Origin of the sequence: Streptomyces sp. NPDC005533 (assembly GCF_042871845.1) — a bacterium.
Lineage (GTDB): Bacteria > Actinomycetota > Actinomycetes > Streptomycetales > Streptomycetaceae > Streptomyces.
In genome coordinates this window covers 57,672-168,666 of record NZ_JBIAJH010000007.1, presented here as the reverse complement: position 1 = coordinate 168,666, position 110,995 = coordinate 57,672, and the positions used below count along the sequence as shown (strand labels likewise).

The 110,995-nt window shown below is 74.1% G+C and carries 99 protein-coding genes, 1 tRNA gene and 1 pseudogene (1 of these 101 running past the window's edge); 42 read left to right on the top strand and 59 right to left on the bottom strand.

Translation table 11 applies throughout. The features are described from left to right. Nucleotides 1-3: the 3' end of a protein kinase gene (locus tag ACFYP3_RS09720; protein WP_388829423.1), read on the top strand. 1,896 nt of this gene lie to the left of the window's left edge; only the last 3 of its 1,899 coding nucleotides appear in the window; its start codon lies off the left edge, out of view; the stop codon is at nucleotides 1-3. 48 nt (nucleotides 4-51) lie between these two features. Here the strand turns inward: ACFYP3_RS09720 and ACFYP3_RS09715 are convergent, their stop codons facing one another. The 5 genes from ACFYP3_RS09715 to ACFYP3_RS09695 form a co-directional block, all read right to left on the bottom strand. Then, nucleotides 52-1,455: a M1 family metallopeptidase gene (locus ACFYP3_RS09715; protein WP_388829420.1), complete on the bottom strand. Its 1,404-nt coding sequence runs from the start codon at nucleotides 1,453-1,455 to the stop codon at nucleotides 52-54. A 91-nt stretch (nucleotides 1,456-1,546) separates the two neighbouring features. Beyond that, on the bottom strand, nucleotides 1,547-5,482 hold the full coding sequence (locus tag ACFYP3_RS09710; protein WP_388829417.1) for a Pls/PosA family non-ribosomal peptide synthetase: 3,936 nt from the start codon (nucleotides 5,480-5,482) through the stop codon (nucleotides 1,547-1,549). 207 nt (nucleotides 5,483-5,689) lie between these two features. Next, entirely contained in the window at nucleotides 5,690-6,172 is a 483-nt protein-coding gene (locus ACFYP3_RS09705) for a DUF6328 family protein (protein WP_388829414.1), read from the bottom strand. Between the two features lie 26 nt (nucleotides 6,173-6,198). Continuing rightward, nucleotides 6,199-6,321, bottom strand: a complete 123-nt coding sequence (locus ACFYP3_RS09700) for a hypothetical protein (protein ID WP_388829411.1) — start codon at nucleotides 6,319-6,321, stop codon at nucleotides 6,199-6,201. A gap of 53 nt (nucleotides 6,322-6,374) precedes the next feature. After that, a complete protein-coding gene (locus ACFYP3_RS09695; RefSeq protein ID WP_388829408.1) occupies nucleotides 6,375-6,821 on the bottom strand; it encodes a transcriptional repressor in 447 nt (148 codons plus the stop codon). A 306-nt stretch (nucleotides 6,822-7,127) separates the two neighbouring features. Here ACFYP3_RS09695 and katG point away from each other — a divergent pair, with 306 nt between their 5' ends. Then, nucleotides 7,128-9,359 (top strand): catalase/peroxidase HPI, encoded by a 2,232-nt coding sequence (gene katG, locus ACFYP3_RS09690; RefSeq protein WP_388829405.1) that lies wholly within the window; start codon nucleotides 7,128-7,130, stop codon nucleotides 9,357-9,359. Nucleotides 9,360-9,436: 77 nt separating this feature from the next. Here katG and ACFYP3_RS09685 read toward each other — a convergent pair whose 3' ends face one another. After that, nucleotides 9,437-9,862, bottom strand: coding sequence for a YjbQ family protein (locus ACFYP3_RS09685; protein WP_030711903.1), 426 nt, complete (start codon nucleotides 9,860-9,862; stop codon nucleotides 9,437-9,439). Nucleotides 9,863-9,989: 127 nt separating this feature from the next. Here ACFYP3_RS09685 and ACFYP3_RS09680 point away from each other — a divergent pair, with 127 nt between their 5' ends. After that, nucleotides 9,990-10,898 carry a hypothetical protein gene (locus ACFYP3_RS09680; RefSeq protein ID WP_388829402.1) on the top strand — a complete coding sequence of 303 codons (909 nt, stop codon included), beginning with the start codon at nucleotides 9,990-9,992 and terminating at the stop codon, nucleotides 10,896-10,898. On the opposite strand, the gene ACFYP3_RS09675 is transcribed toward ACFYP3_RS09680, so the two are convergent. The 3 genes from ACFYP3_RS09675 to ACFYP3_RS09665 form a co-directional block, all read right to left on the bottom strand. Further along, a complete protein-coding gene (locus ACFYP3_RS09675; protein ID WP_388829399.1) occupies nucleotides 10,867-11,043 on the bottom strand; it encodes a hypothetical protein in 177 nt (58 codons plus the stop codon). The genes ACFYP3_RS09680 and ACFYP3_RS09675 overlap by 32 nt on opposite strands. Nucleotides 11,044-11,046: 3 nt before the next feature. Next, complete coding sequence (locus ACFYP3_RS09670) at nucleotides 11,047-11,895, bottom strand: PaaX family transcriptional regulator C-terminal domain-containing protein (RefSeq protein WP_388829396.1); 849 nt, start codon at nucleotides 11,893-11,895, stop codon at nucleotides 11,047-11,049. A gap of 123 nt (nucleotides 11,896-12,018) precedes the next feature. After that, nucleotides 12,019-13,362 (bottom strand): phytase, encoded by a 1,344-nt coding sequence (locus tag ACFYP3_RS09665; RefSeq protein WP_388829393.1) that lies wholly within the window; start codon nucleotides 13,360-13,362, stop codon nucleotides 12,019-12,021. Nucleotides 13,363-13,699: 337 nt separating this feature from the next. Here ACFYP3_RS09665 and ACFYP3_RS09660 point away from each other — a divergent pair, with 337 nt between their 5' ends. From ACFYP3_RS09660 to ACFYP3_RS09650, 3 genes are read left to right on the top strand one after another with little or no spacing between them, the layout of a single operon-like run. Beyond that, entirely contained in the window at nucleotides 13,700-15,115 is a 1,416-nt protein-coding gene (locus ACFYP3_RS09660; protein WP_388829672.1) for an MFS transporter, read from the top strand. A 35-nt stretch (nucleotides 15,116-15,150) separates the two neighbouring features. Next, entirely contained in the window at nucleotides 15,151-15,900 is a 750-nt protein-coding gene (locus ACFYP3_RS09655; protein WP_388829390.1) for a response regulator transcription factor, read from the top strand. Beyond that, on the top strand, nucleotides 15,897-17,318 hold the full coding sequence (locus tag ACFYP3_RS09650) for an ATP-binding protein (protein WP_388829387.1): 1,422 nt from the start codon (nucleotides 15,897-15,899) through the stop codon (nucleotides 17,316-17,318). Before ACFYP3_RS09655 ends, ACFYP3_RS09650 begins: the two co-directional genes overlap by 4 nt. A 4-nt stretch (nucleotides 17,319-17,322) precedes the next feature. Here the strand turns inward: ACFYP3_RS09650 and ACFYP3_RS09645 are convergent, their stop codons facing one another. Continuing rightward, complete coding sequence (locus tag ACFYP3_RS09645) at nucleotides 17,323-18,291, bottom strand: TAXI family TRAP transporter solute-binding subunit (RefSeq protein ID WP_388829384.1); 969 nt, start codon at nucleotides 18,289-18,291, stop codon at nucleotides 17,323-17,325. A gap of 87 nt (nucleotides 18,292-18,378) precedes the next feature. Between ACFYP3_RS09645 and ACFYP3_RS09640 the strand changes: the two genes are divergently transcribed. The 4 genes from ACFYP3_RS09640 to ACFYP3_RS09625 all read left to right on the top strand — a co-directional run bounded on the left by ACFYP3_RS09640 (nucleotide 18,379) and on the right by ACFYP3_RS09625 (nucleotide 21,581). Further along, nucleotides 18,379-19,005 carry a hypothetical protein gene (locus ACFYP3_RS09640; RefSeq protein ID WP_388829381.1) on the top strand — a complete coding sequence of 209 codons (627 nt, stop codon included), beginning with the start codon at nucleotides 18,379-18,381 and terminating at the stop codon, nucleotides 19,003-19,005. 126 nt (nucleotides 19,006-19,131) lie between these two features. Continuing rightward, a complete protein-coding gene (locus ACFYP3_RS09635) occupies nucleotides 19,132-19,404 on the top strand; it encodes a hypothetical protein (protein ID WP_388829378.1) in 273 nt (90 codons plus the stop codon). A gap of 262 nt (nucleotides 19,405-19,666) precedes the next feature. Then, nucleotides 19,667-20,407 (top strand): tRNA-dependent cyclodipeptide synthase, encoded by a 741-nt coding sequence (locus tag ACFYP3_RS09630; protein WP_388829669.1) that lies wholly within the window; start codon nucleotides 19,667-19,669, stop codon nucleotides 20,405-20,407. Beyond that, on the top strand, nucleotides 20,397-21,581 hold the full coding sequence (locus ACFYP3_RS09625; protein WP_388829375.1) for a cytochrome P450: 1,185 nt from the start codon (nucleotides 20,397-20,399) through the stop codon (nucleotides 21,579-21,581). Before ACFYP3_RS09630 ends, ACFYP3_RS09625 begins: the two co-directional genes overlap by 11 nt. Nucleotides 21,582-21,689: 108 nt before the next feature. Here the strand turns inward: ACFYP3_RS09625 and ACFYP3_RS09620 are convergent, their stop codons facing one another. From ACFYP3_RS09620 to ACFYP3_RS09595, 6 genes are all read right to left on the bottom strand, one after another. After that, the gene (locus tag ACFYP3_RS09620; protein ID WP_388829372.1) at nucleotides 21,690-24,092 is read right to left on the bottom strand and encodes an ATP-binding cassette domain-containing protein; all 2,403 of its coding nucleotides are present in this window, start codon (nucleotides 24,090-24,092) and stop codon (nucleotides 21,690-21,692) included. Between the two features lie 80 nt (nucleotides 24,093-24,172). After that, nucleotides 24,173-24,586, bottom strand: coding sequence for a VOC family protein (locus ACFYP3_RS09615; protein ID WP_388829369.1), 414 nt, complete (start codon nucleotides 24,584-24,586; stop codon nucleotides 24,173-24,175). Nucleotides 24,587-24,596: 10 nt separating this feature from the next. Next, nucleotides 24,597-25,016, bottom strand: coding sequence for a helix-turn-helix domain-containing protein (locus tag ACFYP3_RS09610; RefSeq protein ID WP_388829366.1), 420 nt, complete (start codon nucleotides 25,014-25,016; stop codon nucleotides 24,597-24,599). A 97-nt stretch (nucleotides 25,017-25,113) separates the two neighbouring features. Further along, nucleotides 25,114-26,133 carry a LuxR C-terminal-related transcriptional regulator gene (locus ACFYP3_RS09605; protein ID WP_388829363.1) on the bottom strand — a complete coding sequence of 340 codons (1,020 nt, stop codon included), beginning with the start codon at nucleotides 26,131-26,133 and terminating at the stop codon, nucleotides 25,114-25,116. Nucleotides 26,134-26,224: 91 nt separating this feature from the next. Next, the gene (locus tag ACFYP3_RS09600) at nucleotides 26,225-27,109 is read right to left on the bottom strand and encodes a helix-turn-helix domain-containing protein (protein ID WP_388829360.1); all 885 of its coding nucleotides are present in this window, start codon (nucleotides 27,107-27,109) and stop codon (nucleotides 26,225-26,227) included. A gap of 368 nt (nucleotides 27,110-27,477) precedes the next feature. Continuing rightward, the gene (locus ACFYP3_RS09595; RefSeq protein WP_388829666.1) at nucleotides 27,478-28,374 is read right to left on the bottom strand and encodes an aminoglycoside phosphotransferase family protein; all 897 of its coding nucleotides are present in this window, start codon (nucleotides 28,372-28,374) and stop codon (nucleotides 27,478-27,480) included. Between the two features lie 175 nt (nucleotides 28,375-28,549). On the opposite strand from ACFYP3_RS09595, the gene ACFYP3_RS09590 reads away from it, so the two are divergent. Next, nucleotides 28,550-31,753, top strand: coding sequence for an amidohydrolase family protein (locus tag ACFYP3_RS09590; RefSeq protein ID WP_388829357.1), 3,204 nt, complete (start codon nucleotides 28,550-28,552; stop codon nucleotides 31,751-31,753). A gap of 30 nt (nucleotides 31,754-31,783) precedes the next feature. On the opposite strand, the gene ACFYP3_RS09585 is transcribed toward ACFYP3_RS09590, so the two are convergent. The 5 genes from ACFYP3_RS09585 to ACFYP3_RS09565 form a co-directional block, all read right to left on the bottom strand. After that, nucleotides 31,784-32,182 (bottom strand): DUF4440 domain-containing protein, encoded by a 399-nt coding sequence (locus ACFYP3_RS09585; RefSeq protein WP_388829354.1) that lies wholly within the window; start codon nucleotides 32,180-32,182, stop codon nucleotides 31,784-31,786. A gap of 92 nt (nucleotides 32,183-32,274) precedes the next feature. After that, nucleotides 32,275-33,066 (bottom strand): class I SAM-dependent methyltransferase, encoded by a 792-nt coding sequence (locus ACFYP3_RS09580; RefSeq protein ID WP_388829351.1) that lies wholly within the window; start codon nucleotides 33,064-33,066, stop codon nucleotides 32,275-32,277. A 104-nt stretch (nucleotides 33,067-33,170) separates the two neighbouring features. After that, entirely contained in the window at nucleotides 33,171-33,695 is a 525-nt protein-coding gene (locus tag ACFYP3_RS09575; RefSeq protein WP_388829348.1) for a GNAT family N-acetyltransferase, read from the bottom strand. A gap of 22 nt (nucleotides 33,696-33,717) precedes the next feature. Further along, nucleotides 33,718-34,941 carry a serine hydrolase domain-containing protein gene (locus ACFYP3_RS09570; RefSeq protein ID WP_388829345.1) on the bottom strand — a complete coding sequence of 408 codons (1,224 nt, stop codon included), beginning with the start codon at nucleotides 34,939-34,941 and terminating at the stop codon, nucleotides 33,718-33,720. 109 nt (nucleotides 34,942-35,050) lie between these two features. Then, the gene (locus ACFYP3_RS09565) at nucleotides 35,051-37,138 is read right to left on the bottom strand and encodes a SpoIIE family protein phosphatase (protein WP_388829342.1); all 2,088 of its coding nucleotides are present in this window, start codon (nucleotides 37,136-37,138) and stop codon (nucleotides 35,051-35,053) included. A gap of 269 nt (nucleotides 37,139-37,407) precedes the next feature. Between ACFYP3_RS09565 and ACFYP3_RS09560 the strand changes: the two genes are divergently transcribed. Continuing rightward, nucleotides 37,408-38,028: an L-threonylcarbamoyladenylate synthase gene (locus tag ACFYP3_RS09560; RefSeq protein ID WP_388829339.1), complete on the top strand. Its 621-nt coding sequence runs from the start codon at nucleotides 37,408-37,410 to the stop codon at nucleotides 38,026-38,028. A 19-nt stretch (nucleotides 38,029-38,047) separates the two neighbouring features. Here ACFYP3_RS09560 and ACFYP3_RS09555 read toward each other — a convergent pair whose 3' ends face one another. The 4 genes from ACFYP3_RS09555 to ACFYP3_RS09540 all read right to left on the bottom strand — a co-directional run bounded on the left by ACFYP3_RS09555 (nucleotide 38,048) and on the right by ACFYP3_RS09540 (nucleotide 43,711). Continuing rightward, a complete protein-coding gene (locus ACFYP3_RS09555; protein WP_388829336.1) occupies nucleotides 38,048-40,189 on the bottom strand; it encodes a bifunctional serine/threonine-protein kinase/ABC transporter substrate-binding protein in 2,142 nt (713 codons plus the stop codon). 6 nt (nucleotides 40,190-40,195) lie between these two features. Further along, on the bottom strand, nucleotides 40,196-42,367 hold the full coding sequence (locus ACFYP3_RS09550) for a bifunctional serine/threonine-protein kinase/ABC transporter substrate-binding protein (RefSeq protein ID WP_388829333.1): 2,172 nt from the start codon (nucleotides 42,365-42,367) through the stop codon (nucleotides 40,196-40,198). After that, the gene (locus ACFYP3_RS09545; RefSeq protein WP_388829330.1) at nucleotides 42,367-43,224 is read right to left on the bottom strand and encodes a hypothetical protein; all 858 of its coding nucleotides are present in this window, start codon (nucleotides 43,222-43,224) and stop codon (nucleotides 42,367-42,369) included. The genes ACFYP3_RS09550 and ACFYP3_RS09545 overlap by 1 nt, the downstream gene beginning before the upstream one ends. Nucleotides 43,225-43,306: 82 nt before the next feature. Then, complete coding sequence (locus ACFYP3_RS09540) at nucleotides 43,307-43,711, bottom strand: GNAT family N-acetyltransferase (protein ID WP_388829327.1); 405 nt, start codon at nucleotides 43,709-43,711, stop codon at nucleotides 43,307-43,309. A gap of 155 nt (nucleotides 43,712-43,866) precedes the next feature. Here ACFYP3_RS09540 and ACFYP3_RS09535 point away from each other — a divergent pair, with 155 nt between their 5' ends. Continuing rightward, nucleotides 43,867-44,601: a beta-glucanase gene (locus ACFYP3_RS09535; protein ID WP_388829324.1), complete on the top strand. Its 735-nt coding sequence runs from the start codon at nucleotides 43,867-43,869 to the stop codon at nucleotides 44,599-44,601. On the opposite strand, the gene ACFYP3_RS09530 is transcribed toward ACFYP3_RS09535, so the two are convergent. Together ACFYP3_RS09530 and ACFYP3_RS09525 are read right to left on the bottom strand one after the other, a co-directional pair. Next, a complete protein-coding gene (locus ACFYP3_RS09530; RefSeq protein WP_388829321.1) occupies nucleotides 44,598-45,299 on the bottom strand; it encodes a ribonuclease H in 702 nt (233 codons plus the stop codon). The genes ACFYP3_RS09535 and ACFYP3_RS09530 overlap by 4 nt on opposite strands. A gap of 127 nt (nucleotides 45,300-45,426) precedes the next feature. Further along, nucleotides 45,427-45,819, bottom strand: a complete 393-nt coding sequence (locus ACFYP3_RS09525) for a MerR family transcriptional regulator (protein ID WP_388829317.1) — start codon at nucleotides 45,817-45,819, stop codon at nucleotides 45,427-45,429. Between the two features lie 50 nt (nucleotides 45,820-45,869). On the opposite strand from ACFYP3_RS09525, the gene ACFYP3_RS09520 reads away from it, so the two are divergent. Further along, on the top strand, nucleotides 45,870-47,153 hold the full coding sequence (locus tag ACFYP3_RS09520) for an MFS transporter (protein WP_388829314.1): 1,284 nt from the start codon (nucleotides 45,870-45,872) through the stop codon (nucleotides 47,151-47,153). A 15-nt stretch (nucleotides 47,154-47,168) separates the two neighbouring features. Here the strand turns inward: ACFYP3_RS09520 and ACFYP3_RS09515 are convergent, their stop codons facing one another. The 3 genes from ACFYP3_RS09515 to ACFYP3_RS09505 all read right to left on the bottom strand — a co-directional run bounded on the left by ACFYP3_RS09515 (nucleotide 47,169) and on the right by ACFYP3_RS09505 (nucleotide 48,643). Then, the gene (locus tag ACFYP3_RS09515; RefSeq protein ID WP_388829312.1) at nucleotides 47,169-48,077 is read right to left on the bottom strand and encodes a serine hydrolase domain-containing protein; all 909 of its coding nucleotides are present in this window, start codon (nucleotides 48,075-48,077) and stop codon (nucleotides 47,169-47,171) included. After that, complete coding sequence (locus ACFYP3_RS09510; protein ID WP_388829309.1) at nucleotides 48,056-48,307, bottom strand: hypothetical protein; 252 nt, start codon at nucleotides 48,305-48,307, stop codon at nucleotides 48,056-48,058. The genes ACFYP3_RS09515 and ACFYP3_RS09510 overlap by 22 nt, the downstream gene beginning before the upstream one ends. 132 nt (nucleotides 48,308-48,439) lie before the next feature. Further along, nucleotides 48,440-48,643 (bottom strand): cold-shock protein, encoded by a 204-nt coding sequence (locus ACFYP3_RS09505; protein ID WP_030384970.1) that lies wholly within the window; start codon nucleotides 48,641-48,643, stop codon nucleotides 48,440-48,442. 288 nt (nucleotides 48,644-48,931) lie between these two features. Here ACFYP3_RS09505 and ACFYP3_RS09500 point away from each other — a divergent pair. The 5 genes from ACFYP3_RS09500 to ACFYP3_RS09480 all read left to right on the top strand — a co-directional run bounded on the left by ACFYP3_RS09500 (nucleotide 48,932) and on the right by ACFYP3_RS09480 (nucleotide 51,775). After that, nucleotides 48,932-49,005: transfer RNA gene (locus ACFYP3_RS09500), tRNA-Met, on the top strand. Nucleotides 49,006-49,168: 163 nt separating this feature from the next. Next, nucleotides 49,169-49,666: a SigE family RNA polymerase sigma factor gene (locus tag ACFYP3_RS09495; RefSeq protein WP_388829305.1), complete on the top strand. Its 498-nt coding sequence runs from the start codon at nucleotides 49,169-49,171 to the stop codon at nucleotides 49,664-49,666. Next, nucleotides 49,659-50,084 carry a hypothetical protein gene (locus ACFYP3_RS09490; RefSeq protein WP_388829302.1) on the top strand — a complete coding sequence of 142 codons (426 nt, stop codon included), beginning with the start codon at nucleotides 49,659-49,661 and terminating at the stop codon, nucleotides 50,082-50,084. The genes ACFYP3_RS09495 and ACFYP3_RS09490 overlap by 8 nt, the downstream gene beginning before the upstream one ends. Nucleotides 50,085-50,179: 95 nt before the next feature. Beyond that, entirely contained in the window at nucleotides 50,180-51,442 is a 1,263-nt protein-coding gene (locus ACFYP3_RS09485; protein WP_388829299.1) for a mannosyltransferase family protein, read from the top strand. A 78-nt stretch (nucleotides 51,443-51,520) separates the two neighbouring features. Continuing rightward, complete coding sequence (locus tag ACFYP3_RS09480; RefSeq protein ID WP_388829296.1) at nucleotides 51,521-51,775, top strand: antitoxin MazE7; 255 nt, start codon at nucleotides 51,521-51,523, stop codon at nucleotides 51,773-51,775. Between the two features lie 13 nt (nucleotides 51,776-51,788). Here the strand turns inward: ACFYP3_RS09480 and ACFYP3_RS09475 are convergent, their stop codons facing one another. From ACFYP3_RS09475 to ACFYP3_RS09455, 5 genes are read right to left on the bottom strand one after another with little or no spacing between them, the layout of a single operon-like run. Further along, nucleotides 51,789-52,016: a hypothetical protein gene (locus ACFYP3_RS09475; RefSeq protein WP_388829293.1), complete on the bottom strand. Its 228-nt coding sequence runs from the start codon at nucleotides 52,014-52,016 to the stop codon at nucleotides 51,789-51,791. Nucleotides 52,017-52,067: 51 nt separating this feature from the next. Next, on the bottom strand, nucleotides 52,068-53,123 hold the full coding sequence (locus ACFYP3_RS09470; protein ID WP_388829290.1) for an enolase C-terminal domain-like protein: 1,056 nt from the start codon (nucleotides 53,121-53,123) through the stop codon (nucleotides 52,068-52,070). Continuing rightward, nucleotides 53,120-54,208, bottom strand: coding sequence for a PLP-dependent cysteine synthase family protein (locus tag ACFYP3_RS09465; protein WP_388829287.1), 1,089 nt, complete (start codon nucleotides 54,206-54,208; stop codon nucleotides 53,120-53,122). The genes ACFYP3_RS09470 and ACFYP3_RS09465 overlap by 4 nt, the downstream gene beginning before the upstream one ends. Further along, complete coding sequence (locus ACFYP3_RS09460; RefSeq protein ID WP_388829284.1) at nucleotides 54,205-55,113, bottom strand: Rossmann-like domain-containing protein; 909 nt, start codon at nucleotides 55,111-55,113, stop codon at nucleotides 54,205-54,207. The genes ACFYP3_RS09465 and ACFYP3_RS09460 overlap by 4 nt, the downstream gene beginning before the upstream one ends. Then, nucleotides 55,110-56,390: an ATP-grasp domain-containing protein gene (locus tag ACFYP3_RS09455; protein ID WP_388829281.1), complete on the bottom strand. Its 1,281-nt coding sequence runs from the start codon at nucleotides 56,388-56,390 to the stop codon at nucleotides 55,110-55,112. The genes ACFYP3_RS09460 and ACFYP3_RS09455 overlap by 4 nt, the downstream gene beginning before the upstream one ends. Before the next feature lie 430 nt (nucleotides 56,391-56,820). Here ACFYP3_RS09455 and ACFYP3_RS09450 point away from each other — a divergent pair, with 430 nt between their 5' ends. The 3 genes from ACFYP3_RS09450 (at nucleotide 56,821) to ACFYP3_RS09440 (ending at nucleotide 58,293) form a co-directional block, all read left to right on the top strand. Next, nucleotides 56,821-57,105, top strand: coding sequence for a DUF6400 family protein (locus ACFYP3_RS09450; protein WP_388829278.1), 285 nt, complete (start codon nucleotides 56,821-56,823; stop codon nucleotides 57,103-57,105). Continuing rightward, a complete protein-coding gene (locus ACFYP3_RS09445) occupies nucleotides 57,092-57,352 on the top strand; it encodes a hypothetical protein (RefSeq protein WP_388829275.1) in 261 nt (86 codons plus the stop codon). Before ACFYP3_RS09450 ends, ACFYP3_RS09445 begins: the two co-directional genes overlap by 14 nt. A gap of 110 nt (nucleotides 57,353-57,462) precedes the next feature. Further along, nucleotides 57,463-58,293, top strand: a complete 831-nt coding sequence (locus tag ACFYP3_RS09440; RefSeq protein WP_388829272.1) for a class I SAM-dependent methyltransferase — start codon at nucleotides 57,463-57,465, stop codon at nucleotides 58,291-58,293. 33 nt (nucleotides 58,294-58,326) lie between these two features. On the opposite strand, the gene ACFYP3_RS09435 is transcribed toward ACFYP3_RS09440, so the two are convergent. Continuing rightward, complete coding sequence (locus ACFYP3_RS09435; RefSeq protein WP_388829269.1) at nucleotides 58,327-59,286, bottom strand: LysR substrate-binding domain-containing protein; 960 nt, start codon at nucleotides 59,284-59,286, stop codon at nucleotides 58,327-58,329. 178 nt (nucleotides 59,287-59,464) lie between these two features. Here ACFYP3_RS09435 and ACFYP3_RS09430 point away from each other — a divergent pair, with 178 nt between their 5' ends. Beyond that, nucleotides 59,465-62,938 (top strand): M28 family peptidase, encoded by a 3,474-nt coding sequence (locus ACFYP3_RS09430; RefSeq protein ID WP_388829663.1) that lies wholly within the window; start codon nucleotides 59,465-59,467, stop codon nucleotides 62,936-62,938. A gap of 78 nt (nucleotides 62,939-63,016) precedes the next feature. Here ACFYP3_RS09430 and ACFYP3_RS09425 read toward each other — a convergent pair whose 3' ends face one another. Together ACFYP3_RS09425 and ACFYP3_RS09420 are read right to left on the bottom strand one after the other, a co-directional pair. After that, on the bottom strand, nucleotides 63,017-64,126 hold the full coding sequence (locus ACFYP3_RS09425; protein ID WP_388829266.1) for a serine hydrolase domain-containing protein: 1,110 nt from the start codon (nucleotides 64,124-64,126) through the stop codon (nucleotides 63,017-63,019). A gap of 191 nt (nucleotides 64,127-64,317) precedes the next feature. Beyond that, nucleotides 64,318-64,602, bottom strand: coding sequence for a hypothetical protein (locus tag ACFYP3_RS09420; protein WP_388829263.1), 285 nt, complete (start codon nucleotides 64,600-64,602; stop codon nucleotides 64,318-64,320). 98 nt (nucleotides 64,603-64,700) lie between these two features. Between ACFYP3_RS09420 and ACFYP3_RS09415 the strand changes: the two genes are divergently transcribed. Then, nucleotides 64,701-65,093: a PleD family two-component system response regulator gene (locus ACFYP3_RS09415; RefSeq protein WP_388829260.1), complete on the top strand. Its 393-nt coding sequence runs from the start codon at nucleotides 64,701-64,703 to the stop codon at nucleotides 65,091-65,093. A gap of 304 nt (nucleotides 65,094-65,397) precedes the next feature. Then, nucleotides 65,398-66,048, top strand: a complete 651-nt coding sequence (locus ACFYP3_RS09410; protein WP_388829257.1) for a DUF4360 domain-containing protein — start codon at nucleotides 65,398-65,400, stop codon at nucleotides 66,046-66,048. A gap of 81 nt (nucleotides 66,049-66,129) precedes the next feature. Here ACFYP3_RS09410 and cynR read toward each other — a convergent pair whose 3' ends face one another. Beyond that, the gene (gene cynR / locus ACFYP3_RS09405; RefSeq protein WP_388829254.1) at nucleotides 66,130-67,032 is read right to left on the bottom strand and encodes a transcriptional regulator CynR; all 903 of its coding nucleotides are present in this window, start codon (nucleotides 67,030-67,032) and stop codon (nucleotides 66,130-66,132) included. 124 nt (nucleotides 67,033-67,156) lie between these two features. On the opposite strand from cynR, the gene ACFYP3_RS09400 reads away from it, so the two are divergent. Together ACFYP3_RS09400 and cynS are read left to right on the top strand one after the other, a co-directional pair. Then, nucleotides 67,157-67,768, top strand: a complete 612-nt coding sequence (locus tag ACFYP3_RS09400) for a carbonic anhydrase (RefSeq protein ID WP_388829251.1) — start codon at nucleotides 67,157-67,159, stop codon at nucleotides 67,766-67,768. Between the two features lie 35 nt (nucleotides 67,769-67,803). Next, nucleotides 67,804-68,274, top strand: a complete 471-nt coding sequence (gene cynS / locus ACFYP3_RS09395) for a cyanase (protein WP_388829248.1) — start codon at nucleotides 67,804-67,806, stop codon at nucleotides 68,272-68,274. A gap of 259 nt (nucleotides 68,275-68,533) precedes the next feature. Here cynS and ACFYP3_RS09390 read toward each other — a convergent pair whose 3' ends face one another. Next, entirely contained in the window at nucleotides 68,534-68,944 is a 411-nt protein-coding gene (locus ACFYP3_RS09390) for a rodlin (RefSeq protein WP_388829245.1), read from the bottom strand. A 79-nt stretch (nucleotides 68,945-69,023) separates the two neighbouring features. Further along, nucleotides 69,024-69,791 carry a class I SAM-dependent methyltransferase gene (locus ACFYP3_RS09385; RefSeq protein WP_388829242.1) on the bottom strand — a complete coding sequence of 256 codons (768 nt, stop codon included), beginning with the start codon at nucleotides 69,789-69,791 and terminating at the stop codon, nucleotides 69,024-69,026. A 63-nt stretch (nucleotides 69,792-69,854) separates the two neighbouring features. On the opposite strand from ACFYP3_RS09385, the gene ACFYP3_RS09380 reads away from it, so the two are divergent. Then, nucleotides 69,855-71,363 carry an AMP-binding protein gene (locus ACFYP3_RS09380; protein WP_388829239.1) on the top strand — a complete coding sequence of 503 codons (1,509 nt, stop codon included), beginning with the start codon at nucleotides 69,855-69,857 and terminating at the stop codon, nucleotides 71,361-71,363. Nucleotides 71,364-71,576: 213 nt separating this feature from the next. Here ACFYP3_RS09380 and ACFYP3_RS09375 read toward each other — a convergent pair whose 3' ends face one another. The 3 genes from ACFYP3_RS09375 to ACFYP3_RS09365 all read right to left on the bottom strand — a co-directional run bounded on the left by ACFYP3_RS09375 (nucleotide 71,577) and on the right by ACFYP3_RS09365 (nucleotide 73,953). Further along, nucleotides 71,577-72,275 (bottom strand): alpha/beta hydrolase, encoded by a 699-nt coding sequence (locus ACFYP3_RS09375; RefSeq protein WP_388829236.1) that lies wholly within the window; start codon nucleotides 72,273-72,275, stop codon nucleotides 71,577-71,579. Between the two features lie 237 nt (nucleotides 72,276-72,512). After that, nucleotides 72,513-73,667 (bottom strand): serine hydrolase domain-containing protein, encoded by a 1,155-nt coding sequence (locus ACFYP3_RS09370; protein ID WP_388829233.1) that lies wholly within the window; start codon nucleotides 73,665-73,667, stop codon nucleotides 72,513-72,515. A gap of 103 nt (nucleotides 73,668-73,770) precedes the next feature. Next, nucleotides 73,771-73,953: a hypothetical protein gene (locus ACFYP3_RS09365; RefSeq protein ID WP_388829230.1), complete on the bottom strand. Its 183-nt coding sequence runs from the start codon at nucleotides 73,951-73,953 to the stop codon at nucleotides 73,771-73,773. A gap of 437 nt (nucleotides 73,954-74,390) precedes the next feature. On the opposite strand from ACFYP3_RS09365, the gene ACFYP3_RS09360 reads away from it, so the two are divergent. From ACFYP3_RS09360 to ACFYP3_RS09345, 4 genes and pseudogenes are all read left to right on the top strand, one after another. Next, entirely contained in the window at nucleotides 74,391-74,888 is a 498-nt protein-coding gene (locus tag ACFYP3_RS09360; RefSeq protein ID WP_388829227.1) for a GNAT family N-acetyltransferase, read from the top strand. A 72-nt stretch (nucleotides 74,889-74,960) separates the two neighbouring features. Beyond that, nucleotides 74,961-75,596, top strand: a complete 636-nt coding sequence (locus tag ACFYP3_RS09355) for a VOC family protein (protein WP_388829224.1) — start codon at nucleotides 74,961-74,963, stop codon at nucleotides 75,594-75,596. Between the two features lie 92 nt (nucleotides 75,597-75,688). Further along, nucleotides 75,689-75,832 (top strand): annotated as a pseudogene (locus ACFYP3_RS09350) (IS5/IS1182 family transposase); the annotation flags it as partial. Between the two features lie 210 nt (nucleotides 75,833-76,042). Further along, nucleotides 76,043-76,735, top strand: coding sequence for a hypothetical protein (locus tag ACFYP3_RS09345; RefSeq protein WP_388829221.1), 693 nt, complete (start codon nucleotides 76,043-76,045; stop codon nucleotides 76,733-76,735). Here the strand turns inward: ACFYP3_RS09345 and ACFYP3_RS09340 are convergent. Then, on the bottom strand, nucleotides 76,732-77,415 hold the full coding sequence (locus tag ACFYP3_RS09340; RefSeq protein ID WP_388829218.1) for a lysophospholipid acyltransferase family protein: 684 nt from the start codon (nucleotides 77,413-77,415) through the stop codon (nucleotides 76,732-76,734). The two genes, ACFYP3_RS09345 and ACFYP3_RS09340, sit on opposite strands and share 4 nt — an antisense overlap. A gap of 222 nt (nucleotides 77,416-77,637) precedes the next feature. Between ACFYP3_RS09340 and ACFYP3_RS09335 the strand changes: the two genes are divergently transcribed. Continuing rightward, the gene (locus tag ACFYP3_RS09335) at nucleotides 77,638-80,538 is read left to right on the top strand and encodes a serine hydrolase (protein ID WP_388829215.1); all 2,901 of its coding nucleotides are present in this window, start codon (nucleotides 77,638-77,640) and stop codon (nucleotides 80,536-80,538) included. 63 nt (nucleotides 80,539-80,601) lie between these two features. On the opposite strand, the gene ACFYP3_RS09330 is transcribed toward ACFYP3_RS09335, so the two are convergent. Beyond that, nucleotides 80,602-81,405, bottom strand: coding sequence for a hypothetical protein (locus tag ACFYP3_RS09330; RefSeq protein WP_388829212.1), 804 nt, complete (start codon nucleotides 81,403-81,405; stop codon nucleotides 80,602-80,604). Next, entirely contained in the window at nucleotides 81,405-82,685 is a 1,281-nt protein-coding gene (locus tag ACFYP3_RS09325; RefSeq protein WP_388829209.1) for a VWA domain-containing protein, read from the bottom strand. The genes ACFYP3_RS09330 and ACFYP3_RS09325 overlap by 1 nt, the downstream gene beginning before the upstream one ends. 172 nt (nucleotides 82,686-82,857) lie before the next feature. Between ACFYP3_RS09325 and ACFYP3_RS09320 the strand changes: the two genes are divergently transcribed. Further along, nucleotides 82,858-83,223, top strand: a complete 366-nt coding sequence (locus ACFYP3_RS09320; RefSeq protein ID WP_388829206.1) for a DUF6204 family protein — start codon at nucleotides 82,858-82,860, stop codon at nucleotides 83,221-83,223. A 76-nt stretch (nucleotides 83,224-83,299) separates the two neighbouring features. Here ACFYP3_RS09320 and ACFYP3_RS09315 read toward each other — a convergent pair whose 3' ends face one another. Further along, nucleotides 83,300-84,955, bottom strand: a complete 1,656-nt coding sequence (locus tag ACFYP3_RS09315) for an FAD-dependent monooxygenase (protein ID WP_388829203.1) — start codon at nucleotides 84,953-84,955, stop codon at nucleotides 83,300-83,302. A gap of 76 nt (nucleotides 84,956-85,031) precedes the next feature. Beyond that, nucleotides 85,032-85,442, bottom strand: a complete 411-nt coding sequence (locus ACFYP3_RS09310) for an organic hydroperoxide resistance protein (RefSeq protein ID WP_030770995.1) — start codon at nucleotides 85,440-85,442, stop codon at nucleotides 85,032-85,034. A gap of 128 nt (nucleotides 85,443-85,570) precedes the next feature. Here ACFYP3_RS09310 and ACFYP3_RS09305 point away from each other — a divergent pair, with 128 nt between their 5' ends. Together ACFYP3_RS09305 and ACFYP3_RS09300 are read left to right on the top strand one after the other, a co-directional pair. After that, nucleotides 85,571-86,056, top strand: a complete 486-nt coding sequence (locus ACFYP3_RS09305) for a MarR family winged helix-turn-helix transcriptional regulator (RefSeq protein WP_388829200.1) — start codon at nucleotides 85,571-85,573, stop codon at nucleotides 86,054-86,056. Nucleotides 86,057-86,104: 48 nt separating this feature from the next. Continuing rightward, nucleotides 86,105-87,139, top strand: coding sequence for a PHP domain-containing protein (locus ACFYP3_RS09300; RefSeq protein WP_388829197.1), 1,035 nt, complete (start codon nucleotides 86,105-86,107; stop codon nucleotides 87,137-87,139). Nucleotides 87,140-87,215: 76 nt separating this feature from the next. Here the strand turns inward: ACFYP3_RS09300 and ACFYP3_RS09295 are convergent, their stop codons facing one another. Beyond that, nucleotides 87,216-88,166, bottom strand: a complete 951-nt coding sequence (locus tag ACFYP3_RS09295) for a UbiA family prenyltransferase (protein WP_388829195.1) — start codon at nucleotides 88,164-88,166, stop codon at nucleotides 87,216-87,218. 76 nt (nucleotides 88,167-88,242) lie between these two features. On the opposite strand from ACFYP3_RS09295, the gene ACFYP3_RS09290 reads away from it, so the two are divergent. Genes ACFYP3_RS09290 through ACFYP3_RS09280 form a run of 3 tightly spaced genes read left to right on the top strand, consistent with a single transcriptional unit; the run spans nucleotide 88,243 to nucleotide 90,941 of the window. Then, complete coding sequence (locus tag ACFYP3_RS09290; protein WP_388829193.1) at nucleotides 88,243-89,301, top strand: type III polyketide synthase; 1,059 nt, start codon at nucleotides 88,243-88,245, stop codon at nucleotides 89,299-89,301. Between the two features lie 30 nt (nucleotides 89,302-89,331). Continuing rightward, nucleotides 89,332-89,916 carry an isoprenylcysteine carboxyl methyltransferase family protein gene (locus tag ACFYP3_RS09285; RefSeq protein WP_388829190.1) on the top strand — a complete coding sequence of 195 codons (585 nt, stop codon included), beginning with the start codon at nucleotides 89,332-89,334 and terminating at the stop codon, nucleotides 89,914-89,916. After that, a complete protein-coding gene (locus ACFYP3_RS09280; protein WP_388829187.1) occupies nucleotides 89,913-90,941 on the top strand; it encodes an NAD(P)/FAD-dependent oxidoreductase in 1,029 nt (342 codons plus the stop codon). The genes ACFYP3_RS09285 and ACFYP3_RS09280 overlap by 4 nt, the downstream gene beginning before the upstream one ends. 54 nt (nucleotides 90,942-90,995) lie before the next feature. Here ACFYP3_RS09280 and ACFYP3_RS09275 read toward each other — a convergent pair whose 3' ends face one another. Next, nucleotides 90,996-92,009: a hypothetical protein gene (locus ACFYP3_RS09275; RefSeq protein ID WP_388829184.1), complete on the bottom strand. Its 1,014-nt coding sequence runs from the start codon at nucleotides 92,007-92,009 to the stop codon at nucleotides 90,996-90,998. 206 nt (nucleotides 92,010-92,215) lie between these two features. On the opposite strand from ACFYP3_RS09275, the gene ACFYP3_RS09270 reads away from it, so the two are divergent. Continuing rightward, nucleotides 92,216-93,853, top strand: a complete 1,638-nt coding sequence (locus tag ACFYP3_RS09270) for a carboxylesterase/lipase family protein (RefSeq protein WP_388829181.1) — start codon at nucleotides 92,216-92,218, stop codon at nucleotides 93,851-93,853. On the opposite strand, the gene ACFYP3_RS09265 is transcribed toward ACFYP3_RS09270, so the two are convergent. The 6 genes from ACFYP3_RS09265 to ACFYP3_RS09240 form a co-directional block, all read right to left on the bottom strand. Next, the gene (locus tag ACFYP3_RS09265; RefSeq protein WP_388829178.1) at nucleotides 93,837-94,604 is read right to left on the bottom strand and encodes a hypothetical protein; all 768 of its coding nucleotides are present in this window, start codon (nucleotides 94,602-94,604) and stop codon (nucleotides 93,837-93,839) included. The two genes, ACFYP3_RS09270 and ACFYP3_RS09265, sit on opposite strands and share 17 nt — an antisense overlap. Before the next feature lie 169 nt (nucleotides 94,605-94,773). Then, nucleotides 94,774-96,594 carry a hypothetical protein gene (locus ACFYP3_RS09260; RefSeq protein WP_388829175.1) on the bottom strand — a complete coding sequence of 607 codons (1,821 nt, stop codon included), beginning with the start codon at nucleotides 96,592-96,594 and terminating at the stop codon, nucleotides 94,774-94,776. Then, nucleotides 96,591-100,592: a DUF5682 family protein gene (locus tag ACFYP3_RS09255; RefSeq protein ID WP_388829172.1), complete on the bottom strand. Its 4,002-nt coding sequence runs from the start codon at nucleotides 100,590-100,592 to the stop codon at nucleotides 96,591-96,593. The genes ACFYP3_RS09260 and ACFYP3_RS09255 overlap by 4 nt, the downstream gene beginning before the upstream one ends. After that, nucleotides 100,589-101,746 carry an AAA family ATPase gene (locus ACFYP3_RS09250; protein WP_362814119.1) on the bottom strand — a complete coding sequence of 386 codons (1,158 nt, stop codon included), beginning with the start codon at nucleotides 101,744-101,746 and terminating at the stop codon, nucleotides 100,589-100,591. The genes ACFYP3_RS09255 and ACFYP3_RS09250 overlap by 4 nt, the downstream gene beginning before the upstream one ends. Nucleotides 101,747-102,072: 326 nt before the next feature. Next, nucleotides 102,073-106,971, bottom strand: coding sequence for a DNA-binding protein (locus ACFYP3_RS09245; RefSeq protein ID WP_388829660.1), 4,899 nt, complete (start codon nucleotides 106,969-106,971; stop codon nucleotides 102,073-102,075). A gap of 23 nt (nucleotides 106,972-106,994) precedes the next feature. Continuing rightward, nucleotides 106,995-107,861 carry a DUF4132 domain-containing protein gene (locus ACFYP3_RS09240; protein ID WP_388829169.1) on the bottom strand — a complete coding sequence of 289 codons (867 nt, stop codon included), beginning with the start codon at nucleotides 107,859-107,861 and terminating at the stop codon, nucleotides 106,995-106,997. Between the two features lie 201 nt (nucleotides 107,862-108,062). Here ACFYP3_RS09240 and ACFYP3_RS09235 point away from each other — a divergent pair, with 201 nt between their 5' ends. Together ACFYP3_RS09235 and ACFYP3_RS09230 are read left to right on the top strand one after the other, a co-directional pair. Then, on the top strand, nucleotides 108,063-108,803 hold the full coding sequence (locus ACFYP3_RS09235; protein WP_388829166.1) for an HNH endonuclease family protein: 741 nt from the start codon (nucleotides 108,063-108,065) through the stop codon (nucleotides 108,801-108,803). A gap of 56 nt (nucleotides 108,804-108,859) precedes the next feature. After that, nucleotides 108,860-109,087, top strand: coding sequence for a hypothetical protein (locus ACFYP3_RS09230; RefSeq protein WP_388829163.1), 228 nt, complete (start codon nucleotides 108,860-108,862; stop codon nucleotides 109,085-109,087). 10 nt (nucleotides 109,088-109,097) lie between these two features. Here ACFYP3_RS09230 and ACFYP3_RS09225 read toward each other — a convergent pair whose 3' ends face one another. After that, a complete protein-coding gene (locus tag ACFYP3_RS09225) occupies nucleotides 109,098-110,246 on the bottom strand; it encodes a hypothetical protein (protein ID WP_388829160.1) in 1,149 nt (382 codons plus the stop codon). Continuing rightward, complete coding sequence (locus tag ACFYP3_RS09220; RefSeq protein WP_388829157.1) at nucleotides 110,243-110,896, bottom strand: ankyrin repeat domain-containing protein; 654 nt, start codon at nucleotides 110,894-110,896, stop codon at nucleotides 110,243-110,245. Before ACFYP3_RS09220 ends, ACFYP3_RS09225 begins: the two co-directional genes overlap by 4 nt. Nucleotides 110,897-110,995 lie beyond the last annotated feature (99 nt).

The following is a 110,995-nucleotide window of genomic DNA, read 5'->3' as shown; positions in this document are numbered from 1 at the left end:
TAGGTCGTCCCGTTCGGATCCTGTCGCCCCGGCAGGATCCGAAAGGACGGCCTAAGCCGAGGTCCTTCCGCGGCCCCGGCCCTTGCCGGGGCCGCCGTTCGTCGGGGGGTAGCCGGGCTTCGCCGGTACCGACGGGGAGGGCAGCGGCGGGAGTGCCGGCTCGTAGAGCCACGCCGAGAACAGGTCGTCCAAGGGCTCGGCGGTGTAGCGGGCCACCTGGGTGGTGAAGCCGGCGGTGGTCACCACCCCGTGGCGGTGCACGGTGAGCCAGTCGCGCAGCATGCGGAAGAACGCGCCGTCGCCCAGGGCGCAGCGGACCGCGTGCACGGCGAGGCCGCCGCGCTGGTACAGGCGGTCGTCGAACATCAGCTTGCGGCCCGGGTCGGCCAGCCGCAGGTCCTGCGTCCGCGTGGCCAGCAGCCGGTGCGCGGTGACCGCCAGCTCGTGTGCGGTCCGCCCGCCGGAGCGCTCCGACCAGAGCCACTCGGCGTACTTCGCGAAGCCCTCGTTCAGCCAGATGTGCCGCCAGTCGGCGATGGTCACGCTGTTGCCGAACCACTGGTGTGCGAGCTCGTGGGCGATGAGGCGTTCCGAGCCGCGCGCGCCGTCGACGTGGTTGGTGCCGAACAGGGAGAGGCCCTGGGCCTCGACGGGTACGTCCAGTTCCTCGTCGGCGACGACGACCGTGTACTCGCCGAAGGGGTAGGGCCCGAACAGTTCCTCGAACAGCTGCATCATCGCGGGCTGCCGGGCGAAGTCGCGGGAGAACCGCGGCAGCAGGTGCGGGGGTACGTGGGCGCTCTGCGGGACGCCGCCGAGCCCGGGGTCGCCGAGCAGCACCGTCTGGTGCATGCCGATGGACAGGCCGACGAGGTAGCTGGAGGTCGGCGCCGGCTGCTCGTACACCCAGGTGGTGGTGCTGGCCCTGGTGGTGCGGGTGAGCAGCCGGCCGCCGGCGACGACGGTGTAGGCGGAGGGCGTGTTGACGGAGATCTGGTACGAGGCCTTGTCGGCGGGCCGGTCGTTGCACGGGTACCAGGAGGGGGCGCCGACCGGCTGGCTGGCCACCAGCGCGCCGTCGGTCAGTTCCTCCCAGCCGAGGCCGCCCCAGGGGCTGCGCACCGGTTTCGGGTTGCCCGCCCAGTGGACCTCCACGGTGAAGGCGGCGCCGGCGGGCAGCGGCTTGGCCGGCCGGATGCGGAGCTTGCCGCCGCGGTGCGCGTAGTGCGGGGCCCGGCCGTTGACGAGGACGCGTCCTATTCTGAACTCGGCCAGGTTGAGGTGGAACTCGGTGAGCGGGGCCCGTCCGGCGATGGCGCTGAGCCGGGCCGTCCCGGCCAGCCGGTTGGGGCCGGGACGGTATTCCAGAGCGAGTTCGTACCGGTGCACTCGGTAACGGGAGTCGCCGTTGGCCGGAAAGTACGGGTCCGACACCTCTGTCTTCTGGCCGCTCACTGCCGCTTCCGCTCCCTGCGCTGTGCTCGTACGACGTGCTGGTGTCCCGCTGCCGCCGCTGCCGTTGCCGACCACCGCAGGGACGGTCCGTTCAGGACCGCCACGCCTCGATCGGATTGCCCAGCCAGCGGGTGTCGGCGGGGACGGATTCCCCGGCCATCACGAGAGAGGCGGGACCCAGTGTGCTGCGGGCCCCGACCGTGCTGCCGGGCAGGACGATTCCGCCCGGGCCCAGGGTGGCGCCCTCGCGGAGGACCACAGTATCCGTCCTCAAGATCCGGTCGTGGAAGAGGTGTGTCTGCAACACACAGCCGCGGTTCACGCTGACCGCGTCGCCCAGCACGACCAGGTCCATCTCGGGCAGCCAGTAGCTCTCGCACCACACGCCGCGGCCGATGCGGGCCCCGAGCGCGCGCAGCCACAGGGCCAGCAGCGGGGTGCCGGGTACGGATCCGGCCAGCCAGGGCACGGCCAGTACCTCGACGAAGGTGTCGGCGAGTTCGTTGCGCCATACGAACGCGCTCCACAGCGGGTGCTCGCCGGCCCGGTGGCGGCCGACCAGCAGCCACTTCGCGGCCACCGAGACGGCGCAGGCGGCCACGCCGGCGGACAGCAGGACCGCTCCGGACAGCAGGGTGGCGCCCGGGATCCCCAGGCCGGTCGCCGTGCTCAGCGCGCAGAGCGCCGCCACGGTCAGGACGGCCAGCGCGGCCGAGCAGAAGACGGGGACGAGCCGGCACAGCTCCACCAGCCCGCGCGCCCACAGCAGGTGCGCGGGCGGGTCGTAGGTCCGGCTCTGGTCGGCGTCGGCGGCGGAGCGCGGCAGCTTGACCGGCGGCAGGCCCAGGTACGAGCTGCCCTTCTTGGCCTTCTTCGGGGTGGCGGACAGCACGCCGACGAGGCCGTCGTCCGGCACGGTGCGGCCCGGAGCGGTCATTCCGGAGTTGCCGAGGAAGGCGCGGCGGCCGATCTCGGAGTGTCCGATGCGTACCCAGCCGCCGCCCAGCTCGTAGGGGGCGGTCAAGGTGTCGTCGGCGAGGAAGGCGCCTTCGCCCACGGTGGTGAGGCTCGGCAGCGCGAGGACGGTGGACACCTCCGCGCCCCGGCCGATCTTCATGCCGAGCAGCCGCAGCCACACGGGGGTGATCAGCCCGGCGTAGAGCGGGAAGAGCGTCTCCCTGGACAGGTCCATCAGCTGGGTGACCGTCCACGCCTGCCAGCCGACCCTGCTGTGCGTCGGATGGTTGCCGGTGCGCAGGCCGAGGCTGAGCAGCCGTACGGAGACCAGCAGCAGAAGGGCGTACGCGCAGCCGAAGGCGAGGGCTCCGGGGACGACGGCGACGAGCGCTCCGCGCAGGGCCTGGGCGAGCCCGGCGTCGGCGGGCACGAACCGGCTCACGACGAGCAGGGCGGGCACGGTGGCGAGGACGGGCAGGGCCGTGAGGCAGAAGCCGGTCGCTCCGTACATGGCCCGCCAGTGGACCGAGCGCGGCGGGCGTTGCTTGGGCCAGTTGCGTTTGGCCTTGCCGAGCTTGCCGGCGGGTGCTCCGGCCCAGCGCTGGCCGGTGGGGATCTGGCCGACGACGGCGGAGCCGGGGGCCACCTCGGCCCGCTTGCCGACGCGGGCGCCGGGGAAGAGGATGCTGCGGGTGCCGACCACCGCGCCGGCGCCGACCTTGACCTGGCCGATCTCCAGCCGGTCGCCGTCCAGCCAGTGCCCGGAGAGGTCCACCTCGGACTCCACGGCGCAGCCCCGGCCGAGTTTGAGCATGCCCGTGACCGGGGGCAGGGAGTGCAGGTCCACCTCGGGGCCGATCTTGGCGCCGAGGGCCCGTCCGTAGCGTTCCAGCCAGGAGCCGGTGAGTGAGGTCGCGCCGACGTACTCGGCCAGCCGCTCGGCGGTCCACAGCCTCAGGTGCACGCTCCCGCCGCGCGGGTAGCGGCCCGCCTTGACGCCGCGCAGGAGCAGGCGGGCACCGGCGGCGGCGATCGCGAGGCGGCCGGGCGGGCTGAAGAGGAGCGCGGCTCCGGCGGCGACGAGCCACCAGGAGGCGGTCGGCGCCCACGGGTAGGGACCGAACCAGTGCAGTACGTTGCCGAGGGCCAGCAGCGCCACCGTCCAGCGCAGGCCGACCAGGGTGTACAGCGGGATCAGCAGCAGCGACTGGATCACCTTGGCGCGGAGCGGGACGGGCGCGATGACCCGGGCCGCCTCGTCGTCCCGGACGGACTTCTCCAGGCGGCGGGCCAGCTTGCGCAGGACGGGCTGCTGGTAGATGTCGAGGACGGCCGCACGCGGGTAGCGGGTGCGCAGCCGGGTGGTGAGCTGGGCGGCGGCGAGGCTGCTGCCGCCGATCGCGAAGAAGTCGTCGGCGGCGCTGTTGACGGCCACACCGAGGGTCTCGCTCCACTGCTCGGCGAGCCAGGCCTCGGTGCCGTAGAGCTGCTCGGCGGGGCCGCCGGTCTCCAGTTCGGGCAGCGGCCAGGGCAGCGCGTCGCGGTCCACCTTGCCGGAGGTGCGGGTGGGGAGCTCGTCGACCGGTGCGAGCAGCGGTACGAGGGCGGCGGGCAGCTCGGAGCGCAGCCGCTCGACGGCGGCTGCGTGGTCCCAGCCGTCCTGGGTGACGAGGTAGCCGACGAGGAGCTGGTTGCCGCTGCGGGCGGTCCGTACGGCCGCGGCGGCGCCGGCGACGCCGGGCAGGGCCTGCAGGGCGGCGTCCACCTCGCCCAGCTCGATCCGGCGGCCGCCGAGCTTGATCTGCTCGTCGGCGCGGCCGAGGAAGACCAGGCCTTCGGGTTCGGCGCGGACGAGGTCGCCGCTGCGGTAGGCGCGCTGCCAGCCGAGGGATTCGAGCGGGGCGTACTTCTCGGCGTCCATCGTAGGGTCGAGGTAGCGGGCGAGGCCGACGCCGCCGATGACGAGCTGCCCGCTGCCGCCCATCGGCACCGGCTCCCCGGACTCGTCGACCACGGCCAGTTCCCAGCCGTTGAGGGGCAGGCCGATCCGGACGGGTTCCTCGCCGGTGAGGAGGGCGGCGCAGGCTACGACGGTGGCCTCGGTGGGGCCGTAGGTGTTCCAGACCTCGCGGCCCTCGGTGACCAGGCGCTGGGTGAGCTCGGGCGGGCAGGCCTCGCCGCCGAAGATGAGCAGCCGGACCTCGTTGAGGGTTTCGGGCTCCCAGAGCGCGGCCAGGGTCGGCACGGTGGAGACCACGGTGATCTCCTGGTCGGCCAGCCAGGGGCCCAGGTCGGCGCCGCTGCGGACCTGGGAGCGCGGGACGGGGACGAGGCAGGCGCCGTAGCGCCAGGCGAGCCACATCTCCTCGCAGGAGGCGTCGAAGGCGACGGACAGTCCGGCCATGACGCGGTCGCCGGGTCCGATCGGCTCGTCGGTGAGGAACAGCGCGGCCTCGGCGTCGACGAAGGCGGCGGCGCTGCGGTGGCTGACGGCGACGCCCTTGGGCTTGCCGGTGGAGCCGGACGTGAAGATGATCCACGCGTCGTGCTCGGGGCCGGGCCGTGCGGCGGGTACGGCGGCGTCCGCGGGGCCGGTGGCGTCGATGCGCCCTCCGGCGCCCAGCACCGCACGTACGCCGGCCTCGCCGAAGACCAGCTCGGCGCGCTCGTCGGGGTCCTCGGCGTCGACCGGGACGTAGGCGGCGCCCGCGGCGAGCACGGCGAGGATGCCGGCGTACAGCTCGTTGGTCCCGGACGGCACGCGTACGCCGACCCGGTCGCCGCGGCCCACCCCGGCGGCCGCGAGGGCGCGGCGGCGGCGCTCGACCTCGGCGGCCAGCGCCCGGTAGGTCAAGCGGGTGGTGCCGTCGTCCAGGGCGAGTTCGTCGGGGTACGCGCGTACGGAGGCCTCGAAGATGTCGACGAGGGTGCGCGTCGGGGCGGCGGGTCCGGCGGAGAACCGGGCGGACTTGCCGGACTCCCTCCCCGCGTCGGACGCCCCGCTCGGGTCCCCGTACGCCTCCTCGCCGTCGAGCAGAGTGAGTTCACCGTGCTCAGGTGTTGCAGCCATCGGCCCTCGCGTCTCGTTCCCGGAGGTCCCGGGTCGCCGGGCGGAGCCCAGGTCTGCCCGGGTTGTTCCGTTCCAGCGCCAAACAACCCACCAGTCTAGTGCGGCATCAAGGGTTTTCTTCTTGAAGCCTGACGGGTGGCCGGGAAGGAACGATGGCGCCGCACCGTGGTGAACGGGTCGTGTACGGGTCCCGAACGGGCCTGCCGCTCAGCGCTCCGCGGTGTACCGGATCCGCGCCCACAGCGGGAGGACGAACCAGCACAACAGGTACCAGGCCAGTACGCCCGCCACCAGCCAGGGCACGAGGGCGTCGTGGGTGGCGACCCGCAGGACCAGGAAGAGGGCCGCGGTGCAGGTGGCCAGCAGCAGCACGAGTCCGGTGAAGGTCAGGCGCGAGGCCCAGGCGACGGCCTCGGGCTTGATCCGCCGGCCGGAGACGACGCGGTGGAAGGCGACGGGTCCGATGAGCGCGCCGGTCGCCAGCGAGCCGAGCACGACGGTGACGATGTAAATGGTCTTGTCGGTCGGCGGGAGTTCGTGGAAGAGGGGGGTGAACACGACCGTCAACAGGAAGCCGAAGAGGATCTGCACGCCCGTCTGGGCGACGCGGATCTCCTGGATCAGCTCCTGCCACTGTCGGTCCGCGCGTTCCTCTCCGCTCTCGTTCCTCCCGTCGCGGGCTTCCCGCATGGCGCCTCCACTCGACGGCGTACGGTTCAACGTCCCAGCTCCCCGGCGGCGATCTCCTCGGGGCGTTCGGTGCGCTCGCCGCGCCGCTGCTGTCTCTCCCCTATGTGTGCGCACTGACGTTCGTGCTTCTGGCTGGAACTGCGGGGCATGGTGCCTCCTTGGTCGACGCCCGGTGTGCGGCGCCTACCCGCTCCGCGCCCGATCACTCCCGGGCCCCGGCCGGCCCCCCTCCGCCCCCCTGGGCGCAGGCCGGGCACAGACCGCGGTAGGTGACCTCAACGCCGGACAGCGTGAAACCGAAGCGCTCCTCGGGCGGGAGGCCGGCCAGGGGGCTTCCGGTCGGGTGGACGTCGCGGATCAGCCCACAGCCGGAGCACACCAGGTGCTGGTGCGGGTGGTGCGCGTTGGGGTCGTAGCGCTTGGCCCGGCCGTCGGTGGTGACTTCGGCGACCTCGCCGAGGGCGACCAGCTCGCCCAGGGCGTTGTACACGGTGGCGCGGGAGATCTCGGGCAGCCGCTCCGTCGCACGGGCGTGCACCTCGTCGGCCGTGAGGTGCACGTGGTCTCCGTCGAGGACCTCCGCGACCACGCGCCGCTGGGACGTCATCCGCCAGCCACGCCCGCGCAGCCGTCGCAGCAGGTCACTCATATCGGCTCACCCGTTTCAGGTTCGACGGTGCCCGAGGTCTGTCGGCCGACATCGGGAATCCGACTCAATATGGGCTTGGTGTGCTTCTTGACTTGGATTCCGTCCATCGTAGGATCGGTTTGATGGATAGCCAAGAGACTGGACGACTCCAGAGCGGCAGGCGACACCGTCCGGGACGGTGACCGCCTCGGCGTCGAGCCGACCGACGAGGCCGAGACCGTGCACGGGACCCTCGCCCCTCGCCCCGGCAGTTCCCTCGCATTCAGTTCCTGCACACCGTGATCCGCCTGGTACGGAAGGATTTGCATGTCCGAGAACCATGATGCAATCGTCGTAGACGCCAAGTCGGAGGGCGGTGGCGGCTGCCCGGTCGCACACGAGCGCGCCCCGCATCCGACCCAGGGCGGCGGCAACCGTCAGTGGTGGCCGGAACGGCTCAACCTGAAGATCCTCGCCAAGAACCCCGCCGTGGCCAACCCGCTCGGCGAGGAGTTCGACTACGCCGAGGCGTTCAAGACCCTCGATCTCCCCGCCGTGAAGCGGGACATCGCGGAAGTGCTGACCACCTCGCAGGACTGGTGGCCCGCCGACTTCGGCCACTACGGCCCCTTCATGATCCGCATGGCCTGGCACAGCGCCGGCACCTACCGCATCAGCGACGGCCGCGGCGGCGCCGGAGCCGGCCAGCAGCGTTTCGCGCCGCTCAACAGCTGGCCGGACAACGGCAACCTCGACAAGGCCCGCCGCCTGCTGTGGCCGGTCAAGAAGAAGTACGGACAGAGCCTGTCGTGGGCCGACCTCATGATCCTGACCGGCAACGTGGCCTTGGAGCAGATGGGCTTCGAGACCTTCGGCTTCGGCGGCGGTCGCGCGGACGTCTGGGAGCCCGACGAGGACGTCTACTGGGGTCCCGAGACCACGTGGCTCGACGACGAGCGCTACACCGGCGACCGCGAGCTGGAGAACCCGCTCGGCGCCGTCCAGATGGGCCTCATCTACGTCAACCCGGAGGGCCCGAACGGCACTCCGGACCCGCTGGCCGCCGCGCGTGACATCCGTGAGACGTTCCGCCGGATGGCGATGAACGACGAGGAGACGGTCGCCCTGATCGCGGGCGGTCACACCTTCGGCAAGACCCACGGCGCGGGCCCGGCGGACAGCGTCGGCGCGGACCCCGAGGCCGCCTCGATCGAGCAGCAGGGCTTCGGCTGGGCGAACTCCTTCGGTACCGGCAAGGGCGCCGACGCGATCACCAGCGGTCTGGAGGGCATTTGGACGAACACCCCGATCACCTGGGACAACAGCTTCTTCGAGATCCTCTTCGGCTATGAGTGGGAGCTGTTCAAGAGCCCGGCCGGCGCGCACCAGTGGCGGCCGAAGGACGGGGCGGGCGCGGGGACCGTGCCCGACGCCCACGACGCGTCCAAGAGCCACGCGCCGACGATGCTGACGACCGACCTCTCCCTGCGGTTCGATCCGGCCTACGAGCAGATCTCCCGACGCTTCCTGGAGAACCCGGCCGAGTTCGCGGACGCCTTCGCCCGCGCCTGGTACAAGCTGACGCACCGTGACATGGGCCCGGTCGTGCGCTACCTCGGCCCGGAGGTCCCGTCCGAGACGCTGCTCTGGCAGGACCCGCTCCCGCCGGTGACGCACGAGCTCGTCGACGCCGCCGACATCGCCTCCCTCAAGCAGCAGGTCCTCGCCTCCGACCTGACGGTGTCCCAGCTCGTGTCCACGGCGTGGGCCTCGGCCTCGTCGTTCCGCGGCAGCGACAAGCGCGGCGGCGCCAACGGCGCGCGCATCCGGCTCCAGCCGCAGAGCGGGTGGGAGGTCAACGAACCCGACCAGCTGGCGGCGGTGCTGCGCACGCTGACGGGGATCCAGGAGTCCTTCAACGCCGCCCAGTCCGGCGACAAGCGGATCTCGCTCGCCGACCTGATCGTGCTCGCCGGTGCGGCCGCCGTCGAACAGGGCGCCAAGGACGCCGGCTTCGACGTCGAGGTGCCCTTCGCGCCGGGCCGCGTGGACGCGGCGCAGGAGCAGACGGACGTGGAGTCGTTCGCCGCACTGGAGCCGAGCGCGGACGGGTTCCGCAACTACCTCGGTAAGGGCAACCGGCTGCCGGCCGAGTACCTGCTCCTCGACCGGGCGAACCTGCTGAACCTGAGCGCGCCCGAGCTGACCGTCCTGGTCGGTGGCCTGCGCGTGCTGGGCGCGAACTACCAGCAGAGCGCGCACGGTGTCTTCACCACCTCGCCCGGGTCCCTGACGAACGACTTCTTCGTCAACCTCCTCGACCTGGGCACGACGTGGAAGGCGACGGCCGAGGACGAGAGCATCTTCGAGGGCCGCGACGCCGCCACCGGCGCCGTCAAATGGACCGGCACCCGTGCCGACCTGGTCTTCGGGTCGAACTCGGAGCTGCGCGCGCTCGCGGAGGTCTACGCGAGCGACGACGCGAAGGGGAAGTTCGTCAAGGACTTCGTCGCCGCGTGGGACAAGGTGATGACGCTGGACCGCTTCGACCTCGCGTGATCCGAAGTCCGGGCCGGCCGCCCACTGCGGCCGGCCGGCCCGGAACTCCGTCCCTGTACAGCGGCTCTGATGCTCCTTCAGCAGCCGAGGAAGGTCAGGCGGACCTGCCGCCGGGGGTTGTCCCGGTTGGTGTCCACCAAGGTGACGGACTGCCAGGTGCCCAGCGCGAGCGTTCCGTCGATCACCGGCAGCGTCGCGTGGGGCGGGACGATCGCGGGCAGTACGTGGTCCCGCCCGTGCCCGGGGGATCCGTGCCGGTGCCGCCAGCGGTCGTCGGCGGGCAGCAGGGACCCCAGGGCGGTCAGGAGGTCGTCGTCGCTGCCCGCTCCCGTCTCGATGACGGCGAGGCCGGCGGTCGCGTGGGGAGTGAAGAGGTTCAGCAGTCCGCACTGGCCCCGTGCCACTTCCGCGAGGAAGGCGGCACAGGCAGCGGTCAGGTCGTGGACCGTCTCCCGGTCCCCGGTCGTCACGTCGATGGTGCGCGAAGCGAAGGTGTCGGCCATGGCCCCATCCTCACGCCGGAGCGCCACGCTGCCGTGGAACCGCGGCCGGTGTCGTCCGGAGCGGCCGGGGTCTTGGTCTCGGTCTCGGTCTCGGTCTCGGTCTTGGTCTGACGGGAGGGGGGCCAGGATGACCCGGGTGTGTTCGGTGGCCGAGGTGAAGGCCGTGACGGAGGGGCTCGTCGCGCTCGACGTGGCGGCCGGGGCACGGTGGTCGGTGGGCGCCGCCCTGGAGGCGGTCCGTACGGTCGGCGGCAGCGGCCCGGTACAGGACGACGCGGGGCGGGCCGCGCGCGCCGAGCTGTTCCAGGTCGCCGCGTGGATCGCCTTCGACGCCGAACGGCACGGGGTGTCGCGGCGGCTCCACCTACGGGCCCTGGAGCTGGCCCGCGGCGGCCGCGGGGCCGGACCGGCCGCCGTGGAACCCCTGGTGCTCGCGGTGCTCGCGATGCAGGAGGAGCACCTGGGCCGGCCCGGGAGCTCCCTTCGGATCGCCTCGTCCGTGCTGGAGCGCGAGGACCTTCCCGGGCGCGTCGCGGCGATCTTCCAGGTGCGCGCCGGGCGGGCCCTGGCCCGGCTGGGGCGCGGGCCCGAGGCCGGGCGGGCCCTGCGCACCGCCGCCGAGCTGCTCGGCGAACCGCCGACGGACCGGGACCCGTCGTGGGCCTGGTGGTTCGACCGGGCCGAGCTCGAAGGCCACCAGGGACTGGCGCGCGCCGCGCTGGGGGACCTGGACGCGGCGGCCGCCCTCCTGCACGGCGCAGCCCACGCCGACGGTGACGGCCCGGCCTACCGGGTGCTGTTCGCGGCGGAGCTCGCCCGGGTCCTGGCCCGGGCGGGCGACTGGCGCGAGGCCGACACGGCCATGGGGACCCTGGTGGACGCGGTGCCCGCCGTGGGGTCCGTGCGGGCGCTGCGGGTGATGGGCCGGGCCACCGCGCTCGTCGAGGGCGGCCGCCGCGTACCGCGCCGTACCCGCGAGACCGCCCGCCACCTCGCCCGGGCGCTCAGGAGCCCGGCGGGCGCGCCGCCACGATGACGTTTCCGTAGAGGTCGGCGACGTGCGGGGAACGGCCCGCGTCGTCCGTGGAGAGGACGAGCAGCAGCCGGTCACCGCACTGACGGACGCTCAGCTCGCGTTCCCGGCCCGTGGTCGCGGACGCCGTTCCTGACCGACGCCGCACGCGCTACGTCGCCCCGGGAGCGGGGGGTTCCTCCGTCAGGCCGGTGATCTCCTGTACGTGGCGCAGGCCCGGCGCGGCGAGTACGTCGTTGAGCTGCTGGAAGATCTGCCGTGCGGCGACGGCGTTCCAGTCGGCGGGGAGCAGTTCGGCGGGCAGGCCCGGGTCGAGGTACGGCAGGCGGCGCCACTGGGTGAGCATCGGGACGTAGGCGCGGAAGGCCTCGGCGCCGTCGACGTCGGGCTGCTCGGCCAGCTGTGCGGCGAGGGGTCCGTAGGCCTCGGTGAAGCCCGCGTACTGTTCCTCGATCGCCGGGAAGTCCCACCAGGAGCTGACGGTCTCGGGCAGCTCGCTGAAGGCGGCGTAGTCGGCGGCGAACAGGTGCACGTAGTCGCTGAGTCCGAGGCGCACGAGCATGTCGCGGGCGTCGCCGAGCAGGCGGCCCGGCGCCAGCCACACACCGGGGGCGATGTTGCCGAAGCCCAGCCAGGTCAGTCGGGTGCGCAGCTGGTAGCGGTACGACCGCTCGGACTCCGGAACGGAGAAGACGGCCATGGCCCAGCCGTCGCTCAGCTTCGCCGGTTCCAGGCCGGCGAAGATGCGGCGGTCGCCCTCGTCGAAGACGGGCCGGGCGGCGGCGCTGAGCCGGTACCCGGTGGCGCCGCGGCGTTCCGGTTCGAGGACGCCCTTCTTCTTGAGCCGGGAGATCGCCGAGCGCGCCGCCGGGCCGTCTACGTCCAGTTCGGACATCAGGGTGACCAGGTCGGCCACGGAGATCCAGCCTCCGAGGCGTCGCAGGAACGCGCCGTAGACCGTGTTGATCAACGAGCTGGGCCTGAGGGGACTGTCCGCCATGATCGCCTTCCGTCGTATGCGGTCGCGATCCTACCGAGCGGCGCGAACGCGACGGCGTCCGGTCCCGTCCCGTCCGGCCCCGTCCGGGCCCGGCCTCCTGGGCCGGGCCGGGCGGGCTCGGGGTCAGAGGCGTGCGGCCCGTTGGAGGCGGCCGAGGTCCACGAACTTGAAGTCGGTGTCGGTGCGGGCCTCCCCGTCGGGGCCGGTGGTCCCGGGGGTGTTGGCGCCGTCCTGGACCACCAGCAGGCCGTTCGGGAACCTCCTGCCCAGCGGCGCGCTGGTGACGGCGGCGCCGTCGCACTCCTGCGACCCGTCGGGCGCACCGGGCCGGGTGCCCGCCGCGACGCGGAAGCTCCGGACGAAGGCGTTGCCGCGCTCGCGGTCGAAGACGGCGAAGGTGTCGTCGCCCTGGCTGGAGGCGAGCAGGTAGCCGCCGTGGCCGGGGTGCTCGGGATCGCGCCAGAGGGTCAGGCCCTCCACGTCGGCGGACACGTGCCGGCCGCCGAAGCCGGGGTCCGCGCCCGCCTCGCACTCGTCGGTGGCGGGGTTCCAGGTGCCGGGCACCCCGAAGGAGCGGACCTTCTCGATCAGGCGGGCGGGGGAACGCAGGTCGGCGTCCAGCTTCCAGATGCCGACGTCCTCCTGGCCCGCGTAGAGGTCACCGGTGTCGGGATCGATGACCATGCCCTCGACCTGCGGGAGTTCGCCCGGTTCGCCGCACGGGGTCCACGGCTTCCCGTCGGGGAGCGTGAACGTGGAGGGCAGCGAGGTGGTGCGGACGGTGCGGTAGCCGACCTTCCCCCGCGCGTCGGGCAGGAGTTCGGCGAGGGCGAGGGCGGTGGCGTGGCGCCGGCTCGTGACGGCGAAGGAACGGCCGCTGCGGCGGTCGGTGTAGGCGGCCAGGCCGTAGACGGTGCGCTGGTCGTTGACCTCGTCCTGGCCGGCGGAGAAGACCTGCGGGGCCGCCGACTCGTCGGTGACGTCGACCAGCGGGGCCGAGGGGCGCCGGGGGTCGATGCGGTAGACGCGCAGCTGGTCGCGGCCCCGGTCGGAGACGACGGCCACGTCGTGGCGGGCGCCGCCGGGGAAGCGGAGTCCGGTGATCAGGTCGACGTTGTTGAAGCGCCCGGCCGCGTCGCCTTCGCGGGGCGGCGGCGGGGTCGGCAGGGACTGCACCTGGCGTCCGTCGAGGTCGTACACGCGCAGGCCGCCCTCCTTGGCGGTGGCGATGACCAGGCTGTGGTCGGGGTCCTTCTCGTTGCGCCAGATCGCGGGGTCGTCGGCGTTCGCGTTGCCGCCGGCCTCGTCGTCGAACAGGGAGGGCGTCTCCAGGGAGGCCTGCACCTGGGGCAGCGACGGCGTCGCGCCGTGGTCGCCGCGGGCGTGCGCCGGTCCGGCGACCACTCCCAGGGCCACGAGGGTCGCCACGGCCACGACCGGTGTCCGCCTTCTCCTGATCACGCTCATCCTGCCTCCTGCTCACGGTTTCGGGTGGGAGCCGGGCCCCCGGTTCTTCGCCCCGGGGCGAAGAACCGGGGGCGCTCCGGACGGTGCTCCCGGTCCGGCGCCCCCACGGTGGGCCACCCGCGGGTGGCCGCCATGGAGCAGACATGGCGTGCACATGACCGAGCTGTGAAATCCCCGCAGCCGCGCGCCTTTCTTAGCGGAACGTTAGATCTGCGTGCCGGAGCTTGTCCGGGTACAACGGCCGTCGCATGCTCGGGACACTTCCCCGCCACCGGGGCATTTCTCCCTCTCCCCTCGGGGACATCCCTCAGGAGCCGCCATGTCCGCGTCCGCCGTCATGCCCGCTTCACCGCCCGGTGACGAGCGCAGGAAGCGCCGTCTCGCCCTGATCGGCGGGTCGCTCGGCAACCTCGTCGAGTGGTACGACTGGTTCGTCTACGCCAGCTTCGCGATCTACTTCGCCGACTCCTTCTTCCCCGGCGACAATCCGACCACGCAGCTGATGAACACGGCGGGCATCTTCGCCGTCGGCTTCCTGATGCGCCCCGTCGGCGGGTGGATCCTCGGCCGCGCCGCAGACCGGCACGGCCGCAAGAGCGCCCTCACCCTCACCGTCACGATGATGTCGGTGGCCGCCCTGCTGATCGCCGTGGCCCCGACCTACGGACAGGCGGGCTACTTCGGCGCCCTGGTGCTGCTGCTCGCGCGCCTGCTCCAGGGGATGAGCATCGGCGGCGAGTACGCGGCCAGCGCCACCTACCTGACCGAGGCGTCGGCCCGCAACCGGCGCGGGCTCGGCTCCTCCTTCCAGTACGTGTCCATGACCTGCGGCCAGCTGCTCGGCCTGGGCATCCTGATCACGATGCAGCACACCCTCACCACCGCCCAGTTGCACAGCTGGGGGTGGCGGATCCCCTTCGTCCTCGGGGCGTTGTTCGCGGTGGTCGTCTTCTGGCTGCGGCGCCGGCTCCAGGAGACCGACGCCTTCAAGGAGGAGTCGGCGGACGAGGAGGCCCACGACGACAGCACCCGCGGCACGCTGAAGGCCCTGTGGCTCTACCGGCGGCAGGCCGGCCTGGTCATGGCGCTCACCCTCGGCGGCACCGTGGCCTACTACACGTACACCACCTACCTCACCAAGTACCTGGTCGGCAGCGCCGGCATGCCGAAGACGACCGCCACCCTGGTCAGCTTCACCGCTCTGACGCTCTTCGCGGTGCTGCAGCCCTTCGCCGGGATGCTGTCCGACCGGATCGGCCGCCGCCCGCTGCTGATCACCTTCGCGGTCGGCTGCACCGTGGGCACGTACCCGATCATGACCGCCCTCGGGTCGGCGTCCTCGTACTGGTCCGCGCTGGGGCTGTCCCTGCTCGCCCTCGTGATCATCACCGGGTACACCTCGATCAACGCCGCGGTGAAGGCGGAGCTGTTCCCGACCCGGGTGCGGGCCCTGGGCGTGGCGCTGCCGTACGCGATCGCCAACGCGCTCTTCGGCGGCACGGCGGAGTACGTGGCGCTGTGGTTCAAGAACAGCGGTCACGAGCGGATGTTCTTCTGGTACGTCTCCGGCTGCGCCCTCGTCTCCCTCGTGACGTACGTCCTGATGCCGGACACCCGTAACGCCGCGCTCAGCCGTGCCGAGGCCGAGTCCGACTCCGACTCCGCGTCCGACCCCGGTGTCGGTGTGGCCTCCGGTACCGGCGGCGGTGCCGGCGAAGCGCCGGAACGTCCGGCGGCGGCTCCCGTAAGCTGAGCCGATCGGGGTCACAGGTCGCGAGGGACATGGCTATGCACGCGCTTCTCGTCGAGGACGACGACCGGATGGCACGGGCCCTCGGCACCGCCCTCGCCCAGCGCGGCCACACCGTGCGCCGCGTGGGCCGCGCCCTGGACGCCCTGCGGCACGTGCACGAGGCCGGGTTCGTCCTCCTGGACCTGGGCCTGCCCGACCTCGACGGGCTGGAACTGCTGCGGCGGCTGCGGACGGTGTGCGACGCGCCCCTGATCGTGGTGACCGCGCGCTGCGAGGAGCGCGACATCGTGCAGGGGCTGCGGGCGGGCGCCGACGACTACGTGGTCAAGCCCTTCCGGATGGCCGAGCTGATGGCCCGTATCGACACCGTACGCCGCCGCACCGACCCGCGGTCCGGCCGCGCCGGCGCCCCACCGGCCCACCCCGCCCACCCCGGCGGGACCGGGGGCGGCGGGGGTCGGCCCGCGCCCGTGCGCACCGGGGACGTCGAGGTCGACCTGGCGGGCCGCACCGTCACGGTGGCGGGCGTCGAAGTGCGCCTGACACGGCGTGAGTTCGACGTGCTCGCCTTCCTCGCCGCCCGCCCCGACGAGGTCCATTCCCGCGAGGTGATCCTGGACCGGATCTGGGGGGACGTCTTCCTCGCCGCCTCCCGCTCCCTGGACGTGCACGTGGCCGGCATCCGCGCCAAGACCGGCCGCTCCCACCTGGTGCGCACGGTCCGCGGGTTCGGCTACCAGCTCGGCTCCCCCGCCGCACCCGCGGAAGGGGACGGCGCGCGATGAGGCGCAGGCTCCTCGCCGTGCTCATGGTGCTCATGGGGGCCGCGGCGCTGCTGCTGTGCGTCCCCCTGGCGGACGCCTACGCCCGCGGACGCACCGAGCACCTGCTGCTCCAACGGCGTTCGGAGGCCGTACGGTTCGCCGATCTCGCCGACCGGATGCGCACCGCCGCCGACCGGGCGGAGCTCTCGGCCGAGATCGGGCGGTACGCCGAGCTGTACGGAGCCGGCGTGGTGGTGGTCGACTCGGCGGGCGAGACCATAGCGCGGGCCGGATCGGGGCCCGCGTCGCGGGCCGCCACGGAGGCGGGCGCCGACGCCGACGCCGCCTCGGGCGCCCCCTCCGCCGCGGCGGACGCCCGCCGCCGCGCCCTCACCGGCCGCTCCACCGACCGGCTGCCCACGCTGCACCCGTGGGGCCCGAGGACCGTGGTCCTCGCCGAGCCGGTCGGCCGGGACGAGCGGGTCAGCGGGGCGGTCCTGCTGGCCGTCCCCACCGACGCCGCACGTCGGGACGTGGCGGTCCGCTGGTCGCTCATCGCCACCGGGGCGGTCGCCGCCTTCGCCGCGGCGGCCCTGGTCGCGGCGGGCATCGCGCGCTGGCTGATGCGCCCGCTCCTCGATCTGGACCGGGCGGTGGAGCGGTTGACCGCCGGCAGCCTCCGGGCACGGGCCGTGTCCGACACCGGCCCCCCGGAACTGCGGAACCTGCGGCAGCACTTCAACGCCATGGCGGAGGCCATGGCCGATTCCATGGGCCGCCAACGCGACTTCGTCGCCGACGCCTCCCACCAGCTGCGCAATCCGCTCGCCACGCTCGTGCTGCAACTGGAGAACGTCGAACCGCACATCACCCCCGGACCCGGCCTCGCCGAGCACACCCGCGCCCTGGACGAGGCGGAGCGCCTGGAGGAACTCCTCGACGGCCTGCTGTCCCTCGCACGGGTGGAGTCCGGGACGGCGGAGCCGGGCCATCAGGACGTGGCCCGGGCGGTACGGGACCGGGTGACGGCCTGGACCCCGGTCTTCCGCGCCGCGGGACTGCACCTGACGGCCGCGGGGCCGCCGGGGGAACTGCCGGCGCGGGCGCTGCCCGACGCGGCGGGCCGCATCCTCGACTCGCTCCTCGACAACGCGGTCAAGTTCGTGCCGCGCGACGGCCGCGTCGAGGTGCTCGTCGTACGGGCGGACGACGGGAGCGCCGTCGTCCGCGTCGCCGACGACGGCCCGGGCGTGCCGGAGGACCAACTGGCCCTGCTGCTCAGGCGTTTCGCGCGCTCCCCCGAGCACCAGAACGTACGCGGCAGCGGACTGGGACTGGCCATCGCCGACGAACTCGCCCGCGGCAGTGGCGGCCGGCTGGAGGTCCGCGCCAACGTGCCGCACGGCCTGGTCGTCGAGCTGCGCCTGCCGGCCCGATGACGGCTCAGCCGTACACGGACCGGTAGTAGGCGACGGCCCCCGGGTGGAGCGGCACCTCCCCGGTGGAGATCGCGAACCGGGGCTCCAACCGCGCTCCTGCCGTGACCTCGCGCAGCAGATCGCGCCACTGCCGGAACACGACCTGGAGCAGGGCGCGGGCGGCGCCCTCCGGCAGGTCCGCGCGGGCGAGGAGGTGGTTGCCGACCCCGATGGTCGCCACCGGCTCCGTGAGCCCGTACACCCCGGCCGGCAGGGTCACCGCCGAGTAGGCGGGGGCGTAGCGCTCGCGCAACGCGCCCACGTAGCCGTCGAGCGGCAGGAAGCGCAGGGGCAGCACGCGCGCCAGCCCCGACAGCGCCGGCGTGGGGACGCCACCGGACCAGAACAGCGCGTCCACCGTGCCCTCGCGCAGGGCCTCGACCGAGGCGGCGAGGCCCAGGCTGCGCCCACGGGCCGGCGCGGGGCCGTCGCCCAGCCCGGCCGCCCGCAGGACCCGTTCGGCCACCACCTGCACGCCCGAGCCCTCCGCGCCGGCCGCGACCGGACGCCCGGCGAGGTCCCCCACCGCGTGCACCGGCCCGTCCGCCGGGACGAGCAGGTGCGTGTAGTTCACGTAGACCCGGGCCAGCGCCGTCACCACGGCCGGGCGGGAGAACGACCCGCGCCCCAGTACGGCGTCCTCGGCCACGTCCGCCATGGCCAGCGCCAGCTCCACGGAGCCGTCGTCCAGCCGGCGCAGGTTGTCCACGCTCGCCGCGGTGCTCACGGGCACGATCTCGAGCGGCCGGCCGCTCGCGGCGACGGCCTGGGCCAGCGCCTGCCCGAAGGCGTTGTACGGCCCGCCCTCCGGCCCCGTCGCGAGCCGCAGCCTGCGCACCGGACCCGCGTCCCCCGAGCATCCGGCCAGCGCCGCGGCCAGCGCACCGACCCCGGCGCCCAGCACCTTCCGGCGGCTGCTATCCCTGCTGATCACGGCTCAAGCCTAGGCCGTTCCGCCGTTCCGCCGTTACGTCGTAGTGGCGGAGGGCGGCTGCGCGGACCCGCGTGGCAGAGTCGTCCCATGGTCACTTCGATACGCGGGCCGCGCCGTCGCTGCGCCGCGGCCGCTCTTCTCCTGAGCGCCGCCCTGTCCCTGACCGGCTGTGGTGAGCGCCGCGGCACGGATGCGGCTCCCGGTGCCCCGGACCCGCTGCCGAGCACGAGCGCGAGCTCAAGCGCGAGCGCGGGCCCCGGTGCCGCCGGCGCCTCCCCCTACGTGGAGCCGGGGGCCGGCGACGGCGCCCCGCACTACGGGGACAACAACGCCCACCGCCGCCCGGGCGAGATGTCCCCCACCGGCGCGAAGGACGCACGGAAGGAGGCCGACCGGATCGAGCCCGTGCTCAAACGGCTCTGGGAGGCGGGCACATGGGACGTCCCGAGCGTGCGGGCGGCCCTGCGACCGCTCGGATACGAGGAGGAGCGGACCGGGCCGCAGGGCGAACGGCCGGGCGCAACGATCAGCGTCCGGGAGATGGAGCCGCGCTTCCAGGACGACCACTACGTGACGCCCGAGGGCACCCGCGTCGGACTGCGCGTCCGCGACGACGCCTGCGTCACGGCGTTCGTGCAGAAGAGCAACTACGAGGTCAAGACGAACGGCCCGTACATGGAGAGCGGCTGCTTCGAACCGCCCTTCGGCCACTGACGGGGCCGGCCGGCGCCGCACGGCGCGTGGGCCATTCAGGGCGAGCGCCGTGTGTCGGCCCTCCACGGCGGGGCGGAACTCCTACCTTCCGGAGGTGTACGTTCCGAATCCGCGAAAGGCATCGCCGTGAAGCGAACCGTCCGTACCACCTCCCGCATCCTGGCCGTCCTCGCCGCCGGCACCGTGCTCGGCCTGTTCGCCGCCGCCGCGCCCGCGGCCGCCGACTCGGGCCCGACGTACGTCTTCGTCATCGGCAGCAACATCGTCCAGTCGGCCCAGGACGACATCTTCAACGCCGGGCACGACAACACGGTCGGCTCCCACAACGGGGAGACCGCGGCCACGTCCGTCTCGGCCTTCAAGACCACGCCGATGGTCGACTGGGCGAAAGCCTTCTGACCGACGGCTCGACGTGTCCACCATGCCCGAGGACGGGGGCCCGGCGTCAACCGGGTGGCCCCGTCCCGGCCACATCGACACATGCAGTTCATCAATTCCGTGCGAACACACCGCCAACTCCGCGCTTCCCAGCGTCCACACGAAAGATGCCTCAGACAACGGTGTTGTCCGACAGGTGAGTTACCAACAGGAAGTGATGGAACGTCGCACAGAGTTGCGGTACCTTCCTCACGTCGCCGCCACACCCGGGGCACAGGGCCCCATGGGACTTGCGGCGCAAAGGACCCGACACCTGTTGACGACAGCGACCGAAGTCTTCACAGTCCGGCCGTACACCCCGCATTGCCAGGTGATTAGCGCCGAAGGCGACCATGCCGTCATTGGCATCTCCCCGGGGAACAGCTATTTCTCCGCCCAGCGCGTTCTCGACCTCGCCCAATGGGGGATGCGCAACTTCCAGCAGGTCGACCTGATTTACACCGACCTGCACGTAGCAGAGATGTACGAGGCCCTCGGCTACGGCGAGGACGAGGCCCGACGCAAGGCGGTCAAGAACCTGCGCGGCGTTCGCGCCAAGGTGAACAACGCAGCCGCAGAAGCCGACCCCACCGGCACCCGCCTGCGCGCCCGGCCGATGTCCTCCCTCACCGACATCCCGGCCTACCGCGCTCTGCACAACCACCTGAACAACCTGCTCGACAACGACCCGGAGTTCCGCAAGACCTGCAACTCACTGGTCGACGCGTTCCTCTCCTCCAAAGTCCTGGACGGGAAGTCCGCCACCACCCGACAGCGCGAGGTGTGCCTCGAGTACGTCTGTGCCGAGGCGCCGCTCTTCCTCGACACGCCGGCCATCCTCGGCGTGCCGTCCTCGCTCAACTGCTACCACCAGCTCCTGCCGATGGCGGAACTGCTCTACTCCCGCGGTTCGGGTCTGCGCGCCTCGCGCAACCAGGGCCACGCCATCATCACGCCCGCCGAAGGACACCCCGATGCCCACTGACACCCTGCTCGACTTCCCGTTCTCCGCGCGCGGCGACCAGCTGCCCCGCGAGATCGAGGAGCTCCGCAAGGAGCCCGTGAAGCGGGTCCGCACGATCGCCGGCGACGAGGCCTGGCTCGTCTCCTCCTATGAACTGTGCAAGCAGGTCCTGGAGGACCCCCGGTTCAGCCTGAAGGACACGTCGGCCCCCGGCGTGCCCCGCCAGTACGCCCTGACGATCCCGCCCGAGGTCGTCAACAACATGGGCAACATCACCGGAGCCGGTCTGCGCAAGGCCGTCCTCAAGGCGATCAACCCCAAGACCGACGGCCTCGTCGACTGGATGCGCGCCGAGGCCGACGCGCTCGTCGACAGCCTGCTGGCCTACGGCGCGCCGGTCGACCTGCGCGGTCAGTTCGCCAACCCGTACGCCGAACGCCTCCACTGCCGGATCCTCGGCATCCCGGAGACCGACGCCCCTCGCCTGGCCGCCAGCCTCGACATCGCCTTCATGAACTCGGCCTGCCCCGTCACCGGTGCCAAGCTCAACTGGGACCGGGACATGGCCTACATGGTCGAGCGCCTGGACGACCCCGCCACCACCGGGCTCATGTCGGAACTCGCCGCCCTGCGCAACGACCCCGACTACGCCCACCTGACGGACGAGATGCTGGCCACGGTCGGCGTCACGCTGTTCGGCGCCGGTGTCATCTCCACCATGGGCTTCCTGACGATGGCGCTCGTCTCCCTCATCCAGCACCCCGAGGTGTGGGAGCAGCTGCGCGAGGCGCCGGAGAAGATCCCGGCCGCCGTGGACGAACTCCTGCGCATCAACCTCTCCATCGCCGACGGGCTGCCCCGCCTCGCCCTGGAGGACGTCACCCTCGGCGACGTCGAGGTGAAGAAGGGCGAGCTGCTGCTCGTCCTGGTCGAGGCCGCCAACACCGACCCGGCCGTGTACCCGGACCCGCACGTGGTCGACATCGACCGGGCCAACGCCGGCACCCACCTCTCCTTCGGCGGCGGGCAGCACTACTGCCCCGCCACCGCCCTCGGCAAGCGGCACACCGAGATCGCCATCGAGGTCCTGCTGGAGAAGATGCCCAACCTCCAGCTCGCCGTCCCCGTCGACCAGTTGGTCTGGCGGACCCGCTTCATGAAGCGCCTGCCGGAACGCCTGCCCGTGTTCTGGTAGCCACGCCTGCGCGTGCGCACGTACGCAGACCGCCCCGGCCGGAACATCCGGCCGGGGCGGTCCCCGTCGCGGCCGGCGTACGGCCGCCTGGTTCGGTGTGCGGCCGGGTCAGGCGCCGACGTACGCCGCGAGGTGCTCGCCGGTGAGGGTGGAGCGCTTGGCGACCAGGTCGGCGGGGGTCCCCTCGAAGACGATCTTGCCGCCGTCGTGGCCGGCGCCGGGGCCGAGGTCGATGATCCAGTCGGCGTGCGCCATGACCGCCTGGTGGTGCTCGATCACGATCACCGACTTGCCGGAGTCCACCAGCCTGTCGAGCAGGCCGAGCAGATGCTCGACGTCGGCGAGGTGGAGGCCGGTCGTCGGCTCGTCGAGGACGTAGACGCCGCCCTTCTCCGACATGTGGGTGGCCATCTTGAGCCGCTGCCGCTCGCCGCCGGACAGCGTGGTGAGCGGCTGGCCGAGGGTGAGGTACCCGAGGCCCACGTCGGCGAGCCGGTCGAGGATCTTGTGCGCGGCCGGCGTGTGCGCCTCGCCGGAGCCGAAGAACTCCTCGGCCTCGGTGACCGACATCGCGAGGACCTCGCTGATGTCGCGGCCGCCGAGCCGGTATTCGAGCACCTCCGCCTGGAACCGCTTGCCCTCGCAGTCCTCACAGGGGGTGGCGACGCCCGCCATCATCGCCAGGTCGGTGTAGATGACCCCGGCGCCGTTGCAGGTGGGGCAGGCGCCCTCGGAGTTGGCGCTGAACAGGGCCGGCTTCACCCCGTTGACCTTGGCGAAGGCCTTGCGGATCGGGTCGAGCAGTCCGGTGTAGGTCGCCGGGTTGCTGCGCCTGGAACCGCGGATCGGGCTCTGGTCGACCGACACCACCTGCTCGCGCGCCGGGATCGAGCCGTGGACGAGGGAGCTCTTGCCGGAGCCGGCGACGCCCGTGATGACGACCAGCGCCCCGAGCGGGATGTCGACGTCGACGTCCCGCAGGTTGTTCGCCGTCGCCCCGCGGATCTCCAGCGTGCCGGAAGGCTCGCGCACCGTGTCCTTGAGCGTGGCGCGGTCGTCGAGGTGGCGGCCGGTGATCGTGTCGCCGGCCCGCAGACCCTCGACGGTGCCCTCGAAGCAGACGGTGCCGCCCGCCGTGCCGGCGCCCGGCCCGAGGTCGACGACGTGGTCGGCGATGGCGATCGCCTCGGGCTTGTGCTCCACGACGAGCACCGTGTTGCCCTTGTCCCGCAGGCGCAGCAGCAGGTCGTTCATCCGCTGGATGTCGTGGGGGTGCAGGCCGATGGTGGGCTCGTCGAAGACGTAGGTGACGTCGGTGAGCGCGGAGCCGAGGTGGCGGATCATCTTCACGCGCTGCGCCTCGCCGCCCGACAGGGTGCCCGCGGGGCGGTCGAGGGCGAGGTAGCCGAGGCCGATCTCGACGAAGGAGTCGAGGGTCTGCTGCAGGGCGGCGAGCAGCGGCGCCACCGAGGGCTCCTCGAGGGCGCGGACCCACTCGGCGAGGTCCCTGATCTCCATCGCGCAGGCGTCGGCGATGCTGATCCGCTGGATCTTCGAGGACCGGGCCCCTTCGCTGAGCCGGGTGCCGTCGCACTCGGGGCAGGTGGTGAAGGTGACGGCCCGCTCGACGAACGCCCGGATGTGGGGCTGCATCGCTTCCTTGTCCTTGGACAGGAAGGACTTCTGGATCTTCGGGATCAGCCCCTCGTAGGTGAGGTTGACGCCGTTGACCTTCACCTTGGTCGGCTCGCGGTAGAGGAAGTCCTGCATCTCCTTCTTGGTGTACCTGCGGATCGGCTTGTTCGGGTCGAGGAAGCCCGACTCGGCGTAGATCCCGACCGTCCACACGTTGTCCGACTTCCAGCCGGGGATGGTGAACGCGCCCTCGGCGATGGACTTGGTGTCGTCGTAGAGCTGGCTGAGGTCGATGTCGGATACCTTGCCGCGGCCCTCGCAGTGCGTGCACATGCCGCCGGTGCGGTTGTAGGTCGCCTTCACCGTCTTGGTCTTGGCGGCGCCGCGTTCGACGGTGATGCCCCCGCTCGCCCGGACCGTGGCGGTGTTGAAGGAGTACGCGCTGGGCGGGCCGATGTGCGGCTTCCCGAGCCGGCTGAAGAGGATCCGCAGCATCGCGTTGGCGTCGGTGGCGGTGCCGACCGTGGAGCGGGGGTCGGCGCCCATCCGCTGCTGGTCGACGGTGATCACGGTCGTCAGCCCGTCGAGGACGTCGACCTCGGGGCGGGCGAGCGTGGGCATGAAGCCCTGGACGAAGCTGCTGTACGTCTCGTTGATCAGCCGCTGGGACTCCGCGGCGATGGTGTTGAACACGAGCGAGCTCTTGCCCGAGCCGGAGACCCCGGTGAACACCGTCAGCCGGCGCTTCGGGATCTCGATGCTGACGTCCTTGAGGTTGTTCTCGCGCGCGCCGTGCACGCGGATCACGTCGTGGCTGTCGGCACCGTGCGGCGCGGACGACCGCGCCCCCGTCCCCGTCCCCGTGGCCTTGCTCATCGTGTCTCCGTCGTTCGGGCGGGGACCGCGCGTGCGGTCCCCGTCGGTTCGGCTGTTCCGTACGGTGCTGCGGGCTGTGCCTACCGCTTGGGCTGGTTGAAGCGGAGCATGTTGCCGGCCGGGTCGCGGAAGGCGCAGTCGCGAACGCCGTACGGCTGGTCGATCGGCTCCTGCAGCACCTCCCCGCCCGCTGCCCGGATGCGCTCGAAGGTGGCGTCGACGTCGTCGGTGGAGAAGATCACGCCCCGCAGCATGCCCTTGGCCAGCAGTTCTGCCATCTGCTGCTTGTCCGTCGGGGAGGCGTTGGGGTTGGCGAGGGGTGGTTCGAGGACGATCTCCACGTCGGGCTGCTCGGGTGAGCCCACGGTCACCCAGCGCATCCCCTCGAATCCGACGTCGTTGCGCACCTCCATGCCGAGGACGTCGCGGTAGAACGCGAGCGCCTTGTCGTGGTCGTCGACTGCGATGAAGCACTGTGAGAGCTTGATGGTCATGCCTCCGACGCTACGAGGCGGCGGCCGATTGCGCTTCTCCGTTCCTGATCGGTCGCGTGTGAATTTTCGCGACGCAGGCCGGGATCGCCGCACCGGCCTCGTGGCGGCGGGCCCGGTACGCGCTCGGGCTCTCCCCGACCAGCTCCGTGAAGCGCGAGCTGAACGACCCGAGCGAGGTGCATCCGACCTCGAAGCAGACCTCCGTGACGCTGAGGTCACCGCGCCTCAGCAGCGCCTTCGCCCGCTCGACGCGGCGGGTCATGAGGTAGCTGTACGGGGTCTCCCCGAAGGCGGCGCGGAAGCTGCGGGAGAAGTGCCCGGGTGACATGAGCGCGACATTGGCCAGGGCGGGGACGTCCAGCGGCTGCGCGTAGTCGCGGTCCATCGTGTCCCGCGCGCGACGCAGGCGTACCAGGTCCTCCAAGGTCATGCCCCCCAGCATCGCACGGGCGCGGCCGGGGCGGGGGCCGCCTGCGGGAACTCGCTCCGGCGGCCGGAGCGAGGGTTCGGCAGCGCGTGCCCCCCTCTCACAGCCAGCCGGCCTGCGCCGCCCTCAGCCCGGCCTCGAAGCGGCTGCGCGCGCCCAGCCTCTCCATGATCGACGCCATGCTGCGGCGGACGGTGCTGAGGGACACCCCCAGCCGCCCGGCGGCCGTCTCGTCGGTGAGCCCCTTGGCCAGCAGGGTCAGCAGTTCGCGTTCCTGTGCGGTGAGCCCGGTGTCCTCGTCCCTGCCCTGGCGCGCACCGAGCGGCAGCGCGACCGCCCACACCTGCTCGAAGAGCGTCGACAGCGCGGCCATCGCCCCGGCCGCGTGGAGGAGGACGGCCCCGCGGCGGGTGTCCGAGGGGTCCAGCGGGACCAGCGCACTGGCGCCGTCGATGAGGATCATCCGCAACGGCAGGGTGGGAACCGTGCGCACCTCGCCCCCGGACTCCGTCAGCCAGCGGGCGTAGTCGAGCGTCGGCGCGCTGTTGCGGACGCTGTCCAGGCAGACCGTCCTGAGCTCCACCCCGCGGAGCAGGATCTGGGCGTCGTTGTGCCGCGCCGCCTCGATGGACGCCGGGGAGTGGCCGCCGCCGGGCATGAACGTACAGACCGAGGTGGTGGCCTTGTTGGCGATCTGCTCCAGTCGGCTCTGGATGGCGTCCATGCCGATGAGGCGCTCGCTGTCCGTCTCCTCGCCGCCGGCTTCGCCCGCGGCCGTGCCCCCGACCCCGCTCGCGGGCTCGGCGATGTCGGCGAGCATGCGGGTGACCGCGACGTGGGTCTCGTCCAGTTCCCGTCGGCGCTGTTCCAGTTCGTCCTGCTGCCGGCGGAGCAGGAGCTGGAGCCCCAGTTCGGGGTGGATCGCCCGCCATCCTCCGGGCCGGTCCGCCGACCTGCGCAGCAGGGAGAGTTCGGCGAGTCTGTCCAGCGCGTCCCGCACCCGCTGTTCCTCGAGTCCGAGCCGCTCGGCCATCTGCCCGACGCCCCAGCCCTCGGGGCGCGCGGCCAGCAGCCGGTAGACGGCCTCGGTCGATGTGTCGAGTCCCAGTGCGGACAGCATCGCGGAGCTCCTCCCCACGTCGACAACGTCTCTTCCTGGCTCACCGCAGCATGGGGGGAAACAGAGCCGGCGGTCTTGTAGGAATCGGAGTTCAGGCGTCGTCCGGCAGCAGCAGGCTGGTCACCCGGCCCGCCACCCGGTCCAGCGCGGAGCCGGGCGGCAGTCCGCCCCGGTGGGCCGCGAACCGCGACGGGGTGAGGCCGGTCATCGCCTTGAACTCGCGGATGCAGTGGGCCTGGTCGTGGAAGCCGCCGAAGGCCGCCACCTTGGCCCCGTCCAGGCCGAGCGATTGGAGGCGCAGCGCCCGCTGGAGCCGGGCCACCCTGGCGACGGCCTTCGGCGCCAGCCCCACCTGCTGCCCGAAGCAGGCGCGCAGATGGCGGGGGCTCCAGCCGACCTCGCCGGAGATCGCGCTGAGGGCCTCCGGCCGACTGTCCGCGTGCAACCGCCGCAGGGCCTCGCGGACTTCGGGCGAGACCGTGCCGCCCTTGTCCCCGCAGGAGAGGAACACGGCGTCGAGGAGGGCGAACCTGTCGGCCCAGGAGTCGGCGTGCCGGAGCCGCTCGACGAGGTGGTCGGCGGTCCGGCCGAGCAGGTCGGACAGGTCGACGAACGCCTCCGTGAAGTACCTCATGGGTATCCCGAAGGTCCGGTAGGCGCCGAGCGGGGAGAAGGTCACCTCGATGCCGTGCAGACCTCCGGCGTGCTCGCCGCGCGTCGCGGTGGTGCGCAGTCCGGAGAGGAAGGACGAGGCGCCCCGTGGCGGTCCGCCCGCGCTGAGGCTGAGACCGCCCGCGAGAGCGATGACCACCGTCACCACCCCGTCGGGGACCTCCAGCCGGGACCGGGGCCTGCCTTCCGGCAGCCGGTAGCCGTGGTACGCGATGATCTGTCCCCGCAGGGCCGCTCCAGGGCGCGACCTGATGCTCTCGGCGCTTCCGGCGGCGGCCTCCGGGGCGCGAACGATCGAGACCATGCCTACCCCCCGTCAGGGCACCTACGGTCCGGACGGCCACCAGGATGCATCAGCCGGGGCCGGATCCACAGGCGGGTCTCGGCACATTGCCGGGTGGGCGGGGCAATTGGCCGGTTCCGAGCGGTGACACCAAGCTCTCGGGGCTACTTGCTCTCACCTTCGGCCCCTTCCACCGGTCCGTGCCGGGCGGAAGGCTGTTCACCGGGAGCAGGGCGAGCCTCCGGAAGAGAGACGCCCCGGATCCCGAGAGGCCGTGTTCCGGATGTCAGAAACGAGGTGTTCCCATGATCTGGGACTGACCGACCCGACCGGTTCCGTCACCGGTCCGCACGGCCCGGCCCTTCCCTTGGCGGCCGGCGGTGGGCACGTCAGCCGGCCCCCGGCCCCTCCGCCAGCACCTCGCGGATCACGTGCCGGGCGTTGAGTGCCATCGCCCGGTTCGTCCTGCGGTAGTACGGCAGCGCGATCAGCGCCTGCGAGAGGGTGCGCCCCCGGCCCCGTCTCCAGGTCGCGTCGTCCACGCCGAGCTCTTCGCGGAAGACCTCGCGCGCCCGGGCCGGCAGCAGGTTCCACGCGGGGAACAGATCGCACGCCGGATCCCCCGTCCCCGTGCACCCGAAGTCGATCACCGCGGCCAGCCTGCCACCGTCCACGAGCAGGTTGCCCGGCATCAGGTCGGCGTGCAGCCACACCGGCGGGCGGTCCCACTCCGGGGCCCGGAGCGCGTCCTCCCACACAGCGGCCGCGGCGTCGCAGTCGACGCCCTCCTGCGGGATCCCGCGCAGTTCCTCGATCGCCGCCCGGGTGGACGCGTCGAGCGAGGCGAGCGGCCCGCCGCGGTGGGCGCGCGGCGCCCCCGTCAGGGTGATGCCGCGCATCGCCGTCACGAACCCGGCCAGGTCCCGGGCCAGCGGCACCGGTTCGTCCAGCGCGCCCGCCTCCGGGTTCTCACCGGTCAGCCACCGGCACACCGACCACTGCCACGGATACCCCTCGGCGGGCGCCCCGGCTGCGAGCACCTCGGGGATGGCCGTGGGCAGCGCGGGGGCGAGGCGCGGCAGCCACTCGCGTTCCGTGGGCACGTCCTCGGCTCCGCCTTCCGTCAGCGGCAGCCGTACGACCAGGGTTTCGCCCAGCCGGTACATGGCGTTGACCGTGCCGCCGGACGGGAACCGCTCCACCGGCAGCCCCGCCCACCGCGGGAACTGCCCGGCGACGAGCCTCCGTACGAGGTCTTCGTCGACGGGGTGCTGACCGGGATGCATCCGTGCTGTGCTCATGTCCGCCATCCGACCGTCGGGGGCCTCCGGGATCAAGCGATTTATCCCGGACGGTGTCGCCGTTGCCCCAGGGGGTCTTGATCGTTTGGTGGTACGTCGACACGTGAGGTGAGGGGTCGGAATGCGAGTTGCGCGCAGGACCGTGCTGCAGGCGGCTTCGATGGGAGCCGCGGCGGCGCTGCTCGGGCGTTCCGCCGCGGCAGCCGACCAGGAGGCCGCGGCCGGTACGGGGACGGTCCGGGCGGGGGTGAGCGGCGCGGGGACGGTCGGCGCGGCGACCGTCGGGCTGCGCTTCACCCGTGCGACCAACGGGGCCGCGACCGCCACGGCCGCCGGGGACCGGTTCGTCGCCGAGGTGCAGAACGTCCTGTGGTCGCTGCCCCCGGACGGTTCGCCCGCCACGCCCCTGACCCCGCCCGATCTGGAGCCCGGGCGTCCGGTGTTCTCCCCCGACGGCCGCCAGGTGGCGATGAGCGCGTATCGCGGGGGCGTCTTCCACCTCTGGGTGATGAACACGGACGGCTCCGGTCTGCGCCGGCTCACCGACGGCCCCTTCGACCACCGCGCGCCGGCCTGGTCGCCCGACGGCCGCACCCTCGCCTGCTGTTCCGAACGCGGCGGTGATCCGGTGGCCGGCAGCCCGTACCGGATCTGGACCGTCGACGTCGCCGGCGGTCGTGCGCGCCGCCTGACGGGCCTGCCCGGGCAGGAGGGCCCCGGACAGGACGGGGAGTGGGAGGACTTCGACCCGGTCTGGTCGCCGGACGGCTCCCGCGTGCTGTTCGTCCGCGCCACCGTGACCACGGGTACGCCGGCGGGCGACACGCTGACCGCCCGGACCATCGGCTCCGTCGCCGCCGACGCGCCCGGGACGGTACGGGTCGAACACGCCGTCGCCGACGGCCGGCTGATGGCCCCCGCGCTCTCCCCGGCCGGCCGCACCGCCTGGCTGTCCGCGGCCCCCGGCCCCCGCAAGGCCGAGACGCTGACCCTGTTCGCCGACGGCCGTCCGGTGTCCCTCGACGGGGACCTCGCGCCCGCTCCCCCGCGCTGGATCGGCGACGACCGCCTGCTGATCACCCTCGACGGCCGGTTCCGGGTGATCCGCCCGCACCGTGACGGCGGCGACGGCGGCCGGGAGATCCCGCTCGACGCCACCCTCGAAGTGACGCGCCCCCGCCACCGGGTCAAGGAGTACGTCCTGGAGGCCGAGCGGAGCCTCCCGGTCCGCGGGATCCACCTGCCCGCCCTGTCCCCCGACGGCCGCAGCGTGGCCTTCGCCGCGCTGAACGCGCTGTGGGTGGCGCCCGTCACCGGCGGGGCACCGCGCAAGATCGTCCAGGCTCCCGCCACGGCCTACGTCCAGGGCCCGGTGTGGACCCCGGACGGCCGGGCCCTGGTCTACACCGACGACCGCGACGGGCTGAACACCGTACGCCGCAGGGAGCTCGACGGCGGCGGGGAGAGCGTGCTCGCGCCGGGCGGGCGGGTCTACGGGGCGCTCTCCCCGGACGGCACCCGGCTCGCCGCGCTGGACCTGGCCGGGCGGCTCCTCGTACGCGATCTCGCGACCGGGACGGAGACCCCGCTGGTCGCGGCGCTGGGCGGGGGCGGACTGCCCGGCCCGCCCAGCTGGTCGCCCGACGGCCGGCACCTCGCCCTGTGCGACCGCAACCGGCTCAGCCGGCGCTTCCGCGAGGGCTACAACCTCATCCGGATCGTCGACGCCGCCACCGGCGCCGACCGCCTGCACGCGCTCGCCCCGCACGCCTCGCTCGCGGACCGCTACGCCTCCGGGCCCGTCTGGTCACCCGACGGGCGCTTCCTCGCCTGCGTCAGCGAGTCGGCGCTGTGGCTGCTCCCCGTCGGCCCCGACGGCACCCCCACCGGACCGGCCCGGCGCCTGACCGACGAGCCCGCCGACCACCCTTCCTGGTCCGGCGACGCGCGCACCCTGCTCTACCAGTCCTGCGCCCGGCTGCGCCTGCTCGGCCTCGACGGCGACGGCGCGCCCGCCGGGCCCGCCCGGACCGTGCCCGTCTCCCTCTCCTACCGGCGCCCCGCACCCGTCGACACCGTCGTGCACGCGGGGCTGCTGTGGGACGCCACCGGCACACCGCCGCGGGCCGACGTCGACGTCCTCGTCAGCGGCGGCCGGATCACCGCCGTCGAACCGCACCGGCCGGGCCGCCGCGCCGCCCGTACCGTGGACGCCTCCGACGGCACGGTCCTGCCGGGGCTGTGGGACGCGCACGTCCATCCGTACCCCTACACCTACGGGGCGCGCCAGGGCGTGCTGCACCTCGCGTACGGGGTCACCACCGTGGTGTCGCTCGGCGGTTCGGCCTACGAGCAGGCCCGGCTGCGCGAGGACATCCGGGCCGGGCGGCTCGCCGCGCCGCGGCTGCTGGCCGGCGGGGAGCTCCTGGACGGCTCCCGGGTCGCCTACAGCATGGGGCGCGCCCATCGCACCCGTGCGGGGTTCACCCGTTCGCTGGCCCGGGGCGAGGCGCTGGACTGGGACTTCGTCAAGACGTACGTACGCGCCCCCTACGCGCTGATGGCCGAGGCGGCCCGCTTCGCGCACGAGCGGCTCGGCGTCCTGGCCGGCTCCCACCTGTGTGCCCCGGGCGTCCAGTCCGGCCAGGACCTGACGACGCACCTGGTGGCGACCGAGCGCGCGGAGTACGGCCACGGGGCGACCCCGCGGGGCCACACGTACCAGGACACCGTCGAGGTCTACACGCGGGGCGGTTTCGATCTCATCGCCACCCCGTTCACCGCGCTGCCGCTGATCGGCGCCGATCCGGCGCTCGCCGACGATCCGCGGGTGACGGCCCTGATGCCGCCGTGGGACGTGGAGGCCGTCCGGGCCGCGGCCGCGAGTGCGCCGAGCGCGGAGCAGAGCGCCGTCCTGGAGCGCGAGGTGGAGGTCTACCGGCGCGTCGTGGCGGGGGGCGGCCGGCTCGCGCTGGGCACGGACGCGCCGCTCACCCCCGTGGGGCTCCACCTGCACCTCTCGCTGCGGGCCCTGCACCGCTACGGGATGTCGCCGGCGGAGGCGCTGACCACCGTGACCCGGACCCCGGCCCGGGTGTTCGGTGTCGCGGACCGGCTCGGCACGGTCGAACCGGGCAGGATCGCCGACCTCACCCTCGTCGACGGAGACCCCTTCGCCGACTTCGCGGACCTGGTCCGCGTGCGGGCGACCGTCCGGGGCGGTGTCGTACGTGAACGCCCGGCCCTGGAGCGTGCCTTCACCCCTTCCGGCGCGTCGCCGGACGCGGCTCCCGGGGACTGGGGCGGGGTGCTGCGCCAGATGCTCCGGGACGGCTGTTGCAACGCCCACGAGGGGGACCGCTGAGGAGCGCCGCGAACGCGGTCGGCCGCGCGGTCAGGGCTGGTCGTACCAGGAGAAGGCGGCGATCCGCCAGCCTTCCGGGGTCCGCACGAACTGCATGGTCTTGGTCCCGCCGCCCTCGAAGGGCTCGCCGTCCAGGATCCCGGACTTGCGGTACTCGCCGAACCGCGAGGCGATGTCGCCCGCGATCTCGGTTCGCTCCGAGGTCTCCCACTCGGAGAACTCCGCCAGTCGGCCGCCGGACAGCAACAGCAGGCGCGGCTCGATGAACTCGTCCACGGTGTAGGGCGTGAAGTCCGGGCCGGTCTTGACGATGACCGCGCCCGGGAGCATCAGCCGGCGGATCCGTCCCACGTCGGCGGCCTGGCCGCCCCGGTTGTCGAAGGCGCCGAAGAACTCGGCGGTCACCACGTCTATCTCGGCCTTGGACATGGCGCGACAGTAACACCCGTACGGGCGGCGGGCGTCGCTCCGTTTTCCGGCCGGCCGGCCGGCCGGTGGGGCGGCGACCGTCCGCGTTACGGTCAGGCCGCGAGCGCCGTGGTGATCACCAGGGGCGGCCTCACCCGCTCCGCCGGCCACGGGCGGCCGGCCGCGAGGTCCGGGTCGGCGACGGCGAGGGCCTCGTCCACGGTGGGCCGGTGCTGGACGACGTCCCGGAAGCCGGCGCGCTCCAGCAGGGAGGGGAAGTAGCCGACGGGCCAGGCGTGGTTGCGCATCTCCTGCCAGGTTCCGTCGGTGCGCAGCAGCCGTACCGTCAGCTCGTCGCCGGGCCCGTACACCTCGCCCGGTTCGCCGATCCGCAGCGAGGCGTACTCGATGCCGTTGCAGTTGGGGTCGGTGGTCAGCAGCACGAACAGGGCGCCGGGCCGCAGCAGTCGGCGGATCTCGGTGAGCACGCGGAGCACCGCGTCCTCGGTCGGCAGCGAGGCGAGCACGTGGTTGCACATGACCGCGTCCGCGCAGCCGTCGGCGAGGCAGGTCACCCGGCCGTCGTCGACGAGGTGGTACTCCGCCACGGCGGTCGCCGAGGCACGGGCGAGCGCCAGCATCTCCGCCGAGGTGTCCACCCCGAGGACCCGCGCGCCCAGCTGCCGGGCCGCCTGGTCGGCCACCTTGCCCGGTCCGCATCCGTAGTCCACCAGGACGGACCCGGGGCCGATCCGGCGGGCGAGCGCCCGGAAGACGAACGGGTACCCGAGCAGCCAGTCCGTGGCCGCGTCCACCGCCGCGAATGCCCGCGCGCCCTCACGTCCGGACCAGGCGGCGCCGTCCGCGGCGCCGCTCTGCCGGGGTCCCTCCGACCAGTCCCTCACAGACCCACTATCGACCCATCGCCACCACCCGGCACGCTCACGACACGACGTCCCGTCCCGCCGCCTCCGCCCCGCGGCTCCCGCCCTCGCGCGGAAACGGCGCGCTAGAGGGTGATCCAGTAGCGCCGCTTGGGGCCGATGATGGTTTCGCGGACGTCTTCCAGGACGCCGCCGTTGGACTCGATCGTGCGGATCGAGGCCTCGTTGCCGGGGTCGCAGGTCAGCAGGACCCGGTCCATCCCCAGCAGGCGGGCCTCGTGCCGGACGGCGCCCAGGGCCCAGGTGGCGAGCCCGCGGCGGCGGGCCGAGGGCCGGACGCTGTAGCCGATGTGGCCGCCCGCGTCGAGCAGGAAACCGTTCAGGTAGTGCCGCAGGTCTATCGCGCCGAGATAGGTGTCGTCCTCGGCGATCCACCAGTACGTGGCGTGGACGCGGCCGTGCTCGACGGGCGCCGTACGGTCCCCGTACCGGTGGAGCCGGTCCACCCAGGCCGCGAAGCCCTCGGGGCTGTCCACGTCGTCGTCGGAACCGAGTCCGCCGCCGTCCAGGTGGGCGTCGGGGCCCGCTTCCCGCTGGGCGGCGAGCCAGGAGCTGTGCAGGCGGGTGGTGGGGCTGATGAGCTCTGGCATACCCCGGACCCTAACAGTCGGGTCATCTGGGGACCGAGGGCTTGTGCCCGGGGTAGACGTGGTCCGGGGTCACGATGCCGGTGATCGCCTCGCCGAAGAGGGTGCTGGGCTCCTGGCCGTCGTGCAGGACGTCGGTGTTGAGGATGACGACCAGGGTCGCCTGCTCCTGCGGCAGGAAGACGCCCAGGCTCTCGTAGCCCGGCAGCGAGCCGTTGTGTCCGATCCAGCCCTGGACGTTGAACAGGCCCAGCCCGTAGCCGGCGCCGGGGATGCCGACCGAGGTGGTCTTCAGGCGCTGGGCCTGCGTCTCGGGTGTCAGCAGCGTGCCCGTGGCGAGGGTCCGCGCCCAGCTGCGCAGGTTCTGGAGGTCGGAGATCATGGCGCCGGCGGCCCAGGCCCACGACGGGTTCCAGCCTGCGGCGTCCTCGATCTTGCCGGAGGCCGTCTGGTCCGTGTAGCCCTGCGCGTGCGGTGCGGGGAACTCCGCGCCGGTCGGGAACAGCGTGCGGCCCAGTCCGGCGGGCGCCACCACGTCCCGGTTGACGACGTCCTTGAGCGGCCGGCCGGTGACCTTCTCGATCAGCAGACCGAGCAGGATCAGGTTGGTGTTGGAGTACTCGAACTTCGCGTTCGGCTCGAACTGCACGGGGTGCTTGAAGGAGTAGGCGAGCAACTCCTGTGGCGTGAAGGGACGCTCGGGGTCGGTGGTGAACGCCTTGTCGAAGTCCGCGTCCTCGCTGTAGTTGAAGAGCCCGCTGCGCATGCCGGCCAGCTCGCGCAGGGTGATGCGGTCCCCGTTCGGCACGCCGGCGATGTAGTCGCCGATCGGATCGTCGAGGCCGACCTTGCCCTGGTCGACCAGTTGGAGGAGGGCGGTGACCGTGAACGTCTTCGTCTGGCTGCCGATGCGCGTGTGGAAGTCGGTCCGCATCGGCGCGCCGGTCGCCTTGTCGGCCACGCCGAAGGCCCTCACGTAGCTGCCCTTGCCGGGTGCCCACAGCCCCACGATCACGCCGGGCACCCCGGCCTCGCGCATGACGCGGCGCACGGCCACGTCGAGTTGGGCCGCGACGGCGGGGGTGAGCTCCGGGAAGCCGTCCTCGCCGTCCGGGGTGGGGGTCGCGGTGGCGGACCGCACCGCGGCGGGCGTCCCGTACGCGGAGCCCGCGACGGCCGGGGCGACGAGCAGGGCCGCCGCGGCGGCGGCCACGCAGGCCCGGCGGATCCGTATGTGCGTCGGAGTCACCACATGCCTCCTGCCGTACGGGGTTCAAGGCGGGGCGATCACGATCAGCGTAAGGTCGCGCCGGCCGGGCCGCGAGGCGAGCGGCCGCCGCGACAGGGCTGCGGCAGGACTACGGCAGGGGCCTCGCGCGGGCGATGACCAGGGCGACGTCGTCGTGGTCGTCCGGCCGGCGCAGGGAGCCCAGGAGCCGGTCGCAGGTCTCCTCCAGCGGGCGGCCGGTGTCGGCGAGCAGGTCCAGGAGCAGGTCGAGGCGTTCGTCGATGGGCTGGTCCCGGGTCTCGACGAGTCCGTCGGTGTAGAGGACGAGTTGGTCGCCGGGCTCCATGGCGACGGTGGTGGCCTCGAAGGGGATGCCGCCCACGCCGAGCGGTGCGCCGGTGGGCAGGTCGAGGAGTTCGGGGGTGTGGCCGTACCGGATGAGGACGGGCGGCAGGTGTCCGGCGACGGCGACCCGGCACTGCGCCCGGTGCGGGTCGTAGACGACGTAGACGCAGGTGGCGATGGTCTCTTCGAGGGCGGCGGTGGTGCGGTCGAGCTGCTGGAGCACCTGGGTGGGATCGAGGGCGAGTTCGGCGAGGGTGCGGGTCGCGGTGCGCAGTTGTCCCATGCTGGCGGCGGCGTTGATGCCGCTGCCCATGACGTCGCCGATGACGAGGACGGTGGTGTCGTCCGGGCCCGCGATGGCGTCGAACCAGTCACCGCCGATCTCGCTGCTGGCCGCGGCGGGCCGGTACCGGGAGGCCACTTCCAGCCCGGGCGTGGGCGGCGGGTGGTGCGGGAGGAGGTGGTGCTGGAGGGCGAGGGCGGTGTGGTGCGCGTTGCGGTACCAGCGGGCGTTGTCGATGCACACGGCGGCCCGGGCGGCCAGTTCCCCGGCCAGCACGATGTCGTCGTCGTTGAAGGGCAGCGGGTTGCGGGTGCGTTTGAGGTCGAGGGCGCCGAGGACCTCGCCCCGGGCGATGAGGGGCACGGCCAGGTACGAGCGCAGGCCGGCGCGGGTCAGGAGCGAGGCGGCGGTGCTGTCGCGGGCGATGCGCGAGATGTCCTGGGCGTGGACGTGGGCCACCAGGACCGGATGTCCCGTCGTCACGGACTGGGTGACCAGCCGGTCCGCGGCGTACGCGGCGATGTCCCCGGGCGGGTCGGCGGCGCGGACGGCCTCGCTGGGGAAGGCGGAGGCGACGGCCAGAGCCCGGAACACGGCGGGCTCGTGGGCGGAGGACCGCAGGGTGGGCCGGCCTTCGAGGACGGAGTCGAGGATGTCGACGGCGGCGATGTCTGCGAGCTCCGGGACGACGACGTCGGCGAGCTCGCGGGCGGTCTGGTCCAGGTCGAGGGTGGTGCCGATGCGGACGGTGGCGTCCGCGATCAGGGCGAGGCGCCGGCGGCTGCGGGCGATCTCGATGGCCGCCTGGTGACTCTGGGTGACGTCGACCACGGAGGTGGCCAGGCCGAGGACGCGTCCGGTGGCGTCCTCCAGCCGGTAGTACGACACCGACCAGGCGTGCTCGGTGCGCTCCCCGCCGTGGGTGCGGCCGGCCGTGAACTGTTCGAGCAGCGGCGTACCGGTGGCCAGGACCTGGCGCATGGCGGATTCGGCGGCCTCGGTGTCGTCGAGGAAGGAGAGGGCCTCGCGGACGCTCCGGCCGATGTGCTGGGCGGCGGGCAGCCCGTTGATCCGTTCCAGCGTCGGGTTGACCAGCACGTACCGCAGTTCCGTGTCCAGGACGGCGAGACCGATGGGTGACTGGGCCACCAGGCGCGCGGAGAGGGCGAGGTCCCGTTCCAGCTGCCGCAGCCGCGTGCGGTCGGTCGCGATGCCGAGGGCGTACAGGTCCCCGTGCTCGTCGAGCAGCCGCATGTTGCGGAATTCCACCAGGCGGGTGCCGCCGTCCTTGTGGCGTACCGGGAAGGCGCCGGCCCAGTCCCCCGCGCCGCCCATGACCCGGGCGAAGAGCTCGGTGACCAGCCCCACGTGCTCCTCGGAAGCCAGTAGTCCGGCCGCGGGACGGCCGAGCGCCTCCTGGGCCGACCAGCCGAACAGCTGCTCGGCCTGGGGGCTCCACAGTGCGATGCGTCCCCGGGCGTCGAGGACCACCGCCGCGACGTTCAGGACGTCGAGCAGCCCGCTGGGCGGGGCGAGCCCGGGCGCGCTGCGCCCGGTCCCACCGGCTCCCGACCTGTCGATCGAACCCATCGGGGACGCTCCCTTCCGGCACCTCCGGCCCGGCCCCCACCCGCCCAGCGGCGGCCCGGGGCACACGGCTACCTCTCATCGTGCCCCGGAACCCGCCCGGCAGCGTCCGGAGCGGTCCGAAGCGGTGGGGAGCGGTCCGGAGCGGCTCGGCCTGGGCACGCTCGCCCGCCCGGCCGGCCGGTCATCGGCCCGCTTCGGTTCGCTCAGCGCGCGCATCCGCGCATCGTCGCGGCTCGGGCGCCGGCGCCGGGACCACGTAGGCTCGGCGGATGGCGAAATACTTCGACGTGCACCCCGAGAATCCTCAGCGTCGCACGATCGGCAACGTGGCCGACATCATCCGCTCCGGCGCGCTCGTCGCGTACCCGACAGACTCCTGCTTCGCGCTGGGTTGCCAGCTCGGCAACAGGGACGGCATCAGCCGGATCCGGTCGATCCGCAACCTGGACGACCGTCACCACTTCACCCTGGTGTGCCAGAACTTCGCGCAGATGGGACGGTTCGTCCAGATCGACAACGACGTGTTCCGCGCGATCAAGGCGGCCACACCCGGCAGTTACACCTTCATCCTCCCGGCGACGTCCGAGGTGCCGCGCCAGCTGATGCACCCGAAGAAGAAGACGGTCGGGGTCCGCATTCCCGACCACGTCGTCACGCAGGCCCTGCTCGACGAGCTCGGCGAGCCGCTGCTCTCCAGCACCCTGCTGCTGCCCGACGAGGACGAGCCGATGACGCAGGGCTGGGAGATCAAGGAGCGGCTCGACCACGAGGTGGACGCCGTGCTGGACTCCGGCGACTGCGGCACGGAGCCGACCACGGTCATCGACTTCTCCGGCGGCGAGGCGGAGATCGTACGCCGGGGCGCGGGAGACACCTCGCGGTTCGAGTAGTCGCGCCCGGCCCGGCCGGTCACGCGGAGGGGCGTACGTCCGGGTAGAGGCCCAGGTACCGGTACGCGCCGGATTCGGCCCGGTAGAGGTGGGCGATGCGGTTCCCGCTGAGGACGTGGGTGCCCGCGTCGAAGGCGAGCGGCTTGGCCAGGCCCTGGTGGGTCGTCCGGAAGATCCGCCGGGTCAGGCCCGCGCGACCCCGTCCCTCCTCCCCCAGGCCGGTCAGGGCCGCGGCCAGCAGGCCCACGGCGTCGTACGCCTCGGTGGCCCAGCGGGCGGGCGGCTCCCCGTGCGCCGTGCGGTGGGCGGCCACGAACTCGGCGGCGGCGGGGACGGCCAGCGGGTCGGTGAAGAGGGCGCTGAACACCCAGCCCTCGGCGGCCGGCCCGGCCTCCGTGAGGAAGGCCGGTTCCATGACGTGCTGGAGGGCGACGCGGGGGCCCGGGAATCCGGCATCGGCCAACGCCCGGGCCAGCCGGGCCGCGCGCTGCGGTGAGGTGCCGGCGTAGACGACGGCCTCGGCCCGGGCCTCGGTCAGGGCGCGCACCACGCCCGCGAAGTCGGAGCCGCCGACCGGGATGCGGTGGACGCTGAGCGTGCCGGTCGAGGGCGGGCTCTGCTGCAGGGTGCGGATGAGCGGCCAGGTGGGTTCGCCGCCTTCGACGTCCTCGACCAGGCCCGTGCGCCGGACGGGCCTCACCCGGCTGAGGTAGTCGATCACGGGGAGGGCGAACCGGTCCCCTGCCGGGCGGGTGGCGCACAGGGTCCGCCATTGGGACTGGGCGGTCTCCGAGCTGTCGACCGCCACCAGCAGCAGGGCGAGATCGGCCGCGGCGCAGGCGGCGGCCAGCTCGGGCACGGCCGCGTCCCAGGTGGGGCCGGTGAGCGCGGCCACCGCGGGGTCGGCGACGAGTTCCTTGACGACCTGCGCGGCCCGCGCCGGGTCCCCCGCGTCGTCGGCGACGCGTAGGGCCAGCAGGAACGCGGCGTCCTTACGGCTGTTGTGCCGCTCCACGGCCAGTCGCATGCCGCGCTCGTGGGCCTGGCCGACGGCTCGGCCGGGACCGGTCAAATCGCCCTGCAGGGCGAGGGTGAGGGTGGCCAGGTCGCGGGCCGGCGGTGGTGTCCCGCCGCGGGCCCGCCCGCGGGTGGCGAACCAGGCGGTCGGAGCGCCGACGGCGGCCAGACCCGCGCCGGCCGCGAGCAGCCGCCGGCGCGTGAGGCCCCGTACCGGCGTCGGCGGTGCGTCGATCCGGGTCGGCTCCGGGGCGGGGAGGTCCAGGGCCCTGGTGGAGCGTTCGGCGATGAGCCGCGGCAGTGGGGGCGGCAGCCAGTCCTCGGCGTCCGTGTCGGACGGGTCGTCGTCGAGTACGGCGCCCAGCTGGGCCGGGGTCGGCCGGGCGGCCGGGTCCTTCGCCAGGCAGGCCAACACCGGTTCGCGCAACTCCGCCGGTAGACCGGCGAGTTCGGGCTCGTCGTGGACCGTACGGTAGACCACCGCGGCCGCGTGCCCGCTGCCGAAGGGGCCGTGTCCGGTCGCCGCGTACGCCAGGACGCAGCCGAGGGAGAACACGTCGCTCGCGGCGCCCGCCGCGGGCCCGCCCGCGCGGGCCTGTTCCGGAGCCAGGTACCCGGGCGTGCCGATGACGGCGTCCACGGCCGTCAGCGTGGCCGCCCCCTCGGCGCGCGCGATCCCGAAGTCGATCAGCCGGGGCCCGTCCGGGGCGAGGAGGATGTTGCCCGGTTTGACGTCGCGGTGGACCAGCCCGGCGGCGTGCACCTGCGCGAGCGCTTCGGCGAGCCGCGCGCCGAGGGTCCGTACGGCCCGGGCGGGCAGCGGGCCGTACGCCGCCACCGCCTCGGACAGGGCGGGGCCGGGGACGAACGGGGTGGCCAGCCACGGCTCGAGCGCCTCCGGGTCGGCGGCGATCACCGGGACCACCCAGCGTCCGGTCAGCTGCCCGGCGGCCTCCACCTCGCGTCGGAAGCGGATGCGGAAGTCCGGGTTCGAGGCGTGGTCGGCGCGGATGACCTTGACGGCCACGAGGGTGCCCGTGGCGGAGCGGGCGAGGTAGACCGTGCCCATGCCGCCCGAACCGAGGCGTCCCAGCAGCCGGTTGCCGCCGATCGCGGCCGGATCGGCGGGGGTGAGGGGCCGCATCCCCGGCTATCCCGCCGGGGAGGCGGTGGGCGCGGGCTCGGTGGCCGGGCCCACGTAGCGGATGCTGCCGCCCTCGACCCTGTGCTGGAAGTAGATGTTGCCCTTGACCTGCCGCCGCTCGTCGAAGGCGTACTCCTTGGTCAGGCCGCGGAAGGTGCCCTGGGCGAGCGCGGTCAGCAGGTCGGCGCGGTTCGGCCGGCTGCCGCCCGCCGCGGCGGTGACCAGGCGGTCGATGACCAGACGCGTCGCGTCGAAGGCCTCCGCGGTCCAGATCGCGGGGGCCGATCTGTACGCCGCCTGGTGCGCGCGGGCCACCTCCGCGACCTCGGGGGCTCCGGGGTCCGTGTACGGCGTGAAGAACTGCCAGCCCTCGCCGGCCGGACCCGCAGCGGCGAGGAACTCCGGGCCGGCGATGGTGTAGTCGGCGGCCCTGGGCCCCGTGAAGCCCGCGGCCGCCAGGAGGCCGGCCGCCTCGGCCCCGCCCGCCGGGGTGCCCGTGTAGAAGAGGCCGTCGACGCCGTGGGCGAGCAGGTCGGCGACCACCGGGGCCAGGTCCTCGTTACCGCGTGGCACGACGCGCACGGAGAAGGTGGCGCCGGGCGCGAAGTAGGCGATGGTGCGGCCCACCAGCAGGGCCGCCTGCCAGGTGTCGGCGTCGCCGTCGCGGTCGCTGAGGATGCCCATCCGCCGGACGCCCTGTTTGCCGGCCAGTTGGAGGTTGACGGCGGCGGCCTGGGCCGAGGAGATCGGGCAGCTCTGGAAGAAGCTGCGCCGGTCGGTGACGCTGAAGTTGGTGGCCAGGGCCGACACGGTGACCAGCGGTACGGAGTTCTCTCCGTAGAGTTCGAGGCACGGGATCACGGACGCGTTGCCGGTGGGGCCGATGACCGCGAACAGGTCGCGGTCGGCCATGAGTTCACCGGCCGCGGCGGCCGAGCGGTCGGCCCGCCCGGCGTCGTCCGCGGTGGCGACGGCGAGGGTGAAGGGCTTGTCCTTGCGGGCGTTGAAGGCGTCGACGGCCAATCGCACCCCGCGTTCCTGGGCCTGACCGGCGGCCTTCTGGGGGCCGGAGAGGTCGGCGTGCACGCCGATCACCCAACGCCGGGCGGCGGGCGAGGCCGCGTTCCGGTCCTTGCCGTCGTCGCGCAGGGCCGCCCAGGCGGCCAGGCCGCCGCCCGCCAGGAGGACGGCGCCGCCGGAGGCGAGGGCGAGGAAACGCCGGCGGGAGGGCCCGGCCGTGCCGGGCGCCGGGGCGGCGTCGAGGTCGGCGACGGTCTCCTCGATGCCGGGCAGGGCGAGCAGCGCGGCGGCGCGCTCGGCGATGGTGGCGACGACCGGGTCGGGCAGCCAGTCGGTGCCCTCCCCCGGCGTGTCCTCGGTCAGCGCCCGGTCCAGCTCGTGCGCGGTGGGGCGCAGGTCGGGGTGCTTGGCGAGACAGGTTCGCAGCAGCGCGGTGAGTTCGGGGTCGGCGAGGACCTCCGGGCCGAGCTCGGGCTCGTCGTGGACGGTCCGGTAGAGCACCGCGTCCACGGTCCCCGTGCCGAAGGGCAGGCGTCCGGTGGCGGCGTACGCGAGGAGGCAGCCGAGCGAGAAGACGTCGCCGGCCGGCTCGGCCGGGCGGCCCTCGGCCTGCTCGGGCGGGAGGAAGCCGGGCGTGCCGAGGACGGCGTCGGCGGTGGTCAGGGCGGTGTGCTCGCCGCCGCGCGCGATCCCGAAGTCGATCAGCCGGGGCCGGTCCATGCCGAGCAGCACGTTGCCGGGTTTGACGTCGCGGTGTACGAGGCCCTGCGCGTGCATCACCCCGAGGGCCTTGGCCAGGGCCTTGCCGAGGATCCGTACGGCGCGCAGCGGGAGCGGGCCGTGGGCGGTGACGGCCTCGGCCAGGGAGGGGCCCGCGACGAAGGCGGTGGCCAGCCACGGCTCGGGCGCGTCCGGGTCGGCTCCGGTGATCCGGACGGCCCACGGGCTGTCCACCTCCGCGGCGATCTCGGCCTCGCGGCGGAAGCGGGCCCGGAAGTCCGCCTCGTCGGCGTACTCGGCGCGGATCACCTTGACCGCGGCGAGCGCGCCGTCCTCGGTGCGGCCGAGGTAGACCACGCCCATGCCGCCGGCGCCGAGCCGGCCGAGGAGGCGGTACCCGGCGATCCGGGAGGGGTCCGGCGCGCGGAGCGGCTCCATCAGCGCGCCTCCTTTCCGAGCTCCTGCTTGGCCTGCAGCAGCATCCGGCTGGTGGCCTGGGCGGCGAGCCCGTTCATGTCCTCCTGGGTGAAGCCCGCGGCGCCCTTGGCGGCGATGGCCACGGTGACCGGGCCGAACTGGGCCTGGGACCAGGTGTAGCGGTGGGGTCCGCCGTCCTGCGCGCTGACGTACTCGCCGGTCTCGCTGAAGGCGTCCTCGGTCCACCCGTTCGCCTGTTCGCCGAGGTAGAAGGAACCGCCCCACAGGTTCTTGAGCTCCTCGCCCTCCCGCAGCTTCTGGCCCGGGCAGCGCAGCACCTCTTCCATGGCGCGGGCGGTCTCCCAGGCGGATTCCCGGCGGTCGTGGTGGACGGTGACCGTGGCGTTGAGCCGGAGCCGGCCGCGGCCGTTCCCGGCCGGGATGTGGAAGGAGCGGGTGCTCGTGGCGAGGACGTCGTCCGGCAGGCCCGCGGTCTGCCAGACGCAGTCCTCGTCGAGGACGGGCCAGCGGCGGGGATCGCTCTCGAACGGGGTGCTGCGCACGACCTCGGGGCCGAAGGCCGCCTCGGTGATGACGATCCGGCCGAGCAGGGCTCGGGCCTCGGCGACCGTCTTCGGCTGCTTGGACTCGTCCAGCGGGGGCACGAGGGGGTTGGCCGTGCTGTCGGCCGGCCCGGCCCCGGGCGTGCTCGCGCCGGGCGACGCGGCCGGGGTGCGGGCCGCGGCGTCAGTGGTCGCCGCCGCACCGCCCTTCGCCGAGCCGTCGGCCGTGCACCCGACGAGTAGGAACAAGCCCGCTGCCGCGCACCCGTAGGCGCGCAGCGCGGAGCTCCGTCTGCGTGTCGCTGGTCCCCCCACGGCAGGGATCGTACCCCGCCGTGAGGGCGCGCAACTGGCCTATGGCGAAGCGATATTGGGGGGGGTCTTCCCGGCGGTCGGCTCAGCGGGTGCCGAGGGTCCAGGCGGATTCGTGGCGGGTGAAGCCGATGTGCGGGTAGTAGTCGACCGCCGCCGGGGCGGAGAGCAGGACCACCTTCGCCTCGGGCGCCGCCTCCTGGGTGACCCGGATCAGGTCGCGGCCCACGCCCTTGCCCTGGTGGGCGACGTCGACGGCCAGGTCGCTGAGGTAGGTCGAGTACGCGCCGTCGGTGAGGGAGCGGGCGATGCCGATGAGGGCGCCGTCGTCCGTGCGGGCGACGACGACGAGGTTGGCGCCGGCCAGCATCCGGGCGAACCGCTCCACATCGGAGACGGGGCGGCGCTCGGCGAGGGTGGAGGCCCGGTAGAGGCCGATGACCTCCTCCACGTCCAGCTCGGCGCCGACGACACGTTCACAGGTCCACATCGCTGCCACTCCCGCATGTAATAGGCGCATGTAATAGGCACTAGTCAATATCGATTATTACATGAGGGGGATGGTGGAAGACAAACCGGTGGACCGGTATGTCAGGCCTCGGGGCCGGGCAGCATGCAGGGGCGTCCGTCCACGGAAGGAGCCCCGTGCTCACTCACTTTCTCGCCTGGTTCCGACGGCCCCTTCGACGTCTCACCGACACCACGGCCCGTGGTGCCGGCCCGGCGAGCGGCGGGGTCCCGCTCTTCACCGCGGACTTCGGGTCGGCCGCCCAATGGGTCGCCGGCCGCTCCTGGGCCTATCCGGACGGCGGCCCCACCAACCATGGTGACAACAAGCTCGACCATCTCGTGGAGGACCCGTCCTACAGTCGCACCGGCACCTTCCGGGCCGTCCGCCGCCCGGACGGCGACTGGAACGCGGGCCTGCTGACCACCGAGGGCAGCGACGAGGGGTTCATGGTGCGGACCGGGGACGTACTGGAGACCCGGGTGCGACTGCCCGTCGAGGCCGGGGCCTGGCCCGCGATCTGGACGTGGCGGGACGGCGGCAACGAGGTCGACGTCTTCGAATACCACCCGGACAACCCCGACCTGCTGGAGCTCTCCAACCACGTCAAGGGCGGCTCGCGCTACCACCGGGACCTCTCGGTCTCCCCCGGCGGCTGGGTGGACCTGAAGGTCGAGTTCGGGGCGCGCTCGGTCGTGTGGTGGGTCAACGGCACGCGCGTGTACGCCGACCGACGCGGGGTGGGGCGCAACTGGAGGGCGTACCTCATCGTGAACCTCTCCGTCTGCGCCGGGCGCTACCACCCGGCGCCCGACGCGGACGTGTCAGAGATGTCGTACGAGGTCGCCCACCTGCGCGTGTACCGCCGCTAGGCCGTGGTGGGGGCCGAGGCGGCGCAGCTCTCGTGGCCCCAGCGGCTCCCGTTCTTGGCGATCATGTCACCGACGGCGTAGGGCTTCCCGCAGGGGCAGCTGCCCGGGAACTTCGCCTTGATGGGCCGGGACGCACGGCCGGGCGCGGCGCCCTCCGCCGTCCGCTTCCGTGCCGTGCCCGTCTTCTGGCGCGCGGGCGCGGCCGGGGCCGGCACCGGCAGGTCCGCGTGTCCGAGGGCGGTGCCGGCGGCCTCCTGCGTGCGGGCGGCGTCGCTGGCGGCCTGGTCGGCGATCGCGTTCAGCAGGTCGCCGTCCTCGCGGTGCGCGGGCACGTAGACGAAGGTCACGTCACGATCGGCGAGCAGCAGGTCGATCTGCTCGACGAGCCCGCGGTTGGCGACCGGCTGCCCGGAGGAGGTCTTCCACCCGTTGCGCTTCCAGCCCGGGAGCCACTGCGTCACGGCCTTCATCGCGTACTGGGAGTCCATCCGCACCTCGACGGCCGTCCCGGGGGCGACCGCCTCGAGCAGCCGCTGGAGGGCGGTCAGCTCACCGATGTTGTTGGTGGCCCGGCCGAGCGGCCCCGCCTCCCAACGCTCGGGGCGTCCCTGGGAGTCGGCGATGACCCAGCCCCAGCCGGCCGGACCGGGATTACCTTTCGCCGCTCCGTCACAGGCGGCAATGATGCGTTCAGACATCCCCCGATCATGCCTCATCCGCCGAGGTGGTGAGCGGTCGGCTCGGCAGCACGTCCTCGGCCGTCAGGCGGGAGGGGGGAGCGGGAGGCGGGCTCGGCCGCCAGGCCCGGCCGCCGGTTTCAGCGGCTCAGGAGCCGGGCCCGGCCTCCGAGAGGAGTTGGCACTCGTCGAAGTTCATGCAGCCGCAGGCCAGGCAGTCGGCGACCGCGTCGCGCAGGAGCTGGGTCTGCCGGATGAACCGGTCCAGTTCGGGGAGTTTGCTCTCGGCGAGCGCGCGCCACTGCCGGGTCGCGCCGCGGTCGGAGTCGGCGTCCAGCAGGGCGCGGATCTCGGCCAAGGTGAACCCGGCCCGCTGGGCCATCTTGATCAGCGCGATCCGCCGTACCGTGCCGGCCGGATAGACGCGTCGGCCCGCGGCCCGTTCGGCGGACGGCAGCAGGCCGACGCTCTCGTAGTAGCGCAGACCCGAAGGTCTCATCCCGACCTGCCGGGCGAGCTCCCCGATACCGAGCTTCCGCACCTGTCATTCCCCCTTGACCTCAAGTGCGCTTGAACCAGGAGTCTGACCGGGTGACTGCTCCACAGACAACTCGCCTGCTGCCGCGGGCCTACCGGCCGCTCTTCGCCCATGCCGGGTTCCGGCGGCTCCTGCCCGCTCTGGCGGCTTCCGACCTCGGTGACGGGATGAGCGTGGTCGCGGTGGCCTGGCTGGCCATCGAGATCGCGCCCCCGGGCCGGTCCGGGATGCTCCTGGGAGCCGCGCTCGCCGCGTACGCCCTCCCCGGGGCGGCCGGTGCGCTGCTGTTCGGGCGGTGGCTGCGCCGGCTGCCCGCCCCTCGGCTGCTGGCGGCCGACAGCCGGATCCGTGCGGTGCTCCTCGGTTGCGTGCCGCTGGCCTGGGCCTTGGACGTGCTGCACCCGGTGCTGTACGTGGCCCTGCTCGCGGGCTCGTCCGTCCTGCACGCCTGGGGCAACGCGGGGAAGTACTCGCTGCTCGCCGGGCTGCTGCCGGCGGAGCAGCGGCTGGCCGCCAACGCGCTGGTGAGCTCCAGCACCTCGGCCGCGATCGTCATCGGCCCCGCCCTGGCCGGCTTCCTGGCGGCGGCGGTCAGCCCGGCCTGGCTCATCGGGCTCGACGCGCTGTCCTTCGCCGTGCTCGCCGTCCAGGTCGGGCGGGTGCGCGGCCCGTCCGGGGAGGCCGGGCAGGCCGACGGGCCGCCCGACGAGGCGGCCGCGCCCGTCGACGCCGACCTGTCGGCCGCGGGCCTGCACTTGGTGCGCAAGCAGCCCGAACTCCTCGGTGTCCTCGCCCTGACCTGGTTCTTCAACTTCCTGTACGGGCCGGCGGAGGTCGCGCTGCCGCTGCACGTCACCGAGGACCTGCACGCGGGGGCGGGCCTCCTCGGGCTGTACTGGGCGCTGTTCGGGGCGGGCGCCGTGCTGGGCGGCCTGGCCGCGGGAGCCCTGCGGAGGTTCCCCCTGTGGCCGGTCACCCTGACCATCGTCGCCGGCTGGGGGCTGGCCCTGGTGCCCTTCGGCCTCGGCGCGCCCGCGGCCGTCACGCTCGCCTGCTTCACCCTCGGCGGGTTGATCTACGGACCGTTCACGGCGCTGTCCTACACCCTGTTCCAGGACCGCACGCCGGCTGCCTGGCTGACCACGGTCCTGGCGGCCCGCAGCGCCGCCCTCCTCACCGCCGGGCCGGTGGGCACCGCGCTCGGCGGGCCCCTCATCGCGCTCATGGAGCCCCGGGGGGTGCTGGCGGCGTCGGGGATCGCGACGGTCGTGCTCGCCCTCGTCGCCGCCGTGATGCGGGCCCGGACCGGTCGGCGGGCAGCCTCCCGGCTCGTCTGATCCGCTCCGGCCGCGTCAGGACCCGCTCGGCGGGGTGACGGCGGATCTGATCTCGTCGGCCAGCAGCCGGGCCGCGGTGTCCGCCGCGCCGGCCACGAGGCGGGTCCGGGTGAGGCAGAAGGCGAGGCCCCTCCCCCGGTCGGCGAAGGCGATGCTTCCGCCGCTGCCGTGGTGTCCGAAGGCCGTGCGCTCGCCGGCCGTCTCGGGCAGGCCGAGGAAGTAGCCGAGCCCCTTGGCGTACCTGCCGAGGAGCATCAGGTCCTTGCCCTCGACGGCCACGTCCGCGGCCAGCTCCAGTCGTTCCGGGGAGATCAGCCGTACGCCGTCGACCTCGCCCGACAGCGCGGCGTACAGCCGGGCGGCGGCCCGCGCTGTCGCGGTACCGCAGGCGGGCAGGTCGGCGAGCAGGTACGCGCGGCGGGTGGCGAGCTCGGCGACGGTCCACACGTCGCGGTTCGGGACCACGTACCGGCGGAACGGCGCGGAGGGCGGAAGGGTCTCCAGCCAGGCCGCCCAGTTGCCCTCCACCAGCGGCGCCGTACGGGCGAGTTCGCTCTCGGGCAGGCCGAAGAAGAGCTCGTCGGCGACGCCCAGCGGCTCGGTCACGTAGGTGCGCAGCGCCTCGGCCGGGGTGAGGCCGGTGACCCGGCGCACGGTCTCGCCCAGGATCCAGCCGAAGGTCCAGCCGTGGTAGCCGCTCGCGGAGCCCGGCTCCCACAGCGGTTCCTGCGCCGCGACGACCGCGCACATGGTGTCCCAGTCGCACAGTTCCCCGGGTGTGATGCCGGTGGGGAGCTGCGGTACCCCGATGGTGTGCGTCAGGGCGTCGCGTACGGTGGCCCGCTCCTTGCCGTGCGCCCCGAACTCGGGCCAGTAGTGGGCGATGGGGGTGTCGTACGCGATCAGCCCGCGCTCGGCGAGCACGTGCACCAGGGTCGCGGTGAAGCCCTTGCCCGTCGAGAAGCTGTGGTCAGCGTGTCGGATCCGAGCCGGCGGGCACCGGGGCGGTCGGCCCAGCCCGCGTGCGCGTCGACGATCGGTGCGCCGTCGAGGTAGGCCGCCACCTGGAGGCCGCTCTTGCGGCCGGACTCCACCAGCTCTTCGAGCAGCCCGCCGACCCGCGCCCCGACGTCCGCGCTCACCCTGCGGTTCACTCGTGCATCATGCACCAGGGCCGTGCGGCGGTCGCCGCACGGCCCTGGTGTCGCATGTCGGACGTCTCGGCGCGTCGGCGGGTCACCTGGGTGACGGCCTCGGCGCCGAAACGGTTCTCCGGCGGTCCGGGACTAGGCGGGGGTGATGTTCTCCGCCTGCGGGCCCTTCTGGCCCTGCGTGATGTCGAACGTCACGGCCTGGCCCTCCTGGAGCTCACGGTAGCCGGACGCGTTGATCGCCGAGTAGTGGGCGAAGACGTCCGGGCCGCCACCGTCCTGGGCGATGAAGCCGAAGCCCTTTTCAGAGTTGAACCACTTCACGGTTCCCGTAGCCATGTTCATGCCTTCCCGTTGACGTACGTCTTCCACACGGCGTGGAAGACGGAGGTGATCGCCCTGGTCCTACGGCACAACACAGCAAAACTGCCCACACCGACAGGCACGGGCAAGGCACTTGGAACCACGACAGCTACCCGTGAAGGTACACGCCTGCACGCACGGTCACCAGGGGGAATGATCTCGCCTTGACGGCGGAATTCCGCCGCTGCGCCGACCGTACGGGCCCGCCCGTCCCGAAATGTGGCGAGTGGGGCCCCCGGGATGCCGTAGGGTGAGGTCTACCGACGCGGGGTGGAGCAGCTCGGTAGCTCGCTGGGCTCATAACCCAGAGGTCGCAGGTTCAAATCCTGTCCCCGCTACTGCTCACGAGGCCCGGATCCCTACGGATCCGGGCCTCGCGTCGTTTCCGGCCGACGGCCATGTGACGGCACTCACACGACGACCTGTCATCCGATGTCAACCGGATGCGGGGCGGCGGGCGTATGCCCCCTGAGACGCGCACATGGATTCGGGAGCGATTTTTTGACCGTCGAGGAGTTCGAGGAGTTCTACGCGCAAGCGGCGGGACGGCTCACAGGACAGCTGTACGTGATGCTCGGCGACCATCACGAGGCACAGGACGTGGTGCAAGAGGCCTTCGTCAGGGGCTGGGGGCGCCGGGGCCGGCTGGACCGGGACGGCAGGCCGGAGGCCTGGATCCGTACGGTCGCCTGGCGGCTCGCGGTCAGCCGGTGGCGGGGTCGCCGGCGGACCGCCGACGCCTGGCAGCGCACGGCTCCGGCGACCCGTGTGGAGGGGCCGGGTCCGGAAGCGGTCGCCCTCGTGGAGGCGCTGCGGCAGCTGCCCGCGAAGCAGCGCCGGACGATGGCGCTGCACTACCTGTGCGACCTGACCGTCGAGCAGATCGCCGCCGAGACCTCCCTGTCCACGGGCACGGTCAAGACCCACCTCTCCCGGGGCCGGACAGCCCTCTCCCGCCATCTGCAGGACCCCCGCATGGAGGAGGCTCCCGATGCCTGAGTCCCACGACCCCTTGCGCTCCCTGTTCCGGGAGGCCGCCGGCGACGGACAGTCCCGCTCCGCGCTCCCGCCCGTCGCCGTCATCGAGCTGCGCGGGGAACGGGCCCGGCGGCGCCGGATCGCCGGTCTCGCCGTCGCCGCCTGCCTCGTCCTCGCCGGATCCGGCGCGGCCGTCGCCGCGTTCCTGCCGGGCAGCCCGACCCCGGTCCTCCCGGCGAGTACTCCCCCTCCCCTCGACCCGTCCTCCGGGCCGACCCCCACACCGTCCACCTCGCCGACCTCCGCACCGACGACCCCGCTGTCCGCCAGTGCGACCTCCAGCCCGACTCCGCCCCGGCATACGACGGCGCCGCCCGGCGCTCCCACCGGGACGACGTACCCGGGCGCGTCCGCCACGTCCTCGCGGCTGCCCGGCTAACCCCCGGCCCCCCTCCCCCATCACCGCCCGCGGACCCCGGCCTCGAACCACCGGCCGGTGGTTCCGCATGCCCTCACAGGGTCAGGAGATCCCGTATGTCCGTTTCCGCCCCGCATCGGCCGGCCGCGGTCGCCGACGCGCGCACCACCGGGCCGCGCGTCCCCGACGAGGGCCGCACCGGCGGCGCCGACCGGGCGGGCCACGTCCGACGCGCCCGCCGGACGCTGCCCCGGCTCGGCCCGGACGACCGCGAGGTGCTCTGGCTCTACCTGCTGACCCGCGTCGGCGTCTGGGCCGTGGCGGGAGCCGTCGGCCTGCTGTTCCCCGCCGACGCCGACGCCCGCCGGCCCGCCTCGCCGCTCGCGGCCTGGCAGCAGTGGGACTGGACGCACTTCATGCACATAGCCAGGGACGGCTACTTCCCCGGCCGGGCCGGACCGTGGACGGCCGGCTGGGACAACCGGGAGGCCTTCTTCCCCGGCTTCCCCCTCACCCTGCGCGCCGTCCACACCGTCGTCCCCGACTGGGCCGCGGCCGGGGCACTGGTCTCGTTCCTCGCGGGCGGCGTCGCCGTCCTGGCGCTCGCCCGCATCGCCCGCCTCCGGCTGCCCGACCAGGACGCGGGCCGGCGTACGGTCCTCTTCCTCCTGCTGTCGCCGTGCGCCGTGTTCCTCGCCGCCGGCTACACCGAGGCGCTCTTCCTCGCCTTGGCCCTGCCCGCCTGGCTGGCGGCGCAGCGCCAGCACTGGCCGACGGCCGCGGCCCTGGCCTGCCTGACCTGTTCGGTGCGCGTCACGGGGCTGTTCCTCGTGGCCGCGCTCGTCCTCCACTTCGTCCTGACCGCGCGCGGCCGTTCCGCCTGGCGCGCGGCGCCCTGGCTGTTCCTGCCCGCCCTCGCACCCGCCCTGTACTCCTGGTACCTCCAGACGCGGACCGGGGACTGGATGGCCTGGAAGCACGCCCAGGAACGCGGCTGGTACCGGGACTTCCACGCCCCGTGGGAAGCCTGGGGCAACACCTGGGAGGTCGCCTTCCACCACACCCAGCCCACCGGGTACGCGCTGATGGCGCAGGCCGAGCTGCTGGCCATGCTGGTCGGTGTCGCCCTGATCGCCGTGCTGGTACGGGGCCGCCGCTGGCCGGAGGCGCTCTACATGGCCCTCACCCTGTGGGCCCTGGGCACCTCCTACTGGTACACCTCGATCCCCCGTTCCACCCTGCTGTGGTGGCCGCTGTGGACCGCCCTGGCCGCCTGGAGCCTGCGCCGCCCCCGGGTGCAGTCCGCCTACCTGTACGTCGTCGGCCCGCTGGGCGTCACCGTCGCCCTCACCTTCCTCACCGGCCGCTGGGCCGGCTGAGGCGCCGTCAACCCCCCGGTCCCCGTGCCCTGCGGCGAACGGCCCCCCGCCCGGTCCGCGGGCGCGCATACTCGGTGCATGGCCGACACCACCACAGTCGAGGTCGACACCGATGTGCACGACCGGCTCGCCGCGCTCGCCGCGGACCGCGGACTGAGCCTGCGGGCGTACCTCGCCGAACTCACCGCCACCCAGGAGAACGCGGCCGCGCTCGCCCGCGCCGCGCTCGCCTTCGAGCAGGCGCTCGACCGACCCGGTTTCCGTGAGGGGTTCGCCCGCGACTTCGGCGGCCCCGTGCCCCGCCGCCCCTCCGACCCGCGCGCCCGGCCTTAGCAGCACCGGGCCGTCAGCCACCGCGACCAGGTCCGGCGGCGCCTGCCGGAGCGCCCGTCCGCGCGAGGCGTCCCGCCTCCAGCCCGGCGGCACGGTCGGCCGGCGCGGCCGCGGCCGCGAGGTCGTAGGTGAGGAACACCAGGGCGAGGTCCTGGTGTTCGCGCAGCCCGACGAGCAGGTCGAGGACGGCCGCGCGGGTGACGGGGTCGCGGCCGGAGGTGATCTCGTCGCGGACGAGCACCCGCGGGCGTGCGATCAGGCGGTGGGAAGCCGAGGACCGTGGCGAGCGTTCTCAGCGGCCGCTCGCCCCGTCGGAGCGTCTGACGCCGAGGCCGGGCCGGTCCGCGGCGCGGACGGTGCCGTCGCCTCCGCCGATGCCGGTCCACGGGTCCTCGGCGAGCAGCAGGTGGCCGTCGAGGTCGACCCAGCGGGCCCGGTCGGCGAGGTGGACGGCGGGCGCGATGCCGAGGGAGCTGGCGGTGAGGCAGCCGAGCATCAGCTCGGTGCCGGTGCCGCGCAGCGCCTCGTGGATGCGCAGGGCAGCCCGGACCCCGCCGCACTTGGCGAGTTTGACGTTGACCCCGTGGACCCGTCCGGCCAGTGCGAGGACGTCCTCGTAGGAGACGGCGTCCTCGTCGGCGATGACCGGGACCGGGGATTCCCGGGCCACGCGGGCGAGCGCGTCGGGGCGGCCGGGCGCGATCGGCTGTTCCACGGCGGTGACACCGAGTGCGGCGAAGCACGGGAGCAGGTCGAGGGCCTGGCGTTCGGTCCACGCCCCGTTGGGGTCGAGCAGCAGGCTCGCGCCGGGGGCCGCGGTGCGTACGGCGGCCACGCGGGCGAGGTCCTCGGCCGGGTCGGGGGCGCCGGCCTTGACCTTGAGGGCGGTGAAGCCGCTGGTGGCGAGGCGGGCCGCCTGTGCGGCGGCCGCCCCGGGCGCGGTGATGCCGATCGTCCGGGAGGTCGCGGCGGCGGGGGCCGCGGGCGCGCCGAGCAGGCGGTGGGCGGGCTTGCCGGCCCGCTTGCCGAGGAGGTCCAGTACGGCGGCTTCGAGCGCGGCCAGGACCCCGGGCGGCAGGCCCTGCCAGGCCGGGTGTCCGGCGCCGGTCTCCGCCCAGGCGGTCTCCGGGTCGGGGAAGCGTTCGGTGGCGGCGCGCACCGACTCCAGGTGCCGGTGGATCCGGGCGGTGGGCAGGCCGAGGTATTCGCTGCTGACGGCCTCGCCCCAGCCGCGCAGTCCGTCGTGTTCGACGGATGTCCACACGGCGTCGCGGCGGGTCATCACCGAGCGGGAGATGCGCAGGGGCTCCGCGAGGTGGAGGTCGGCGGTGTGCCGGGTGAGCTTCACGCGGCGCCTCCGCGCGTCGGTGCGAGTACGGTCGCGCAGCGGGCCCAGCCGACCGCCTCGGCGGCGCGGGGGTGCGGGATCTCCAGGGGGCGGACGGCGAGGGCGTGGGTGTCCAGGCCGTGGGCATGGCAGAAGTCGTCGTCGTAGACGGTGCCGAGGTAGCGGTGCGGGCCGTCCGGGAAGACGGTCGCGACGACCGCGCCCGGCTGGGTACGGGCCGCCCAGGCGGCGACGAGGGCGACGGCTCCGGTGCTCCAGCCGCCGCTGACGAAGGCGGAGCGGGCGAGCCGGCGGCAGGCGTCGACCGCCTCGGCGGGTCCCACCCAGTGCACCTCGTCGAAGGCCTCGTAGGCCACGTTGGCCGGGTGGATGCTGCTGCCGAGCCCGCGCATCAGCCGGGCGCGGGCGGGCTGTCCGAAGATCGCCGAGCCGACGGAGTCGACGCCGACGACCTTCAGCCGGGGCCAGCGTCGGCGCAGCGGGCCGGCCAGGCCGGCGCTGTGACCGCCGGTGCCGACGCTGCACACCAGGACGTCGAGGTGGTCGAGTTGGGCGGTCAGCTCGGCGGCGAGGGTGCGGTAGCCGGCGGCGCTGTCGGGGTTGTTGTACTGGTCGGGCCAGTAGGCGCCGGGCATCCGGCGCAGCACCTCGCGCAGCCGGGCGATCCGGGCGGCCTGCCAGCCGCCTTCCGGTGCCGGGCGGTCGACGAGTTCGAGCTGGGCTCCGTAGGTGCGCAGCAACTGCCGCATGGACGGTTCGAGTTCGGTGTCGCCGACGAGGACGACGGGGTGGCCGAGGGCCTGGCCGGCGAAGGCGAGTCCGATGCCGAGGGTGCCCGAGGTGGATTCCACGACGGGCGCGCCGGGCAGCAGTTCGCCACGGTCGCGGGCGCCGGTCAGCATGGAGACGGCGGCGCGGGCCTTCATCCCGCCGGCGCCGAGGCATTCGAGCTTGGCCCAGAAGCCGGGGTGGCGGTGCGGGAGGTCGGTGCGGATCCGGGCGAGCGGAGTGGCGCCGAGCAGGGGCAGGAGATCGGGGTTGGCGGTGTGGGCCGGCGGGCGGGTCAGGATCGGTGCGACGGTCACCGGGCTCCCCCGTGGCGGTGGACGAGGCGGGGGCCGCCGTAGCGGTGGACGACGCCGGGGCCGCCGTCGAGCCAGAAGAAGGGGTAGGGCTCGGCCGAGACGCCGCTCACCCCGGCGCCCAGGAAGTGGGGCAGGACGGCGCTGCCGGTCTGGGCGAACATGACGAGGGGTTTACCGGTGGCGGCGGCGTGGTCGAGCAGCGGCTGGAAGGTGCCGTTGCCGAGGGTCATGCCGGAGGCGAGGACGGCGTCGCAGTGCTGCAGTTCGGCGAGGGCGTCGGTCAGGACCGGCTCGCCCCATTCGGTGGTGCCGCCCTTGAGGTCGCAGGGCGCGTACGCGGTGCCGCGCTCGCGCAGCCGCTCCAGCAGGGAGTTGACGACGCCGACGACCAGGACCCGCTCCGGGCCGCTCGCGGGGAGCAGGTCGACGACGGCCCGGGCGCGGGCCCGGGAGCGGTGCAGTGAGCTGCCGGCCGGGATCGGGTACGGGCGGGCGCCGTTGGCCGGGGTGTGCGGGCGCACGTGCATCAGGTAGGCGTCGAGGGCGGCGATCCGTACGGGGGGCAGCGGGTGGTCGAGCAGGTCGGCGAGGGTGGCGCCGGCGCAGTCTTCGAGCGCGGACGGGGGCAGGGCTCCGGGCTCCACGGCGCAGGAGCCGACGGCCTCGGCCAGCCGGAGGCTGAGCACCTCGTTGCGGTAGCCGCCGGAGCGGCCATCGTGGCGCACGGCCTGGGTGGTGGTGAAGGCGAGCGCGACGCGCTCTCCGGCGGGGTCGGGGCCGTGGGCCCCGGCGCGCACGTGCGCGAGGAGATCGTCGACGGTACGTACGGCGGACTCGCGAGGGACGCGAGGGACGGGAGCAGCAGGAAGGTCAGGAGGGGCGGGAGGGGAGACGGCGGCGGTCATGCGGTCACCGCCGCGGGCAGTTCGGGACGGGCGTAGGTCGGGCGCAGTCCGGTCAGCAGGTGCTCGGCGGCCGCCCGGGCTCCGCCGCCTTCGGTGTCGGCGGTCATGACGTGGCCGAGGTACTCGTTGTTGCTGGTGGCGGGCAGTACGGAGCGGCCCGGTTCGGCCAGGGTGAGCTCCAGTACCCCGGGCCGGGCGCGTACCTCATCGGCGCCGTCGATTCCGGTGAGGGTGCCGGCGCCGTCGGGCAGCAGGAAGGCGATGGCGGCGCTGCGCACCCCGGTGGGGCGGACGGCGAGGTCGGGTGCGCGGCCGAGCGCGACGTCCACGCAGGCGGCCGCCAGGTCGACGCCCGTGACGTGGCGGACGAGTTCGGTGATGCGGTTGCCGGCCGGGCGGGGGTTGACCTCGATCAGGCGCGGGCCGGCGGGGGTCAGTTTGAGTTCCGTGTGGCAGACGACGTGGTCCAGGCCGAGTGCCCCCACGGCCCGTACGGCGCTTTCGGCGGCCTCCTCCGCCAGGTCCGGGGCGAGGCCGGCCGGGAACATGTGGCCGGTCTCGACGAAGGCGGGCGCGCCGCCGACGCTCTTGTCGGTGATGCCGACGATGTGGGTGGCGCCGCCGTGCGAGACGGTCTCGACGCTGATCTCGGGGCCGGTGAGGAGTTCTTCGAGGAGGAGTGCGGGGGCGCGGCGCTGGCCGCGGGCGTTGACGGGGAATTCGGTGAGCGCCCGGCAGGCCCGTTCCAGTTCGCGCTCGTCGTTCACCCTGCGGACCAGCATTCCGGCGCACAGGTCGACGGGCTTGACGACCAGCGGGTGGCCGATGTCGCGGGCGGCTTCGAGGGCCCCGGCGGTGTCCGGGCGGACGGCGAAACGCGGGCCGGCGACCCCGGCCGCGGCCAGGACCCGGCGGGTGCGGTCCTTGCGGCAGGCGTTCTCGACCGCTTCGGGCGTGGGGCCCGGCAGGCCGAGGTGTGCGGCGGTCCGCGCGACGGCGGGCAGGTAGTAGTCGCAGGAGGACACCACCCCGTCGAAGGCGAGGACCTCGTGCAGCCGTCCGACGAGGGGGAGCAGGGTCTCCGTGTCGTTGGTTTCGGCGGTGACGATGTCGCGCGCCCCGAGCAGGGGGTGCGGCCCGTCGGTCGGCGCGGCGCGCAGGTAGTGGTGCAGGTCCCGGGTCAGGAAGCTGAACGTGTGTCCGCCTGCACCGATCGCCCGGGGCAGGAGTGTGCTCATCGATCCGACCCAGCTTTCGACGACCAGCAGATGTCCCACGGGAGTTCCTCTCAGACGGGCATGACAGCACGGGGGCGCGCGGTGGCACGGTGCACCCGGCAGGAGGCGCCCCCACCGAACCCGGCAGACGTTATCGGAAAGCGTTTTCATTTCCAATACGCTGATTTTCCGGTACGGTGCGGAGCCATGGAGGAACTGGGACAGCATCAGGAAGTGCGCGTGGGGGCCTGTGGGGTGCGGAACGCCGGGCCGCAGGACGTCCGGGTGGTGGGCACGCACGCGGTCCACTCCTGCGGACCCGCGCAGCACCGCCCAGCTCCTGCGCGTCTACGTACGCCCCGCCCACCGCCGGCACGGGCCGGCCCCCGGGCGCTGCCGTGACTGCGGGTTCCACCATGACTGCGGGCCGTGCTGTGACTCCGCACACCCACCCTTGACCGATCAAGGAAGGGTTACCTAAGTTCGAGTGATGAGCCCGCAGCGCCCCACTCCCCCCACCGGTCCGGACCACGCGTCCGCCGAGCCCGAGCTCGTCGGCTTCACCGTCGACCTCACCTCGCAGGAGGTCCTCCGGCGGGCCCAGGTGATGGAGGCCCTCGGCCCCGACTGGGACCCGATCGAGGTGCTGCGCGGCGAGGAGGCGGCGTACGACCTGCTGTACTCGGGACTCGACGCGGAGCAGCAGCGCGTGTACGACGACCTGGTCGCGGCCGGCGTGCTCCCCGATCGAGGACACGGCCGTGCTGCCGCTTGACCCGCAGGCCGACATCGGCCGCCGGGCGTGGGTGGCCTGCCCGAACTGCGACGACACCCGTGGGTGCGAACCGTGCGGGAAGCGCGGCGCCTGCTCCGCGCACTGGCGCTACCTGCTCTCCAACACGGGCAGCCTGCTCCACCTCCAGTGCCCGGGCTGCACCCACGTCTGGGTGCACGAGAGCGGCTTCGGCGCCACCCGCTCCACCCTGTGGAGCCGTCTCACCGGCGGCCTGCCCCACCCCTGACCCGCGCCTCGGCCACCCCCGATCCGCCCCGCGGCGGTCGACGGGCCGGCCCCGCGGCAGGTGCCTATCCTCGAAGCGGGGGCTGCTGCGAGCCCTGGAGGACGGCTGTCATGACCGAGGCGAGCGAAGCGGCGCAGGCGGACCGCACCCTGAAGGCCCGGCACCGCGCGATGTGGGCGCAGGGCGACTACCCGTCGGTGGTCTCCCACGTCATCCCCGACCTCGGTGCCCGGCTCGTGCGCGAGTGCGGCGTCCGGCAGGGAGACCGGGTGCTCGACGTCGCGGCGGGCTCCGGCAACGCGGCCATCCCGGCGGCCCTGGCCGGGGCCGACGTGGTGGCCTCCGACCTCACCCCCGAGCTGTTGGAGATCGGGCGGCACCTGGCCGCCGTACGCGGTGCCCGGCTGGAGTGGCGGGAGGCGGACGCCGAGGCGCTGCCCTTCGCGGACGGGGAGTTCGACATCGTGATGTCGTGCGTCGGCGTCATGTTCGCCCCGCACCACCGGCCCGCCGCCGAGGAGATGCTGCGCGTCTGCCGCTCGGGCGGCACGATCGGGCTGGCCAACTGGACCCCGGAGGGTTTCGTGGGCCGGATGTTCGCCGCCATGAAGCCCTTCGCTCCCCCGCCGCCGCCCGGCGCCCAGCCGCCGCTCCTGTGGGGGGACGAGGAACACGTCCACGAGCTGCTGGGCGACGCGGTGACCGACGTCGACGCCCGTCGCGAGACGGTCCGCGTGGACCGCTTCGGGCAGCCCTCGGGCTTCCGGGAGTTCTTCAAGGCCTGTTACGGGCCGACGATCGCCGTCTACCGCGCCGTCGCCGGCGATCCGGACCGGGTGGCCGCCCTGGACGCCGCGCTCGACGCCCTCGCCGCGGAGCACACCGTGGACGGGGTCATGGAGTGGGAGTACCTCCTGCTGACCGCCCACCGCCGGGGCTGATCGGCCCGGCCGGCTCCCGGTGTCCCGCCCCGGTCAGTCGACGGCCGGGTGCACTTCCGGGTGGGCGTCCCACCACTCCTTGTGGAAGGGATTGTTGTCCACATTGGCCAGATAGGCGCGGCCCGCGGCCCGGTACAGCAGTTCCGCCTGCCCGGCCGAGAGCGCCGAGCGGTTCCAGGCCATCCGGATGCGGCCGGTGATGGGAGTACCGGCGAGCGGGCGCATCACCGTACCCTCCCCCGGCGGCGCCGTCGGCTGGCAGAGCGAGACCGCGCGGCCCGCGGCGATCAGGTCGTGCTGCATCTTGCGGTCGGTGATCCGGTAGCGCAGTGACGGGCTGAATCCGGCCTTCGCACAGGCGGCCACGAGGGCCTCGGGGCCGCCGTCGTCGTCCTCGACCAGGGTCAGCCACGGCTCGTCGGCGAGGTCCGCCAGGTCGATGCGGTCGAGGCCCGCCAGGGGGTGCTTCGCCGACAGTCGGATGCAGAAGGGCTCCTTCGGGATCAGCGTCCTGGCCAGGGTGCCCTCCGGCAGCGGGACCTCGTGGTCGTTGACCTCTCCGTAGACGATGGCGTCGTAGCGTCCGGCGCCGAGCATCCGGGCCAGCGCGGTCACCGAATCCTCCAGGTCCACGGCGATCTCCCGGCCGGACATGGACAGGTCGGTCTGGGCGAGCAGGCCGTCGAGCAGCACGAGCAGGATGCAGCCCAGGCGCAGCGGGCCGCCGCAGGACAGGGCGCGCGCGTCCGCTCCCAGGGCGTCCATCTCGCTGAGCACGCGCCGCGCCCTGGCCAGGACGAACTGCCCCAGCGCGGTGGGTTCCACCCCGCCCCGGCCGCGCACGAACAGCTCGCCGCCCGTGACCTGTTCGATGCGCCGCAGCTGCGCGGAGAGTGCCGGCTGGGAAACACCGAGCCGCCGCGCCGCGCCCCCCAGGCTGCCCGCCTCCGCTATCCGGCAGACGGCTTGCAGATGCCTCAACTCCAGCTGCATCCGGGCAGCGTACGCAGCCGGCCGTCCCGGCACCATAACGCGGGCCTTATGCCGGCCGGGATGTCCCATTCTCGTCATGTCCACGCTCATACTCGGCCGCGAACGAACACTCATCCCCGACCCCCCACGATCGGAGTGGACGTTGCAGCCCAGAAGATGGACGGCGGCCGTGGCAGCGATGGCGCTGACCGCAGGACTCGCCGGCACCCTGGCCGGAACGGCATCGGCGGCGCAGCACGCGCAACCCGCACCCTCCCCGAAGGACACACCGGCCGCCCGCGCGGTCGCGGCGGCCGACCAGGCCGTCGACAGCGGCCTCGACTCCCTGGTCAACTCCGCGCAGGAACGGTACGAACGGCGTCTCGTCACCCCCTGGGTGAAGGACCTCTACTCCGTCTCGTACGAGCGCAGCTACCGCGGCCTGCCTGTCGTCGGCGGCGACGCGGTCGTACTCGCGGACGGCGCCGGCAAAGTGCGCGCCCTCCAGTCCGCCTCCTCCGTACGGATCGACGTGGCCACCCGCGCGTCGGTCTCCGCGAAGGACGCCGAGGCCACCTCGCGGTCGAGGCTGGCCTCGGTCGACAAGGTCGAGAGCAGCCGGCTCGTCGTCCGGCTCAAGGACGACAAGCCGGTGCTGGCCTGGGAAACCGTGCTGAGCGGCCGTACCAAGACGGCGCCGAGCCGGTTGCACGTGTTCGTGGACGCGCGGACCGGCGCCTTCGTCGACAGCTACGACGACGTGGTGGCCGGCACCGGGAACAGCAAGTGGAACGGGCCCGGCCCGGTCTCCATCGACACCACCAACTCCGGTTCCACGTACACGCTGCGCGACCCGGTCCGGACCGGTCTGAGCTGCGCGGACTACAGCAACGGCTCGGTCTTCACGAAGTCCTCCGACTCCTGGGGCACCGGCAACCCCACGAGCAAGGAGACCGGCTGCGTCGACCTGATGTTCGCGGCGCAGAAGCAGTGGGACATGCTCTCCCAGTGGCTCGGCCGCAACGGCATCAGCGGCAACGGCCGCAGCTTCCCGGGCAAGGTCGGGCTGGGCGATCTCAACGCCTACTGGGACGGCAGCTCGGTCACCATCGGGCACAACAGCGCCAACGAGTGGATCGCCGGCGTGGACGTCGTCGCCCACGAGTACGGGCACGCCATCGACTCCAACACCCCCGGCGGCACCAGCGGCCAGGAGGCCGGGCTCGGCGAGGGCACCGGAGACATCTTCGGCGCGCTGACCGAGGCGTACATCAACCAGCCGGCCCCCTACGACACCCCCGACTACACGGTCGGCGAGGTCATCAACCTCCAGGGCCGGGGCCCGATCCGCAACATGTACAACCCGCCGGCCGTCAACAACGACCCGGCCTGCTACAGCTCCGCGATACCCGGCACCGAGGTGCACGCGGCGGCGGGGCCGCTGAACCACTGGTTCTACCTGCTGGCCGAGGGCAGCAGCCCGGGCGGCGGCAAGCCCAACAGCCCGACCTGCAACCAGTCCACGGTCACCGGAGTCGGCGTCCAGAACGCCGGCAAGATCTTCTACGGCGGCATGCTGCTCAAGACCAGCAGCATGTCGTACAAGAAGTACCGTACGGCGACGCTGAGCTCCGCCAAATCCCTCGACGCCACCTGTGAGCTCTTCAACAAGACCAAGAGCGCCTGGGACGCGATCAGCGTGCCGGCCCAGTCCGCGGACCCGACCTGCACCCCGAGCGGCCAGAACAACGACTTCTCGATGGCGCTGAACCCCTCCTCGGGCACCGTCCAGCAGGGCGGTACGGTCACCACGACCGTCGGCACCACCGTCACCACCGGCACCGCCCAGTCGGTGACGCTGACCGCGAGCGGCCTGCCGGCCGGGGTGAGCGCCTCCTTCAACCCCGCCACCGTGCAGTCCGGCCAGTCCTCCGTACTGACCCTGACCGCCACCGCCAACGCCGCGCCCGGCGCGTCCACCGTCGTCGTCAAGGGACAGGGCGCCGCCCTCTCCCACACGGTCGACTACGCGCTGAACGTCGGCGGGACCCAGCCCGGCAACGACCCGCCGGACATCAGCGTCGCCAACGTGCAGGCGCACCTGGCCCAGTTCGGCACCATCGCGTCCCAGAACGGCGGCAACCGCCGGGCCGGCAGCGCCGGCTACACCCAGTCCCTCGCCTACGTGAAGGGCAAGCTGCAGGCCGCCGGTTACACCGTCACCGAGCAGAACTGCACCTCCTGCACCTACCCGTCGAACAACCTGATCGCCGACTGGCCCGGCGGCCCCGCCGACCAGACCGTCATGTTCGGCGCCCACCTCGACAGCGTCTCGGCCGGCCCCGGCATCAACGACAACGGCTCGGGCTCCGCGACCCTGCTGGAGAACGCCCTCGTCCTCGCCCAGAAGAACCCCACGATGACCAAGCACGTCCGCTTCGCCTGGTGGACCGACGAGGAGCAGGGCCTCAACGGCTCCGAGTTCTACGTCAACCAGCTGAGCAGCACCCAGCGCGCGGCCATCAAGGGCTACTACAACTTCGACATGGTCGGCTCCACCAACGGCGGCTACTTCATCAACAACGTCAACTCCGCCACCGCGGCCCCGCTCAAGGCGTACTGGACCTCGCTGAACCTGGCACCCGAGGAGAACGTCGAGGGCCAGGGCCGCAGCGACGACTACTCCTTCCAGCAGGGCGGCATCCCCACCTCCGGCTACGCGGCCGGGGCCAGCGCCCGCAAGACCTCGGCGCAGGCCGCGAAGTGGGGCGGCACGGCCAACGCCGCCTACGACGCCTGCTACCACAGCTCCTGCGACACCACGAACAACATCAGCGCCACGGTGCTGGACCGCAGCGCCGACGGCGTCGCCTACGCCGTGTGGAAGCAGGCCGTCGGCGGTGAGACGCCCGCGCAGGACTTCTCCGTCGGCGTCAGCCCGTCCGCGGGCAGCGCGGCCCCCGGCGGTTCCACCACCGCCACGGTGAACACCGCCACCGTGAGCGGCGCCGCCCAGACCGTCGCCCTGTCCGTCACCGGCGCGCCGGCCGGCGTGAGCGCCACGCTGAGCCCCGCGTCCGTGCAGTCCGGCAGCTCCTCCACGCTGTCCGTCCAGGTCGGCGCGAGCACCGTGCCCGGCACCTACACCCTGACGGTCACCGGCTCCGGCACCGTCAGCCACACCACCACCTACACGCTGACCGTCACCGGCGGCGGCAGCTGCACACCGCGCCAGCTGGTGGTCAACGGCGGCTTCGAGAACGGCGCGAGCCCGTGGAGCGCGACCGCGGGCGTCATCACCAACCAGTCCGGGCAGGCCCCGCACGGCGGCAGCTACAAGGCGTGGCTGAACGGGTACGGGTCCACCCACACCGACAGCGCCGCGCAGTCGGTGGCCATCCCGTCGGGCTGCGCCTCGTACCGGCTGTCGTTCTTCCTCCACATCGACACGGACGAGAACGAGAACGTCGTCTACGACCGCTTCACCGTCTCGGTCGCCGGCCAGACGCTGGCGTCCTTCTCCAACCTCGACGCCAACTCCGGCTACGCCGAGAAGTCCTACGACCTCTCCGCCTTCGCGGGCCAGACGGTCACCCTGAAGTTCAACGGCGTGGAGGACCAGTCCCTCCAGACCTCCTTCGTCGTGGACGACGTCGCCCTCCAGGTGAGCTGACGCCCACCCGGCCCTCCGATGTCCGGCCCGGCCCCCGTACGGCGGGGGCCGGGCCGGACGCGTGCCGGCGCGGCTGCGTCAGGCGGAGCCGGTCTGCGCGAACTCGGCTTCGAGCACCTCGGTGAAGAGGCCGATCGGGTCGCTCCAGTCGCCGTTGAGGCTCTGGGAGACCAGGTGCCCGCCGTCGCGGGTGCCGAAGGTGTAGCAGAACGATCCGGTGAAGGCGCCTCCCATGCCCCAGACCGTCGCGCCGGAGGACAGGTCCACCGATGCCACGCCGAGGCCGTAGGAGGTGCCGGGGATCCACTTGCCCTCGGGGGTGGGCAACACGGTGAACATCTCCCCCTGCTGGGCGGGCGGCAGCAACCGGCCGGCCAGCAGCGCGCCGAAGAACCGGTTCAGGTCACCGACGGTGGAGACCATGCCGCCGGCCGTCCAGGCGAAGCTGGCGTCGATCTCGGTCACGTCGTGGATCCGGGCATCGGGGGCGGGCACGTAATTCTTGCTGTAGAGACGGGTGTGCGGTCCGCGCAGCTCGTGCTGGCCGGCGCCCGGCAGGTAGGTGCCGGTCAGTCCGAGCGGGCGGACGATGCGCTCGTCGAGCTCCTCGGCGTAGCTCCGGCCGGTGGCCTTCTCGATGACCAGGCCGCACAGGACGTAGCCGGTGTTGCTGTACGCCCAGCCCTCGCCCGGTGCGAAGTCGGGGGCGTGGGACATCGCGACCTCCACCAGCTGCTCGGGGCGGAACCGGTCGTAGCGGTGCTCCAGGAAGGCCGGGCCGTAGTGCCGGGACGTCAGCGATTCGTCCTGGGCGTAGTTGAAGAGTCCGCTGGTCATGCCGAGCAGCCGGCGCAGGGTGATCGCGCCGCCGTCGTTGCCGTTGCCGCGGACCAGGCCCGGCAGCCACTGCTCGACGGTGTCGTCCAGGCCGAGCGTGTGTTCGGCCGCCAGCTGGAGGAGGAGGGTGGCCGTGAACGTCTTGGTGGTGCTGCCGATGCGGAACTGCTCGTGCGGCAGTCGCGCACGCCCGGACGCCTTGTCCGCCACCCCCGCCGCGGCGAACCAGCCTCCCGCACGGTCCTGGACCTCGGCGACCATCCCGGGAAGGCCGCTCTCGCGCACGGCCCGGTCCAAGACCTCCTGCACGGCCGCGCGTGAACTCATCCTCTGGGGAACGGACTTGGTCATCTCGGTCTCCTCGGTGCGGCTCCGGCGTTCTTCCCGAAGGGAAAAACGCTACGCCGCGGGGTCCCGCGGCGCTGGCCCGCTCCCGGCCAACATCGAGACGACCTGGGCAGCCGGACGGATTCGCCCTCTTCCTCCCTGCGGCTCCAGCTGCTAGGGGAGGTCTGCGGGGCGACCGGGCCGGCGGCCCGCGGTCACCGGGAGGCGCCGCCCCCGTCCCCCTCGGGGGCGATCATGGCGGTCAGGCCGAGGTCCAGCTCCGCGCCGTCGACCAGCAGCGCCTCGATCGAGCGGGTACTCGGGTCGATGTCGGCCTCCATGCCCTCACCGCGGTAGTGGGGGTAGCCGGAGGCGCCGGTCTCCCCGGTGGCCTCGACCGTGGCCGCGCGCAGGGCCCTGTCCGCGGCCGAGCCGCCGCGCAGGTTCTCGATGTGTTCGGGCACCAGCAGGATCCGGAAGCTCTGCGGCTCATTGGTCATGGCTCGAAGCTACCGGATCAGGTGCCCCGGAGCGGGCGGTCACACGCCCCACCTCGTACGCTCTCCAGGACCCACCACGCGAACGAAGAGGCAACACCATGAGCGGCGATTCCCCGAGCAGGATCCTCCTGGTGGCGAAGGACCGCACCCTCCGGACCCTGCTGGAGCGTCTCCTGGTGGGCCGCGGCTTCGCCGTGGTCGACGGCGGGAGCGGGGTGGACACGGTCGCCCTGCTGGGCAGCGCCGGCCCGATCGCCCTGGTGATCTGCGAGCGCACCGGCCCGGGGCTGGACGAGGTGGCGCTGTTCGAGGAGATCCGCCGCCACCCCGACCACGGGCGCGTGCCGATCCTCGCGCTCCCGCCCGCCGACCCGGAGTGCACGGTCCGCGCGCTGGAGGCCGGGGTGAGCGACTGCCTGGCGAAGCCGTTCCATCCCACCGAGTTCCTGGCCCGCGTCGAGCGCCTCGCCCGTCCGGACACCGCGGCCTGATTCCGTTCTTCGGTCTGCGGCCGGTCGTCGGGATCCGGCCGGTCCGGGCCGGGGCGTGCGATTGGCCGGACATCGCCCTGGTCCGGGCCGCCCGGGGTTCCTACGATTCGGGCACCCGGTCTTCATCCACCGGGAATTGTCAGGGACATGTCCAGATTCCCCTTCCTGGGCCTGCCCCGTTCCACCCTGCACACCGGTCTGTGACGACCCGGCCCCGCTCTGGCCGGCCGCACCCCCCACCCTCCGGCGCACGGGCACCCCCGCCTGCGCGCCGCCCGGTACCGAAGCAGTGGATCGGAGAACCATGTCCGGTGGATTCCTCGTGAGCGGCGCGATCGGCGCCCTGCTCACCGCCACCCTCCCCATGCACCCCACCCCCTCGACGATCACGGACCCGCCGCCCGACCGGATCGTGATCGAGGTCGCGACCGTCAACGGATCCGGGTGTCCCAAGGACACCGCGGAAGTCGCCGTGTCCCAGGACAACACCGCGTTCACCGTGACCTACAGCCAGTACCTGGCCCAGGTCGGCGGCGGCGCACCGCCCACCGCGGCGCGCAAGAACTGCCAGCTCAGCCTGATCGTGCACGTCCCCCACGGCTTCACCTACGCGATCGCCAGTGCCGACTACCGCGGCTACGCCTCCCTGGCGCCGGGCGCGCAGGCCACCGAGAAGGCCTCGTACTACTTCCAGGGCTCCCCGGACACGGCCGCCCGCACGCACAACTTCAACGGCCCGCGCGAGGACAACTGGCAGGCCACCGACGTGACCGACTGGGCCCAGCTGGTGTGGGCGCCGTGCGGCGTGCAGCGCAACTTCAACATCAACACCGAGCTTCGGGTCAACAGAGGCACCTCGGCCCCGTCGGCCACCAGCTACATGACCATGGACTCCACGGACGGCAGCATCAACACCATCTACCACCTGGCCTGGAGGGAGTGCAGCCGCACCTGATCCCGCCCGCTCCCCCTCCCTTCCGCCTCCCCGCTCCGCGCTCCCGGGCGCCGCGGGGAGGCGGACCGCCTTCCCGCCCGGCTAGGAGGTCTCGGCGGGGAGGTAGCCCCGGGTGCGGACCAGGCGGGCGAGGAGCTCGGCGAAGGCGCGGGAGGCGGCGCTCTCGTAGGCGCTCTCGCGGCGCAGCAGGGTGACCGTGCGGGTCGGGAGGGCGGGGTCCAGCGGTACGGGACGCAGGTAGGGGTGGTCGTCGGTCACCGCGGCGGGCAGGACGGTGGCCAGCGAGGTGCGCCGGACGATCTCCGTGAGGGCCTGGACGGAGTTCGCCTCGACCTCGATGGGCGGCCGGACGCCGTGGGCGGCGAGGTAGCCGTCGACGTGCCCACGGGTCGCGAAGTCCCCGCTGAGCAGCGCCAGTCGGCGCGCCGCCAGGTCGCGTACGGACAGCGGTCCCGGATCCGCATGGTCGGCGGTGACCAGGGCCAGGGCCTCCGTGAACAGCGGGGTCGCCGTGAGACCCGGCAGGTGCGGCCCCCGGAAGGCGAGGCCGAGGTCGTGGTCGTCGGCGAGCAGGCCGGCTTCGATCCGGTCCTGGGCCATCTCCCGGACCTCCAGGGTGATGCCGGGGTGGGCCGTGTGGAGTGCGGCGACGAGCGGACCCACGAGGTACGCGGTGAAGGTGGGGGTCAGGGCGAGGCGCAGGTGGCCGCGGGAGAGGTCGGCGAGGTCCAGGACGGCCCGCTCGGCGGCGGCGAGTTCCCGCAGGGCGGAGCGCGCGTGGTGGACGTACGTCGCGCCGGCGTCGGTGAGCCGGACGGTGCGTCCGGTGCGGTCCAACAGCTGGGCGCCCACGGTCCGTTCGAGTTGTTTCACCTGCTGGGACAGGGTGGGCTGGGAGATCCGCAGTTCCTCGGCGGCGCGGGTGAAGCTGCCGTGTTCGGCGACGGCGATCAGATAGCGCAAGTGTCGCAGTTCCAGAGCCATGCGGCCAACTATAGATGCCATCGATGGCAGGCATGCCTTTTGCGTCTTGGACACAATAAATGCAGCTCATGCATGGTGGAACACGTCAAGCCCCTCGGGGCACGTCCCATCGAGGGGAGTGACCGTGCAGGACCTTTCGGACGGCGTCGCACGCTTCCGCCGCGAGGTGTTCCCGGCGAAGGCCGAGCTCTTCGCCCGGCTGGCCGGTACGCACCGGCCGACGAGCCTCTTCATCGGCTGTTCCGACGCCCGCGTGGTGCCGGAGCTGATCACCCAGAGCGAGCCCGGCGAGCTGTTCGTCGTCCGCACCGCCGGGAACCTCGTCCCCGCGTACGCACCGGGCCCGGACGGGGTCACGGCCAGCATCGAGTACGCCGTCGCCGTCCTCGGTGTCACCGGCATCGTCGTGTGCGGGCACTCCGGCTGCGGGGCGATGACCGCCCTGGCCGAGGGCACCGACCTGGCCGCGGCCCCCTCCGTCGCCGGCTGGCTGCGGCACGCGGACGCCTCGGTGGCCCGGACGGCGGGCGCGGGGCCGGACCGGGTGTCCGCCCTGGTCCGGGAGAACGTACGCGCCCAGCTCACGAACCTGGCCACCCACCCCTCGGTCGCCCGCGCCCGGGCCGCGGGAACCCTCACCTTGCGCGGATGGGTCTACGACATCCGCTCCGGCGACGTCGCGGAGGTCGGCCCCGTCGCCGACCGCCGGGCCGCGCTCGCCACACGAACCGCCTGAACCTCTGAACCTCTGAACCGTTAGGACGTCCCGCCATGCCGCACGCCCAGTTCGACCCCACCGCCCGCCAGGCCCTGGCCGTCGCCGTCGTCGACGCCAAGACCCGTAAGGACCTCACCTGGCAGCAGCTCGCCGACACCGCCGGTCTGTCGGTCGCCTTCGTCACCGCCGCCCTGCTCGGCCAGCACCCCCTGCCCGCACCCGCGGCGCACGCGGTGGCCGACCTGCTGGGCCTCGACGGGGACGCGGCGCTGCTCCTGCAGACGATCCCGGCCCGCGGCCCGGTGACCGGCGCAGTCCCGACCGACCCGACGATCTACCGCTTCCACGAGATGCTGCACGTCTACGGGACCACCCTGAAGGCCCTGGTCCACGAGCAGTTCGGCGACGGCATCATCAGCGCGATCAATTTCCGGCTGGACGTCAGGAAGGTCGCCGACCCCGAGGGCGGCGAGCGCGCTGTCATCACCCTGGACGGCAAGTACCTGCCGACGAAGCCCTTCTGACGGAGTCTCGGGACCGAGTCACGGGATGGAGTCGGGGTGACGAAGCCGCTTTGACGCCGCCCCTCCGGCGCACGCCGAAGAGCCTCCCGCCCGGTCGGGCAGGAGGCTCTTCGAGGTCGCGTTCGGTGCCCACGCCGACGGCCGTCGGGCCGGTACGCGCCGGTTGAGGCGTGGATCCGCGGATCCGGGTGGAACAAGCCGGGGCCCCGTGGGCACTCGCGCAGGCGTCGGAGGCCCCGGCTCGTACAAGGGGACTGCGTCAGCTGCCGGCGGAGAGGTTGCCGGAGAGGACCGGGATGTTGTCCAGGATGTGCGAGAGCGGCTCGTCGCCCTTGGCCTGGGTGGAGTTCTCGGTGCACTGCTGGTTCTGCGGGTTGGACAGGACCGGGATGTCCTGGACACCGACGTTGACGAGGGCAAGGACCGACTGGAGGTTCACCTTCGCCGGCAGGCCGATGCAGGGCTTGTTCAGGGTGCCCTGGATCACGCTGAGCTGCGGGCTCAGGTCGCCGTGGGTCTTCTGGTTGCCGTAGATCTGCTGGGCACCGTTGCCGTTGACGGTGGTGACCCCCTGGTCGTTGCCGATGGCCATGGCCGGGGCGGCGAGGGCAGCGCCCGCACCGACGATCGAGGCGGTGGCGGCGGCGGTGGCCATAATCTTCTTCAGCATCAGTGGTCCTTATGTCGCACGAGTGCGTGATGGATGAGCGCCTTGATCAACGCACGGGGCGACGACAGGTTCCTCCGGTTCACCCGATCAGCCCCTCCCCTTCTTCGCGGCCGCGGCCGCGTACGGCCAGGTTCAGTTCGACGACGTAGTGCTCCTCCACCCGGCCGTCCGGGAAGTCGCGCAGGAGGAGGGCGCGTTCGTCGGCGAGGAAGGCGTCCGTTCCGTCCTGGCCGACGAGGAAGAGGGAGTGCGTGGACAGCTTGGCCAGATGGGTGTCGACGGGGACGCGGCGCGACCAGGTCAGGCGGCGGACGGTGAAGCGCAGCCCCTCCTGCGAGCGGGCGCGCTCGTTGATGTACCAGCCCGGGCCGAACCGCTCCTCGATGCGCGCCTGCTGATCCGCGATCCAGCCGACGGTGACGTCGGGGTCGTTGTGCCAGACGGCCAGCGCCCCGCCGGGGCGCAGCACGCGCAGCGCCTCGGGGACGGAGCGGGCCGGGTCGGTCCAGTGCCAGGACTGTGCGTACGTCAGCAGGTCCAGGCACCCGGAGGCCAGCGGCAGCCGGTTGCCGTCCGCGCGGACGAGCGGGATCCGGGGGTTGCGGCGCCGGAACTCGGCGGCCATGCCCGCGCCCGGCTCCACCCCGATCACCCGGGCCCCGCGCGCCTCCAGCAGGGCGGTGGCGATTCCCGTACCCGCCCCGATGTCGGCGACCCGGGCTCCCGCCAGCGGAAAGCCGACCAGGTCCGCCAGCGTGTCGAAGAGCGCGGACGGGTACGACGGGCGATGGTCTGCGTAGCGCGCGGCCGCGGCGCTGAAGGAACGAGCACGGGATTCGGTCGTCATGCCGTTCATGATGCCGAGGGCCGCGGGCGCTGTGGAACAGGGCGTGGAGAGGCGGGTCGGCGCGTGGTGGCCGCACGGTACGTCACGGAACTGGTCGAGGCGTTGGAGCGGAACGCGGGCCGGCCCGCGCTCGGGACCGGCCCGCTCGTCATGGAGTTCCAGGAGGTCCTGGACGGCGCCCATCAGCTGGCCGGGGTGCTCGCCGAGGCGGGGATCGGGCGCGGTGCGGGACTGGCGTGCGTGGCGGGCACCAACCGGCCGGAGGTGCTGCTCGTACGGATCGCCGCCCATCTGCTGGGTGCGCGGCTGACGCAGGTGCTCGCCGGACCGGCCCTGTACGGGCTGGACTTCATCCTGCGGGACTGCCGCCCGGACCTGGTGGTGCACGACGTCGCCGTGCCCGGTACGGGGGCGCGCCGGCTCACCCTGGACGAGCTGCTCCGCCGGGCCGCTCAGCGCGAGCCGACGCCGGTGTCCGTGGCGGCGCGGGAGGACGACGTGGCGCGGGTGACGTACACCGGTGGGACCACGGGGCAGCCCAAGGGGGTGGCCTCCACCTTCGGTGCGATGGCCGCACGGAACGCCGTACACCCGCAGGGCTGGGCGGACACGGTGTACCTGTCGGTGACCTCGCTGGCGCAGCGTTCGGGCGGCCGGTGCCTGGAGCAGTTGCGCGCCGGGGGGCGGGTGGAGATCCTCGATCCGTTCGGGACCAGGGAGTTCGCGACCGCCTGCCTGCGGCTGGCGCCGGTGTCCACGTACCTGACGACCTCAATGGTGTACCGGCTGCTGGGCGACCCGGCGACGGCCACGGGTGTGCCCGGGCTGGAGACGGTCTCGTACGGCGACGCGCCCGTCCACCCCGAACGGCTGCGGGAGGCGGTGACCCGCTGGGGCGGCCGGTGGCAGCAGGGATACGGCATGAACGAGGCGGCGGTGATCTGCCGCCTCTCCCCCGCCGACCACGAGGCGGCGGTGGCCGGGCGGCCCGAGCTGCTGGCGTCGGTCGGACGGCCGGTCGCGGGGGTGGAGGTCGAGGTCCGGGACGAGCGGGGCACGGCGGTCGGGCCCGGTGGCACGGGCGAGGTGTGGGTGCGGTCGGCGGCGATGATGGCCGGGTACTGGGGCAGGCCCGGGCTGACGGACGAGGTGCTGCGGGAGGGGTGGCTACGGACCGGGGACCTCGGACACTTCGGCGCCGACGGCTACCTCTACCTCGACGACCGGGTCAAGGACGTGGTGATGGTCGACGGGGACAACGTGTACTGCGTTCCGGTCGAGGCGGCGCTCACCCGGCATCCGGGCGTGGCGCAGGCCGTGGTGGTGGGCCGGCACAGCGAGCTGACCGGGGAGGAGGTGTGCGCCTTCCTGGTGCCGGCGACGGGGTGTGCGCCCGGCGCGGAGGTCGCCCGTGAGGCCTGTGACCTGGTGGAGAAGGAGCTGGCCCCGGCACACCGGCCCACCGCGGTGTTCTGGGAGCGGACGATCCCGCTGACCGCGCGGGGAAAGCCGGACAAGCGCCGGCTCCGGGAACGAGCGGCAGCGGCTGACGGGCGTAGCCGACGGGGCTAGGTCGTCTCTTTCGGATCTTGCCGGTCAAGCCCGCGTCGTCCGGTGCCGTGCATCGGCGTGTTGGCGGGGCGCCCTTGTACTGGACGTACTGGGGTGCTCCGCCAACACGGCGAGGTGCGGTGCCGGGCGGCGCGGGCCAGGCAAGATCCGGAAGAGACGGCCCAGGGCAGGGCGACCGCCCGCCTGGCCTCGGCGGCAGCGTCCCGTAGGGAATCAACGCGTGGTTGTGAATTCATGGTCCCGCCAGGGCGTGGCGCGGGTAGGGCGGAGTTCTCGCAGGAGTTCCACGATGAGGTCGGGCTGCCCCACGAACGGTGAGTGGCCCGTCTGCCATTCGCGCACGTCGGTGCAGCGCGAGGCCATGGTTCGCTGGAGGCTGGGGTCGATGGCCCGGTCCTGTGCGCAGATGACGTAGGTGGAGGGGGTCTTCTTCCAGCTGTGGTGCCGGGGGACTCCGCGTCCGCAGCCCGGGGCTTGCGCGCGCAGCAGGCCGACCGCTTGCACGGCCAGGGGTTCGGGGCAGTCGCCGTAGAGGGTGTCGATGGCCAAACCGGGGTGCAGGGTGGTCGAGCCGTCCGGCTCAACGACGACGGCGTCCTTGAGTTGTTCGGATGCGCCGCCCAGACTGGATGCGCTCTCGCCGGCATCCGGCACGAACGCTGCCAGGTAGATCAGGTGTGCCGCTCCGCGGACCCCTGTGATCACCGACCCTCCGTAGGAGTGGCCGAGGACGACAGGGGGCTCGGACAACGCGTCGACGCGGGCCTGGACAGCGGCGGTGTCCGCAGCCAGAGAGCCGCGGTGCAGCTCGGGCACGGCGACCTCGGTTCCGTCTGTCCGCAATCTTTCCGCCACCACCGCGAAGTGCTCGGGACGGTGATACAGGCCGTGAACAAGCACTACAGAAGCCAACTCGTCCGTCTCCTCGCATCGACACCAGAGGCGGGTGAGCCTAGGCCGTCTCTTTCGGATCTGGCCGGGGCCCGCGGCACCTGGCACCGCACCTGGCCGCGTTGTCGGAGCGCCCAAGTACGTCCAGTACACGGGCGCCCCTCCGCCTTGCCCTGCACGGCACCAGCCACCGCGGGCAAGGCCGACAAGATCCGAAAGAGACGACCTAGCCGCGAACCACGATCACACCCTGACCGGCTAGTGCCGGGCGGCGGCGTAGGTCCAGAACTCCCGCATCACCTCGGGCGGGGTGGGGTCGGTCAGTTCCCGCTGGGTGAGCAGGACGGTGACCGAGCCGGTGGCGGGGACCACGTGCGCGGCGGTCCCGGTCCCGCCGATCCAGCCGTACCGGCCCGGAACGTTCCACGGGTCGATGCGGGCCACGTCGACCGAGCCGCCGAACCCCCAGCCCTGGCCTTCCAGGAACAGGGTGGACTCCTCGCGTTGCCGCGCGGTGAGGTGATCGGTCGTCATCTGCCGTACGGATTGGGGCGAGAGCAGCCGCCCGCCCCCGTACGAGCCCTCCGCGAGGAGCAACCGGCCGAAGGCGAGCAGGTCGTCGGCGGTGGAGACCAGACCGCCGCCGCCGGACGGGAACGGCGGGAGACTGCTCCACTGGCCGTCGGGCGCGTCGACCCGCTCCAGGGCTCCGCCGTCGGGGGCGGCGCGGTAGGAACTGGTGAACCGGTGGCGCTGCTCCGGCGGTACGGCGAAGGCGGTGTCCCGCATGCCGAGCGGCTCGAAGAGGCGCTCGGCCAGGAAGTCCGGGAAGGGCTGCCCGCTCGCGCGGGCGACGAGCACCCCGAGGATGTCCGAGCAGGTGTTGTAGAGCCAGGCCCGCCCCGGCTGGTACAGGAGCGGGATGCCCGCCAGGATCGCCATCCACTCGTCCGGCGTCGCCACCTGCCCGGGGTGCGGAGGCCCCTGCTTGAGCTCGCTGAACAGCGGGGTCACGGCGGGCAGCGAGAAGTCGGCCGGGAAGCCGTAGCCGGCGCGGAAGGTGAGGAGATCGGCGACGGTGATCGGGCGGTCGGCGGGAAGCACGTCGTCGACGGGTGAGGCCGGGGTACGGACGACCATCGGCGCCGCGAGTTCCGGCAGCCAGCGCGCCACGGGGGCGTCGAGGTCGAGCAGGCCCTCCTCGACCAGCATCATGGTCGCCGCGGCGGTCATCGGCTTGGTGACCGAGGCGATCCGGAAGAGGGAGTCGCGCGCCATCGGGGCGGTGCCGGAGGTGTCGAGCGAGCCGACGGCAGCGACCTCCACGTCGTCGCCGTGGGCCACCAGAGCCACGGCGCCGGGCAGCGATCCGTCACCGACACGGGTCTCCAACAGAGTGCGCAGGTCGCTCATGGTCCACCTTCTCGTACGTGCGGATGCTCGTAGGGAAGACTGCTGCCGGGCCGCACATTCATCGGTCCGACACGCATCGGTCCGATGCGCATCGGAACGGTCGCTAGGCGGCCGGAACCACCGAGGCCCTTATGGCCGCGGCCCACTCCTGCAGCAGGGTGGCGTGCCGGATCCGCTCCGCGTCGGAGAGGCGGCCCTCGGCGCGGGCGAAGAGGCAGCGGATGTCGGCGTTGATCTCGGCGAGGGAGCGTTCGGCTGCGGGGTGGTCGTCAGGGGTGGGGCTCACGTGATCAAGAGTAATCGCGGGGTGTGACAGTCGTGGACCATGTCCGTCATGCGGACGCCGCTCATTCCCGATCCGGGCGCGATCGCGGCGCGGTCCCTTCGCGTAGGAGGCAAGCGCCGCCGCCCGGTTGCCCGCCTTCTCGAGGTGGTGCTTGCCCGCGTGGCGGTCGTCCTCGTCCATGCCGGAGAGCAGCGCGCGGGCCAGCCGCGGCCCGCGCACCACGGCCACCGCGACGGCGTGGCCCAGCGTTCCCCGGGGCAGGTCCGCGAGGCGGCGGGAGGCGGCGCGCCGGCATCTCCTTGTTCCTCCGCACGGTCCGCTCGCCTTACCGCACGTGGCGTCGGAGTCGGCCTCTCTCGTAGGGGATGTCGGAGCCTTCCCTCCCCTTTCGACACCACGGGCGCTGCCGCCCGAGTGGGCCGCCTTACGCTGGCTCCATGAAGATCATCGACCTGGAGCCGGGTGACCCGCGGCTCACCGCCGACCTGCTGCCCGTGCTGCGCGAGCTCCGTCCCCACCTCACCGAGGAGCTCTTCCTCGGGATCCTCGCGGAGGGGCACGGCCAGGGGCTGCGCTTCACGGCGGCGTACGACGCGGACGGCGTGTGCGTGGGCGCGGCCGGCTGGCGGCTCGTCGCCACCACCGCCCTGGTGCGCAAGCTCTACGTCGACGATCTGGTCACCGCCGCGGCGGCCCGTTCCACCGGGGTGGGGCACGCGCTCCTCGCGCACCTGGAGGAGCACGCGCTGGCCGCCGGCTGCACCGCCCTCACGCTCGACTCCGGCACCCAGCGCACCGACGCGCACCGCTTCTACTTCCGCGAGCGGATGGCCGTGACGGCCTTCAGCTTCGAGAAGCCTCTCAGCCGTCGTGGGCCTCGGCGAGGCGGCGGGGCCGCCGCCGGGATGACGGTGGTCGATCCGCTCTACGGGTGAATCCACGGCGGATCGGCCGGGCGGCGGGCGTGGCGTGGGGATGGGTGCGGGTTGTCGGGTGACGATGCCGCAGTGCGACTTGATCACGTGTCCTATGCGGTGGCCCGCGACAGCTTCGTCTCGACCGTCCAGTGGATCGGATCGGCCCTCGGCGCCGGGTTCGTCGACGGGGGCGTGCACCCACGATTCGGCACCCGCAATTTCGTTCTCCCGCTGAGCGGCGGCACCTACGTCGAGGTCGTCACCACACTCGACCACCCCGCCGCCGACCGCGCACCCTTCGGCCAGGCGGTCGCGCGCCGCGCCGCCGAAGGCGGAGGCTGGCTCGGGTGGGTGGTCTCCGTCGACGACATCGCCCCGGTCGAGGCCCGCCTCGGCCGCACCTCGGCCGAGGGCCACCGCGTCCGCCCCGACGGGTTCGACCTGCGGTGGAAGCAGATCGGCTTGCTGGAACTGATGGACGATCCGCAGCTGCCTTATTTCCTGCAGTGGTTGGTTCCCGTCGAGGAGCGTCCGAGCGCCGATCCGCGCACTCCCACCACCATCCACGGGGTCTCCATCGCCGGCGACGCCGCCTCCATCGCCGAATTCCTCGGCGAACCGGCCGACCACCCCCTCGACCAGATCGACGTCACCTGGGCCGAGGATGAGGAACCGGGCCTGGTCGCGGTCGAGTTCGCCACCGCCAACGGTCCGGTCACGATCTGACCAGCGCCCGACTGACCCGCGTTGATCAGTTGATCGGATGTCCGGTCCGATGAGGGATCACCGGAGCGATCTCGAACCGGAACGAGCCGCTGATGCCGGCGGATCCGGTCCGTGGGCGGCGACGGGCCGACCACCGCCGCCACCTTGAGGCCATCACCTGGGAGTACGGCCCCGCACGACCTGGCCAGTCCTTCCCGACCGACGAGCTCGGCTGGTTCCAGACCGCTCACAAGCAGCCGGGCCGCCGGGCGCGCCAGCCGCGGCGGGCGCCACCGGACATCAACCGCCTCGGACAGTGCGCGGGCCGGCCAGCCGGACCCGGCACTGACCATGAGTTCCTGCCGTGACCGAACCGTCGCCGCCCCGAGGCCCGATCGGGCTCGTCGGCCGCTCACCTGGTTGCTAGGTTCCTGCGGAAGCCGAACGACTCCGGGGGAACCGATCTCATGTCCGCATCCCGAGGCCCCCGCAGGGGCCTGTCCGCCGCGGCCGTGGCCGCCGTTCTGCTGGCGGGTGCCACGGGGTGCGGGGACAAGGACGCCCCGGACCCGGCGGCCTCGATCTCGGCCTCCGCCTCTGCCTCCTCACAGGTGTCGGCGGCCGCCGCCTCCGCGCCCGTTTCGGCCTCCCCGTCCGGTTCCTCCGAGCCGTCGGCCACGGCCACGACCCGGGCGGCGGCGCCGCCTCCGGCGCCGACCCGGCTGACCGTCGCGGTCGACACCCGGGGTGGCCGGCTCGCCCTCGTACGCGGCGGCGTCGCGCAGGAGTTCACCGTCACCTTGCGGAACGGGAACTCCGCCGAGTACCGGCACCTGCTGGTCGCCTTACAGATGGAGTCCCTCGTCGGCGAACCCGGCGACCAGCCGGGCAGCGGGCCCGGGTTCCTGCTCGAACGCCTCGACCAGGCCTCTGGCGCGTGGCGTCCGGCCGACTTCCGCATCGCCAACGACGTCAAGCCGCTGTCCCTGTACGCGAACGGCGGCCCGCTCGCCCGCGAGGCCGTGCGCGTCGAGCGCTACCGGCTGCGCGCGACCGCCGGCGGGCCGACGGGCAGCAGCCCGGTGGTGGTGTCCTTCGTCGACACGGACGCCGACCGGGAGGTCGCGGCCCATGTCGTGCTCGCGCACACGACCCGCTAGCTCGGCTGGTGAGGCCCGGTGGTAGTCCCCCAGCACGCCTCCCCGGCTGCGAGCGCGGCGGTCCGCCAGGCAGCGGTGACGGCCCGTCGGGCCCGGTCCGTCGCCTCCGGCACCCGGTCGGGCAGGTGCAGCGGCGAGCCGATGTGGACGTGCAGGCAGGGCCGGCGCAGCGGGGCGGTGACGACGCCGGCGAGCTGCTTGGCACTGCTGCCGGAGCACAGGCGACGGGCGCCCGCCTGGCCGACGGGCACGACGGGGGCTCCCGTCGCGGCGGCGAGCCGGGCCAGGCCGCTGCGGAAGGGGCCCGGGGCCGACTCTCCCGCGTCGCGGCGCGGCGGCAGGCCGCCTTCGCCGTAGAGCAGCACGCTGCGGCCCGACGCGAGGGCGACGGCGGCGGCGTCCAGCGAGTCGGCGGCGCGGGCGGTACCGCGGTGGACGGCGATGTGGCCCTCGCGCCGGAGCGCGGAACCGAGCAGGGGTACGCGCCACAGGCCACCGGTGGCCAGGATGACCGGCTCGATCCCGTACCGGCGCAGCGCGGCGACGACGACGGCCGGATCGGCGAGGGAGGTGTGGTTGGCGACGAGGATGCTGGGCGCGGCGGGCCGCGCGCCCGGGTCGGCGGTGACGGTCAGCCTCCCGAAGGCGGGGACGAGGGCGGCGGCGATTCGGCTGAGCATGGACGGCCCCGTTCGGGTGCGGTGGTTGTGGTGGTGCGGTCCATCGTCGACCGGTGGGGTGGCGCGGTCATGAGTAGCCGTACTCAATCGAATATGACCGAACTGTCACAGGATCGAGCGCGCGGAACGGCGGGGGCACCCCGCACATCTAGCACTTCGGCGGGGCTCCTCGGGGCCCCGCCGCACGGTATCGGAACGGCGTGAACAGCAAGGCGGGCAGGGATGAAGGCGGTAACGGTGGCGGACGGTTCCTCGGACGACCCGGAGATCGAGCAGGGGGCCGCCGTCGCGGGGACGGAACCCGATGTCGCCCCCGAGATCAGGGACGACGACCCCACGCAGCCCCACACCCCCCACCCCCGGGCACACGAAACCCCGCCCGCCCCCGAGGCCGATCCGAAGCCGACGCCTGACGCCGAGGCCGGGGCGGAAGCCGGGGGCCGGGCGCAGGCCGGGCGCCAGGACAGGGCCGAGGCCAACACGGATGCGGAGCCCGAGGCAGAACCCCGGGTCGAGCCGAACGCAACGGCCGGCGCCGGTGCCGATGCCGAGGCAGGGGCGGAAGCCACGGCTGCGGTCGAGCCCGTGGCCGAGGCCGAACCGGAGGTGGACGCTTCGGACGAAGCCGCAACCGAGCACTCAGCCCAGCCGACCGCCGAAGCGGGGGCTGAGCCCGAAGCCCAGGCTACGGCCGTTCCGAAGGACCCTGCCGGCTCCACCGCACCCGAGACTGAAGCCAACGCCGAACGCGACGCTGCAGCCGAGCCCGAGGCCAAGGCCGGAGCGGAGACCACGCCCGACGGCGGAGCCGAGCCCACCGGTGTGGTCAAGCCCGTAGCCGAGGGCGACGCGGCGAGCGAGATCGCAGCCGAGGGCGACGGTGCGGTCAAGACCGAAGCCAAGGCCGCGGGCGAGGGTGCGGTGACTGGCCGGCTGGGCGCGCCCGCGAACCCGACCGCACCCGAAGCCGAAACCGACGGCAACACCGGGCCCAGATCGGAGGGGGGCGAGGCTGCTGCTCAAGCGGCACGCGAAGTCGGCGTCGCAGAAACCGCGGCCGGTTCGAGCGCAGCCGCGACTGGGCCGGCAATTCAGGCCGTACCCAAGGCCGACGCCAAGGTCGACACCGAAGCCAAGGCCGGGGGCAAAGGTCCGGCGAAGGCCGGGCTCGGTGGCGGAGCCGCGCCCGAAGCCGACGCCGCGGTCAAGCCCGTAGCCGAGGCCGAGGGCAACGGTGCGGCGAAGGCCGCCCTGGCAGGCGCACCCGCTCACCCCACCGCACCCGAAGCCGGCGCTGCGGTCAAGCCCGTAGCCGAGGCCGGCGGCGACGCCAAGACCGAGGGCAAAGGTGCGGCGAAGGCCGGGCCCGCCGGCGCAGCCGCGCCCGAAACCGACGCCGCGGTCAAGCCCGAAGCCGAAGCCGGCGGCGACGCCAAGGCCGCACCCAAGGCCGACACCGAGGCCGGCGGCGACGCCAAGGCCGGGGGCAAAGGTGCGGCGAAGGGCGGGCCCGCTGGCGCAGCCGCGCCCGAAGCCGAGGCCGGCGGCGACGCCGAGGGCGAGGGGGCGGCTCCCGCCGGGCGGGTAGGCGCGCCTGCGGTCGAGGGAGGCGGCGGCGAGGACGGGGCGGACGTGACGCAGGTGCTCGTCGCGCCCCGGCCGAAGGTGCCTTCCTGGGCGCGTGAGGGCGGGGCGGGGGCGGACTCCGAGCGGACCAGCCAGTTCGTGGCGCTGAAGCCGCTCGACGTCCCCCCGGCCGCCCCGCCCGCCCCGCCCGCCCGGCCCGCCGCGCCCCAGCCGCCGGAGGCAAACGCTCCGCTGCCCCCGCTGGATCTGCTGGCCGAGCTCACCAACACCGCTCCCCCGCCCGAGACCCCGCGCCGGACCGCCGTGCGCCGCGTCAAGGTGTGGACCCCGGTCCTGCTCCTCCTCGCCGGCGCCTACGTCGGCGCCCAGATGCTGCGCCCGCTGCCCGCCCCGCAGATGGTCTCCACCGAGACCGACCGCACCGTCGAAGGGCAGTTCTCCATCCCCTGGCCCGCCCAGGGCCAGGGGGCCGTGCGCGTCGTCGGCTCCGGCGGCCTCGGCACCTTCGGCGAGCAGAAGCCCGTCCCGACGGCCAGCGTCGCCAAGGTGATGACGGCGTACGTGATCCTCAAGGGGCACCCGCTGCGCAAGAGCGACCCCGGTCCCGACGTCACGGTCGACGCGAAGGCGGTCGCGGACGGCAACTCGGAGTTCGAGTCCCGGATCACGGGACTCACCGTCGGCCAGAAGTTCGGCCAGCAGGACATGCTCAAGATGCTCATGATCCCCTCGGGCAACAACGTGGCCCGGCTGCTGGCCCGTTGGGACACCGGCAGCGACTCGGAGGCCGCGTTCGTCGAGAAGATGAACGCCGCCGCCAAGGAGCTGGGGATGACGAACACCACGTACACGGACCCCAGCGGTCTCGACGCGGGCACGGTCAGTACCGCCGCGGACCAGCTGAAGCTCGCCGAAGCCGTCATGCAGGACGAGACGTTCCGCGCGATCGTCGCCCTGCCCACCGCGAGCATCAAGGGGCTGTCCACGCCGCTCACCAACAACAACGTCCTGCTCACCACGACCGGGGGCCTGAGCGTCCGGGGCATCAAGACCGGCTCCAGCACGCCCGCCGGCGGGACCCTCCTGTGGGCGGCGTACAAGACGGTCGGCGACAAGGACCAGCTGATCCTCGGCGCGTTGATGGACCAGCACGTGGACGGCCCGGACCCGGAGGCCAGGAACAGCCTGGCCCTGGTGCAGGCGAACAGCAAGAAGATCATCGAGGCGGTACGGGGGGCGCTCGCGTCGGCCCCGGTCATCCGCAAGGGTCAGCAGGTCGGGTACCTGGACGACGGGCTCGGCGGTCGCATGCCGCTCGTGGCCACCAAGGACCTGGACGTGATCGGCGTGCCGGGCCAGCAGCTGAAGCTGTCGCTCGCGCCCGGTGCCGCGCCGCTGCCGCACACCGCGAAGGCCGGTTCCGAGGTCGGCGTACTGACCGTCGGCGAGGGCGAGGCGGCCAGGAGCGTGCCGGTGGCGGTCCGGGGGGACCTGGCCGAGCCCTCGTTCGGCACCCGCATGACCCGCGTCCGCTAGAACGGCCGACCAGGCGGAGGCGGTCGCGGCCCTCGGGCCGCGACCGCCTCGCCGTGCGGTGGCTCAGGCGCCGTGCGGCACCCGCGCCGGCCGGCCCGAGCCGCGCGTCAGCGAGTACCCGAACAGGCCCGCGGCGGCGGCGAGTACGCCGCCCATCGCGGTCCAGATCCAGCGGTCCGACCACCAGCCGCCGGACCAGCCGTCCTCCGGCTCGCGCAGGGACGCGGTCACGGTGCCGGCGACCAGGGGCGTGGACAGGGCACCGTCCACCGCGTGGACGCCGCCGGTCTCCTTGACCTCGGCCTCGACGGCCGCGCGCACCGGCAGGCCCAGGTCCTCCTCCGGCAGGTTCACGACCGTCAGGCGGACGTAATAGCTGCCCGGCAGCGGGTCGTTGGCCCACTGCTCGGCGCCGGCGCGGACCGTGCGCAGGGTGCAGGACAGTTCGACGGAGGTGGCTTCCTTCGCCGCGGCCGCGCTCTGCGTGCCGTAGGTGCACGCCTGCCTGCGGCGCAGTCCGTCGTACACGTCGAGCTGCCAGGTCGAGGCGCCGTGCCGGCTCGCCGAGGCGGGCAGCGTGACCGCGGCCTTCACCGTGGCCCGCTGCTGCGCGTCGAGCGGCAGCACCCAGTAGAGGTAGTCGCCGGTGGACGCCCCGGCGGTGGCCTTCTGGCCCGGCCGGAACGCCGCGGCGGTACGGAAGCCGGTGCCCGCCTCGGTCGGGGCGGAGTCGGCCTTGCCCTTGCCCGGGGTGGTGGGGCTCGCCGACGGCGTGTCCGCGAAGGCCGTGCCCACGGCGGTGCCCGCCACCGTGAGGGCGGCGGCTGTGGCGAGCAGGGCGGCGGTCAGTGTGCGTACGGTACGCATCAGTTGGTCCTCCAGACGGAAATGCGCCAGCGCGAGATCCATCCCCACACGAGACCCGCCAGCAGTCCGGTGAGCGCCAGCACGGCCAGCAGCCACCAGCCGCGGCCGAGACCGAAGGCGGCCACGTCGGAGGCGCCGTCGGGTCCGTCCACCAGGTCGATGGTCAGCTCGACGGGCATGCCCGGGGTGGTCTTGACGGACGCGGGAGCGGAGAAGGAGTTGCTGACCTGGATGCAGACGGTCTCCGCCGCGGGCTTCCCGTCCCCGTCCTCGTCGTCGTCGACCTCGGCCTTCGGGTACCTCAGTCCGGTGGAGAGGACGTCGGTGCGCCCGTCGCCCGCCTCCGAGCCGCGCACGATCTCGCGTCCGTGGACGGTCGTCGCGCGCAACAGGACTCCGTAGTCCTTGTTGACGGCGCGGTCGGCGCCGATGCTCACCGAGGCGCGCAGCTCCTGGCCCGGGAGGACGTCCACCCGGTACCAGCGGTGCTCTCCGAAGGTCTCGCGGTCGCTGTAGAGGCCGGCCTTCAGCTGCGGGGCGCCCTCGCACTGCTTGGCGCCCTCGGTGGCCACCGGGTTGACGACCGGGTCGGCGGCCCGGTCGACGAGTTGGCGCACTCTGCTGGAGAGTTCCGCCTTGTGCTGTACCGAGGTGTACGTACCGCCGGTGGCCTCGGCGATGCAGGTCAGCTGGGCCCGGGTCTTCGCGTCGGGGACCAGGCCGAGGGTGTCGATGACGAGATGGATGCCCTTGGCGGCGATCTCGCGGGCCACTTCGCAGGGGTCGAGCGGGGCGCAGGTGTCCTCGCCGTCGGTGATGAGCACGATCCGCTTGGTGGCGTTGCCGCCTTCGAGGTCCTGGGCCGCGCCCTGGAGGGCCGGTCCGATCGGGGTCCAGCCGGTGGGGGCGAGGGTCGCCACGGCGGTCTTGGCCTCGGTGCGGTCGAGCGGCCCGACCGGGTAGAGCTGCTTGGTGTCCTTGCAGCCGAGCGCCCTGTCCTCGCCGGGATAGGTCGCGCCCAGGGTCCGTATGCCGAGTTGCACCTCGGCGGGTACGGCGTCGATGACCTCGTTGAAGGCCTGCTTCGCCGCGGCCATCCGGGACTGGCCGTCGATGTCCGTGGCCCGCATGGAGCCGCTGACGTCGAGGACGAGGTCGACCTTGGGGGGTTCCTTGGCCGTCGGTCCGTCGGCGGCGGTGGCGCTCGCCGGGAAGAGCCCGACGGCCAGGGCGGCGAGCAGGCCGCACGCCCCGGCCGCCAGCCGTTTTCTAGTGATCATCGCCGGATCGTATTGAGGATCGTCCGGCAATCCAAAACCGGGTCCCCGTCGTGGCTTTCAGGGGGTGGACGGCTTTCCGCCAGGTGCCCCGGCGGTGGACGGGGGCGGCGGACGGGGCGGACCGGCGGATATCCGGGTGCACCGGACGGAGCGCCCGTCCTACTCTGCCTGGATGAGTACCCGTACCTTCCGTATCACCGTCCGCGGTTCGTTCGACGCCCTGACCGAAGACCAGCGGGCCGAGCTGCTCGCGGCCGCGCCCGAGCACGACATGCTGCGCGCGGAGTTCACCGCCGAGGGGCACCTGACGTACGACCTCGCGGCCCGGCCCTTCTTCACCTTCCGCTTCCTGGACTCGGGCGAGGCCGAGGCGGACCTCCTCGACGCGACGGCCCGTGCGGAGCTGGCGGCGGAGAGCTGGCTGACCGAGCGGGGCTACGGCTTCAAGCAGTTGAAGTCGCAGGCGCAGGACCTTTCGCAGGTGCCGCTGGGCAAGCGCGGGCGCCGTGAGGCGGCCCGCGCCGAGGGCCGGGGCTGACGGCCCGCGCCCAGGCCCGCGCCGAGGGCCGGGGCTGACGGCCGGGGCCGACGGCCGGGAGTCACGGCGTCGCCGGTCAGGCCTCGTCGTTCGTGGCGAAGACCGCCCCGAGGTGGGCGGCCAGTGGCCGCGGGGCGGGCGGGGTGAGGCGGGCGCCGAGGTAGCCGTCCGGGCGGATCACGAAGGCCGTCGGCTGGTCGACGGCGTAGCGGCGGGCGAACTCGCCGCGGGAGTCCTTGTACACCGGCAGCGAGGGCGCACCGGCCTCGCCGTCGGGCTGGGCATCGGCCGGGGCGTCGGCCGGGAGCACCACACAGGTCTCCACCCGGCCCCCGGAGGACTCCCGTGCCGTCCGGACGAGTTGGTCGAGGCCGGGTCCGGTCCCGTACAGCAGCAGCAGGTGCTCGCGCTCCCGCAGGAGGTCGTGGAGCCGCAGCGGGTAGGCGGGGATCTCGCCGGTGAGGCCGCCGCAGTCCGGTGCCCGGTCGCCGGGCCGGGGCCCGCGGCCCTCGCCGGGCGGGTCCACGACGGGGCTTCCGCGGTAGCCGACGAGGAGTTGGGCCTCGCGCAGGATCAGGGTCTGCGGGTCGTCCGGGTCGGCCTCGAACCCCTTGACGGCGTGCCGCACGGTCCGGCCGACGACTTCCTCGCCGACGGGCCGGCGCTCGTTGTCGTAGCTGGCGAGGAGGGCGGGGTGGGCCGCGCCCCGGACCGCCAGGGCGAGTTTCCAGGCCAGGTTCCAGGCGTCCTGGATACCGGTGTTCATGCCCTGGGCGCCGGTGGGCGGGTGGATGTGGGCCGCGTCCCCGGCGACGAAGACCCGGCCGTCCCCGTACCGGTCCACGATCCGGTGGCTGATGCGGAACACCGAGGCCCAGCGGATGTCGGAGGCGGTGGTCGGCTCGGGTGACAGCCGGTCCAGGACGGCCTGGACGTCCGCCAGTCCGGGGGCCCGGCTGCTCTGCAGGCCGTGGGTGATGCCGTCGGAGGCGTCCTCGGCCTTCCGCGCGGTGGAGAGTTCGGGGGGCGCCGGCATCGACATCCGGTAGCGGCCCGGGCCGGGCAGCGGGATGCACACCAGCAGGTCGTCGACGGCGCCCTCACCGTCGCGGTGCAGGGAGCGCACGCCGAACCCGCGGGGTACGCCCCAGTCGACCCGTACGTCGGCGAGCATGTACTCCTCGGGGAAGGCTCCGCCCTCGTAGCTGAGCCCGAGCCCCTTGCGGACGATGCTGTGCGCGCCGTCGCAGCCCACCAGGAAGCGGCTGCGCACCTCTTCCTCGGCGCCGGACGGGGTGTGCAGCCGGCAGGTCACGCCGTCGGCGTCCTGCCGGAACGACACCAGCTCGGTGCCGCGTTCGACGGCGGTGCCGAAGCGGGCCAGGAACTCGTCGAGGATGCGCTCGGTCTCGTACTGCGGCAGCGCCGCGAACCCGTAGGGCACTTCGGGCGGCAGGGCGAGGTCGATGCGCGGCTGCTCGATGCCGTTCACGTACAGGTACTGGCCGCGGATCGGGACGGCCGCTTCCAGGGCCGTGCGGATCAGTCCCATGCGGTCCCAGATCTCCAGGGTGCGCGGCTGGACGCCCACGGCCTTGGCGAACGGCAGCCGGGCGGGCAGCCGGTCCACGATCCGGCAGGAGATGGCGCGCCTGCGGAGCTCGGCCGCGGCCGTGAGTCCGACCGGGCCGGCGCCGACGACGAGGACGTCCGTTGTGCAGGTGCGCGCCACTGGCGCCTCCCGGCGTGCGGCCCCCCTGGGGTTCGGTGCCCCTCCATGGTCGCCGCGCGCCGGGTGTGCGGCATCTTTACTCGATCACGAGGTCGACGTCGATGTTGCCGCGGGTGGCGCGGGAGTACGGGCAGACCTCGTGTGCCTGCTTCACCAGGAGGGCGCCCGTCTCGCCCGCCAGGGACTCGGGGAGCTCGACGCGCAGGGTGACGCCCAGGCCGAAGCCGGCGCCGTCCTTGCCGATGGAGACCTCCGCGGTGACCGAGACCTCGCTGGTGTCGGCCTTGGCCTGGCGGCCGACGAGGCCGAGCGCGCTGGCGAAGCAGGCGGCGTAGCCGGCCGCGAAGAGCTGCTCGGGGTTGGTGCCCTGCCCGTTGCCGCCGAGCGCCGGGGGCATGGCGAGGGCGAGGTCGATCTGGCCGTCGGAGCTGACGGTGCGGCCCTCGCGGCCGTTGGCGGTGGCGACAGCGGTGTAGAGCGCGTCCATGAGAGTTCCTCTCGCAGAAATGAACCGGGGTGGCGGCCGGTGGTCGGCCGCGCTCCACCAGTAGAGCACGCAATTGAGTTGTGTGCAATTCAATGCCGCTCAAGTCTGGTCCGGGTACACTGGCCGTCATGACCGAGCAGCCGACCGCACCCCACCCCGACCAGGACTTCCTGCGCCTGGACGGCCAGATCTGCTTCGCGCTGAACGCCGCGAGCCGTGCCTTCGGCGGCCTCTACCGCGTCGTACTCAAGGACCTGGGGCTCACCTACCCGCAGTACCTGGTGATGCTGGTGCTCTGGGAACACGGCGAACTGCCGGTCAAGGAGATCGGGCAGCACCTGCGGCTGGACTCGGGCACGCTGTCCCCGCTGCTCAAGCGGCTGGAGACGGCCGGACTGGTCCGCCGTGAGCGCAGCACCGAGGACGAGCGCTCCGTCCACGCCCACCTCACCGACGAGGGCGTCGCGCTGCGCGTGCGCGCCGCCGAGGTGCCCCGGCGGATCGCGGCGGCGACCGGCTTCGAGCTCGCCGAGGTCCTCGACCTCCAGACCCGTCTGAACCGGCTCACCGCCGCCCTCGACGCGGCCGTGCCGCGGGAGGCCGGAGAGGCGTAGCCGCCTCCCGCACCGGACACTGGATCCGGGAAAGGCAGGAGGTGCGCGATGGAACCGGTGGCGGCACTGGACCGCATCGCCTTCCTGCTGGAGCGCGCGCAGGCCCCCACCTACCGGGTACGGGCCTTCCGCACGGCGTCCGCGGCGCTCGCCCGGATGGACGAGCGGGAGGTGGCCGATCGGGTCGCGGCGGGCTCCCTGGAGGCCGTCAAGGGCATCGGCCCCAAGACGGCCCAGGTCGTACGGGAAGCACTCGACGGCGCGGTGCCCGCCTACCTGCAGACCCTGGAGGACGAGGCCGCCGCGCACCCCGAGGGGCCGCCGGCCACGCCCGCCGCCACCGCGCTCCGGGCGGCGCTCCGCGGCGACTGCCACCTGCACTCGGACTGGTCGGACGGCGGCAGCCCGATCGAGGCGATGGGCCGGGCGGCGGCCTCGCTGGGCCACGACTGGGCCGTACTGACCGACCACTCGCCGCGGCTGACCGTCGCCCGGGGGCTCTCCCCCGAGCGGCTGCGCGAGCAGCTGGAGGTGGTGGCCGAGCTCAACGACACGTGGGCGCCCTTCCGGCTCCTCACCGGCATCGAGTGCGACATCCTCGACGACGGGGCGCTGGACCAGGAGCCGGAGCTGCTGGAACGGCTCGACCTCGTCGTCGGCTCCGTGCACTCGAAGCTGCGGATGGACGCGCCGTCGATGACCCGGCGGCTGCTGGCCGCCATACGCAATCCCCTGATGGACGTCCTGGGCCACTGCACGGGACGGCTGGTCACCGGCCGCACCCGGCCCGAGTCGCAGTTCGACGCCGAGGCCGTCTTCGCGGCGTGCGCGGAGGCGGGGACCGCGGTGGAGATCAACAGCCGGCCCGAGCGCCTGGACCCGCCCCGCCGGCTGCTGCGCCTGGCCGTGGCGGCCGGCACCTTCTTCGCGATCGACACCGACGCGCACGCCCCGGGCCAGCTGGACTGGCAGATCCTCGGCTGCGAACGGGCCGTGGAGTGCGGCGTCCCGACCGAGCGGATCATCAACACCTGGCCCGCGGACGAGCTCCTGACCTGGACCGACACCCGGCGCGCCCCGTAAGGACCGGCGTGCCGGGGCCGGTGCCCTCACACGAGCGGCGCTCCGAGCTGATCACGTACGCCGGAAGGGCGGCCGTTCAGGGGCGGAGTTCGACGAGCAACAGGACCACGTCGGCCGCGGCCACCGCCATGGTGGTCAGGAACGGGAGCCTTCCTGCGGGCCGGCGGGCGGCGAGGAGCAGCGCCGCCGCCGTCGCGGCCAGCAGCCCCCGGCCGTACGCCGTCACCGGCCCCGGCGGGCCCGCGATCAGGGCCGCGGTCGACCCGAGGACGAGCAGGGCGGCCAGCGCGGCCGAGCGCCGTACGCCGAGCCGCTGGGGCAGTCCCACCACGCCGGTGGCCAAGTCGTCCTCGATGTCGGGCAGCACGTTGGCGAAGTGCGCGCCCGCGCCGAGCAGGGCCGCGGCGGCCGTGAGCCAGGGCGGCGGCCAGGGCGCGCCCGGCAGCCCGAGGGTGACGAAGGCGGGCAGCAGGCCGAAGGCCAGGGCGTACGGGGCCCAGGAGGCGGCCGTGCTCTTCAGCCGGAGGTTGTACGCCCAGGCGGCCGCGACGCCGACGAGGTGCACGGCTCCGGCGAGGAGCCCGCCGGCCAGCGACAGCGGGACGCAGAGGAGCAGGGCGAGGGCCGCCGCCCGGGTCACGGCGGTGGCCGACACCGTACCGGCGACCAGGGGTTTGTCCCGTCGGCCGGTGGCCAGGTCGCGCCGCAGGTCGGCGCGGTCGTTGCACCAGCCCACGGACAGCTGTCCGGCGGCCACGGCGCCCACGGTGACGGCCGCCCCCGGCAGGCCGCGGCCCGCGGCGGCCGCGAGGGCGGCGCTGAACAGGGTGACGGCCGCGGCGGGCAGGGGGTGGCATGCCGCGAGCAGGCCGGTCACGGTCCGTGGGGAGCCGGCCCGGAGGCCGGTCCTGGTGGGCGCGTCCGTCACGGCGGGGGCGGTGGTCTCGGCGGAGGCGGGCGTCTCGGGGGGTGCGGTCGTCTCGGCGGGGGCGGTCGTCTCGGAGGTCTGCGGGGTTCGCGCGGGCACGGCGACACGGTATGCGGCGCCGCGCCCGGTTCTCCTGATTCATAACGATGTGTCAGTTGTTTTCTATGGTGAATCAATGACACGTGTTCTGGCAGTGCGCAGCGTGTTCCCGCCCCATCTCCATCTCCAGGCCGAGATCACCGAGGCGCTCGCCCGCTTCATGCCGTCCGGCTCCGATACGGCCCTGCTGCGCCGGGTCCACGCCTCGGTGCGCGTGGAGCGCCGGCATCTCGCGCTCCCGCTGGAGTGGTACGGGCCGGCGAACGACTTCGGCACGACGAACGCCCTGTTCGTCGAGACGGCCCTGGACCTCGGCGCCCGCGCCCTCGAACTCGCCCTCGCCGACGCCGGCCTCGTGCCGGGCGAGCTGGACCTGGTCATGTCGACCACGGTGACCGGGCTCGCGACGCCGTCTCTGGAGGCCCGGCTCGCCAGCCGCGCCGGCCTCCGGCCCGACGTGCGGCGGGTGCCGCTCTTCGGCCTCGGCTGCGCGGCCGGCGCGGCCGGGCTCGGCCATCTCCACGACCACCTGACGGGCCACTCCGGCCACGCGGCCCTGCTGCTGTCGACGGAGCTGTGTTCGCTCACCCTCCAGTCAACGGACACCTCGATGGCGAACCTGGTGGCCGGGGCCCTCTTCGGCGACGGCGCGGGCGCCCTGCTGGCGGTCGGCCACGACCATCCCCTGCACGCCACCGGCGCCGGGCCGGAGGTGGTGGCCGCCCGCAGCCGGCTCTATCCCGGCACCGAGCACCTCCTCGGCTGGGACATCGGGCACTGGGGGATGCGGATGGTGCTCGGCCGTGAACTCCCCGACCTGGTCAGGCTGCACGTGGCCGAGGAGGTCGAGACCTTCCTCGCCGCCCACGACCTCAAGCCCGCGGACGTCGACGCGTGGATCTGCCATCCCGGCGGCCCGAAGATCCTCGACGCGCTGTCGGACGCGCTCGCACTGCCGGAGCAGGCCTTCGCCGCGAGCCGGCGTTCGCTCGCGGCCGTGGGAAACCTCTCCTCCTCCTCGGTCCTGCACATCCTGGACGGCGTCCAGAGCGCGGGGCCGGCGCCCGGATCGGTCGGCCTGATGCTCGGCTTCGGCCCGGGCTTCGCCTCCGAACTCGTCCTCCTCCGCTGGTGACCCGACGAACGCGATGGACCCGGTGACCTCATGAGCTCCTTGCCCTCTCTCCCCTCCTCCCTCGGCCCCTACCTGCTGCTCATCGGCCTCGTCGTCGCCGAGCGCCTCGCCGAGCTGATCACGGCCCGCCGCCACACCGCCTGGAGCCTGGCCCGGGGCGGACGCGAGTACGGCCGCGGCCACTACCCGGCCATGGTCGCCCTGCACACCGCGCTGCTGGTGGGCTGCGTGGTGGAACCCTGGTTGGCCTCCCGACCGTTCGTCCCCCTGCTGGGCTGGTCGGCCCTCGGCGTCGTCGTCGCCGCCCAGGGCCTGCGCTGGTGGTGCATCGCCACCCTCGGGCGGCGCTGGAACACCCGGGTGGTCGTCGTCCCCGGTCTGCCGCTGGTGGCGGCGGGACCGTACCGGCTGCTGCGCCATCCCAACTACGTGGCGGTGGTCGCCGAGGGGGTCGCGCTCCCGCTCGTGCACTCGGCCTGGCTGACCGCGCTCGGTTTCACCGTGCTGAACCTGCTCCTGCTGCGCGTCCGGATCGGCTGTGAGGACACCGCCTTGACCGACGGCGGCCGGCTGCGCGCTCCCTCGTCCGTCCCGTCCGCGGGCGCCCGGCCGTGATCGACCTGCTGATCGCGGGCGGCGGCCCGGCCGGGCTGGCCACCGCCATCCACGGCGCCCTCGCCGGCCTGGAGGTGGTGGTCGTGGAGCCGAGGCCCACGCCCATCGACAAGGCCTGCGGGGAGGGTCTGATGCCGGGCGGGGTACGCCGGCTGCTGGAGCTGGGCGTCCCCGTGGCCGGCCAGCCGTTCCACGGCATCCGGTACGTCGACGGCGTGAGCGGCCGGCAGGCGGAGGGCCGCTTCCGGTCCGGCCCGGGCCTCGGCGCCCGGCGGACGGCGCTGCAGGCCGCACTGGCCGAACGCGCCGCGCAGCTCGGCGTACGGGTGCTCCGGCAGCGCGTCGAGCAGGTGCGCCAGGACGTCCACCACGTCAGCGCGGCCGGCCTCACCGCCCGCTACCTCGTCGCCGCCGACGGCCTGCACTCCCCCGTCCGGCGCGGGCTCGGCCTCTCCACGCCGGCCGCGCCCCGCAGGCCGGCCCGCTACGGGCTGCGCCGCCACTACGAGGTCGCTCCGTGGAGCGACCTCGTCGAGGTGCACTGGTCGGCGCGGTGCGAGGCCTACGTGACGCCGCTGGGGCCCGACCGGGTCGGCGTGGCCGTACTGACCACCGAGCAGGCCCCGTTCGACGTGCAGCTCGCCCGCTTCCCGCTGCTCGCGGAGCGGCTGGGCGCGGACGCGGCCGGTACGCCGGTGCGCGGGGCCGGACCGCTGCGGCAGGGGGCCCGCGTACGGGTGGCCGGACGCGTCCTGTTCGTCGGGGACGCGGCGGGGTACGTGGACGCGCTGACCGGCGAGGGCCTCACGCTGGCCGTGACGGCGGCCGGCGAACTGGTGCGCTGTGTGCGGGAGGGCCGGCCGGCGGCGTACGAGCAGGCCTGGCGGGACCTGTCGCGCGGCTACCGCACCCTCACCGCCTCCCTGCTCTGGGCCCGGCACCAACCGCGGCTCGCGCCGCGGATCGTCCCGCTGGCCGCCAGGCTCCCGCGCGTGTTCACCGGGGCGGTGAACCTGCTCGCATGACACGGCACCCCGCGCACGGGGCGCGGGGTGCCGGTCGGGCGGAGGGACCGCGGGTCAGGCCGAGTTCTCCTGGCGGTTCCTCAGGGCCAGTCCGGCGAGGACGGCGCCGGCCGCCGCGCACAGCACGACGGTGACGCCCGCCCAGGCCAGGGCGGAGCCCACGGCGCCGGCCAGCGGGTCGAAGCCCGCCGATCCGCCGAGGACGTGCAGGGCCACGACGCCGGTGCCCGTGACCGCGCCGGCCCGCCACACCCCGGGGGTGTCCCGGAGCGCCACGAGCGCGCCGACTCCCAGGCAGAGCACCGCGACGAGGAGGGGCAGGAAGTCGGCGGGGGCCGCGGACGGCAGGGCCGTCAGGTCGTTCGGCAGGTGCAGGGCGCCGCTGACCAGCAGGGCGAGCGCCACCGGCCAGCGCAGTACGTGCCGCAGGGCCGGGGAGCCGGCCGGTGCGGCGGCGGGGGCGGGGGCGGCGCGCCGGCGGGGGTCCTGCCGCCGAACCGGTTGCCGATCCTGCTGCCGCTCCCGGTACGGCGCGTCGTACAGCTCCGTGTACGGCAGCTCGTACGGCTCGTCGAACCGCTCGTCGTAGGGCTCGTCGACGGGCTCGTGGTGGCGCTCCTCGTCGTCCTGCTCGGCGGGCCCGGCCCGGCCCTGCGGGTCCGCCGCGCCGGTCTCGTCCTTCCCGAGGATGGTGACCAGCAGGGCCACGTCCTCGATGGGCCGTCCGACGGCGGCGGCGCGCAACGTGATGTCCGCTTCGGCCCCCTCGTCCGGTGACGCACCGAGGAGGGCGACCATCCGTTGCACGTCCTGTACGGGTCGGGTCACGGCGGCCGTGCGCAGCGCCTCGTGTCCGGCGTCGGGCAGCGGGCCGTCGCCCTCCTTGAGGAGGCTCACCAGGGCGGTGACCTCCTCCAGGGGACGGCAGGTGGCCGCCGCGTCCAACAGGGTCCGCATGCGCTGCGTGTTCGGCGCGTCCGGTGCGTCCGGTGCGTCCGGTGCGGTGGAGTCGGGTGTCTCGCGGCGGTCTTCGGGGGGTGTCGTCGCGAGGGTGATGGGGTCATTCATGGAAAGCTCCGTTCGCCGACGCGCGGGTCTACACATCGCGCGCCGGTCATCGTGCGTCATGGGAAGCGCACGCTTTGTTACATTGAGTGCCAGTTCTGCTCACTGCGCCATTCGAGGCGGGCAAACGGGGGTCTCCGCGCCGGCCCGAGGCCCGCCCGGCCGCGGCCCGCCGGCCCCTGCGGGCCGCCCGGGGAAAGGTCGTCGGCATGCCCGTGCCCGACATTCGCCAGGTCCGACGCCGGTGCGCGCTGCTGCTGCCGGTGGTGTTGCTCCTCCTCGGCGCCGCGGCCCCGCCGCAGCGGCCCGCCGTCGACCCGGAACCCGTCGTGGGCACCGACCGCGGGGCCGTGCGCGGCCGGGCGCACGGCGCGTACGACACCTTCGAGGGCATCCCCTTCGCGGCTCCGCCGACCGGCGCCCGCCGCTGGCGGCTGCCCGAGCCGGCGCCCCACTGGGAGGGGGTGCGCGATGCCGGGGCGCCCGGCGCGCGCTGTGTGCAGCTGCCCGTGCTCGGGCCCGGCGGGCCGATCGGCTCCGAGGACTGCCTGTACCTCAACGTCACCACTCCGGCGGGTGGCCGCGCCGCCGACGGCCGGCTCCGGCCCGTCATGGTGTGGTTCCACGGCGGCGGCTTCTTCAGCGGCTCGGGCGACACCTACCGCCCGGACCGGCCGGCCGAGCGGGGCGGGGCGGTGGTGGTGACGGTCAACTACCGGCTGGGCGTCTTCGGCCTGTTCGCCCATCCGGAGCTCGGCGGGGCCCCCGATTTCGCCCTGGCGGACCAGCGGGCGGCGCTGCGCTGGGTGCGGGCGAACGCGGAGCGCTTCGGCGCGGACCCGCGCGACGTCACCGTCTTCGGGGAATCGGCGGGGGCGCTCAGCGTCTGCGCCCACCTCACCTCCCCGGCTTCCGCGGGACTCTTCCACCGGGCGATCGTGCAGAGCGGGTCGTGCTCGACCACCGTGCCTCCCGGGGCGGTGCTGCCCGGCCTCGGCAGGTACGAGCCCTTCGTGCCCGAGTGGCGCACGGTCGAGGAGGGGACGCTGGCGGCGGCCCGGCTCGGCTGCGGCGGGCCCGCCGGCGTACTGGACTGCCTGCGCCGCCTGGACACGGGCGCCCTCGCGACCGCCGACCTGATGCAGCGCTTCTCCCTGGTCTCCTACGGCAACGGCACGCTGCCGCTGGAGCCGCGGCGGGCGCTGGAGGCGGGCCGGTTCCACCGGGTGCCGGTGATGCAGGGCGCCACGCGGGACGAGGCGCGTCTCTTCCTCGTCCAGACCCTGGCCGCGTACCCGATCGGCGACGAGGCCGCCTACCGGGCCCGGCTGGAGCGGTCCTTCGGCGCCTCGGCCGCCGACGCCGTGGAGGCCCGCTATCCGGTGTCGGCCCACCCGACACCGGCGATCGCGTGGGCCACCCTGCTGACGGACGCGTCGTTCATCTGCCCGGCGTTGCGGGACGGCGCGGCGCTGGCCCGGCACGTGCCGACGTACGAGTACCGGTTCAGCGACCGCGGCGCGCCCAATTTCACCGGCTTGCCGGAGGTGCCGGGGCTGCCGTTCGGCGCGGCCCACGGTTTCGAACTGCCCTACCTGTTCACGATGGCTCCGCTGAGCGATCCGCAGCGGCGGCTCGCGGACCGGATGACCGACTACTGGACCGCGTTCGCCCGCACGGGCGTTCCGACGGCGCCGGGAGCCCCGCCATGGCCGCGCCACGGGTCGGCGGCGGCCGTGCTGTCGCTGGCGCCGGGCGCGGGCGGGATCCGTACGGTGGACGCGCGGGCCGAACACCACTGCGCGCTCTGGGACGCGCAATGGCCCGGGGTCACCACGGCTGGGTGATGACGTCGTAGTCGTGGGCGCGGAGGGTGAGGGTGCCGGTGTCGCCGTAGACCTGGCGCCGCCATGCGGTGAAGACCTCGGCGATCCGGCGGGCGTCCTCGGCGGCGCCCTTGCCCACCTGCCGGGTGGTGAAGGTGATGCGTGCCTCGCCGACCGCGCTGACCTTGCGGACGCGGGTTTCCCTGAGGCGGATGCCGCTGTCCTGCTCGGTGCGGTGCTTGTCGTAGTAGGCGTTGAAGTCCCGGGTCATGTCGAACCAGTCGGCCGGCCCGCAGGGGCCGCCGCCGTTGCCCATCTCACCGTCGGTGGGCGGGCCGACGTATCCGCCGGTCTCCTGGTCGGTCGGCGGACCGGCGGGAGCACCCGTGTCCTCGTCCGTCGGCGGACCGGCGGGAGCGCCGGTGTCCTCGTCGGTCGGCGGACCGGCGGGAGCACCCGTGTCCTCGTCGGTGGGCGGACCGGCGGGAGCACCCGTGTCCTCGTCCGTCGGCGGACCGGCGGGAGCACCCGTGTCCTCATCCGTCGGCGGACCGGCGGGGCCGCCGGTCTGCTGGTCCGTCGGGGGGCCGGCGTCGGCGCCGGTGTGCCCGTCCGTCGGCACGTCGAGGTCGCAATCGCCCGGCGCGAGCGTGGGGACGCCGGAGGGCGGCGCGGCCTGCCCCGCCCGGGTGGTCCCGCACCCCGCGAGGACGGCGCACAGGAGCCCCGCCACCACCACGCGTCCCGTCACGGACTTCACTGCGATCGTCATGCCCATTCCCCATCCCCCTTTGGCCATCAAGAGGTGATCCGGACGGTCCCGGTTCCATCCCGCGCGCACCTCATCCCGGCAGCTGGGCGAGGACGACGTCATCGCGGCTGAGGTAGGTGGGGAGCTCGCGTGGGCCACGACCCGGACGGACGACGCCGACGCCTTTACTTCAGCGCGCTGTGGGAACGGCTTCGTCCGTGACAGCCGTCCAGGACGCGGCGACCAGGGAGCGTTCCGCCGCCGCGAGGTGGGTGGCCGCGGCCAGCCAGGCCCAGGCGTAGCCGTCGGGCGAGGGGTCGGTGAGGCGGCCGAAGGCGTTGCGGGGGCGGCGGTCGGCCTCGGCGGCGAGGGCGGCGGACAGCTCCGCGGCCCCGGTGAGCCCGGCCCGGTGCAGCGGGGCGAACGCGGCCGGGGGCGCCGTACCGCGGGCCGCTTCGGCGACGGCCCGGCGACCGCCCGCGACCCCGCTCTCCAGGAGGCGGCGGACCCGCCACAGCGGGGAGTCGGCCAGCGGGTCCGGCCCCTCGGCCGCCGGGAGCGGCCCGGGGGCGTCGGCCCGCGGCGGGAAGTGGACGCCCTGGAGGCGGTCGTAGCCGAGGTCTGCGCGGCCCAGCCACTCTTCGGGCAGCCGCAGGGTGTAGGGCGCGCCGGGCACGGGGCCGACGGCGAGGGGGCGCAGCGTGGCGGCGCGGTCCAGGTCGGGGCGGCCCAGGACGCGCAGCCGGAGTCCGGGGTAACCGGCGATCCGGCGCAGGTTCGCCGTGTGCGGCAGCTCGGGATGGGGGTGCGCGGGCAGCAGCCGCAGCAGCGGCCCGTCCGGGCGTGCCTCGCGGACGAGGAGGTGTTCGCCGGCCGCGCCGACGACGGTGACGTCGCAGCCGAGGAGCGCGGACTCGGCTCCCTCCGGATCGGCCAGCAGCTCGGCGACGGCCTCGGCGGCCGGGCGGGCGAAGAGCGGCGCGGCGGGCTGCTCGGTCCAGAGCGTGCCGCGCAGCGGGGTCGCCCTGACGTCGCGTCCGGCGCCGAGCCGGCCCTCCGCCGAGACCGTCGCGCCGACGATGCGCAGGCCGCCGCGGGCCAGACCGGCGTGGTCGAGGACCGCGCCGCCGAGGGCGACGGAGGCGGATCCTGCGCCGCGCGCACGGGCCAGGCCGCCGGGGCGTACGTCGGACACCGAGTAGCGGGCGCCGTCGGGGGCCAGCAGGTGGGTGACGACTCCGCCGTATCCGGTGGCGGAGAGCACCGGTTCCCGGCACAGGCCGTGCACTTGGAGGCTGCCGCCGGGGGCGTAGGCGCGGCGGGCGGTGCCGGTCAGCGCGGGGTCGGCCGCTCCGGAGGCCAGCACGCCGGCGGTGCGCAGGAGCTCGCGGAAGGCGCCGGTGAGGGCGCCGAGCCGCTGCGTGGCCCGGCGTTCCCGGGCGGCGCGCAGGCCGCGTACGACGCGCAGGGCGGCGGCCTCGGCGCGCGGCAGCCCGGCGAGTCGGGCGGTGTGGGCGGCGCGCAACAGCTCGGCCTGTACCACGGCTCCGCCGGCGGTGACCCCGGCGGCGAGGGCTTCGGCGGCGGCGTGCCAGAGCGCGGCCGCGGCGCCCCGCTGGGCCTCGGTGAGGACCGGCGCCGGGCCGGGGGGCTCGGCGGGCCCGGACTCCGCCGGGGCCCCCGGCTCGGGCTGCGCCGCGGGCGGTGGCGGCGGGGCCGCGTCCGCGAGCGGCGCGGCGCCCAGTGCGGCGGCCCGGTGCAGGCAGCGGGGCGCCAACAGGCAGCTGCACGTGGCCTGGCCGGCCTCGGTGACGGTGCCGGAAGGGCCGGGGCGCAGGGTGACGAGGGCGTCCTCGCCGAAGCGGACGGTGACGCTGCCGTCCGCTTCGGAGGCGGCGCCCGCCGCGCAGGCCTCGGTGGCGGCGTCCAGTTTCTTGCGCAGGCGGGCGGTGAGGTTCTCGACCGCTTCGGCGAGCACCTCGGGTGCGACGGGCGGCAGTTCGGTGCTCAACGGGACTCTCCACGGAGGCGGTCGCCCACCCAGCGGGCGAGGGCGAGGGGGCTGAGGGCTGCCACGGGCATGCCGGCCGCGACGAGTTGCCGCGCGACCGGGACCGAGTAGCGGGGCGTGCCCGCGTCGTCGAGCGCGGCGCAGCCCATCAGGTGGGCGCCGGAGGCGGCCAGCGTGCGGACCTCCCCGAGGAGCCCGCCGATCGGGGCGCCCTCCTCGAAGTCGCTGACCACGACGACGAGGGTGCGGCTCGGGACGGTGATCAGGGTGCGGGCGTGCGCGAGACCGGCGGCGATGTGCGTACCGCCGCCGACGCGGACCTCCAGCAGCAGCGAGAGCGGGTCGTCGACGCGGTCGGTGAAGTCCACGACCTGGGTGGAGAAGGCGAGGAAGTGGGTGGACAGGGTCGGTACGCCGCCCAGCACGGCCGCCGTCAGGGCCGACCAGATGACGGAGGCCTCCATCGAGCCGGAGACGTCGACGACGAGGATCAGCCGCCAGTCGGCCTCGCGGTTCGCGCGGGTGCTGAAGACGGGCCGCTCCGGTACGACGACGACCGTGCCGTCGGCCCGTCGCCGGGTGTGCGCGAGGTTGGCACGCAGGGTCCGGGCCAGGTCGAGTTTCCCGCCGGGGCGGCGGGTGGGGCGCGGGGTGGCGAGGCCGGAGAGCGCCGGGCGCAGGCGGGTGGCCAGCTCCTTGGCGAGCTCGTCGACGAGCCGTCGGACGAGGGGGCGCAGCCGGGCCAGTTGGGCTTCCGGGAGCCCGCCGGCCAGGGACAGTACGGAGCTCAGCAGTTCCACGGAGGGCCGTACGGCCGCCGGGTCGAGCTGGGCGAGCACGTCGGTGCGGCCCGCCTCGGCGGCGCCGGCGAGCACCTCCTCCCGGACGTCCGCGCCGAACAGCGCCTCCAGCTCCTGCGACCACTCGCGGGCGGTGGGGAAGGAGGCCTCCTGGCCGCCGCCCCCGCCGCTCCCCCGGCCGGGGTCGAGGTCGGACGCGCCTTCGCCGCGCCCGGCGCCGTACAGCTCGTCCAGTGCGTGGGCGTAGCGGCGGGCACCCGCGGGGAGGCGGTCGCGCTCGCGGCCGAGCAGCAACCGCCAGCGGTCTGCGGGGGCGAGCCGGTGTTCCTTGGCCTCGGGGGTCGCGACGGCCGGGGCGTCGGGAACGTCCGGCCCGGCGGTGGGGGCTTGTGCCGCGGGCAGCGGGAGGGCCTTGAGCGCGGCGAGCCCGGCGGCGTCGGCGGCGGCCCAGAGGGCGAGCAGGGCGGGCGACGCGTCGAGCGCGAGGTCGATGCGGTCGCCGAGCCGCTCGGTGACGGTGTCGAGCAGCCGGTCGCGGGCGGCGGGTGAGAGGGCGTCGAAGCCGCCGCGCAGGGCGGGGAGCCGGTCCAGGAAGTCCTGGTCGCCGAGGCGCTCGACGCGGGCGAGGAGCGGGGTGAGGGCGGCCGGGGAGGATCCGAGCAGCGGGCCCGCGGCGGTGAGGAGTCCGGCGAGCCGCCGGGTCAGGGCGCGCCGGCTGTCGGCGGTGCCCGCGGCGTCGATCCAGCCGGCGGCGCGGTCGCCGAGCCCGGTGGCCGGGTCGAGGTCGAGCAGGACCCGTACGGCCAGGGCGGCGCCCTGCATCAGCGGGGACGCGGAAGCCGCCAGGCCGGCGAGGGCCTCGTCGGTGCGCAGGCCGAGGTGGTGGGCGGCGGCGCGGTCGGCGAGGGCCACGAGGGCGGCCGCGTCGGCCGGGTCGTCGCTGCCGGCGAGGCCGGGCAGCGACCGTACGGCCGCTTCGAGGAGGTCCGCCGTGAGGGCGGCGGCGGTGGCGCGGGATCCGTCCGAGGTGCCGGGGAGGTGGCCGCGGTGCAGGGCCTCCAGGAGGTCGAGGGCGTCGAGGAGTTCGGGCAGGGTCGCCGTCTGCGGCAGGGCGGTGGCCGCCTCGTGGAGGCGTACGTCGACCAGTTCGGGCAGATCGCAGCGCGCGGCGGCGGCCAGCCCGGCGAGGATCTGCGCCGGGGTCGGCCCGCCGTCGGCGGCGGCCCGGCGGGCGGTGTCGCGCAGGGTGCCGGCCGCCGCCTGGGCGGCGGTGACGCCGCGGACGCCGGCGAGATCGAGGCGGGCCGGGACGGAAGGCGTCCAGGACAGCCGCCACTTGGTGCCGAGGGCGGTGCCGTCACCGGTGGCGGCGACGGTGAGGGGCTCCCCGTAGGAGGCGCCGCACACGAGGAGCCGTTGCAGCAGGACCTCGCGGCGGCCGTCCAGAGCGGAGCGCAGCGGCTCGAGGCGGACCTCGCGGGAGGCGGGTTCGTCGGGGCCGGGCAGGCGCAGTTCCGTCAGCTCGGCCTCGACGGAGGGGCCGAGGCCGGATCGGGGGGCGTGCGGGGTGATCCGCCCGCGGGCGGTGCCGACGAGCACGGCCTCGAGGGCGCGGGCCAGCGCCCGGCCCCGGCCGAGCGGTTCGCCCTGGCCGAGCACGGTGGTGACGGCTTCGAGGAGCTCGCCGCGGCCGGGCGCGGGGAGCCCGCGCAGGACGGCGAGGTCGCAGGCGAGCCGCAGGGTCTCGGCGGCTTCGCCGGTGCCGGCGGTGTGCCCGGCCCGGCGCAGCTCCCGGCAGAGCCGGGTGACGGCGACGGAGGCGGCCTCCCGGACCCGCCCGGGGTCCCCGCCGGCCTCCAGGACGGCCTGCTGCCAGAGCGGATCGCGGATCCCGGCGGGGTACCCGGAACGGGAGTCGAGCAGATCGAAGGAGTACGGCACGAAGGAGGTGACGGCCCGCTCCGTCGCCGCGCTCGGGGCGGGCCCGCCGGACGCCCCGGCCCGGGGCGCCGGCACCGGGCCCCCGGACTTCCGGGCGGGCGCCTCCGGAAGGGCCCCGTCGGGTCCGGCGCCCGCGCCCGTACGGGACGGGTCTACGGCGACGGGTCCGGTCCCGCCGGCCACGTCCCGGCGGGCACCGTCCGCACCGGCTGGGCCGGCTGGGCCGGTACCGGCGCCCGCGCCGAGGGCGGCCCGGTCGGCAGCGGTCGGCGCGGCCCCCGCGTCCACGCCGGCACGGGACGGGTCTGCTTCGGAAGGACGGGTCCCGGCTGCCACACCCTGCAGGGCGTCGCCGGCAGCGGCGGGGCCGGTTCCGGCGCCCGCGCCCGCCCCGGCCGTGGCCGTGCCCGGGAGGGCGGGCGCGTGGTAGGCGCCGATCACGGCGGCCACGCGGTGGCCCGCGGCGGTGGCGCCGGCGATGACGGAGCGCATGTGGGACTCGCGGGCCAGGTCCCTGGCCGGTGGGGTGGAGTCGGCGCGCAGCGCCCAGCCGACGCCGAGCGCGGCGCGGCGCACGGCTTCGGCGGTACAGCCCGGTGCGAGCACCTCGACGGCGCGGTCCCACAGGTCGTCACCGTCACGGCCGGTACCGGCGGCGGTGAGCGCGTCCACGAAGGACCTCTCCCGCGGGGCCCGCGCGTCGGGCTCGGAACCCGGCTCCGCCGGGGTCGGAGCCGCGCCCGCGGGGTCGGGCCGACCGGGGACCGGCGCCGCGGGCCGCGCCGGGTCGGGGCCCGCCGAGGTCGGGCCGGCGGGCGTCGCCTGGATCGCCGGGTCGGGGTCGGGGTCCGGGCCCGTAGGGCCGGCCGGCGGCGCGGACTCGGCCGTCCAGCCGGGGGACGGGAGGGGGAGGTCGCAGCAGAGGACGGTGGCGCCGGTGCGGCGGGCCCAGCGAATGGCGGCCAGTTCCGGGGAGAAGTCGGCGAACGGGTAGAACGCCAGGCGTCCTTCGCCGTCGGTGCCCGCGAGGGCGACCGGGGCGACGGTCTCCGGATCGGCCAGGTGCTCCAGCCAGGGCTGGAAGTCCGCCGGGAGCTCGACGCAGACCGCGTCCGCGCCCGAGGCGTCCAACAGCTCGGGCACCACTGCGGCCAGCGCCGGGCTGTGGTGGCGCACCCCGATGAGGTACGGCTCGCGGGTCGCGGCGAGGGCCTCCACCGCGGCGCGCGGGTCGGTGTGCGGGTCGGTGTGCGTCAACGCAGGCTCCCGCGCAGGTCCCAGAGGCGGCGCCACATCGCCGAGCCGTCCTCGGCGCGGCGGCGCACCGGGCCGTCCCAGTAGCCGAGGAGGCGGCCGTGGTCGGCCGGGTCGTCCTTGCGGACCACGCCCAGCAGGTGCCCCGGCAGCAGGTCCAGCACGTCCCCGCCCGGCAGGTACGCGGCCGCGACCCCGAGCGAGGCCGCCACCTGCACGGCTTCGGCGGTGGACATGACCGTACCGGGGCGCTCCACGTCCCAGCCCTCGGCGGAGCGCCCGGAGCGCAGGTCGCGGAAGACGGTGACGAGCGCGTCGAGGACGGCGTCGTCGACGCCGAAGGCCGCGCCGGCCCGCTCGACGGCGGCGACCGCCTGCCGGCGGATCAGGGTGGCCTCCGCGTCCGCGTCGGCGATCGGCGCGACCGTCTCGAAGTTGAAGCGCCGCTTGAGGGCGGCGGACATCTCGGAGACGCCGCGGTCCCGCAGGTTGGCGGTGGCGATGACGGTGAAGCCGGGGGCGGCGGAGACCACGGCGTCCTCGGTGGCGGTCAGTTCGGGCACGCTGATCCGTCGGTCGGACAGGATCGACACCAGGGCGTCCTGCACCTCGGGCAGGCAGCGGGTGATCTCCTCGACGCGGACCACCCGTCCGGTGCGCATGGCGGAGAGCACGGGGGAGTCGACGAGGGCTCCGGAACTCGGACCCTGGGCGAGCAGCAGCGCGTAGTTCCAGCCGTAGCGGAAGGCGTCCTCGGTCGTACCGGCCGTGCCCTGGACGGTGAGGGCGCTGGTGCCGCTGACGGCGGCGGCCAGCAGCTCGGACAGCATCGATTTGGCGGTACCGGGCTCGCCCGTGAGGAGCAGGCCGCGTTCTCCGGCGAGGGTGACGACGCAGCGCTCCACGAGGGCGCGTTCGCCGACGAACTTGGGGGCGATGGCCAGCTTGGCGGGGAGCCCGGCGCGGCGCTTCGGCAGGGCCAGTTCGGCGCCGTCGCTGCCGCAGACGAAGGTGACGACGGCGCGCGGGGTCAGGGCCCAGCCGGGCGGGCGGGGGCCGGGGTCCTGGGCGGCGAGGAAGTCGAGTTCGGCGGCGTACCGCTCCTCGGCGGGCAGCACCTGCCGGGCGGCGGGGACGGATGGTGCGGTGACGGTCATCGGGGTCCTCCGGGACGGAAGGGGAACGGGGGAAGGGGAACGCGGGGAAGCGCGGAAGCGGGGAGGGGGCGGGGGAGGGGAACGGGAGGTCGGACGCGGTACGCGTGCCGGGCGGGCGCGGCGCACCCCGACGGGGGGGGGGGGGGGGGGGGGGGGGGGGGGGGGGGGGGGGGGGGGGGGGGGGGGGGGGGGGCGGGGGGCGGGGGGGGGGGGGGGGGGGGGGGGGGGGGGGGCCGGGGGGGGGGGGGGGGGGGGGGGGGGGGGGGGGGGGGGGGCCCCCCCGGGGGGGGGGCCCCCGCGCCGCGTGGGCCGGGCGGGCCCGTGGTTCAGCGGCGGCGGCCGCGGGTGCGCTTCACCTTGAGCTCCTCGAAGCGCGGGACGTCGCCCTCCCGGACCCGCTGCCACGCCCGGCGGTAGAGGTCCGCCGCCGGTTCGGCCGGGGTCAGCACGCCCAGCAGCGGCCGCTCGCCGACGCCGAGTCCGTACATCGGCAGCTTCCACTGCTCCACCGGCAGCGTCGGGGAGGCCATCTCGGCCCATCCGCCCGGCAGGAACAGCGAGCGCCCGGCGCGGGTGCGGCCGGCCGACACCACGAGCTCGGTGGCGGCCAGTTCGGCGCGGGCGGCCTTGAGGCGGGCCGGCTTCCAGCCCGTCCACCGCGCGGTGTTGCGGTCGGTGGGGTCGGGCATGGCGAGCAGCGCGAGGTACAGGGTGGCGGCGTCGGCGCCCAGTCCGTACGCGGCGGACACCTCCTCGACGAGCTCGGGGACGGAGCGGCTCGGGTCCTGCGGCCACCAGGTGCCGTCGGCATCCACCGCGCCCGCTGCCGGGGCGCCCGGGTCGGCGAGCAGCGCGGCGAAGCGCGGGTCGTGGACGGTGCGCAGCGCCGTCTCGACCGCGGAGGGCCGCTGGTCGGCGCCCCGCAGCGCCGGCAGAAACGGGTCGGAGCCGGTGGAGTCCAGCAGAGCGGGGCGCAGCGCGGGCTTGGGCTGGTCGTCGTGGGTGGCCATGACGACCGCGCCGTAGCGCTCGTAGCCCTCGCCGGTCTCGGTCGGTGTGCCGGCCGCCTTCCGGAAGTCGGGCAGGCTGGTGTAGTGCCCGATCTCCAAGAGCAGTTCGGGGCCGGCGAGCCGCTGTCGTACGGCGGTCAGGGCGGGCGGCAGGGCCGCTCGGACGGGGTCTCCCGCGGGCAGTCGGTGCGCCAGCCAGGCCGCCGTGGCCACCGTGCCGGTCAGGACGCTCGCGGTGAACGGGGTGGTGGCCGGCTCGCGGGGCTCCACGTGGTCGCCCTTCACCGTCCAGGCCACGTCGACGGAGAGTTCGCGCGAGGCCGCCGGGTCGAGCACGGCGCCCAGGGCCCGGCTCGCGGCCCAGCCCCGGCCGACGGCGCGGGCGAGCTCGATGGCCAGCCAGTCGGGCACGGGGGTACGCCGGCCCACGCGCCGGTTCCACACCTCCGCGGCGGCGGCCACGGCGGGCCCGTCGCTCCACAGCGTCGCCGGGTCGGCGGGCAGCAGGGCGGCGACCACGGCGCGGCGCACCTCGACGTCGAGGTTCTTGAGCTCGTCGCGGGCGTGGGCCGCCTCGGGGGCCTTGACCCCGAGGGCGGTGCGCAGCTCCGTGGGCAGGAAGTTGCGCTCGTAGGTGTCGATGTGCGGCAGTCCGGCGATCACCAGGCGGGCGAGGGCGCCGGAGACTCCGGTGAGTCGGGAGAACTCCTCCGCGGCTTCCGAGCGGAAGGGGGCCGGGCCGTGCTCGCTGAGCGCGGCGAGGAAGGCGGCCGACCAGCCGGCGCCGCGTGCGCGGTCGCCGAGGGGGGCGTGGCCGCGCACGGTGTAGGGGCCGGGGACGGTGAAGCGGCCGGTGGGGTCGTGCAGCAGGGCGCCGAACTCGTGGCCGTAGGACACGGATTCGCCGTGCTCGGTCAGGGCGAGGAAGGCTCCGCCGCCCAGCGGCAGCAGGCCGCGGTGGTAGAGGTCGCGGGCCAGGCCGTCGGGTCCGGTCAGGTGGGGGCGGTCGAGGTGGATCAGGACCCGGCGCCAGCGGTCGGCGGATCCCTCCGCCGAGGCCAGGCCTAGGGCGTCGACCAGGCCGAGCAGGCTGACGAGGGCGGCCCGCTGTTCGTCCGTGGCCGCCACGCTGGTGGCGCGGTAGGCGAGGGCGGCAGGCTCGTCGAGCAGCGGAGTCCAGGAGAAGGTGTAGTGCGGCAGCGGGGGCACGTCGAAGTGGAGCCTGCCGGGCACCCCGGCCTCGTCGGTGCGCGCGCAGGCGGCACGGAGTTGGCTCAGGATGTGGTGGGCGCCGTCCTCGTCGCTGCCCCAGCGGCGGTGGCCGTAGCCGATGAGTCCGCTCAGGGCGTCGCCGAGGAGCCCGTCGCTCGGGCCGTGTTCGCGTTCCTCGGCGGGGGTGTCGTCCGGGTGGAGCCGGGCGGCGACCTCGTCGAGGGCCTTCTGCTGGGTGAGGGTGAAGCGCAGCACCTCGACGATGCCGCCGATCAGCTCGGGGGCGGTGACCTGCGGCAGGGCGGCGCTCACCAGAGCGGGCAGGTCGGTGACCTTCTCGGCGGCGGCCGCCGCCTTGAGCAGTGCGGCGACGGTCTCCCGGTCGGCGGCGCGCAGCGCGGCGGAGCCCTCGGTGTCGCGGGGGCGCAGGGCGTACCAGTGCGACAGCGGCGGGAGGTCCACGCTGCCGGTGCCGAAGTCGGAGCGGCGTCGGTCACCGCGCGAGCGGGCGGTGACCACCCCGTCGGGGTCGCTGATGCTCAGTTCCTGCCAGTGCTGCGTCAGCGCGCGGGGCCGGTCGTCGCCGGGGAAGGCGAGCGCCGCGAGGGGCTTGTCGCGGCCCTCGGGGAGGGTGACGCGGCGACCGCCGGTGTCGGTGCCCTCCCAGCCGTGCCCGGGGACGCGGACGGTGCGCCAGCCGAGCAGGCCGTCGGCGGGGGCGCCGAGCACGGAGCCGGCCACGGTGGGCGCCGGGCGCAGCCAGTCGGAGTGGCCGTTGCGGCGGGCGTTCTCCGGGTGGGTGCGCAGCGCGTCGGCGAAGAACGCGGGCAGGGAGGTCCGGCCGTAGGCCGCGCCGGCGGGGTCGTACTCGACCCAGCCGGCTTCGTTCTTCTCGTCGCGCCGCTGCCACACCCAGTACGAGGTGCCGTCGGACAGCAGCGGCCGCTCGTCGGGGAGCTTCGTGTCGCCGCGGTGCAGGACCCCGCCGCCGGTGGTGCGGCCGCCGCCGGGGAGCGGCAGGGAGATGTGGTCGCTGCGCAGCGACCAGTGGTTGCGGTCGGTGTCCAGGGTGAAGACGGTCTGGGGGTCGGAGTGCCAGTAGCCCTCCGTGCCGTTGGCGCTCCAGGCGGACCAGAAGACCAGCAGGTCGCCGTCGACGTAGTGGAAGGCGTGCCGGTAGTTGGACCCGGCGGGGACGCGCAGGTCGTGGGTGAGGACGGTGGAGTCGGCGTCGATGACGCGGACCTCGGTCTCGTTGGCGACGATCAGGTACGGCCAGGCTTCCGTCACCGTCAGGCCCCGGTGGTTCCTGCCGGGGCTCAGTTCGGCGAGGGCGCGCTCCCAGGAGGGCCAGGCCAGCTCCTCGAAGAGGCCGCCGCGCAGGGTGCGGGCGAGGGTTTCGGCGAGGTCGGCGGAGGCCGCGGCGGCGACGTCCTCGGGGGCGAGTGCGAGGGCTTCGGCGGGCAGCCAGGTCAGGCGCTGGATGGCGTCGGGGACGCCGGGCAGGCCTGCGGCGATCGAGGAGCGGGCGACTTCGCGCACCCACTCGGTCAGCAGCGGGCGGCCGCCGGGCGACTCGGCGACGCGCCGGACGACGTCGGGGCCTTCGCCGCCGCCGAGGGCGTTCAGCGCCCGGCGGAAGGCGGGGTGGAAGCGCTGGTCGGCGCCGAGGGCGAGCAGGTCGCGGCGCTGGTCGGCGGCGGCCCAGCCGGACAGGTTCAGCTGCTCGTGCCGGTGCCGCTTGTTCTCGGGGTCGGGGTCGGGGTCGGCGACCGGGACGTCCAGGGTGAGCAGTAGGTCGAGGAGGTCGGCGTCCTCGACCCCGACGCGCAGGCCCGTTTCCCGTCCGGGCCGGGCGAGTTCGGTGCGCAGCTGCTCCGCGCAGCGCTCGACGACGTCGAGGAGGACGGGGAGGGCGGGGCGCACGCCCCAGCCGCCGTGGCGGGCGGCGTGGAAGCGTTCCAGCCAGCCGGCGGCGCCGTCGGGGGACCGCTGCTCGGCGGGCAGTTGCGCACCGGTCAGTCCGGCGGTGGCGCCGGACTCCTCGAGGATGTCCAGCCACAGGGTGGTGAGCTCGTCGCCGCCGGGCGGCGTCAGGCCGAGGAGCGTGCCGCGTACCTCGGGGCGGCGCCGGGCGAGGGCGACGAGGGCCGCGCGGTGGGCCTTCCACCAGCCGGCCGCGGCCCGCAGGGTGGCGGGCAGGGGCAGCAGTTCGGCGAGGTAGTCCTGCTCGGCCTCGGTTCCGGTCAGGCCCGCGGCGCGGGCGAGGCGGCGCAGCTCGACGACGGCCTGGGCGGAGGGCGGCAGGCCGCCCGCGGTGCGGCGCACGCACAGCCGGCGGAAACGCTCGTGGGCTTCGGTGGGGGTGACGCGAGCGGCCAGGGCCTTGCCGTAGCCGGTGAGCACCTTCACCGGCAGGGCGCCCGCCAGGGCGAATTCGAGGAAGACGGAGTCGAGGCGGTCCTCGTCGATGGGCAGGCCGTACTGGGCCTCGGCGGCGCGGGCGCGGCCGAACAGCTGGGCGGCGTAGGTGGTGTTCTCGACGGCGAGGAAGACGCGGGCCGCCTGCTCGTGGAAGACGGGCAGGAAGTGCGGGACGGAGGCGGCCAGGCGGTCGGCGAGTTCCTGGCAGGCGTCGAGGGCGGCCTTGGGCTTGGTCTTGGCCTGTCGGGCGATCCGGTCCAGTTCGGGGACGACGGCGAGGGCGTGGTGGCCGTCCTCGGGGTGGTGCACGAGGACCCATTCGGGGAAGCCGAGCGCCTGGCGCCGGCTCAGGCCGACGACGGGGGGCTCGCCCTCGTCGCGTACGAGTCCCAGGAAGCCGGCGGCGAGGTCCTCGGCCGGGCCGAGTTCGGCGGGCGAGAGGCGGACGACGACGCGGTCGTCGCCGAGTCCGGGGTGGCGGTAGGAGCGGGCGGTCAGTTCGACGGCGGTGGGGCCTGCGCCCGTGGTGTCGTGGGGCAGTACGGCGCCCGCCTTGAGCAGCAGTTCGGCCGTGTTCATCTCGGTGTCCCCCAGGTTGGTGCTCACGCGTCCCCGCCCTCCTCGATCTTGCGCCCGGCGTACAGCGCCGCGGCCATCCGCATGCCCTCGGACCAGGCCACGGGTCCGACGGTGGTCAGGGGTACGGTCCGGCCGTCCTCGTCGTGCCAGCTGAGGGCGCCCGTGGTCATCTCGTCCTCGTAATAGGGCTCGCCGATCCACACGGCGGCCTCCGCGCCGGCGCCCGCGTCCCTGACCTTGCAGGTGGCGTAGCCGCCGGAGACGCGGTAGCCGAGGGCGGTGGCGCGCGCGGCGAGGCTGAAGCGGGTGGGGAAGACCCCGCCCGCGTAGTCGCGCACCTCGGTGGCGGTGGCGGTGAGCCCGTCCGGCTTCTGCCAGGTCGCCCGGTGGATCTGCTCGACCCGCTGCACGATGCCCAGCTCGGCCGCGAACTCCCGTACGTCGTCCAGGTCCGGCAGCAGCACCGGGTGGGGCAGGGTCACCGTGCGCGGGGAGAGCCGTACGGTCTCGCCGTCGAGGTTGACGACCTTCAGCTCACCGGAGGCGGTGGCGTCGCGCAGGAAGCCCACCTCGTCCGGGTCGTCGCCGACGACGGCCATGTCGCGCAGGGCGTGCTGCCAGGCCTCGTCCGGCCAGACCCGCGCGAGCAGCGCGGTCGGTACGGGCAGCGAGGACACCATCCAGGCGTCGACCTGTGCGACGCACGCGTCCTCGTGCCGGTCGAGCCATTCGGTGAGTCGGCGCAGCCGGTCCACCTCGGGGTGGTCCTTCAGCGCCTTCGGCAGCGTCTTCAACTGCCGTCCCGCGGTCCGGCCGGTGGCGGACCTCGCCACCACCCGTCCCTCCACCAGGGCGATCTCGTACCCCTCGCCCGCCGCCAGCCATGCCATCAGCCCGTGCCCCTCCGCCTGTCGCGTCCGGTTCCGCGCAGCCCTGGCAGGGGGGAACTGACCCCCCTGAGCTGCGGTATGCCGGGAGACTAGCGAGCCGCACTGACAACGCCCGCTGGAGGGTGCGCATCCGGTTTTATGTCCGGTTCTGGGTAGGCTCCCGGAGACAGTTGCGACGCGCGGCCGGCTTGGGGTGGGGTTATGGGACGTCAGACAGGTGTACCCGGTGCGGTCCTGGCGGCCGTGCTGCTGGCGGCGGGGGCGGCCGGTTGCTCCGGTACGGCCGCGCCCGGCGGCGGGGACGCGAAGCCGTCGGTCACCCGGACCGCGCAGGCCCCGGACGCGGGTCCGGGCTCGAAGCCGGACGCGAAGCCGGGTGGCGGGGACGTGCTGCCGGGGATGGTCACCGCCGCCGAGGCCCGGACCCGGTTGGCGGCGCTGAAGGTGGCGCCGGTGGGCACGATGGCCGGCTACAGCCGGGACAAGTTCACGCACTGGGCGCAGCAGGGCGACAAGTGCGACACCCGTGAGGTGGTTCTGGAGCGCGACGGCTCGGGCGTCAAGCGGGACGCGGAGTGCCGGGCCGTGTCCGGCAGCTGGAAGAGCCTGTACGACGGGGTGGCCGTCACCGACGCCGCGAAGATGGACATCGACCACATGGTCCCGCTCGCCGAGGGTTGGCGCTCCGGCGCGGCCGGCTGGGACGCCGCCAAACGCAAGGCGTTCGCCAACGACCTGACCAACCCGCAACTGCTCGCCGTGACGGCGGCCTCGAACCGTTCCAAGGGCGACCAGAGCCCGGACCTGTGGCAGCCGCCGGACAAGTCGAGCTGGTGCCAGTACGGACGGGCCTGGACCACCGTGAAGTCCACGTACGGGCTGACCGTCACCGAACCGGAGAAGAAGATGCTCACCACGATGATCGACAGCTGCGCCTCATGACCGGGGCACACCACCGACGGTGGCAAGACCGGGTGACTCCGGGGCCGGGCGGCGCCATGACGGACGAGGTCGGCGTCATCACCGGCCCCCTCGTCCTGTGCACCACCGCCGTGGCCGGGGACATGGTCCGCTTCGACGTCCAGTACGAGGGCGCCGAGGAGTGGTACACGCTCTCCGGCAGCCCCCTCCCCCACCACGGCGATCCGGCCGCCCTGCACGCCGCGGCGCTCGCCTCGGTCCGCCGGGGCGGCGCGGCCCGGGCCCCGGGGACCACGCCCGCCTGAGCGGGCCCGCTCAGAGGACGGCGATGCCGAGCGGCCTGGCACCCGCCGGGAGGCGGCGGGCGGCACCCGACTCGAGGTCGACGACCGTGATGCCGTTCCAGTGGCCCTCGCGGGTGTAGCCGCCCGTGACGTACGCGGTCCGGCCGTCCCGGGACACCGCCACGTCCTCGTGCGGGCCCTCCAGCGGGTACACGCGCTCGGTGCCGTCCGGGGAACGGACCGTCAGTGACGGGCCCTTGCCCGCGCCTGGCTCGACCGCTCCCGTGCCGACCACGAGGAGCCGGCCGTCGGCGGTGACGGTGGCGCCGTGCTGGTGGGTGTCGGCGGTCATCGGCTCGACGGTGGTGCGGCCGCTCCGCGGGTCGACCACGGCCAGCCGCTCGCCCTCGAAGGGGAGCAGCAGTTTCCCGTCGGTCGGGCGGACGGCCGCGTAGTGCGGCTTCAGCCAGGAGCCGAGCCCGCCCCCGGTGCCGTACGGGGCGACCTCGATCCGGCGGGACCGCAGCGACGCGGCCGCCACGACGGTGACGTCGAAGGAGTCGTGGCCGGTGACATAGACCTCGGCGCCGTCGGCCGCCACGTCCACGTCGAAGGGGCGCCGGCCCACCGGTACCACGGCGGTGACCAGGCGCGTCGCCGTGTCGACGACCTCCAGGACGCCCGTGGTGCCGGGGACGTTGACCCCGACGTAGGCGCGCGTGCCGTCGGGCGAGAGGGCGACGCCCATGCCGCCGCCGCGGTACTCGCCGTCGGTGACCGGGCCGGTGCCGGTGCGGTACGGGACGCGGGCCGCGAGGGCGCGGCTGCGGGTGTCGACGACGGCGAGGCCCTCGGCGGTGGCCACCCACGCGCGGCCGTCCGCGCCGACGGCCAGGCCGTACGGGGCGCGGCCCACGGCGACGGAGGCGACCGCCCCGCGCTCCGGGTCCACGAAGGTGACGGTGTCGGCCCCGAAGTCGGCGGTCAGGAGCAGCCCTTGCGGGGTCGGCGCGGTGGCCGGCAGCGGGGAGGCCGCGGACGGAGCCGGGCTCGGCGTCGCGGCGGTCGCGGCGGTCGTGGACGTCGCCGGGGTCCCGGCCGGTGGGGTGCAGGCGGCGAGCAGCAGGGCCGCGGCGAGCGCCGCGAGGGCGGTACGGCTGCCCCGTGCGCGGGGGTTCACCGACCGCTCCCCGGCTGGTTCCCGGGCGACCCGCCGGCCCCGGCCGCCCCGGCCGCGCCGGCCGCGCGCAGGATCCGCGCCATGCCCAGGAACCCCCGGCGCACGGCGTGCTCGTACGGGGTCACCCCGTCGTGGTCGGCCAGGTCGGGAGCGGCTCCGGCGGCGAGCAGGAGGGCGACGACCTCCTCGTGGCGGGGCCCGCCGTCGCCGAGGATCACCGCCTCCAGCAGGGCGGTCCAGCCGAGCCGGTTGACGTGGTCGACGTCGATGTCCGTCTCGTCGAGGACCGCCCGTACGTACGCGGTGTGCCCGCGCTCGGCGGCCGGGATGAGGGAGATCCCGCCGAAGCGGTTGAGCTGCTTCAGGTCGGGCCCGGCGGGCAGCAGCAGGCGCATCATCCGGACGCTGCCGGTGACGCCGGTGACCAGCCAGGGGCTGTCCTCCCGGGAGTCCGGGGCGTTCGGGTCGGCTCCGGCGGCGAGCAGTACCCCGGCCGCGGTCAGGTGGTCGCCGAGCGCGGCGAGCAGCAGCGGCGTGCGCAGCTGCTCGTCGCGCGCCTCCACGGCGGCGCCCGCGGCGAGCGCGGCGCTCACCGCCACCGCGTCGCCGCGGCGGGCGCCGTCGAGGAGCAGTCGGTCGTGCGCGTTCATGGTGTCCCTCTCGGCTCCGGGGCGGGGAGGGCCGCGTACGCCCTTCCGCTCCCCCGGTCCATCCTCGCCGCGCCGGCGCCCGCGGCCGGTCCGCCCGGT

Excerpts from the sequence above, each read along its gene's own strand:
- ACFYP3_RS09710 (WP_388829417.1), bottom strand. The coding sequence starts at position 5,482 with ATGGCTGCAACACCTGAGCACGGTGAACTCACTCTGCTCGACGGCGAG.
- ACFYP3_RS09705 (WP_388829414.1), bottom strand. The coding sequence starts at position 6,172 with ATGCGGGAAGCCCGCGACGGGAGGAACGAGAGCGGAGAGGAACGCGCG.
- ACFYP3_RS09700 (WP_388829411.1), bottom strand. The coding sequence starts at position 6,321 with ATGCCCCGCAGTTCCAGCCAGAAGCACGAACGTCAGTGCGCACACATA.
- ACFYP3_RS09695 (WP_388829408.1), bottom strand. The coding sequence starts at position 6,821 with ATGAGTGACCTGCTGCGACGGCTGCGCGGGCGTGGCTGGCGGATGACG.
- katG (WP_388829405.1), top strand. The coding sequence starts at position 7,128 with ATGTCCGAGAACCATGATGCAATCGTCGTAGACGCCAAGTCGGAGGGC.
- ACFYP3_RS09685 (WP_030711903.1), bottom strand. The coding sequence starts at position 9,862 with ATGGCCGACACCTTCGCTTCGCGCACCATCGACGTGACGACCGGGGAC.
- ACFYP3_RS09680 (WP_388829402.1), top strand. The coding sequence starts at position 9,990 with ATGACCCGGGTGTGTTCGGTGGCCGAGGTGAAGGCCGTGACGGAGGGG.
- ACFYP3_RS09670 (WP_388829396.1), bottom strand. The coding sequence starts at position 11,895 with ATGGCGGACAGTCCCCTCAGGCCCAGCTCGTTGATCAACACGGTCTAC.
- ACFYP3_RS09665 (WP_388829393.1), bottom strand. The coding sequence starts at position 13,362 with ATGAGCGTGATCAGGAGAAGGCGGACACCGGTCGTGGCCGTGGCGACC.
- ACFYP3_RS09660 (WP_388829672.1), top strand. The coding sequence starts at position 13,700 with ATGCCCGCTTCACCGCCCGGTGACGAGCGCAGGAAGCGCCGTCTCGCC.
- ACFYP3_RS09655 (WP_388829390.1), top strand. The coding sequence starts at position 15,151 with ATGCACGCGCTTCTCGTCGAGGACGACGACCGGATGGCACGGGCCCTC.
- ACFYP3_RS09650 (WP_388829387.1), top strand. The coding sequence starts at position 15,897 with ATGAGGCGCAGGCTCCTCGCCGTGCTCATGGTGCTCATGGGGGCCGCG.
- ACFYP3_RS09640 (WP_388829381.1), top strand. The coding sequence starts at position 18,379 with ATGGTCACTTCGATACGCGGGCCGCGCCGTCGCTGCGCCGCGGCCGCT.
- ACFYP3_RS09630 (WP_388829669.1), top strand. The coding sequence starts at position 19,667 with ATGGGACTTGCGGCGCAAAGGACCCGACACCTGTTGACGACAGCGACC.
- ACFYP3_RS09625 (WP_388829375.1), top strand. The coding sequence starts at position 20,397 with ATGCCCACTGACACCCTGCTCGACTTCCCGTTCTCCGCGCGCGGCGAC.
- ACFYP3_RS09620 (WP_388829372.1), bottom strand. The coding sequence starts at position 24,092 with ATGAGCAAGGCCACGGGGACGGGGACGGGGGCGCGGTCGTCCGCGCCG.
- ACFYP3_RS09615 (WP_388829369.1), bottom strand. The coding sequence starts at position 24,586 with ATGACCATCAAGCTCTCACAGTGCTTCATCGCAGTCGACGACCACGAC.
- ACFYP3_RS09610 (WP_388829366.1), bottom strand. The coding sequence starts at position 25,016 with ATGACCTTGGAGGACCTGGTACGCCTGCGTCGCGCGCGGGACACGATG.
- ACFYP3_RS09605 (WP_388829363.1), bottom strand. The coding sequence starts at position 26,133 with ATGCTGTCCGCACTGGGACTCGACACATCGACCGAGGCCGTCTACCGG.
- ACFYP3_RS09600 (WP_388829360.1), bottom strand. The coding sequence starts at position 27,109 with ATGGTCTCGATCGTTCGCGCCCCGGAGGCCGCCGCCGGAAGCGCCGAG.
- ACFYP3_RS09595 (WP_388829666.1), bottom strand. The coding sequence starts at position 28,374 with ATGCATCCCGGTCAGCACCCCGTCGACGAAGACCTCGTACGGAGGCTC.
- ACFYP3_RS09590 (WP_388829357.1), top strand. The coding sequence starts at position 28,550 with ATGGGAGCCGCGGCGGCGCTGCTCGGGCGTTCCGCCGCGGCAGCCGAC.
- ACFYP3_RS09585 (WP_388829354.1), bottom strand. The coding sequence starts at position 32,182 with ATGTCCAAGGCCGAGATAGACGTGGTGACCGCCGAGTTCTTCGGCGCC.
- ACFYP3_RS09575 (WP_388829348.1), bottom strand. The coding sequence starts at position 33,695 with ATGCCAGAGCTCATCAGCCCCACCACCCGCCTGCACAGCTCCTGGCTC.
- ACFYP3_RS09565 (WP_388829342.1), bottom strand. The coding sequence starts at position 37,138 with ATGGGTTCGATCGACAGGTCGGGAGCCGGTGGGACCGGGCGCAGCGCG.
- ACFYP3_RS09560 (WP_388829339.1), top strand. The coding sequence starts at position 37,408 with ATGGCGAAATACTTCGACGTGCACCCCGAGAATCCTCAGCGTCGCACG.
- ACFYP3_RS09555 (WP_388829336.1), bottom strand. The coding sequence starts at position 40,189 with ATGCGGCCCCTCACCCCCGCCGATCCGGCCGCGATCGGCGGCAACCGG.
- ACFYP3_RS09550 (WP_388829333.1), bottom strand. The coding sequence starts at position 42,367 with ATGGAGCCGCTCCGCGCGCCGGACCCCTCCCGGATCGCCGGGTACCGC.
- ACFYP3_RS09540 (WP_388829327.1), bottom strand. The coding sequence starts at position 43,711 with ATGTGGACCTGTGAACGTGTCGTCGGCGCCGAGCTGGACGTGGAGGAG.
- ACFYP3_RS09530 (WP_388829321.1), bottom strand. The coding sequence starts at position 45,299 with ATGTCTGAACGCATCATTGCCGCCTGTGACGGAGCGGCGAAAGGTAAT.
- ACFYP3_RS09505 (WP_030384970.1), bottom strand. The coding sequence starts at position 48,643 with ATGGCTACGGGAACCGTGAAGTGGTTCAACTCTGAAAAGGGCTTCGGC.
- ACFYP3_RS09490 (WP_388829302.1), top strand. The coding sequence starts at position 49,659 with ATGCCTGAGTCCCACGACCCCTTGCGCTCCCTGTTCCGGGAGGCCGCC.
- ACFYP3_RS09485 (WP_388829299.1), top strand. The coding sequence starts at position 50,180 with ATGTCCGTTTCCGCCCCGCATCGGCCGGCCGCGGTCGCCGACGCGCGC.
- ACFYP3_RS09480 (WP_388829296.1), top strand. The coding sequence starts at position 51,521 with ATGGCCGACACCACCACAGTCGAGGTCGACACCGATGTGCACGACCGG.
- ACFYP3_RS09460 (WP_388829284.1), bottom strand. The coding sequence starts at position 55,113 with ATGACCGCCGCCGTCTCCCCTCCCGCCCCTCCTGACCTTCCTGCTGCT.
- ACFYP3_RS09450 (WP_388829278.1), top strand. The coding sequence starts at position 56,821 with ATGAGCCCGCAGCGCCCCACTCCCCCCACCGGTCCGGACCACGCGTCC.
- ACFYP3_RS09440 (WP_388829272.1), top strand. The coding sequence starts at position 57,463 with ATGACCGAGGCGAGCGAAGCGGCGCAGGCGGACCGCACCCTGAAGGCC.
- ACFYP3_RS09435 (WP_388829269.1), bottom strand. The coding sequence starts at position 59,286 with ATGCAGCTGGAGTTGAGGCATCTGCAAGCCGTCTGCCGGATAGCGGAG.
- ACFYP3_RS09430 (WP_388829663.1), top strand. The coding sequence starts at position 59,465 with ATGGCGCTGACCGCAGGACTCGCCGGCACCCTGGCCGGAACGGCATCG.
- ACFYP3_RS09425 (WP_388829266.1), bottom strand. The coding sequence starts at position 64,126 with ATGACCAAGTCCGTTCCCCAGAGGATGAGTTCACGCGCGGCCGTGCAG.
- ACFYP3_RS09420 (WP_388829263.1), bottom strand. The coding sequence starts at position 64,602 with ATGACCAATGAGCCGCAGAGCTTCCGGATCCTGCTGGTGCCCGAACAC.
- ACFYP3_RS09415 (WP_388829260.1), top strand. The coding sequence starts at position 64,701 with ATGAGCGGCGATTCCCCGAGCAGGATCCTCCTGGTGGCGAAGGACCGC.
- ACFYP3_RS09410 (WP_388829257.1), top strand. The coding sequence starts at position 65,398 with ATGTCCGGTGGATTCCTCGTGAGCGGCGCGATCGGCGCCCTGCTCACC.
- cynR (WP_388829254.1), bottom strand. The coding sequence starts at position 67,032 with ATGGCTCTGGAACTGCGACACTTGCGCTATCTGATCGCCGTCGCCGAA.
- cynS (WP_388829248.1), top strand. The coding sequence starts at position 67,804 with ATGCCGCACGCCCAGTTCGACCCCACCGCCCGCCAGGCCCTGGCCGTC.
- ACFYP3_RS09390 (WP_388829245.1), bottom strand. The coding sequence starts at position 68,944 with ATGCTGAAGAAGATTATGGCCACCGCCGCCGCCACCGCCTCGATCGTC.
- ACFYP3_RS09385 (WP_388829242.1), bottom strand. The coding sequence starts at position 69,791 with ATGACGACCGAATCCCGTGCTCGTTCCTTCAGCGCCGCGGCCGCGCGC.
- ACFYP3_RS09370 (WP_388829233.1), bottom strand. The coding sequence starts at position 73,667 with ATGAGCGACCTGCGCACTCTGTTGGAGACCCGTGTCGGTGACGGATCG.
- ACFYP3_RS09360 (WP_388829227.1), top strand. The coding sequence starts at position 74,391 with ATGAAGATCATCGACCTGGAGCCGGGTGACCCGCGGCTCACCGCCGAC.
- ACFYP3_RS09345 (WP_388829221.1), top strand. The coding sequence starts at position 76,043 with ATGTCCGCATCCCGAGGCCCCCGCAGGGGCCTGTCCGCCGCGGCCGTG.
- ACFYP3_RS09340 (WP_388829218.1), bottom strand. The coding sequence starts at position 77,415 with ATGCTCAGCCGAATCGCCGCCGCCCTCGTCCCCGCCTTCGGGAGGCTG.
- ACFYP3_RS09335 (WP_388829215.1), top strand. The coding sequence starts at position 77,638 with ATGAAGGCGGTAACGGTGGCGGACGGTTCCTCGGACGACCCGGAGATC.
- ACFYP3_RS09330 (WP_388829212.1), bottom strand. The coding sequence starts at position 81,405 with ATGCGTACCGTACGCACACTGACCGCCGCCCTGCTCGCCACAGCCGCC.
- ACFYP3_RS09325 (WP_388829209.1), bottom strand. The coding sequence starts at position 82,685 with ATGATCACTAGAAAACGGCTGGCGGCCGGGGCGTGCGGCCTGCTCGCC.
- ACFYP3_RS09320 (WP_388829206.1), top strand. The coding sequence starts at position 82,858 with ATGAGTACCCGTACCTTCCGTATCACCGTCCGCGGTTCGTTCGACGCC.
- ACFYP3_RS09310 (WP_030770995.1), bottom strand. The coding sequence starts at position 85,442 with ATGGACGCGCTCTACACCGCTGTCGCCACCGCCAACGGCCGCGAGGGC.
- ACFYP3_RS09305 (WP_388829200.1), top strand. The coding sequence starts at position 85,571 with ATGACCGAGCAGCCGACCGCACCCCACCCCGACCAGGACTTCCTGCGC.
- ACFYP3_RS09300 (WP_388829197.1), top strand. The coding sequence starts at position 86,105 with ATGGAACCGGTGGCGGCACTGGACCGCATCGCCTTCCTGCTGGAGCGC.
- ACFYP3_RS09290 (WP_388829193.1), top strand. The coding sequence starts at position 88,243 with ATGACACGTGTTCTGGCAGTGCGCAGCGTGTTCCCGCCCCATCTCCAT.
- ACFYP3_RS09285 (WP_388829190.1), top strand. The coding sequence starts at position 89,332 with ATGAGCTCCTTGCCCTCTCTCCCCTCCTCCCTCGGCCCCTACCTGCTG.
- ACFYP3_RS09275 (WP_388829184.1), bottom strand. The coding sequence starts at position 92,009 with ATGAATGACCCCATCACCCTCGCGACGACACCCCCCGAAGACCGCCGC.
- ACFYP3_RS09270 (WP_388829181.1), top strand. The coding sequence starts at position 92,216 with ATGCCCGTGCCCGACATTCGCCAGGTCCGACGCCGGTGCGCGCTGCTG.
- ACFYP3_RS09265 (WP_388829178.1), bottom strand. The coding sequence starts at position 94,604 with ATGACGATCGCAGTGAAGTCCGTGACGGGACGCGTGGTGGTGGCGGGG.
- ACFYP3_RS09250 (WP_362814119.1), bottom strand. The coding sequence starts at position 101,746 with ATGACCGTCACCGCACCATCCGTCCCCGCCGCCCGGCAGGTGCTGCCC.
- ACFYP3_RS09245 (WP_388829660.1), bottom strand. The coding sequence starts at position 106,971 with ATGAACACGGCCGAACTGCTGCTCAAGGCGGGCGCCGTACTGCCCCAC.
- ACFYP3_RS09240 (WP_388829169.1), bottom strand. The coding sequence starts at position 107,861 with ATGGCATGGCTGGCGGCGGGCGAGGGGTACGAGATCGCCCTGGTGGAG.
- ACFYP3_RS09235 (WP_388829166.1), top strand. The coding sequence starts at position 108,063 with ATGGGACGTCAGACAGGTGTACCCGGTGCGGTCCTGGCGGCCGTGCTG.
- ACFYP3_RS09230 (WP_388829163.1), top strand. The coding sequence starts at position 108,860 with ATGACGGACGAGGTCGGCGTCATCACCGGCCCCCTCGTCCTGTGCACC.
- ACFYP3_RS09220 (WP_388829157.1), bottom strand. The coding sequence starts at position 110,896 with ATGAACGCGCACGACCGACTGCTCCTCGACGGCGCCCGCCGCGGCGAC.